The 94,250-nt window shown below is 37.7% G+C and carries 60 protein-coding genes; 28 read left to right on the forward strand and 32 right to left on the reverse strand.

All coding sequences use genetic code 11. The annotated features are described in order from the left end of the window. The first annotated feature begins 183 nt into the window (after window positions 1-183). Both V3Z67_RS15940 and V3Z67_RS15945 read left to right on the forward strand, forming a co-directional pair. Window positions 184-2,151 (forward strand): cytochrome-c peroxidase, encoded by a 1,968-nt coding sequence (locus V3Z67_RS15940; RefSeq protein WP_330444259.1) that lies wholly within the window; start codon window positions 184-186, stop codon window positions 2,149-2,151. Window positions 2,152-2,482: 331 nt separating this feature from the next. Further along, window positions 2,483-10,624 carry a LamG-like jellyroll fold domain-containing protein gene (locus V3Z67_RS15945; protein WP_330444260.1) on the forward strand — a complete coding sequence of 2,714 codons (8,142 nt, stop codon included), beginning with the start codon at window positions 2,483-2,485 and terminating at the stop codon, window positions 10,622-10,624. 49 nt (window positions 10,625-10,673) lie between these two features. Here the strand turns inward: V3Z67_RS15945 and V3Z67_RS15950 are convergent, their stop codons facing one another. The 6 genes from V3Z67_RS15950 to V3Z67_RS15975 all read right to left on the reverse strand — a co-directional run bounded on the left by V3Z67_RS15950 (window position 10,674) and on the right by V3Z67_RS15975 (window position 18,784). Continuing rightward, window positions 10,674-11,348, reverse strand: a complete 675-nt coding sequence (locus V3Z67_RS15950; RefSeq protein WP_330444261.1) for a hypothetical protein — start codon at window positions 11,346-11,348, stop codon at window positions 10,674-10,676. Between the two features lie 72 nt (window positions 11,349-11,420). Beyond that, window positions 11,421-11,993: a Crp/Fnr family transcriptional regulator gene (locus V3Z67_RS15955; RefSeq protein ID WP_330444262.1), complete on the reverse strand. Its 573-nt coding sequence runs from the start codon at window positions 11,991-11,993 to the stop codon at window positions 11,421-11,423. A 122-nt stretch (window positions 11,994-12,115) separates the two neighbouring features. Continuing rightward, a complete protein-coding gene (locus V3Z67_RS15960) occupies window positions 12,116-13,885 on the reverse strand; it encodes a RagB/SusD family nutrient uptake outer membrane protein (protein ID WP_330444263.1) in 1,770 nt (589 codons plus the stop codon). 3 nt (window positions 13,886-13,888) lie between these two features. After that, the gene (locus tag V3Z67_RS15965) at window positions 13,889-17,158 is read right to left on the reverse strand and encodes a SusC/RagA family TonB-linked outer membrane protein (protein WP_330444264.1); all 3,270 of its coding nucleotides are present in this window, start codon (window positions 17,156-17,158) and stop codon (window positions 13,889-13,891) included. A gap of 89 nt (window positions 17,159-17,247) precedes the next feature. Continuing rightward, window positions 17,248-18,189 (reverse strand): FecR family protein, encoded by a 942-nt coding sequence (locus V3Z67_RS15970; protein ID WP_330444265.1) that lies wholly within the window; start codon window positions 18,187-18,189, stop codon window positions 17,248-17,250. A 64-nt stretch (window positions 18,190-18,253) separates the two neighbouring features. Next, window positions 18,254-18,784, reverse strand: coding sequence for an RNA polymerase sigma factor (locus V3Z67_RS15975; protein ID WP_330444266.1), 531 nt, complete (start codon window positions 18,782-18,784; stop codon window positions 18,254-18,256). A 224-nt stretch (window positions 18,785-19,008) separates the two neighbouring features. On the opposite strand from V3Z67_RS15975, the gene V3Z67_RS15980 reads away from it, so the two are divergent. Together V3Z67_RS15980 and V3Z67_RS15985 are read left to right on the forward strand one after the other, a co-directional pair. Continuing rightward, a complete protein-coding gene (locus V3Z67_RS15980; RefSeq protein ID WP_330444267.1) occupies window positions 19,009-20,088 on the forward strand; it encodes a phosphatidylinositol-specific phospholipase C1-like protein in 1,080 nt (359 codons plus the stop codon). Between the two features lie 247 nt (window positions 20,089-20,335). After that, complete coding sequence (locus tag V3Z67_RS15985) at window positions 20,336-21,976, forward strand: tetratricopeptide repeat protein (RefSeq protein ID WP_330444268.1); 1,641 nt, start codon at window positions 20,336-20,338, stop codon at window positions 21,974-21,976. A gap of 552 nt (window positions 21,977-22,528) precedes the next feature. Here the strand turns inward: V3Z67_RS15985 and V3Z67_RS15990 are convergent. Genes V3Z67_RS15990 through V3Z67_RS16020 form a run of 7 tightly spaced genes read right to left on the reverse strand, consistent with a single transcriptional unit; the run spans window position 22,529 to window position 28,661 of the window. After that, window positions 22,529-23,260: a LytR/AlgR family response regulator transcription factor gene (locus V3Z67_RS15990; protein WP_330444269.1), complete on the reverse strand. Its 732-nt coding sequence runs from the start codon at window positions 23,258-23,260 to the stop codon at window positions 22,529-22,531. Window positions 23,261-23,274: 14 nt separating this feature from the next. Beyond that, window positions 23,275-23,595, reverse strand: a complete 321-nt coding sequence (locus V3Z67_RS15995) for an Hpt domain-containing protein (protein WP_330444270.1) — start codon at window positions 23,593-23,595, stop codon at window positions 23,275-23,277. Further along, on the reverse strand, window positions 23,582-24,637 hold the full coding sequence (locus V3Z67_RS16000) for a sensor histidine kinase (protein WP_330444271.1): 1,056 nt from the start codon (window positions 24,635-24,637) through the stop codon (window positions 23,582-23,584). The genes V3Z67_RS15995 and V3Z67_RS16000 overlap by 14 nt, the downstream gene beginning before the upstream one ends. Beyond that, the gene (locus V3Z67_RS16005) at window positions 24,634-25,767 is read right to left on the reverse strand and encodes an FIST signal transduction protein (RefSeq protein ID WP_330444272.1); all 1,134 of its coding nucleotides are present in this window, start codon (window positions 25,765-25,767) and stop codon (window positions 24,634-24,636) included. Before V3Z67_RS16005 ends, V3Z67_RS16000 begins: the two co-directional genes overlap by 4 nt. Window positions 25,768-25,772: 5 nt before the next feature. Next, window positions 25,773-27,698 carry a PAS domain S-box protein gene (locus V3Z67_RS16010; protein ID WP_330444273.1) on the reverse strand — a complete coding sequence of 642 codons (1,926 nt, stop codon included), beginning with the start codon at window positions 27,696-27,698 and terminating at the stop codon, window positions 25,773-25,775. 2 nt (window positions 27,699-27,700) lie between these two features. Next, the gene (locus tag V3Z67_RS16015; protein ID WP_330444274.1) at window positions 27,701-28,240 is read right to left on the reverse strand and encodes a heme NO-binding domain-containing protein; all 540 of its coding nucleotides are present in this window, start codon (window positions 28,238-28,240) and stop codon (window positions 27,701-27,703) included. 7 nt (window positions 28,241-28,247) lie between these two features. Then, complete coding sequence (locus tag V3Z67_RS16020) at window positions 28,248-28,661, reverse strand: response regulator (RefSeq protein WP_330444275.1); 414 nt, start codon at window positions 28,659-28,661, stop codon at window positions 28,248-28,250. A gap of 1,678 nt (window positions 28,662-30,339) precedes the next feature. Between V3Z67_RS16020 and V3Z67_RS16025 the strand changes: the two genes are divergently transcribed. Then, window positions 30,340-30,759, forward strand: a complete 420-nt coding sequence (locus V3Z67_RS16025) for a response regulator (protein ID WP_330444276.1) — start codon at window positions 30,340-30,342, stop codon at window positions 30,757-30,759. Window positions 30,760-30,856: 97 nt separating this feature from the next. Here V3Z67_RS16025 and V3Z67_RS16030 read toward each other — a convergent pair whose 3' ends face one another. The 6 genes from V3Z67_RS16030 to V3Z67_RS16055 are packed head-to-tail and all read right to left on the reverse strand — an operon-like array spanning window position 30,857 to window position 39,343. Further along, a complete protein-coding gene (locus tag V3Z67_RS16030) occupies window positions 30,857-32,128 on the reverse strand; it encodes a YaiO family outer membrane beta-barrel protein (protein WP_330444277.1) in 1,272 nt (423 codons plus the stop codon). 19 nt (window positions 32,129-32,147) lie between these two features. Next, window positions 32,148-33,575, reverse strand: coding sequence for a glycosyltransferase family 2 protein (locus V3Z67_RS16035; RefSeq protein WP_330444278.1), 1,428 nt, complete (start codon window positions 33,573-33,575; stop codon window positions 32,148-32,150). 6 nt (window positions 33,576-33,581) lie between these two features. After that, window positions 33,582-34,589, reverse strand: a complete 1,008-nt coding sequence (locus V3Z67_RS16040) for a HEAT repeat domain-containing protein (protein ID WP_330444279.1) — start codon at window positions 34,587-34,589, stop codon at window positions 33,582-33,584. A gap of 14 nt (window positions 34,590-34,603) precedes the next feature. Then, window positions 34,604-34,969, reverse strand: coding sequence for a response regulator transcription factor (locus V3Z67_RS16045; RefSeq protein WP_330444280.1), 366 nt, complete (start codon window positions 34,967-34,969; stop codon window positions 34,604-34,606). Between the two features lie 2 nt (window positions 34,970-34,971). After that, the gene (locus V3Z67_RS16050) at window positions 34,972-35,679 is read right to left on the reverse strand and encodes a response regulator (RefSeq protein WP_330444281.1); all 708 of its coding nucleotides are present in this window, start codon (window positions 35,677-35,679) and stop codon (window positions 34,972-34,974) included. 49 nt (window positions 35,680-35,728) lie between these two features. Next, a complete protein-coding gene (locus tag V3Z67_RS16055; protein ID WP_330444282.1) occupies window positions 35,729-39,343 on the reverse strand; it encodes a PAS domain-containing hybrid sensor histidine kinase/response regulator in 3,615 nt (1,204 codons plus the stop codon). 365 nt (window positions 39,344-39,708) lie between these two features. Here V3Z67_RS16055 and V3Z67_RS16060 point away from each other — a divergent pair, with 365 nt between their 5' ends. The 8 genes from V3Z67_RS16060 (at window position 39,709) to V3Z67_RS16095 (ending at window position 51,046) form a co-directional block, all read left to right on the forward strand. Continuing rightward, window positions 39,709-40,914 (forward strand): sensor histidine kinase, encoded by a 1,206-nt coding sequence (locus V3Z67_RS16060; RefSeq protein ID WP_330444283.1) that lies wholly within the window; start codon window positions 39,709-39,711, stop codon window positions 40,912-40,914. A 10-nt stretch (window positions 40,915-40,924) separates the two neighbouring features. Next, complete coding sequence (locus tag V3Z67_RS16065) at window positions 40,925-44,497, forward strand: response regulator (protein ID WP_330444284.1); 3,573 nt, start codon at window positions 40,925-40,927, stop codon at window positions 44,495-44,497. 13 nt (window positions 44,498-44,510) lie between these two features. Beyond that, entirely contained in the window at window positions 44,511-44,873 is a 363-nt protein-coding gene (locus V3Z67_RS16070) for a response regulator (protein WP_330444285.1), read from the forward strand. A 6-nt stretch (window positions 44,874-44,879) separates the two neighbouring features. Then, on the forward strand, window positions 44,880-45,689 hold the full coding sequence (locus V3Z67_RS16075; RefSeq protein ID WP_330444286.1) for a CheR family methyltransferase: 810 nt from the start codon (window positions 44,880-44,882) through the stop codon (window positions 45,687-45,689). After that, window positions 45,671-46,261 carry a chemotaxis protein CheB gene (locus V3Z67_RS16080; protein WP_330444287.1) on the forward strand — a complete coding sequence of 197 codons (591 nt, stop codon included), beginning with the start codon at window positions 45,671-45,673 and terminating at the stop codon, window positions 46,259-46,261. The genes V3Z67_RS16075 and V3Z67_RS16080 overlap by 19 nt, the downstream gene beginning before the upstream one ends. Before the next feature lie 108 nt (window positions 46,262-46,369). Next, window positions 46,370-47,944, forward strand: coding sequence for an AraC family transcriptional regulator (locus V3Z67_RS16085; RefSeq protein ID WP_330444288.1), 1,575 nt, complete (start codon window positions 46,370-46,372; stop codon window positions 47,942-47,944). A 41-nt stretch (window positions 47,945-47,985) separates the two neighbouring features. After that, a complete protein-coding gene (locus tag V3Z67_RS16090) occupies window positions 47,986-49,113 on the forward strand; it encodes a tetratricopeptide repeat protein (RefSeq protein WP_330444289.1) in 1,128 nt (375 codons plus the stop codon). A 751-nt stretch (window positions 49,114-49,864) separates the two neighbouring features. Then, window positions 49,865-51,046, forward strand: a complete 1,182-nt coding sequence (locus V3Z67_RS16095; protein WP_330444290.1) for a glycosyltransferase — start codon at window positions 49,865-49,867, stop codon at window positions 51,044-51,046. Between the two features lie 82 nt (window positions 51,047-51,128). On the opposite strand, the gene V3Z67_RS16100 is transcribed toward V3Z67_RS16095, so the two are convergent. Genes V3Z67_RS16100 through V3Z67_RS16110 form a run of 3 tightly spaced genes read right to left on the reverse strand, consistent with a single transcriptional unit; the run spans window position 51,129 to window position 55,988 of the window. Further along, window positions 51,129-53,543, reverse strand: coding sequence for a TonB-dependent receptor domain-containing protein (locus V3Z67_RS16100; protein ID WP_330444291.1), 2,415 nt, complete (start codon window positions 53,541-53,543; stop codon window positions 51,129-51,131). Further along, complete coding sequence (locus V3Z67_RS16105) at window positions 53,518-54,885, reverse strand: HTTM domain-containing protein (RefSeq protein ID WP_330444292.1); 1,368 nt, start codon at window positions 54,883-54,885, stop codon at window positions 53,518-53,520. Before V3Z67_RS16105 ends, V3Z67_RS16100 begins: the two co-directional genes overlap by 26 nt. Before the next feature lie 2 nt (window positions 54,886-54,887). Beyond that, the gene (locus V3Z67_RS16110; protein WP_330444293.1) at window positions 54,888-55,988 is read right to left on the reverse strand and encodes an imelysin family protein; all 1,101 of its coding nucleotides are present in this window, start codon (window positions 55,986-55,988) and stop codon (window positions 54,888-54,890) included. Between the two features lie 154 nt (window positions 55,989-56,142). On the opposite strand from V3Z67_RS16110, the gene V3Z67_RS16115 reads away from it, so the two are divergent. From V3Z67_RS16115 to hemN, 3 genes are all read left to right on the forward strand, one after another. Next, a complete protein-coding gene (locus tag V3Z67_RS16115) occupies window positions 56,143-57,330 on the forward strand; it encodes an imelysin family protein (protein WP_330444294.1) in 1,188 nt (395 codons plus the stop codon). 85 nt (window positions 57,331-57,415) lie between these two features. Next, window positions 57,416-58,813, forward strand: a complete 1,398-nt coding sequence (locus tag V3Z67_RS16120) for a di-heme oxidoreductase family protein (protein WP_330444295.1) — start codon at window positions 57,416-57,418, stop codon at window positions 58,811-58,813. A gap of 152 nt (window positions 58,814-58,965) precedes the next feature. Beyond that, window positions 58,966-60,330, forward strand: a complete 1,365-nt coding sequence (gene hemN / locus V3Z67_RS16125) for an oxygen-independent coproporphyrinogen III oxidase (protein ID WP_330444296.1) — start codon at window positions 58,966-58,968, stop codon at window positions 60,328-60,330. Between the two features lie 81 nt (window positions 60,331-60,411). On the opposite strand, the gene V3Z67_RS16130 is transcribed toward hemN, so the two are convergent. From V3Z67_RS16130 to V3Z67_RS16165, 8 genes are all read right to left on the reverse strand, one after another. Beyond that, window positions 60,412-61,113 (reverse strand): sulfite exporter TauE/SafE family protein, encoded by a 702-nt coding sequence (locus tag V3Z67_RS16130; RefSeq protein WP_330444297.1) that lies wholly within the window; start codon window positions 61,111-61,113, stop codon window positions 60,412-60,414. A 24-nt stretch (window positions 61,114-61,137) separates the two neighbouring features. Next, window positions 61,138-61,587: a FixH family protein gene (locus V3Z67_RS16135; protein WP_330444298.1), complete on the reverse strand. Its 450-nt coding sequence runs from the start codon at window positions 61,585-61,587 to the stop codon at window positions 61,138-61,140. A gap of 12 nt (window positions 61,588-61,599) precedes the next feature. After that, the gene (gene ccoG, locus V3Z67_RS16140) at window positions 61,600-63,018 is read right to left on the reverse strand and encodes a cytochrome c oxidase accessory protein CcoG (protein ID WP_330444299.1); all 1,419 of its coding nucleotides are present in this window, start codon (window positions 63,016-63,018) and stop codon (window positions 61,600-61,602) included. 12 nt (window positions 63,019-63,030) lie between these two features. Then, the gene (locus tag V3Z67_RS16145) at window positions 63,031-63,987 is read right to left on the reverse strand and encodes a cbb3-type cytochrome c oxidase N-terminal domain-containing protein (RefSeq protein ID WP_330444300.1); all 957 of its coding nucleotides are present in this window, start codon (window positions 63,985-63,987) and stop codon (window positions 63,031-63,033) included. Window positions 63,988-64,007: 20 nt separating this feature from the next. After that, window positions 64,008-64,193, reverse strand: coding sequence for a cytochrome c oxidase subunit IV (locus V3Z67_RS16150; RefSeq protein WP_035135600.1), 186 nt, complete (start codon window positions 64,191-64,193; stop codon window positions 64,008-64,010). Between the two features lie 6 nt (window positions 64,194-64,199). After that, the gene (gene ccoN, locus V3Z67_RS16155; protein WP_330444301.1) at window positions 64,200-66,401 is read right to left on the reverse strand and encodes a cytochrome-c oxidase, cbb3-type subunit I; all 2,202 of its coding nucleotides are present in this window, start codon (window positions 66,399-66,401) and stop codon (window positions 64,200-64,202) included. Between the two features lies 1 nt (window position 66,402). Beyond that, window positions 66,403-66,579: a cbb3-type cytochrome oxidase assembly protein CcoS gene (gene ccoS, locus V3Z67_RS16160; protein ID WP_084596082.1), complete on the reverse strand. Its 177-nt coding sequence runs from the start codon at window positions 66,577-66,579 to the stop codon at window positions 66,403-66,405. A gap of 83 nt (window positions 66,580-66,662) precedes the next feature. After that, window positions 66,663-69,044, reverse strand: a complete 2,382-nt coding sequence (locus V3Z67_RS16165) for a heavy metal translocating P-type ATPase (protein ID WP_330444302.1) — start codon at window positions 69,042-69,044, stop codon at window positions 66,663-66,665. A 104-nt stretch (window positions 69,045-69,148) separates the two neighbouring features. Between V3Z67_RS16165 and V3Z67_RS16170 the strand changes: the two genes are divergently transcribed. The 5 genes from V3Z67_RS16170 (at window position 69,149) to V3Z67_RS16190 (ending at window position 73,255) form a co-directional block, all read left to right on the forward strand. Then, window positions 69,149-69,823 (forward strand): Crp/Fnr family transcriptional regulator, encoded by a 675-nt coding sequence (locus tag V3Z67_RS16170; protein WP_330444316.1) that lies wholly within the window; start codon window positions 69,149-69,151, stop codon window positions 69,821-69,823. A 144-nt stretch (window positions 69,824-69,967) separates the two neighbouring features. After that, the gene (locus V3Z67_RS16175; protein WP_330444303.1) at window positions 69,968-70,102 is read left to right on the forward strand and encodes a hypothetical protein; all 135 of its coding nucleotides are present in this window, start codon (window positions 69,968-69,970) and stop codon (window positions 70,100-70,102) included. An 87-nt stretch (window positions 70,103-70,189) separates the two neighbouring features. Further along, complete coding sequence (locus V3Z67_RS16180) at window positions 70,190-70,390, forward strand: hypothetical protein (protein WP_330444304.1); 201 nt, start codon at window positions 70,190-70,192, stop codon at window positions 70,388-70,390. Between the two features lie 142 nt (window positions 70,391-70,532). Then, window positions 70,533-73,043 carry a heavy metal translocating P-type ATPase gene (locus V3Z67_RS16185; protein WP_330444305.1) on the forward strand — a complete coding sequence of 837 codons (2,511 nt, stop codon included), beginning with the start codon at window positions 70,533-70,535 and terminating at the stop codon, window positions 73,041-73,043. Window positions 73,044-73,069: 26 nt separating this feature from the next. Continuing rightward, window positions 73,070-73,255: a hypothetical protein gene (locus tag V3Z67_RS16190; RefSeq protein WP_330444306.1), complete on the forward strand. Its 186-nt coding sequence runs from the start codon at window positions 73,070-73,072 to the stop codon at window positions 73,253-73,255. An 83-nt stretch (window positions 73,256-73,338) separates the two neighbouring features. On the opposite strand, the gene V3Z67_RS16195 is transcribed toward V3Z67_RS16190, so the two are convergent. Continuing rightward, window positions 73,339-74,043 (reverse strand): LytR/AlgR family response regulator transcription factor, encoded by a 705-nt coding sequence (locus tag V3Z67_RS16195; RefSeq protein WP_330444307.1) that lies wholly within the window; start codon window positions 74,041-74,043, stop codon window positions 73,339-73,341. After that, a complete protein-coding gene (locus V3Z67_RS16200) occupies window positions 74,040-75,068 on the reverse strand; it encodes a sensor histidine kinase (RefSeq protein WP_330444308.1) in 1,029 nt (342 codons plus the stop codon). The genes V3Z67_RS16195 and V3Z67_RS16200 overlap by 4 nt, the downstream gene beginning before the upstream one ends. 192 nt (window positions 75,069-75,260) lie before the next feature. Between V3Z67_RS16200 and V3Z67_RS16205 the strand changes: the two genes are divergently transcribed. The 7 genes from V3Z67_RS16205 to V3Z67_RS16235 form a co-directional block, all read left to right on the forward strand. Next, a complete protein-coding gene (locus V3Z67_RS16205; protein ID WP_330444309.1) occupies window positions 75,261-76,616 on the forward strand; it encodes a TolC family protein in 1,356 nt (451 codons plus the stop codon). 12 nt (window positions 76,617-76,628) lie between these two features. Further along, the gene (locus tag V3Z67_RS16210; protein WP_330444310.1) at window positions 76,629-79,862 is read left to right on the forward strand and encodes an efflux RND transporter permease subunit; all 3,234 of its coding nucleotides are present in this window, start codon (window positions 76,629-76,631) and stop codon (window positions 79,860-79,862) included. A gap of 1 nt (window position 79,863) precedes the next feature. Further along, window positions 79,864-80,952, forward strand: a complete 1,089-nt coding sequence (locus V3Z67_RS16215; RefSeq protein ID WP_330444311.1) for an efflux RND transporter periplasmic adaptor subunit — start codon at window positions 79,864-79,866, stop codon at window positions 80,950-80,952. A 216-nt stretch (window positions 80,953-81,168) separates the two neighbouring features. Continuing rightward, a complete protein-coding gene (locus tag V3Z67_RS16220) occupies window positions 81,169-85,095 on the forward strand; it encodes an ATP-binding protein (protein ID WP_330444312.1) in 3,927 nt (1,308 codons plus the stop codon). Between the two features lie 97 nt (window positions 85,096-85,192). Next, window positions 85,193-86,581 (forward strand): peptide-N-glycosidase F-related protein, encoded by a 1,389-nt coding sequence (locus V3Z67_RS16225; protein ID WP_330444313.1) that lies wholly within the window; start codon window positions 85,193-85,195, stop codon window positions 86,579-86,581. A gap of 94 nt (window positions 86,582-86,675) precedes the next feature. Continuing rightward, window positions 86,676-89,468: an Ig-like domain-containing protein gene (locus V3Z67_RS16230; RefSeq protein WP_330444314.1), complete on the forward strand. Its 2,793-nt coding sequence runs from the start codon at window positions 86,676-86,678 to the stop codon at window positions 89,466-89,468. A 136-nt stretch (window positions 89,469-89,604) separates the two neighbouring features. Then, window positions 89,605-94,250, forward strand: a 4,646-nt coding sequence (locus tag V3Z67_RS16235) for a fibronectin type III domain-containing protein (RefSeq protein WP_330444315.1), incomplete at its 3' end; no start/stop codon positions are given.

Genomic DNA, 94,250 nt, shown 5'->3' on the forward strand with positions numbered 1-94,250 from the left:
TGTAGAGAAAGAGTTTAAAGCTCACTTCTCACTGAAGAGATAATATTTTTAACAAACTATAAAACAGAAAAGGCAGCCAATTGGCTGCCTTTTCTGTTTTATAGTTTAATCATTTCTTAATATATCATGAACTCTCATTAATACTGTATCATGGTAAGTTTGTACTACTAAACATTCTTTGGGATGAATACTAAGTATAAACGCTTTTTACCACTACTTATACTGGCTGTTTTTGTATTGCCTTTTAACCTTCAATACACTTCGGGTGATTATTATACGAGTGAATTTCGGGATATTATAATCACATCTGTAGATAATTTTAATACACAATTAAATACTTTAGAGTATACTGCTTCCCTTTATCGAAGGGGAGAAGCATCTGTTAAGAAAATAAGGCAACAGTTAACTGCTACCCGTAATAGTTTTAAGGAATGTGAATACATACTTGAGTTTTATTACCCTGAACATGTAAAAGCTTATATAAACGGTGCTCCGCTTTTACACCCTGATCCGCTTCCTGTAGATGACAAGGTTGGCAAAAACTACTATGGTATGAGTCCGGCAGCCTATAAAAACAGTATGCCTTTGGATAATCTGGAAGCAGGGCATTACAAAGCTATTCCTACAATAGTAGAACCTGTAGGATTACAGGTATTAGACGAGTTGCTTTTTCTTGAAGACAAACCCGATGGTGATAAGGCCTATAAGCTGGCTAAGGAGGTAAGGGATTCTTATCAGGTTTTGGTTAGTGCTATTAAAAGACGTGCATTTTATTATGATTTTGAAGTACTGGAAGCCTGTCGACTTGAAGTTGTAAGGATTATGGCTAGGGGGATAACCGGGTTTGATACACCGGGTTCATTGAACGCTATGGAAGAGGCAGCTTGTTCATTACGGGGAATAGAGCAAGCATTGCAGCCTTTACTTTTAAAAACTAATGAAGGATTAAGAAATGAAATTGAACAGCTTTTTGAAGAGTCGGTTTCTATTTTGAAAAAGAGGAGATCGTTTGAAAATTTTGACCGACTTACCTTTATAAAAAATTATATTAATCCCCTATACGGTAAGCTTCATGAAATGCAAACAGTATTAGGTATTAAAACGGATGCCGAAATGAAAAGCTATACACCATCGTGGAATGCTTATAGTGATAACATCTTCTCTGAAGATTTTCTTAACCCGTATTATTACAGTCTGCTTAAAAAAGAGGATGATAGTGAAGAATTGCGTAAACTTGGAGAACAACTGTTTTATGATACCCGATTAAGCAAGAACGGTAAAATGAGTTGTGCTACCTGCCATAAGCCCGAACTTGCTTTTACCGATGGTTATAAAACATCGATGGCCAGTATGGAAGGTAAAAATGTATTGCGTAATTCACCCACTTTAGTCAATTCGGTTTATGCCGACAGGTATTTTTACGACTTAAGAGCATACGATTTGGAAGAGCAGGCAGAACACGTAGTGGAAAATCATATGGAGTTCAATACCAGTTTTGAAGAAATAGTAAGTAAACTGAATTCCTACCCTGAATATAAAGTACAGTTTAGTACAGTGTTTAAAAATACAGAAGCTGTTAACAGATATCAGTTCTCTTCGGCATTAACCTCTTATGTATTATCGTTACGTTCGTTTAAGAGTGATTTTGATTTGTACATGCAGGGAAAGAAAGATAATCTCTCTAAAGATATAAAAGCAGGTTTTAATCTTTTTATGGGTAAGGCAGGGTGTGCAACCTGTCATTATCCGCCAACATTCAGCGGATTGGTTCCCCCATTGTTTAGAGAAAACGAGAGTGAGATACTGGGCGTATTAAAACATCCTGATACACTTATGGTTGATACCGATAGCGGGCGTATAAGCAATGGTATTATTGATGATAACCAGGAAATATACAGAAACTCGTTTAAAACGGTAACTGTAAGGAATGTGAAACTTACGGCACCTTATTTCCATAACGGGGCTTATGAGACTTTGGAACAGGTTATAGCATTTTATAATGAGGGAGGTGCTGCAGGTAAGGGACTGGACTACGAATTGCCATATCAAACCCTTCCGCCGGATAAACTGGAACTGAGTAAAAAGGAGATAAAACAGTTAATTTCCTTTTTAGAATCACTAACCGATAATCCTGCTTTATCTAAAAAATAAATACATTATCTGTCGCGCATTAATATAGTATATTAGTGTTTTAAGCGAAAGTTAAGATTTGAGCCAATTATGTAATAATTATTACATGGTTGGTTTTGTTGTTTATTTAGAGGTATAGATATTAAAAAAGTGTCATTTTTCTACTTTTTATTGTCATTTTCAATGTTAAGAATCACTTTAAGTGTTTTTAGGTGAAAATGAGCACATTGCAGTCTTAAAAATCTTCATGTTGGCTTAAAGTAAACTTAAGGATTTCCAACAGCCCTTAAGGAATAGTGAAGCTAATTTAGCGGCAGAATCTATTCATTAATTTAAACCAACAACAGCAGAAATGAAAAAAAGTTTACTTTTTTTGAGTTTTATGGTGTCTTTAATAATGAGTTTTGGCCTACAGGCACAAACCATTCCGGGAGACTCCATAGTATACGGACCCATGATGAGCCCTGTATACAATAACTCAGTAAGGGTTTGGGTTTTAACCAAAAACAACACCGGTTCGGGAGATGAGCTTTCCATCTCATTTACCCAAAACGGTACAGAAAACACTCCTCTTACAGGTACGGTTTACAATTCAGATGACAGGTTAGGTTACAGCCTTAGGTCTTTTGAGTACACCGGTCTTACAGAGGGAGCAAGTTACACGGCTCAGGTACTGGAAAACGGTACGGCATCGGGTCGTGAAACATCAATCACTAACGGACAGAATATCCTTAGCGATTTTGAATTCCTTTCTGGCGGATGTGGCCGTATATATGACCTTACCCGTTGTATAGATCAGCCGGAAGCTGAATTCCATTTTAATGGTACTCCTACTATGTTTAATGTGATGGCAGAAGAGGAGAGTGACCTTATGGTGTGGCTGGGTGATGCCGTTTATCTTTTAGGGTTACAACACGCTATGGGACAATGTCCTGATGGTGTGGACGACTGGGCTAACAAGGATATGGCTTTTGACCGTTACAGATTCTTCAGGAATTTCCATGACAGTTTAACTGTAGCAATGCCACAGTTAGCTATTACAGACAACCATGACCTGGGTCCAAATGAATTTAATAAAACGCTTCCTACCATTGGCGAGATGCGTGAAATATTTATGGACTGGTGGCCTAACCCGGAGTATAACAGTACACCTGAAGGACAGGGGTTATTCTCATCTTATGTGTATAAGGATGTAGAATACTTTTTATTGGATAACCGTAGCTACCGCGACGGTATATCGCAGCATTTAGGTCCAGATCAGCTGCAATGGCTTAAAGACGGACTACTAAACTCTACAGCTACGTTTAAAGTACTTATAAACGGTACACCTTCGTTTGAGCGTAACTGTGGCGGCAGGAACTTCTGTAACACAGTGCAGTCTCAGGAGTTAATCAACTACATTAAGGATAACAACATTAACGGAGTACTTTCTTTAAGTGCCGATATCCATGAGCAAAAGTTCATGATAAGGGACGGTGATGTAAACTATCCGTTATACGATGTGCTTTCGGGTAACATTAATTCAGATGTAGGTAGTGGTAACTACAACATTAACTATAACAGTAATTATATCCTTACAGGTGTAAAACAAACTTACCTGAGGATAAATGTTTATGGTGATGCAGACGACAGAAGGATGAAAGTAGAGTATGTAGATTCGGTAGGGCAGCCTTACTTTGAGACAATCATACACGAAGATATGCTTACCAGCCAGAATGCCGATGCGCTTAAACTGGAAATGGGTATTGATAACTCTATTCTTGACGTATCTGACTACAATCATACAATTAATGCAGAGAACTATGCTTTTGCAGCCGACAGAGATAATGTGGCTAACGGGGCTTTACAGTTTGGTGCAACAACAAGCGTGAGCATACCTTATGCTACGGCTTTTGATATGAACAACCGTCCGTTTAGTTTAGCATTTTGGGTTAAACCGGAGCAGTTTACTTCAACAGGTTCTGTAATATTCTCAAACGGTGCAGAAGGACAGGGTATGTCTTTAGGTATCAGCTCTAACGGTAAGCTAACCTATACAGACCACGCTACAGGTACTACACTTTCTACAGAGTACAACCTGCTTGTAAACCAATGGTCTTACATTGTATGGAAATACGATAATGTAAAAAGAAAACTATCAGTATACTATAACGGATTCCTAATCCAGGAGTGGAGCAACATTATTACTCCAATAGCTTCAGAAGCTGATATTACAATAGGTAACAACTTCCAGGATAAGAAATATATTGGTTTATTAGATAAACTTAATCTTTACGGAAGAATTATTTCTGATGAGGCTATTATGGAAGAGGCTGATTTTGAGTCAACACGTGGTGATGTGCTTAAACTGGCAGGTGCTCAGGAAATGCTTATTCCTTCAGAAGTGGTAAACGAAGTTTTAAGTAATGACTTTACTATTGAGTTTTGGGGTAAACTTACTTCAGATCCGGGTAATAACTTCAAAATCATAGCGAGCAACGGTAGGGTAAACAACCTTACTACAGGTATATCTTTTGAGTTTCCTGATAACAACCAGCTAAATGTGGTTGTAGGTACAAACGGTTCGGGATGGAATACCATTTCAGGACAGGGTGATGTATGGAGTGTAGGAGAGTGGAATCACGTAGCCCTTTCGGTTACTAAAAACGGTACCATGACTTACTATGTAAACGGACAGGAAATAGCTTCGGCTCCGTTTGGTGAATATATCCCTAATGAGTTTGGTTTAGGATTTGGTTACAGTCCGTATTATGGTAGTGCTGTACAAACAGAGCTTGATGAGTTCCGTATTTGGGAAAGAGCACTTACTGCTGATGAGATCAATCAGCAAATGCATTATCACTTAACAGGTGAGGAGGAAGATCTTGCTATTTATTTTGACTTTAGTGCTGCCGATGAGGATGAGGACAGCTTTATTAGCCTTGGTGCTGTAGAGCAGGAAATATTCCTTAACGGAGGCGTGTTTGCTACAGCAACTTCTCCGGTAAGTGTACTTCCGGAAGAGTATCAGGAAGTAGTTACAGGTAAATGGAGCCGTAACAATAATATCAATAACTTAGGTTTAACTTTCCCTAATAACATTACAGCTTATAACAGTAACATAGTTATTGGTAAACAAAATATTGAAACTACTGCAGTTGTACCGGGTGATGAGGAAATGACTTACCTACAGGGAGGATGGAGAATAGATCCTTTAAATACTCCTTTTGCAACAGTAAAAATAAACCTTGAGGAAAGTATAACAGACTACGAAACTATAACGCAAACAGCCGGACAGTTCTATCTACTTAAACAGGAAGAAGGATCGGAAGAGTTTGTAAACGTTGCTGAAGGTAGCTTTGATGGTCAAAATGTGACGTTCTATAACGCTAACCTTACCGAAGGTACATATTATGTAGCATGGTCGGTAGCTGAGTTTGTACCGGGTAGAGGTGGTGCTTTATCACTTACCGGTGGTCATGACGCTACTATTCCTTATGCTGAAATGAATCCTATTATGGAGGGAGCATTTACACTTGAATTCTGGGTAAATGTAACTCAGGATCCGGGTAATAACGATAAATTGCTATCTAATCACGGTAAGATAAACGGTAACTCTACAGGTTTCTCTCTTGAAATGCCGGATAACAATACCATATCTGCAGTATTTGGAACAAATACAAGTGCTTGGAACAGTATTAACTCTGGTACTCCTGTAAATATTGGAGAGTGGAATCACGTTGCAGTTACGGCTTCTCCGGGTGGTATGATTAAACTTTATATCAATGGTGAGCTTAAGGGTGAAAATGCTTATTCTGATTTTGTTACTAACGAAAACTGGGATTTTGCCTTTGGTAAGAGTATCAATTATGGAGGGCAGACTTATTCTATGATGGATGAGTTCCGTATATGGGATCACGTTAAGACAGAAGCAGAAATTGTGGAGCAAATGCACATGATTCTTGAAGAAGGTCAGGACGGATTATTATACAACTTCAACTTTGATCAGGAAGATAACGGTACGCTTGAAAACGCAGGAGGTACACAAACTACTGTGGTAAGTTATACTAATGCTTCTATTGTTAATTCTACAAGTCCGGTATCTGTAGTGAACGAAGAGTTCCCGGATCAGGTTACAGGTAACTGGAGTATAACAAACGAAATACTAAACGGTTTATATGTAAATGGTGGTATTACTAACTACACACAAAACCTTGTTGTTTCACGTAACAATAACAACGAAGTACTGCCTCTTGGTGAGGATGACGATAACAAATACATCTCTGGAGGTTGGCATTTAAATGCCCTTAATATGAGTGTTGCTAATTTAGAAGTAGACCTTGCAACAGTAATTGAAGACTTTGCAGCGGTTAATGCTACGGTAGCACAGTATTCATTAATTAAAGGTGATCCTAACAGTACATACCAAACTGTAGCAACTGCTACAGAAGAAAACGGTGTGGTTGTTTTTGAAGATGTAGACCTTGCAATAGGTAACTACTATCTTGCTTTTGAAATAGACCCGGCTGCTGCTATTATAGCACAGGGAGGTGTACTTAGCCTTGGAGCAAATCATGATGTACAAATACCTAAAGAAGGTGTTAACGCAGCACTTTCGGAAGAATTTACAATTGAACTTTGGGCCCGTTTAAGAGAACCATCGGGAGCTAATAAAAAACTTGTAGGCTTTACCAGTTTTAACGGCGGCAACTACGGTTGGGAAATGGAGTTTTTAGGAAACCAAACACTTCAAACCATTACCGGACAGGGTCCAGGTGGCGGATGGAACACATTAAACTCTGACCATGTTTGGGGAGTAAACGAATGGAACCACGTTGCTGTAACATTTATACCTAACGGTGAGTTTAAGTTCTATGTAAACGGCGAACTTGTAGACAGCATGCCGGTAGGCGAATTCCAGCCAAACTCTAATAACCTTGCTTTTGGTAGAAACCTTTCTAATGATGCGCCAACAAGCAGTGATATAGATGAATTCCGTATTTGGGATACAGCTAAGACTATCGATGAAATACGTGAGGACATGTACCTTACTATAACCGATGTTACAGATAATCTTGTTTACAACTATACATTTAATCAGGACGATAGCGGTTACTTAGTAAACAGCGGTTCTCAAGTTGTAGAGGTAGCTTATACTAATGCTTCAATCCAGCCGGCTACAAATCCTGTAAGGGATATGGAAGCTCCTTTCCGTAATGCGGTTAAAGGTAACTGGAGTGTTATGAATGATAATGGTAACGGTATGTACCTTACTAACGAAGTTGAAAGCGTTAACAATAACGTAGTTATAGGTAAGGAAATTGGTACAGATGTACTTCATGCCTTAAACAATACAGAAAATGATACTCTGTATATAAACAGCCGATGGATGCCAAATACTTTATTTATAGATAATACTTCGCTTAGTGTGGATGTTTCTAAAGTGTTTGAAAACCCTAACGACGTAAACACACTTGCAACAACTTACTTCCTTTTAGCGGGTGATCCTGCTACAGAGATTAACGTTGTGGCTACAGGTACTAAACTGGGTAGTATAGTAACATTTACCGAGATTCCTCTTGATGGTACTCCGGTATACCTTGCATGGTTAGAGAGTTCTACTGAGTATCCTGTGGGTAACTTCCCAATTGCTGCTCAAAGCTTATGGAAGTACAACGATAACGGCGTGGACCTTGGTACTGAATGGACAGCGGTTGAATATGATGATGCCGACTGGATGTTTGGTAACGGTGTATTAGGTTATGGTGACGGTGTTGAAGCTACAACGCTTAGTTATGGTGAAGATGCTAACAACAAATACCCAACATACTATTTTAGACATACGTTTAATGTGGAAGATGCTTCTCAAATAGGTTCGTTATTGTTCCATACATTAAAAGATGACGGTGTTGTGGTATATGTAAACGGTGTTGAGGCTTTTAGAACTAACATGCCTGAAGGTGCTGTTACTTACAATACTTATGCTTCTTCGACAGTAGGTGGTGAAGATGAAACTACTTATGAACTAGTTGAAACGGCTAACTTACTTCAAAACGGTACTAACGTAATTGCGGTAGAGCTACACCAAGCTTCTGCAAACAGTTCAGATCTTGGTTTTGATATGGAGGTTAACTTTAACCTTCCTCCGCTTGATCCGGCTTCATACCCGCTTCCAAAAGGAGAAACTTGGGCTTATCTTGATAACGGTACCAGCCTTGATAATAGTGAGTGGGGTACGCTTACTTATGATAATAATTCATGGGATAGAGGAGAAGCACCACTTGGATATGGAGACCCAATGAAAACAACTATTTCTTATGGTCCTGATTCTTCAAACAAATACATTACATACTACTTTACAAGGGATATAGAAATTAACCTTGCAGATGTGGCAGATAATGTAGAGTTTGGATTAAGAAGAGACGATGGTGCTGTTGTTTATGTAAACGGTGTAGAAGTATTTAGGGATAATATGGCCGAAGGTGACTTTGACTATTTAACTACATCTGCCTCTACAGTAGATGGTGCAGATGAGAAGAGATACTTCGCTCACATACTGCCTAAAACAGTATTCCAGGAAGGTGTGAACAGAATTTCTGTTGAGATGCACAACCGTGACGGACAAAGTTCTGATATCAGTTTTGATATGTATATTAAAGATGCTCATCAGGAAATGGAGGTTTGTGATGAAGAACACATTGCGTGTTTCACTTCTATCAACCCTACAGGACAAACATCTAACCTGATAATATCTGAAGACCACAGGTTCCAGTTATTATTCAAACAGGGAGAAGCCTACATGGACGGTTCGGGTAACGTACCGGGTAACAACGACTTCTCTGCTTATGTGGCAACAGACGGAAGTAGTGAACTAGGGCATTTATCTGTAAACCATGAGAACACTCCGGGTGGTGTATCTATGCTGGATATTCACTTAAATACAGACAATCAGCTTTGGGAAGTAGACTATTCTCAGCCGGTAGACTTCTATAACAATGATCTTGTAACTACTACAAGAAACTGTTCGGGCGGTATTACACCTTGGGGAACAGTTATTACTGCCGAGGAAAATACAGCTTCAGGCGATGCTAACGGTGATGGTTATGATGACGAAGGTTGGTTAGTGGAAATAGACCCTGTTACTGCACAGGTTATGGAATACGGTAACGGTAAACAGGAAAAACTTTGGGCTATGGGTAGAATGAATCACGAAAACGTGGTGATTAAAGCCTATGGATCAGCAGCTTACTATGGAGAAGACGGTGGTACACACTGTGTTTACAAATTTGTACCTGATGTACCTGGTAACCTATACTCGGGTACTGTATATGTACTTCACTTAGATCTTCAAATGTCTGATAACGAGCCAAGCTCTGCTAAAGCAAGATGGATTCAGGTTCCTAATACAACTCAGGCAGACAGAAACAATCTTAATACAGTAGCCGCTTCTGTAGGTGGTACTAATTTTAACGGTGTGGAAGACTGTGATATCAGTCCGCTTGATGGTAAAATTTACTTCACTGCAAAAGGAAGAAATCGTATTTACAGATTTACGGACCCTGCAAGTGTAAATGATACTATTACCGACTTTGAAACGTTTGCCGGAGGTATGTCTTACGACATTGAAACTGCAAACGGAACAGTAAACGAACAATGGGGTGATGGTAACGATAACCTTGTGTTTGATGATAAAGGTAACCTTTGGGTATGCCAGGATGGTGGATTAAATTACATTTGGGTAATTCGTCCTGACCATTCTCAAAATGAGCCTAAAATTGAGTTATTTGCGTCTATGCCTGCAGGTTCTGAGCCAACAGGATTAACATTTACGCCCGACTTTAAATATGGTTTCTTCTCTGTTCAGCACCCTAACGGTGGTAATGCTCCGCAACAGGATGCTACATTTAACGATGTAACCTTTAACGCTTCGGCTACCGTAGTGTTCTCACTTAATGAATACTTAGGTGCTCAGGCTCCTATGGTTGATTTTGTTGCAGATCAGGTTGAGGTTGAAGAAGGTGAAACAGTAACGTTTACTGACCTTAGTACCAATAACCCTACAGAGTGGTCTTGGACGTTTGAAGGTGGTGAACCTGCTACATCTACAGAGCAAAACCCAACAGTTACTTATGCCGAAGCAGGTACTTATGATGTAACTCTTATAGCAACAAACGTTGCCGGTAACCAGTCGCTTACCAAAGAAGAGTATATTATAGTTGAAGAGGCTCTGGGTATAGATACTCCAAATCCGTTAAAAGACATAGTAAGTCTTTACCCTAACCCTACAAACGGTAAGGTAACGGTTGAAATTAACGATGAAGGTGGTAAAGATGTAGTTGTTGACGTGTATGACCTTGTAGGAAGAAAAATCACTACAGTTAATGCACAAACTACAGGTGGTACTCAAACCATTAACTTAAACCTAACTCAGCTTCAGGGCGAGCAGGTGTTTATCATCAATGTAAAAGTGGGTGATAAAACAGGTACTTACAAAATGCTTAAAGTAAACAGATAGTACACACATAATTTTATGAAAAGGAGGCCGGTAGTAATACCGGCCTTTTTTATTTTATTGATTTGAGTAATTGTTTGATGGATATAATATGCGAGTACAAAACTACAGGAACAATTATAGCCGGTAACCATACATATGGGAAATAGGTTACTCCTATATTTGGTTGGTTAAAAGCCAGTTTCTGGAATGGAGTAGGAGCACTTAAAATGGCTATGCTTACAATGTTTATAAGTAGGGTTAGGCAAATGATATTCCATCCTAAAAGGTATTTACAATTAAGCGCTTTTTTAATAAAAATAAAGTAATAGATGATGGGTGCGGTAATACCCGAAATGATATCAAAGTTGTATCCTTCAAAAGTCATGAGGTGAGGTATTTCCCCGTTTTTATATAGACAGAATAATAGTAACTCTACTGGGATACGGATAATATGGAGTATTGTAAGCCATTTAAGTAAGGTACTAATTCTGTCTTTTGAGAGTGATTTTCCAATCCCTGTTATAACAGCAAATAAGACTCCGGGAGCAATTAAAAATATAAAGTGTGGCGGATATCCTTTTGTTTCACTGTAAAAGCCTTTAAAAGCCAGTATTGTAGTTAAAATCATCCATAGAGATATGATTATGAGTGTTTTTATACTTTTTGTGGCTTTGTATAAAAAGAATACGGTAAGTACTGTGGTTATAATAAATGCTATTGCAGCCGGAGTTGAAATTTGTACCATAATAAAGTGTTTACAATACAAATTTCTGTTTAAGTATTTGTTAGGTTCTTGACAAAAGGCAAGAAATAAGTTTTACAGTTTACCTCTTAGTCTGCTAAGGGTACTATCGGTAATACCTAAATAAGATGCAATGTGTTTTAATGGGGCATATTGTAATATTTTAGTATCGTTTTTTATAAGTGCTTTGTAGCGTTCTTCGGCAGTTTTATTTATCATACCATAGTTACGTTCTTTAGACTTTATAAAGTCTTTTACTAATATGGCTCTTCCAAAGTCACGAAACTCGGGCTTGTTATGAAAAAGAGTATTAAGTTCACTGTACGATAACCTGTACCCACTGCAGTTAGTTACAGCCTGAATATTAGTCTGAGAAGCTACTCTGTTAAAAAAAGAAGTAACCTCAAAAACCACATTATTTTCTTTATGGAAATCGGTAGTTATCTCGTTACCATCAATATCAAATAGAAAAGTTCTCATAAGTCCTTTTTCAAGATATAGGTAAGTATCACTTATCTCATTTTGATGAAGGAGGTAATCTCCTTTGCTGTAGGTAACGGGTTCAAATGCCGCTGAAATAGTAGTTGCTTCTTTTTGAGATATAGGGATGGTTTGTTTTATAAATCTTATTAATGCTTTGCGTTCCATTTTAGGTAGTTTAGATTTGAAGTATAAATATAGTAATCAAAACCTAAACAGTATTTTTAGATAATAGCATAAAAAAACTCCGGCCTGAGCCGGAGTCTTTTTTCACTGAAAACAATATAATGCTAATAACCTAAATTTTGTTCTAGTTCATCTGTAACATCCATTGCCTGCTGAGGTATAGGGAATACCCTTCTAAATGGCTGTGTTGCAGCTTTTGCTGTATAAGAAAGATCGAATTTACCGAAACGTACCATTTGTGGTCTTCTTTTCATTTCCCAGTAAAGTTCAAATCCTATTTCTTTGTATAAAATATCGGCATCAATAGATGAGATAGCTGTACCCGGAACATTTCCGAAAAGGGCTTCTCTTGTTCTTGATGTTCTAAGCATATTCATATCTGCAAGGGCAGAACCGTTATTTCCTTTACGTAAGTAAGCTTCGGCTCTCATGGTATAAATACCTCCTAAACGATATAACGGGATATCAACATTGCTCGATCCATTACCTTGTTCAGGGTCGTACTCAAACTTAAAGATACGTACACCACGGTTAATCTGATCCTGAGCAAATACTGCCTGAGAAGGGTTATCAAAATTAAGCTCAGGAGTAAACACCATAGGAGTATTAGAACTTTTCTCCATGAATAACTGAGATACTTTAATTCTTCCGTCGTCTGTCATTTCAAAACCACCCGCCTGAGTAAGTTTAGGACCGTACTGCTGACCGAAAAGTAATCCGCTGTTAAAGTGGAACCAAGGCAGGTCGCTACTACCCGGTACAAGATCTGAAGCCGGTACGCTAACATCGGTACCATCGTTCATAAACCATGTACCATCGCTGTACTGGTATTTTCTTGAAAACCTTGGGTCATCATGATTACCATCCCAGCTTGCAAAAAACTCAGGAGTTGTACATGCACCGTTAGTACCCCTGTTAGCAGGTGAAGGTCTTTGGTTACGTGCCACACACATATAACCAAGGTCGTTATCACCGTTACGGATGTTGTCTATTTTTTGTACTACTGCAAAAATGTGTTCCTGACCTCCTGAATTATTGATAGAGAAGTTATCAAAGAAGTTAGGGTTAAGACTAAATTTACCAGAATCGATAAGAAGAGAAGTATAGTAAATTACCCTGTCCATATCAGTACCGTTACCATCTACAGCAGTTTCGTTAAAGTTGAAAGAAGAACTCGCATTATAACGATCTTTATAAACAGCACGATTAAGGTACATATCAGCAAGAAGGGCATAAGCAGCCTCTTTTGTAAATCTTCCGGTATGAGTTTGGTTTTGACCAAGCTCGGCTAAATCAGGGATAATAGCTTCTACATCTTCTATAAGTCCGTCAATAGCATCAGCTGCCTGTAGTATTTCAACAGGAGCATTAACATTAAGAGGATCACGATAAGGAGCCTGTCCGTAAAGGTCTAAAGTATAGTAGGTATAAAATGCCAGTAGTCCTTTTGCTTCTGCAAGAAACATTTCTTTATCGGTAATATCACTTTCATTAACAGCTTTTATTGCGGTTAACGAGCGGGTAATACCACTGGTAAGCCTAGTCCAGTTATCTGTAACAACAGCACTACTTGGAGTCCAGGTAAACTCGTGCATTGTACGCCATTTACCACCGTCACCCCAGTCACTACCACGGGTAGGCAAAAGTGCTATATCAGTAGTATATTCCTGCATGGCAAACATACCGCCGTTATCTACAAAAGTTCCGTCACCTAATCTGTCATATGCAGCTGCAAGTGCACCATCTACGCTATAAATATTTTCATCTAATACTTCATCAAGTATCACTTCATCCAAGTCTGTACAGCTTGCTAAAGTCAGGGTAGCAAGTGCTACTGCTATACTCTTTACTGTAAATATTTTATTCTTTTTCATTTTTTATAATTTTAGAGTTGCACCTAGAATAATTGTTCTTGCACTAGGATAGCTGGAATAATCAATACCCAGTGACTGGTTACCTCCGCTTGCTTTTGCACTGTTAATTAGCGGATCATAACCACTATAATTTGTTATTGTAAACAGGTTTTGACCTGTTACATACAGGTTAAGTCCCTGTAGCCAGTTGATGTCGTTAATTTTAAAGTTGTAACCTAAACGGGCTGAGTTTAATCTTAAAAAATCTGATTTTTCAAGATAAAGGGTAGACAGTAAAGGTGCATTTGCAGGGTTAGCTCCGGAGTTGTAATAATCAGTAGCCGTATTCCTGTCTGATGCAAGGTTGTTAATGTTAAGTGCATTTAACCCTGTGTTGTTTACAAGGTATCCGCCTGTTTGTCCAATGATAGAGAAAGAAAAGTCGAAGTTCTTGTAGCTCATCTGGCTGTTAATACCATAAGTAAACTTAGGCAGTGCACCTTCAATAATTACACGGTCATCTCCGGTAATGGCACCATCACCATTTTGATCTTTAAATATTTCGGCACCGTTTTCATCAAATCCTTCGTGTTCAATAAGGTAAAATGAACCTGCAGCATATCCGCTTTTGTAGATGTTTGCTAATACTCCCGACTGACCAGGGCCTGATATAGTACCCGATAGGATTTCTGAAACAGGAAGGTTTTTCACTTCGTTGTCAAGTGTAGCTCCGTTAAAATCAACTGACCATTTAAAGTCACCGTTGTCAACTATTTTAGAACCTAACATGAATTCAAAGCCTTTGTTTACAATTTCTCCGTCAATATTTACCCAAATATCCGGTGTTGGACTAAGTAGTGGAGAAGGTATGTTTAGAATAGCATCGGTAGTAGTCTTGTTAAAGTAATCAAGAGTACCATATAATTTACCATTCCATAAGCTAAAGTCGATACCTAAGTCAAACTGAGTAACAACTTCCCATTTTAGGTCAGGGTTTGGAGTTCTGAAGAATGTTAAACCATTAACAAGTCCAAGATCATCGTAAAGGTAGTAACCGTCTCCGCCACTAAGAGAGTAACTCGCTTTAGTGATTTTGTTTTGTACTTCCTGATTACCGGTTTGTCCCCAGCTTGCTCTAAGTTTAAGGTTATCTATAGCTTTAGTCTCTTTAAGGAAACTTTCCTGAGAAATTACCCAACCTCCAGCAAACGACGGGAAGTAACCATATTTATTATTTTCACCAAATCGGGTAGAACCATCGGCTCTCATCGAAGCAGTAACAAGATATTTTTTATTGAAAGCGTAGTTAACCCTACCGAAGAAAGACTGTAGTTCATTTTCCTGAGCAAAACCATTTACACCTGTTTGATGACCTGAAAAACCTGGGTTATCTGCAGGGTTTATACCTACTCCTTGCTCATCAATACCTTCTATACTAAAGCTTGTTCCTGATCTTTGGAATTTCTGATAAGAGAAACCACCAAGAATTTCTACCTTATGGTTGTCATTAAACCAGTTATAAGTTAGGTAGTCTTCAATAAGAGCACTTTTTGACTCAAGGTTACCCTGAACGTATTTACCAATTTGGTTAAGGTCGGTTACGTTTGGATATATTGTAGTATTTCTTTCAGACATTGAACGGTCTACACCAACGTTAAGCTTATAGTCTAAACCTTTAGCAAGCCTTAAAGAAGCTTCAAAGTTACCTAATACTCTTATTGTACGTGTTTCATCATCATAAATACTTAAAAGGTAAGCAGGGTTATAATGCGCATTCATGTTAAAGTTTTGGTATTCACCGTTTTCGTCAAACACCGGTTGTGTAGGGTTTGCCATAAGAGTGTGAATAATAAGCTGTCCGTTAGAACCACCGTCATCACTGGTAGGTACACCGTTATCTACAGTTTCACTGGCAGTAAGGTTTGCACTAACGCGTAAACGCTTGTCAAAAAACGATTCGGAAGCATTAATTCTTCCTGAAGTACGCTTAAACTTGCTGTTGTTTACTATACCCTCCTGGTCCATTTGTCCAAGTGATACATAGTAGTTACCGGTATCGGTTTGTTTTGAGAAGGACATTACATTGTTTTTAGTAACGGCGCTTCTGTATATTACATCCTGCCAGTCGGTATTTCCACCATGGTCAAAAGCAGGATCTGTAAGCGCATTTCTGTATTCGCTGGCAGAAAGTACATCAAGTTTTTTTGAAACTTTAGAGAAACCTAAGTAAGAGTCTACCGTGAAACCGGCTTCGCCTTTTTTACCCTTTTTAGTAGTGATTATAACCACACCGTTAGACCCTCTTGCTCCATAAATTGCAGCAGCAGAAGCATCTTTAAGTACACTTATAGATTCAATATCACTTGTGTTAAGGAAGTTAAGCGGGTTTTTAGCTCTTGAGCTACCAAAACCTACATCCTGTCCACCAGGGCTGGCATCATCATTAGTAAGAGGCACACCATCTACAACAAAAAGGGGAGTACTACCACTTCTTATTGAGCCCACACCACGAATGGTTACATCCATTGGAGCACCCGGCTCACCGCTTGACTGAACAACCCTTACACCGGCAACTTTACCCTGTAATAACTGATCGGCAGAAACGTTAACACCTTTTCTGAAGCTTCCTTCTTCAAGTTGTGTTACCGATCCGGTAAGGTCGGCCTTAGTTTGCTTACCGTAACCTACTACTACAATCTCGTCAAGTTCTGAAGCGTTTGATTCCATTTGTACCGAAATGTTATTTCCGGTAACAACAATATTTTGAGTTTTATACCCTATAAAAGATATTTCAAGAGTTTTTCCCTGAGCTACCATGATTGTAAAGGTACCGTCCATATCAGTAGATACTATGTTTGTAGTACCTGCTTCCATAACAGTAGCACCAGGTAACGCCATTCCGTTTTCATCCAGTACTTTACCTTTTACAGGTTGTTGTACTTCCGATAGGTTTTTATCAGCCGCCTGTTTTTTAATAAGTACCAGTTTGTTGTTTATACTGTAAGTAAAATGAGCCTTTTTAGAAAGGTCATTTAGTACTTTTTCTACCGCTGTAGCAGAGTATGATACTGTATAAAGAGTTTTGTCTTCTATGATGCTTTCACCATAGCTAAACTTGTAGTTAGATTGCTCACTTAGAGTTGAAAAAATAGTCACCAGGGTTGCTTTTTCTGTTTTAAAGCTTACCTTTGGCGGGTTATTTAACACGCCTGCCTGACCGACTATAAAGGTCAGGAACATTGTCACTAAAAAAAATGTGTTTTTTAGCTTAAAAGAAGTAAATTTAGAATACATGTTTTAAGTTATTGGTTTTACGATGGCTTAATTTTATATAAGACCGTAGTTGTTCGCACCAACTGCGGTTTTTTTATTAGAGCTGTGTTTTACTTAGTAGTTTTTATTATATCGTCATAGGCTTTAAATTTTTGATTTGTTATGTAGTTTATTTGTTCTAAAATGCTGTCTAATGATGCTTTATTTTTAATGTAAACTGTTAGTCGGGTATTTAGTATTTCATCTTCCTTAAGGTCTACTGATACGCCATACTTATAACGAAGCAATGTGAATACCTCTTCCAGTTTTACATCATTCAGTTCTATATCCTCTTTGTACCAGTCGGCTAAAATGGTTTGTGATGCAAATTGCTTGGTTAATTTGTTGTTGTTATAAACTGCTTCTTCGTTTGGTAACAGGTCAACGCTTTCTCCGGCCGATGATACATTTACCTTACCGGTAACTACTGTAACATTACAGTTCTCTTTGCATAATTTTATATGGAAAGAAGTACCCAGTACTTTGGTTTTAATATCTCCTGATTTTATAACAAAAGGATGCGACGGGTCTTTAGCTACTTTAAAAAAAGCATTTCCCTGTAATAGAGTCACATTACGCTCATCTCCTGTAAAATTTTCGGGGTACGTTAGCTGTGAGTTAGCAGCCAGGAATATGGTAGAACCATCCCCTAGCTTAATGGAATCCATAATGTTTGTGGTTTGTAATGCCAGCATTTTAGCCTGTGGGTCGTTTTTCAGAAAGAAAAAGACCCCGGCAGCGGCTACTACACAGGCGGCGGCTGAATATTTAAGGTAGGTAGGCCATAGCTTTCTTACTTTAGTTTCGCTGTTAATGCTGTCGTTTATTTTATCGTATATAGTATTATTAACATCATCCTTATTGCCCATAGTAGTTTCGTCCCAGTTGTTATTATGGGAATACTCGTGCTGAACAAAGTTTTCTAACAATTGTTCTTCTTTTTGAGAAGCGGTCTTATCTGTACTTTTTTCGATAAGGTTTTCCAGATAATGTTTTACTTTTTTAATCATCATAGTTTAATTCGTCTATAAGTACCACAGGGAGTAAATAGTACTATTGTGAATTATTACGATATTGTTAAAGAAAAGTTAAGAGGAAGTATAACAGTAAAGCCGTGGCAAAATCCATGTTTTTCATCTCGGCTCTAAGTTGTTTAAGGGCAGATGTTATTTGGTTTTTTACGGTTTGTTTGGATAGTTGTAGCTGGGTGGCAATCTGTTCTATATCCATTTCCTGAATTTTATACATCATCAGGATCTCTTTTCTTTTCTCGGGTAGTTTATCCAGTAATGAATAAAGCTTATCTAATAATTCCTCGTCTATTGAAGTAATATTTTCTATAAGGTAATTTTCAAATTTCTCTTCGGGTATGCTTTTGTCAAAGCGGTTATTGCGATAGTGTTTAAATATTTGGTTTTTTGCTGCTCTAAAAAGGTAATTTTCTATCGAATTGATTTCGAGCACACTTCGCCTTTCCCAAAAATCGATAAAAATATCCTGTACGATATTTTGGGCAAGGTCGCGGTCCTGGGTTATCTTAAAAGAAAAAACATAGAGTTTCTCCCAGTATGCAGTATATATTTTTTCAAACTCGGCAGTACTTTTCATTTGTTTTACAGAGGGGCTGTATAAAAACGCTAAATAAGAAAATGTAAACGCACAGTAGTTTACTTGAAAGTTATATTTTAATTAATTCCTTATACAGCTAATTTGCTGATACTGATGTGTAAAACGTTTTCGTAAAATTTTGATTTGTTTTTGTTTAAATAACAAAGGCTTAATATGGCTTTTATAATTTGCGCCACATTACTTCACCATAATTATTTTCAACCATGAAATTGTTACTTAAACCAATTCTTTTTGGTATGCTTGCTGCTCCGCTTTTTAATGCTATAGCGCAGGATAACAATACACATATTAATAAAATACAGGTAATAGGATCACATAACAGTTATAAAATTGCAATCGAATCAAATTTACTGGAAGCCCTTGCAAAGCTGGATACCACAAACTCTGTATACGGACTGCAGTATGAACATATCGCTATAGAGAAACAGCTGGATATGGGATTAAGAAATCTTGAAATTGATATACATGCTGATAGCAAAGGAGGGAAATATGCCCATCCTAAAGGACTTGACTTTGTACCTCCTGTTGCTCCTTATGATCCAGATGGTGTTATGATGAAACCGGGTTTTAAAGTTTTTCATATTCCGGATATTGATTTCAGGTCACAGTGCATGACCTTTGAAGACTGTCTTACCAAATTAAGAAAATGGAGTGAGGCACACCCTGATCATGTGCCTGTATTTATAACTCTTGAACCTAAAGACGGAGACATTACCCGTTTTGCTACACAGCCTGAAAAGTTTACTGCCGAACTTTTTAATGAGATGGATAGTGTATTGTTTAATGTACTGGGAAGGGATAAAATAATAACTCCCGATATGGTTAAAGGTAATTATGCCACACTGGAAGAGGCTGTACTACATAATAACTGGCCTAAACTAAAAGATGCCAGAGGCAAGTTTCTTTTTGTATTAGATAATAATAGTGAGAAAAGGGATTTGTACATAGAAGGACATCCGTCATTAAAAGGGCGTGCTGTTTTTGTAAATGCCGAACCGGGCACACCTGAAGCTGCGTGGTTATTTAGAAATGAACCTAATACCGATACTGATATTAATGACCTTGTTAAAAAGGGTTATATAATACGTACAAGGGCTGATGCCGGTACTGCCGAAGCCCGAAATAATGATTATACCCGTTTTGAAAAAGCCTGTAATAGTGGTGCACAAATTATTACGACCGACTATTATTTGCCAAGTAAACTATTCAAATCATCTTATCATATATCATTTAAAGACAACACATTTGTGCGTTTAAATCCTGTGACAGGCAATACCAAATAATATTTCTATCGTTTTTTTCAAGGCAGGGCACTCCATTTTGGGGTGCTTTGTTTTTTTAGAAAAATCATTATTAAAGGTGAAAAATATATTTTTTATAAATGAAGCCTGCTATGATTATGTTTTTTGTAAAAATGTTCTGATTTTTAATAATTTAATAATTTAAAAAATAAAATTAGGTAATACAATTCTTATATTTGGAAATGTTAAAAAAAACATAAAATTTAAAAGAATAATCAAACTACCGCACATGAGACATTTTAAAAACATAAGTTACAAAGGCCCCCTGCTACTAGTGCTATGTTTTTTTCTTTGTATGCCTCTTTGGGCAAATGATAATGACAGTTGTAGTAAGACTGAATGTGATTCTATTATTCACAAGGGAGTAGAGAATTCAAAAAAAGGCAACTACATCAAGGCGCTCGAATATTTTACAGTAGCCAGAGAAATGGCTGTGAATGAAAAATGGGATAACGAAATATACAGTGTTCTATTTAATATGGGATTTGCTTATTATTCTATGTTTGATGATGGCGAGGCCTTAAAATATTTTTTAGAAGCCTACAATATTGCTGTAACTCAAAAATGGATTGTAAACGAATTGGAGTGCCTTAATAATATAGCTAACCTTTATACTCGTGAAAAGATGTATGATAAGGCTATTGAATATTATACCAAATCTTCTGAAAAAGCTGAAGAAGAGAATATAGAATCACATGTTGGGCTTCCGTTAATGAATTTAGGGTATATATACAATCGTTTAAATCAACCCGAAAAAGCAAGACCTTATTTACAGCAAAGTATAAAATTACTTGAAAATGACTTTTTGTTATCTGCTAAAGTGCTTTTGCTTGAAAACGATTTGCTCCTTGGCGATGTTCTCAAGGCAAGAAAAGGCGCATGGGATATGTATAATAAAGAACCTAATGTAGGTAAAAATGGACTCGAGATGTTTTTATGGATTATTATTTCAAAAACATATTTTAAAGAAAATCAATATGCTCAGGCTGTGTCTTATGCGCAAAGGGCACTTAACAGTGGAAGTGATCCCGAGTATAAAAAGATGATATTTAAACTTATGGCTGATATATATGAGAAAAGCGGATCATACCATAATGCTCTTCGCTATAAGGATTCCATATTTGAAGCCGAAAGAAAGTTAAATGAGCGTAAAAACGGAAGGATGTTTGAAAACAATCGCGTTAAGTTTGAAATTCAAAACTATAAAAACCAGCTTTATGCGAAAGAGGAAAAGCTATCTGCCGAAAGAAAGACCTTTTATGCCATTATTGTAATAATATTTGCTGTGGTTGTGATACTGATACTGGTTTTTAGGCAAAAAAAGATTATAGCCGAAAGAAACCGTAACATTACCGAGCTTAATCTTGAAAAGGAAAAAAATCATAATCTGGAGCTTGAGCGCAAGGTTACAAAAGCATTATTGGAGCAGGAAAGGCTTAATAATGAGATAGATGCTAAAAACAGAAAACTGTCGGCTAAGGCATTATACCTTTCTGACAGGAATGAGATGATTGAAGAGATTGTGACCTACCTTTCTAAAAGACCAAAGTTGGTTAAGGACCAAATATTAGCCAATCACGTAAATTCGCTTAAGGCATATTTAAGAGCCGATAAGGAGTGGGATAACTTTATAAGACATTTTGAAGAGGTTAATCAGGGCTTTTTATCAAGGCTTAAAGAACAGCACCCTGATTTAACGGTTAACGATATACGATTCATAGCTTATATATACATGAATTTAAGCGTTAAGGAAATTGCAACCATTTTAAACATAACCATAGTTGCTGCAAAGAAGCGAAAAGAACGTTTGGCAGCTAAAATGGAAATCTCAAAAGAAACGGATATATATAGTTATGTGTCAGGTGTTTAGTTTTTAATGTCTCCCAAATTATTACTTATTGTCCCTTTTTTTGTAAAAGGATAATTGATCCCCTTTAAAAAATACTCTTGATTTTTAATTAATGTTGTGACGGGTAAGGTTGGGCTACCAGCTTGACAGTCTCAATATAAGAAGCATGTTGTTTACCTAAAAATAAAGGTATTGCTAAACTAGTTGTTTCCTTAAGTGAGTAATTAGTTATAAAATAATATAACGGTTTGCGATTCTTGTTTTTAGAAATCCTCTGGTGGGACGGGAGGTAGATGTAACTGGTTGTTCTCTTTTTAATCTGCCGGAGGTAATTTTATTTACAGATACTTTAAAGAATAGTTTCTGTTAAAGCTTAAAATATATAAAGTAAAACAAACAGATTAATCATTTAACACCAAAATTGCCTATGATGTAGAAACAAAAGTTTTAATTAATTAGTAATTATGTTAGCGTAAACCCTGTATTTATCCAATACAGGGTTTTTTTGTTACGAGGTTTAAAAAAACAAAAGCGGCTGTATAGCCGCTTTTAGAATTATATATTTTATTGCTTTTAAAGCATGTTTAGCCTTTTCATAAGTTCGGGCCTGTTGGCTCGGCTTACCGGAACCACATCCTTACCAATTAGTACACTATTATCCTCTATATCAATGATTTTCTTGGTATTAATGATGTAGGTGCGATGTACTTTAAGGAATAATGATGAAGGAAGCTTTTCCTCAATTTTTTTTAAGGTAGAGTGTACCGTATAGTTTTTGGTTTCTGTTTTTATTAGGATATAATCGCCTTTAGCCTCAACAATATTAATGGTAGGTATATCTATTTTAATAAGCCTTCTGTCAATATTTACATAAAACTCATTTGCGGTATCTACCGGTTGTTTCTCATCTGGAGATGCAGAAACCATAGGTGCAGTATGAGCCTCCTCTTTTTTAGCTTTAGCTTTTTTTACCGCTTTCAGGAAACGTTCTTCTGTTATTGGCTTTACCAGGTAATCAACAATACAATCGTATTCAAACGCCTCAATGGCAAAGTTTTTATCTGAAGTTACAAGTATAACAGCAGGAGGGTTTTTAATGGTTTTAATAAAATCAAACCCTGTAAAATCAGGCATGTGGATATCAAGAAAAATAAGGTCGGGTTTAGTCTCTTCCTCATTTAAAAATTTCATGGCCTGTATGGCACTACTAAATTCACCGGTTACGTTAAGCTCCGGATCTTTTGTTGCCATTTGCGAGATTATAGTTCTTGCTAATGTTTCGTCGTCAATGATAATGCTGTTCATATATGTCCCCCTGTTTATTGAATACCGTCAATATAATTTTGCATACTGGCTAAAATAGCTTCAAAATCAGCCTGTAAATCCAGTGAATTATTCTTCAGGTTTTTTTCAAACTCTTCAGCAATATAATAACTTTTTTCCATTCCCATAACACTAATTTTATGTTTGAGCTTGTGAACACTACCCGCAGTAGCACTATAGTTATTGTCACCTAAAAAGCTTTTATAAGTGTCAATCTCTGTAGGTAGTTCACTTTTAATGGTGTCTATTAATTTTTGCCTAAAGGGAGCATCGTCTCCGGCAAGTTGGTCTATGTAGTTTAAATTAGGCTGTTCCATGATATTTAGGTATGGTGAAATAAAAAGAAGTGCCTTTGTTCTCAACACTTTCCAGCCAAACCTTACCACCGTAGTACATCACTATCTTTTTAACTATAGATAAACCTATACCTGATGATGGGTTTTCGCTGTCTAGTTTAGTAAAGATATTGAATATTTTTTCAAAATAAGCCTCTGCTATACCTTTTCCGTTGTCTTTTATACAAAATTCTATATCATACTTCTTTTCTTTTGAGCTTATTTCTATAACTCCATTCTCCTTATCGTTATATTTAATAGCATTTTCTATAAGGTTTTGGAACAGTTGTTTGAATTTGAAATTGTTACCCTGTATTTTAGGAAGCGTATTGTTTATTTTTATCTCAATATTTTTAGGTACGGGTACTGTTCTTAACAGTTCATCAAGCAGTAAATTAAAGTCCACCATTTTATCGTCGGTCTTTACTTTATCTATAGAGGAGTAGTCAAGAATTCCCTGTATGAGTAAGTCCATTTTCTCTACATTAAACTGCATAAGATCCAGTGATTTTATACCTTCCTGGCCTACCTTTTCGGCATTATCGTCCTTAAACCACTCAATAAGGGTACTTATGTTTCTAAGCGGAGCCTTAAGGTCGTGAGAGACCATGTGGGCATATTCGTTTAATGCTTGGTTTTGTGCTTCCAGACTTTGAAGTAACTGTTCTCTTTGCTCGTTTATTTTTATTATTTGTATAGACTGTTGCTTGATATAACCTGAAGGATCATAATTATTATCTCCCGAGTTATCTGAAGTTTCTGTATCATTATCCATATTCATAGAACTCAAAATAAACTCCAAATTGCTGTTAATCTCCTTTAGGCTGTCTGCCTCACGTCTTAATCTCTGATTAGCTTCAAAAAGTTCTTCAGAGCTTATGCGCATGGCGCGTTGCAGCATTGAGATCTGGTCCTCATAATTTATATAAGATTCCTGTACAGCCATTAAAAAGGCATCAATACCCTCAGGAATGTTTGGTCCTATATGTTTGGCTATCTGTCTTTTTATCAGGGAGTTTTTCATTCGCTAATTAATGTTAATGTCATTGTTTGGTTATGTAATTCACAAGATGTGGTATTTACAAAGGGAGCCATTTCCCCGTAGGAGTAAAATCCTGTTATAGTGGTAGTATCACCAATCATTTCTTTAACTTGTTCAATTTCTTCCTCCACGCGCTGGTTCATTACCAGTTTACGCCCTACACAACTAATTAGTAATGCAAGCTGAGGCATACTTTTACGGTTATGCATTGCATATAGAGCTGCTTTATTGGCACCTTCGGCAATTGCATCTACAGTGGCCATCATAAGCTGTACGTGGGATTCTTCCGGAGCATCTCCGGCAAGTATCATAGACTGTTTGTCGTTATCTATGTTTAATATTGTTCTTACCACTGGTTTTTCCTTACCCGGTATAGTAACATTAAGTGGGTAGAGTAGGGAGGCCTGAGGCAATTGTACGGCCTTGTCTCCTAAATATTTTTTGTATAAATCAAGGGCTGGCTGCCCGTCTATTTCATATAATACGTTTCCGTTTGATTTTGTAATAAGCCTTTCCGGTCCAAATGGTTGCCATCCGCCTACACTGGCAAAGCTAATATCAAGGGTATCCCCATAAAAACCCATTAGTATTACTTCGCCTTCTTTAGGGTTTTCTTTATAGGAAGTAAGAGTTTTTTCAAAGCGAGCATCGTCGCCACACATTCCTCCGGTTATACAAACGCTTTTATAAAGATCATGTTCCAGTCCGGCTATTAATGAGCTTCCGTTCACAAAACTTCCTTCACTAAGTACAAAAAGGTGTTTTAGGTTATCTTTAGGCATTTCATCATAAAGTATCTTACCCAGTTCGGCAGCATCTTTATTATAGTCCAGTATATTAGCACGTTTTATAATAAAAGAGCTTTTTTCAAATTCAATAGCAGTAACCGTTACCGATTTATCCAGAACATTAGTGTCTGCAATCTCTCCCGATGTGGAGCCAAATACCAAATGTTCATATGGAAATTCAGCTCTAATGTCTTCAATTACTTCGTCGTTTTCCAGTAAGTACCTGTTGCCAAAAACCAGTACCAACGGATTTTTAAGTATGTTCTTTTCGGAAATGTATTTCCACTTTCCGTTTTCTTTTTTGTATGCCTGTACTGTTTTCATGATACCTACTTATAAAGTTTAATATAAAAAACGGTGCCTGAGCCTAATTCACTTTCAATCCAGATTTTACCACCATAGTTATCTACAATCTTTTTTACTATGGATAGCCCTAACCCAGTAGATTTTTCGTTTTTGCTAAACGACTGGAATATTTTAAATATTTTTTCCTGATTCTCCTCAGCTATACCGGGACCATTGTCCCTTACAGAGAATATAAAACAGTCTTTAGCTTCCTCTACGTCAATACTAACAAGTCCTTCTTCCTTGTCTATATAGTTAACTGCATTACTTATAAGGTTTTGGAATAGTTGTTGTATTCTAAACCTGTCGGCTTTAAGTACCGGTAATGTGTTTTTGATTTGTACCTTTATGTGTTGGGGTATATGTATAATACTTATAATATTACTTACCACTTCCTGGATATTTACATTCTCCTTGGCGATATCGGTTTTATCAATTTTAGAATAAGTAAGCACCCCCTGGATAAGGTGATCCATTTTTTCCAGCTTGTCCTCAATCATGTTAAGATATTGGGTAGTTTGCTCTGTAAGCGCTCCCTCATTATCTTCTTTTATCCATGCAACAAGCGAGTTTATGCTTCGTAGTGGTGACTTAAGATCGTGCGATACGATTTGGGCATAATCTTCCAGCTCTTTATTGCTTTTGGCAAGGCTTTTAAGCAGTACTTCTTTTTGGCTTTCCAAAAGCTTTTTGTCTGTAATATCTTCTTCTATGGCAAAAAAACGAATAATTTCTCCCCAGTTATTGTATAGGGCCTGTCCCTGTATTTTTACCCAGTATTTTTTGTTTGATTTGGAATAGTTTATTATTTCGCAGTTAAAAGGTTCTCCTTTTTTTATCTGGTTGCTTAAGTAAGCTACTGTTTCAGGGTGGCTATCCGGTCCCTGTAATAATATGCCGGGTTTTTGTCCTATAAGTTCTTCTTTGGTATAGCCGGACATTTGTTCAAAACTGGAGTTTACCCATTCTATTTGCCCTTGCTTATCACATATTACAACCGAGTTAATGTTTTTTTCAGCAATTAGTGAAAGTAACACCAGTTGTTCTTCTTTCTCCTTTACTTCGGTCATGTCTTCAATCATAGCGAAGTACTGAAGTACATTTCCGTTATCATCATAAATAGGCTGACCTTTTGTTCTTGTCCAAAAGTAACTGCCATCCTTACGACCATGTGTTATCTCTACATCAAATGATTCACCTGTGTAAAAAAGGTCTATCATTTTTTGCAGAGCCGCCCTGTCGGTCGACTCTGTACGTCCTACTTCAATAGGAGTACGTCCCATAACTTCTTCACGGCTAAAGCCGGTCAGTTTTAAATAGGCATCATTACACCAAAATATCTGTGCATTTGGATGGGTAAAAACAATGGCATTTTCGTTTGCACTCGCCACTACCGATAGTTTGTTTAACTCCTCACGATCGGTTTTAAGTGCATTTTTCTGTTCATTGTTTATCCGCAAAAGCTCTTTGAGTTCCTGAGTAGTGGCTTCCTGAGTTTTTAGGATCTGTAATAAGTCGAGCAGCGGGTCATGGTTGGCAAAGTCGAAAATGGAAAGTTTCCTGGTTTTAACTTCCTCAACAGACATTAACCAAGGCGAACCCACAAACAGGAAATTATTTTCCAGAGGTTCAAATTGCCCGCGTAGTATGAGTTCTGATTGTTTTTTACTTTCCAGAATTACTAACTGGCTCAGGTTGTCTACAAGTATTTCCTGTGATATGTTTTCTGAATGTGGCCTTACGAGAGAAAAGTAATCAGGGAAGTATCCCCCTTTTTTAAGTGTACCGTCTACTTTCTGGATACTGTTCCCTAACGATTCAACCTCAAGGTTTTCGTTGAGTAGTATATAAAAGGGAAATATCCGATTAAAACTTTCGGAATTAAAATTAAACGTATGGCTTTTGTTCATAATTACCAATTGATTTTGAAAACTTCCTGAGGGCGGCTTTCATTAGGGGACTCAACGGTTTCTACGAATACTGTTTCATTAAAAATTTTAACCAAACCATCTATATAACCTATCAATAAATCCTTCATTCCGCTTTTGTTAGAAGTGTAATGCAGATATAAGCTGTTTGGGGCTACATTACTAATTCTAAATTCAGGCGGTGTTAATTCGGGATAAATCAACATAATCCTGTTATGAAAGTTAGGTAAATTTACTAAATAATCTTTGAGGTTTTCACCCCTGGACTCCATCAGGAATTTATATTTTTCAGAAAGTGTAAGCGAAATACGTTCTCCAAAACTCCTAAGTATATCTTTTATAGGGATTTGGGTATGGTTTGATACTGCTTTAGCTGTGGCTAAAATTAGTTCTTCATTATATGGCTGTTCAGCATCTAAAAAGGTTGGTTTAAGCGCACAATCTCTTTTCACTTTTGACCAAAGTGGCTCACCAAATGTAGAAACTACATAATCTTTTATTGCATTATTAACAAAGCCATACATACGTTTGTTATTGCGAAATTAATTCGTTTACGCTCCAATATTCAATTAGTTTTTTAACACGGTCTACATAATCCTCATATTTAAGTGGCTTCAGCAAATAACCGGCAATGCCAATTTTATAGCATTCCATTACATCTCTATGATTATTTGAGGTGGTAAGCACAATAGAAGGAATGTACTTAAGTACTTCATCTTTTTTAAGGATGCCTAAAAATTCAATTCCGTTAATTTTAGGCATATTAAGATCAAGGATAATAATATCCGGAATGATTTCTCTATCCTTAAGTATAGACAATGCTTCTTCTCCGTTATTAGCTTCAACTATCTTATGATTAAGATGCAGGGTTTTTAAAACCCTGTTAAACTTCATAACCTCTATAGCATCGTCTTCAATTAATAATATATTAAGTGCTCTTGCCATTTTAAAATTTGGAATCTGGAGTGTGTACAATTTTTACCAAGAACAAAATTACGGGACTCCGTAACCGTATATTTTTCTTTTCGATAACCGATATCTAATGTTCGGTGAATGGTAGTTGTGAAGCGACGAATGGTAATTTAGCTACTATAAGCGGTTTCTTACAATGAAAAACAAATGTTCAAGGGGTAAGATTTTGTTTTTCAGTTTTTTATATATTGTTTTGTTGGGTTTTTGGTATGTTATTTTGAACCGTTCGTCTATACTTATATGTCATTCGTCGAAATAGCTTTATTGGCTTTACATAAGTGTTGATATTTGCTTTAAAGATAAAAGATTAACTATTAGTTTTTTATCTGATTGTTTTTAGCTTTAAGAATTTATACCATTGTGCTATAAATTGAATATTCGGTTAAAGAATACTGGTGTGTAAAAGGAGCTTCTAAAGAGGCTCCTTTTTTTATGGCTTAGAGTAATTGACTTTCAGTTACGGTTAGCCTTTTTATAAGGGGCATTTTATCTATAGTAATTTGCCGATAGTCGAAATATGACCTTAACTTTTTTTACATCTCCCGACATTTGTAGTGTAATTGATGAACAGATAGAACTATTGTCATACTTATATGTCCCCAAAAATATTTATGATAATTAAATGGTTAATAAGAAAAAATAAACAGTTAGGATACACAATTAACTTATGTTTATTTTCAGGTGCCTCCTTCGGGAGGCTTTTTTTGTAGTTGTATTTTGGATTTTACTACAAATTAAATCTATTCGTCGGGCAAGTTTTAACTATTCGTCTATAGTAAAATTCCGTTCGTCGAAGAAAGTCTGTTTAGCTTCTCAAATCGTTTCATCTTTGCAGTAAATTATAGCAATAAGCAAAACAAAGTTATCGTATTTGTGCCCCCAAAAAATGATTATGATAATTTTATTTAGGTGAAGGATATAATGATTGGAATGTAATTGATTAATGCTTAGAAAAGCCTCCGTACGAAGGCTTTTCTGTTTTTTATATAGTTTTGAAGTAGTAATGATTTTTGTAGTTAAAAGCATACTGACAGAGAATAGCTTCCATTCGTCAACAGTTAACGCTTGCTAATCGAAAAAGAGGAGTAAAAGTTGCGATCCCGTTGGATATTTGCATTGTAATTAATGACAAACTAATAGCAGAGATATCGAAAATTATTGCCCCCAATGATAACCGATACCCCAAAAATACCGTTAATGCTTTTTCATTAAGCAAGTACAAAGAAATAACAGACACAGACTATTTGACTAAGCCCCCAGGAGGATAGAATGTTTTGATTAAGGTGAAAGAAATAATGATTAGAATGTAAATTGGTTAATGCTTAGAAAGCCTCCCTTGTGGAGGCTTTTCTGTTATTATAGAGGGTGGTGTTTAACCGTAGTATGAAATATAATTTAACATATTAGCGGAAGATATAACCCCGTTCGTCTACAGTTAAGGCTTGTTAATCGAAAAGTAGACATAAAAGTTTGAAACTTGACGGACATTTGTAATGTAATTAGCACTGAAACCCGGTAACAAAAGAATCAAAAATTATTGCCCCCAATGATGACCGATAACCCAAAAATACCGTAAATGTTTTTTTAGATGGTTAAGGTGATATTGCAAACAGAGATAAGAGTAATAAAGTTTATTAATGCTAAGGAGATTATGAAAGTACTAATTGTGGATAACGAAAGACATATACTAATGTCTCTTGGCAGATGCCTAAGCGACTTAGGTTATGATATAGAGTGCTGTGATAACGCTATAGATGCGAAACAGAGTTATGAAGCCTTTAGGCCTGACTTACTGATAGCAGATATTAGCCTGCCGGTAGCATACAGTGTAATGCCTTTTATAAACAAAAGCAGGGGTAACACAGCAGGATTGGAGCTTTTAAAGTATATAAGGCTTATTAAAAAGGAGTCTACACCGGTTATGGTTGTTTCATGCCATAGTGATGAAGGCGTGTTTAATAAGAGTTTTGAATTAGGAGTTAATGATTATGCTAAAATGCCACTTAGCATATCTGAAATAGAGGCAAGGGTTAAAAGACTTACAGGAAGTATGAGACTTTGTCTTAATTAAAAATAAAGATACTTCATAAATACTTGCAAATAGGTTTATGATAGTTTTATGGTTGGTTTGGTTGAGTAACACCCGTTAATGGCGGGTGTTATTTTTTTTAGAACCTTTTTTTAGCGCCAATACCTGCCGAGATTTGATTCCCTCTGGCATCTGGTGCATATTTTTGGTTTTCCAATCCGGCTTTTACATAAAATACATAGGTTTGACTTATAGTAGTCCTGTATTCTGCAGCTATATTGTTAGACTTTAGCTTATAGCTAAACGCTTCGCCATTAAGTAAGATATTGTTTTGTCCGTCTGGGTTAATGCCTGTTCCCAGCCTTAAGCTTAAATAATCATCAGGTCCGCCAAGGTAATAACGTGTAGTAAGCTGATAGGACTGACCTACCGAATCACTATTTGGAGTGATGTAAGCCCTTAAATTAAACCATAGGTTTTTATAATATTTCCCTACAGATGCGGTATAGGTCCAGGTTTGTTCTCCCGAAAAGCTAAGCATCCTGAAACCACCTTCGGCTTCAAAACCTTTTGGCAGGTTTGCAAATAATGAGAAGCCTGTTTTGTACTCAGGGAAAATCCCCTGATCGTCAGAAATACCGAAGTTCACAAAGGCATAAAACGTATTTGATATGCGAGGGTAAGATTCTATTTCAAACTGTAGTGCATCCATAGCAAACTTATTAGCATAATTAACACGTCCTGTTATAGTACCAAAACCTCCCTGCCTGGTGTAATCTACACCGGCAATATGCCAATCGTCATCAAAACGTTTATCAAAATGGTAGTAATCATAGTTAACACCTACAGCATTTTTAGAACTCATCATGCTTATTTTTTGGCTCAGTGTACGGGCATCGTTATTTTTTGGGTTTATTTCCAATAACGTTTTTAATGATTTGTTTGCCTCAGGGTACTTTCTCGAATCGCTTAATATTCTGGCTCTAAGCAATAGCAGTTCTTCTGATTTTGGATTTATGGACAAACCTTTATCTGTAAGCTGTAATGCTTTCTCATAATTTTTACTCCAATATTCCAAACTTCCGTAAGCAAGATAGGCATCTACATTGTTTGGGTATTTTTTTACTACATTGTCAAATGTATTGCGTGCATTTTCTGTTTGTCCATCCCACGTGTATAGTCTTCCTAAAAAAATGTTTAGGTCGGGATAATCAGGTGTTTGCTCTAATGCCTTTTGGGCAAGGGTAATAGCCTCTTTATAATTTTTATTATCAAAAGCCTGTGTGCGGGCTTCGGCATACAGTTCATCACTTTTTTGCTGTGCAAAGCCAGCAGGAGCAAACGTAAGCGCTGCCATTATATAAAGGCCTGCTATAATTGATTTTGTTATGTTGACGGAAATGATTTTCACACTAAAACTCTTTAAAAAATTATACTTGTTTTTTTTGTGGATTTGCCAATCCGGTACGGCTCATAGTACCCCATGAGTTTTTACCCCTTATAAGGTCGATGTTTCCTTTTATGGCAGCCCACATTACAAACGGATGATACAACAGAGGTTCTGCAAAAGCAGTTCCTACAAGCCTGAATATATACTTGGGTTTTTTATACTGTTGGAAGGAGTATTCCTCAAAGAAAATCGCCGTGATAGAATACAGTACTGAAAAGAAGTATACCACAGCAAAAAAGCTAAAGAAAATAGTCCAATCCAGTCTGCCTAATACATATAACAGTACTATAAAAAGTACCCCGAAGAATTCAATAATAGGGGCAAGCCACTCAAAAAACATCCAGTAGGGGGTACTTAGTACACCCAGTACCTTAAACTTTGGGTTAAAAAGCATTTTACGGTGAATCCAAAGTGTTTCCATAGTACCACGAGTCCATCGGTTACGTTGCCTGTGGAGAACCTTCCATTGCTGGGGTACCTCAGTCCAGCAAAGCGGATCGGGTATAAAACCTACAGTATACGGTTCCTTTTTCTCACGCATCATTCTGCGCATACGTACCAGGAGTTCCATATCTTCACCTACTGTTTTGGTGTTGTAACCGCCTACTTCAAGGGCTATTTTTTTATTGAACATACCAAATGCGCCTGATATAAGCAGGAGTCCGTCCAGCCTTGACCATGCCATACGCCCCATAAGGAAAGCCCTAAAATATTCAAGTATTTGTGCTCTTGCAAGGAACTTATCCGGCAGGCATACTTCAATAATACGTCCGTCCTCAATAATACACGAATTTGCCACACGGATAATACCGCCCGATGCAATTACTGTTTTCTCATTATTAAGGAAAGGATTTACCAGTTTAAGCAGTGCATCATCTTCCAAAATACAGTCAACATCTATACAGCAAATAAGATTGTGTTTACAGTTGTTTATACCTGCATTAAGTGCATCGGCTTTACCTCCGTTAGCTTTGTCTATAACCGTTAGGTTTTTATATGCTTTGTGAGTAGACATATATACACCTCTTATTTCCTGTGTAGCGATAGAGTTGTATCTAAGCGATTCGTCTTTAACAAGGTCAAAAGTATCAATAAGCTTTTGCAGGGTGTTATCTTTACTACCATCGTTAATAACCACAATCTCATAAGAAGGGTAGTTTACGGTTAGTAGTGATTTTACATTTTCTACCACGTTAGCTTCCTCATTATAAGCCGGAGCCAGTACCGAAACAGGTGGTAAAGAGCTGCTTTGTAACAGGGTAACATCATTTGTAGGGATGTTTTCCCTTTTATATTTTTTTATTTCCAAAAAGGAAAATATGGCAGCAAAAAGATAGCCTGATGATATTATACACGCATATATCAGGAAAAGCCAGCTCGCTATGTCAACTAAAAGATCGTAATTCATGGCTTTTTACTTTAAAAAATATTCTTCTGCTTTTAAATATTCAATTTTAATTTCCTCATTATCTCCATGTAGCTCATAAGATAATGTTTGAAGCTGGTTGTAGGAACCTACTTCTTTTATCAACTTAATTATCTCTTTTTTAATACTATTATTTTCAGAAGCAAAAATAGTAAGCACAATATCGACCGACTCATGGTTCCCCATTTTTCGCATACACCTTATAGCTTCTTTTTTAAGCGTCTCTTCAGGATGTTCCAAAAACGGAATCACTTTTTCTACATTTTCATACTGGTCAAAAGCTGAGATTTGCTTTATACAAAAGCCTATAACTGTAGGTTGTTTGTGGTTTAGCCACTTAGAGAAATCAGGGATTTCTTCCTTATAACCTTTAAGTGCATCTTCAATATGAATTTGCTGCCATATAGTTAATGGCTCTTCTAATCTGTATAAAAAGTTAAGTGGGTATTTTTGTGAGAGTTTTATAAAGTATAGTAAGGACTGTAACCTGACTCCAACGTTTTTGTCATTAAGGAGTCTAACAGCTATTGATTCCTGTATTTTTATCCCCATGTTAGACACTGTATGCATACCACGGGCACGCAGGTACCATTTCCTGCTGGCTATTTCCTTAAAAGCCAAACCATCCAGTTCCAACCTGAAAAATAGTTTTTTGATAGAGGCGTTTGCTTCTCCCTTAAAGTTTTGGCTGTATACAAGTATCTCTTTTGTGGTTACCTTTTTTTGAAGTTTACTCCTAACGTGGTGTGCCCTAAACTCTTCAATACTTGCCTCTTCAAACTCAGGATCAAAGAGGTATCCGTTAATAAAATCGGTAAGTTTTTCAACATGTTCAGCCTTTTTAATATTACGAAGGTTTTTATATACTCTTAAATAAAGGATAAACAAAATGAGCAACAATATTAAAAGCAGAAAAAGTAAACTGATTAATATATTCAGGTTTACTATCCACTCCAAACCACTGTTGTAATATATGTAGTCGTAAAACTTTTCCAATCTTCAAAAAAGTATTATGTTTTACCAAGGCTTCGCTTAACCCTTAATGACAGCTCATTAGGGCTAAAAGGTTTTGTGATAAAATCATCTACGCCCATAGTGAAGGCATCCATAATGATGTCTTCCTGTGTAGCTGTTGAAAGTACTATTATAGGTGTATTGGGAGTTTCTTTTTTAATATGCTCAATAAGTTGCGAGCCGGTAACAAATGGCAGCATCAAATCGGTTATCACTAAATCAAAGGCGTTGTTTTTAAGGGTGTCAAGCGCAACCCTTCCATCTACTGCAACAACAACATCATAACCGTCTTTATTCAGCTTGAATTCTAATGATTTTACAACCATTGGGTTGTCTTCCACTACCAGAATTTTCTTTTTCATAATTATATTAATTCAGGAAAATCGTTTTCCAGTTCGGTATTAATTTTATCAAATTGAGATTCAAGTTCTGTAACAAGTTCAGGCACTTCTTCTTTTGGAACTCTGTTGTTTAAAAGGTCACATATATGTACCGATGTTTTGTTTTCAAGCATCTCAAAAGAAGGTTTGATATTGTGGGCAATTTCTGCCACACTTTTAAAATCGTTTTGACCTAAAGCTTCTCTAAGCTGAATCAGCTTGTCTTTTACAGAGGTGCGGAATATTATTAGTGTTTCTTTAATGAACTCAAAATTACTGTCTGATATGGCATTTAGATAATCCAGTGAGTAAGCCTTGTCTGAAACTTCTTTTGGGACAAAGTTTTTTTCAATCAAATCGTTTATGATTTTGATGTCACTATTGGTTACCGGCTTTTTTATAAAAGCCATTTTATTTTGATAATGCTCTAATATTCCGTTTTCTCCTTCTTCTCCTAATACAAGAACAGGTACTTCGGTTTTTATTTCTGATTTAAGATAGTCAAAAGTCTGGTAAGCGCTAAGGGGAGAAGCATACTCATCCAGCATTAAAAGCTGAAAACTATCTTCCTTTTTTATTAATTGTATAGCGTCATAGCTGTTGTCACAATAAGTTACCTGCCAGTCTTCAGGAAGCAGTCTGGCGGCCTTTTCAGTATTATTGTCTTCAACAACTAAAATATTTAAATGCATGAAAGTGGGGATTTAATAATTAAAGTTAAATAAATTATGTAAAACCATTTTACCTGTTTGCTATAGGCATGTGGAGTTTTATGGTCTCTTTAATGGTGTCAAAAATAATAGGTTTGGTTATATAGTCATCCATTCCGGCATCAAGGCAACGTTCCCTTTCGCCTTTAAGTGCTCTTGCTGTAAGCGCGATGATAGGGATGTGGGTGTCGCTATCTTCCAGAGATCGTATTTTTTTTGTAGCATCAAAACCACTCATAACCGGCATTTGTATATCCATAAAAATAAGGTCTAAAGGCATGCTTCGGTATATTTTAACCGCTTTTTCTCCGTCTTCAGCCACTACAATATTAGCTTTAGGTAATACCTTTTGGATAATGGTTTTTGCCAAGAACTGGTTTACCGGATTATCTTCGGCAATAAGTATATTAATGGTTTGGTCTTCACGCTTGTTACCAGTTGCTACAATCTCATTAAAAGTTGTTTCCTCATCATCATTTATATGATTGATAAATTCAAATAACTGGTCTATCCTTATAGGTTTTGTAACCTCAAACCTAACATCCATGTCTTTACACATTTGTAACGACTTATTATCGATAACCGAACTGTGTAACAGTATTATAGGGAGTTTCTCTTTAGTTATGTGTAGTTTTTTTCTAATATGTGTTATAAGCTCTAAACCGTTTAGGTATGGCATATTAAAGTCAATAATAGCAAGGTCAAAGTTGTTTTCTTTTTCAAGAATTTCAAGCGCCTTAATACCGTTTATGGCACTAACCGAATTTACTTTACCAAAGGCAAGCATATCCCTTAATATGGTAAGGTTGTTCTCGTTATCATCTACAATAAGAACATTGTTTACCAGTTCGGTATTCTTTTCAGGGAAGTTTTCACCTACTTCGGTTTTAAACTTCACTTTAAAAGAGAATACACTTCCCTTATTCAGTTCGCTATCAACCTCAAGGCGGCTGTCCATAAGTTCCAGTAGCCTGTTGCTAATGGTTAGTCCAAGCCCTGTACCACCATATTTACGGGTAGTGGAGGAGTCTTCCTGATCAAAGGCATTGAATATTTTTTGCAGGTTATGAGGTGCAATGCCTATACCTGTATCACGAATAGAAAACTCAAACATCATTTCGTCATCGTCGTTTTCTATTTTCTTATTTCTAATTTTAAGTTCCACTTCACCTTTTTCGGTAAACTTGATGGCATTACCCAGCAGGTTTACTAAAATTTGCCTTAACCTAACCGAGTCGGCATAGATAAAACGTTGTACTTTTGGAGAAATGTCAAGCAGTAGTTCCAGCCCTTTTTCGTGAGCCTCATGCTTAATGATGTCAACCGTTTGTGAACATAGTTCAACCAAGTCGGTTTTATCTTCATTAAGTTCCAGTTTTCCGGCTTCGATTTTAGAGAAGTCCAGAATATCGTTTATAAGATCCAGTAATGAATGTGCCGAAGTATTAACCATTTGCATGTACTTCCTTTGCGTTTCATTCAGGTCGGTTTTCATTAACAGGTCGGTAAACCCTATAACACCGTTCAATGGTGTACGGATTTCATGCGACATGTTAGCCAGGAATTCTGATTTGGATTTATTGGCTGCTACCGCTTTTTGTTTTTCTTTCAAAATAGAAGCTTCCATTTCCTTAAGCTGGGTAATATCGGTAGCTATACCTACATATCCGGTAACTTCATCATACTTATTTCTAATGGCAGTTACCACCAGTTGTACCGGAAACCTGCTGCCATCTTTCTTTATATAAGTCCACTCATGTGAGTCATAATCCCCTAAGTTAGCTTTGTGTACAAAAACATCAAAGCCTTCAATGTTTTGATTGTATTGCTTTGAAAGCACTTTACCGCGCTCTTCAATCTCTTTTGTGTCGTGAATAGCACCAACATTAAAGGTTCCTATAACATCTTCGGCTATGTAGCCCAACAGGTTTTCGGCTCCTTTATTAAACTTTCTTACATAGCCAAAAAGGTCGGTTTCAATTATAGATACTTGTGTTGTAGCACCTAAAAGTCCTTCAAGTTCCAGTAGGCTGTTTTGAAGTTCTTCTTTGGCCTTAACCCTTTTTGTAATATCGTTTATTTGAGAAACAAAATACAGTGGTTCGTTTTTCTCATCTCTTATTAGCGATACATTAAGTAAACCGTATACTATACTGCCGTTTTTGTGAATGTATCGTTTTTCCAAACTATAATTGTCCTTTTTTCCTTCAAGAGTTTCCTTAAGCAACCTTAAATCGGCATCAAGATCAGTTTTATAGGTAATATCCTGAAAATTAAGGGTGACAAACTCATCTTTAGAGTAGCCTAGCATATTACAAAGACTTTTGTTAACCATAAGCCATTTTCCATCCAGCCCCACTAGTGCCATACCATTAGGGGAGTATTCAAACGCACTTTTAAAGCGCAGCGAATTTTCAAGAGCCTGATCTTCCAGTTTTTTTTGTGAAGTAATATCTTCTATATGGCTAATAATCATACTTTCAGAGTCATCTGTCGATTTAACAAAAGTTGCATTAACTTTGCCCAGCATGAGTTCTCCATTAGCTTTATAATAACGGCTTACAAGTGTATAATGGTCAATCTCTTCGTTTATAAGTCTTTGTCTGTATTCATTAGCTGTTTGAAGATCGTCAGGGTGTATAAGATCTTTATAAGTATAGTTTTGTACTATATTTGGCATATCAGCTTTACTAAACCCAAAAATTTGTATGGTAGCAGGATTTATATTAATAATTTTTCCGTTTACACCTACCAGTACCATACCAATGGAAGAATGGTTAAATATTTTTTCAAACCTTTCCTTTGCCTCTTTGTAGATAGCTTCCTGTTTTTTTCTTACTGATATATTCTGGAAAGCACCATATATCTTAACTACACTTCCGTTTTCATAAATAGGTTTTCCCATTGTTCTAATCCATATAGGATTTCCTTTTGCTGATATTATTTTTAATTCAGCATCAAATGGTTCTCCCTGTTCTACTGCAGCAGTAAAAAGCTCTATTATCCTGTCTCTGCTCCAGCCTTCCTCATAGAAGTTAATTGCAGTTTCTATTTCAGGTATATAATCTTTACTAACTTCATGGATTTGTTTTGTAGCTTTTGTCCAAAATATATTATTATTGGTTAAATCAACTTCCCAACCACCAATTTTAGCAACTTTACTTGTAGTATAAAATATATTTTTAAGCTTTTTAAGCTTTTTAATCTTACTTAAAAGTTTTTCCTGATTAAGGTTACGTTCCTTGTAATGTTTTATAATCAGTCTTATAGGCTTATCATTCTCATCATAAATAACCTTTCCTTTAGAGTGTAATATAACTTCATTATTGTCACTGTCGCTATAGGCAAAAATACCGTTGAAACCTTTTTCAGGTTTTTCTTTGCATTGCCTTATTAAGGTTAATGTCCTGTTTTTATCAAAGGTATTTATAGCCATACTCCAACGGTCAAAAACATCTTTGTCTTCGGGTTTAGAATGACCTATGGTTTTCCAAAAGGTGTCATTTATCCAGAAATGTCCCTGATGTTCAAGGTCACAAAACCATATACCATCAAGGGATTCTTTGGTTAACCAATTAAACAGTGAGAGATCTTTTAGCAGTATATCATTAAACTCTTTTTGTAGAGCAGAAGAGGATTGCAGCATAGTGTGTTGTTTAGTGGGGATATTATTTAATAAATGTAAAATTTTCTTTTGAAATAACAAGCCTCCACGGGCAATTTTGTGTTTTTTTCGGTGTTTGGGGCAGCTTTTTTCGGAGCGTATATACGATAGTTTTTAGTGTAGGGTTTTTAGATATTTTACACTTTTAGTTATAAAGTGTTGTTTTGTAGGTAAAGTATTGTAAAAAAAAACCTAACACCAAACCTGTTCTGTTTGTGTTTTCCTAAATTTGGGCATCAATAATCAAAAAGAGGCAGTTTTTTAGGCTAAAAAATATCCAGACTGTTTTCTTAAAACAATTTTAAAACCCCAAAAACAGCTCTTGCCTCACAGAGTCTTTTTATACGATGATATTAATTGTAGACGATTTATCTGAGAATCTTTTGGCGCTGAGAAAAACTCTTGAGGTCCACAATTTACAGGTAGATACAGCCCAATCGGGCGAGGAAGCCTTAAAAAAGATACTCAAACAAAATTATTCCTTAATAATACTTGATGTACAAATGCCGGGTATGGATGGCTTTGAAGTAGCCGAGATTCTTGCCGGTAGTAACAGGACAAAAGATATTCCCGTAATATTCCTTTCGGCAGTAAACAAACAAAAAAGGTTTATTTCTAAGGGGTATGAAACCGGAGGGGTGGATTATATCACTAAACCGGTAGATCCTGATTTACTTATACTCAAAGTAAAGACTTTCCTTAAATTATCTGAACAGAAAACCGAACTCAAAAATATTAGAGACATACTTTCTAAAGAGGTTGAAATAAGAAAGGCGGCCGAGGAAAACCTTGAAGCAAAAGTGGAGGAAAGAACCAGGGAGCTTATTAAGAAGAACGAAGAACTGGAATTTAGAAATCACGAACTGCAACAGTTCTCATGGGTGGTTTCGCACGACTTGAAAGAGCCTATACGTAAGATAGAAATGTTTATCAAAATGATAAAGGAACGCTATCTTACAGATGATGAAAAGGCTTTGGATTATGTTGATCGAACAGTTAGAGCAGCCCAGAGGATGTCTAAACTGATTACCGATTTGCTGGATTATTCAAGGCTCTCATCTGATGTGGCACCTGAGCAGACTGATGTTAATGCAGTGGTAGATGAGGTGGTTACTGATTTGGACTATCTTATTGAAGAAGGCAATGCTATTGTAATTAAAAAGGATTTACCTAAGGTTACAGGCGTACCAAGCCAGTTGAGGCAGGTGTTTCAAAACCTGCTTAGTAACTCGCTAAAGTTTACTAAAAAGGATGTTAGTCCTGTTATACAAATAACCGGAGAGATAATAGCCGATAAGCATATTGATGCTCCGGCAGATGCTAACGGGACTTATTGCCGTATTACGGTAAGAGATAACGGGATTGGTTTTGATGAACAGTATTTGGATAAGATATTTATTATTTTCCAGAGTCTTAACGACCGAAAAAAATATGAAGGCACAGGTATAGGCCTTGCCATAGCTAAAAAAATAATCGAAAAACATAACGGACTCATATCTGCAAAAAGTACTCCGGGTCAAGGGGCTACTTTTTTAATTGTGCTACCGTTATAACAGTAATAATATGGATAGTAATTTTAAACGGAATCTTGGAATTTTTTTTGGGCTTTCACTCTTTATACTAATAGTGAGTTCGGTAGCATCATATGTGAGTATTACCAGCTTACTAAAAAGTAACGGTAATGTAAACCATACTCAGGAAGTTATTTATAATATTAATGATGGTGCTACGGTTTTGATAGATGCCCAAACCAGTGTAAGAGGCTTTTTGGTATCGGGTAAGCAAAGTTTTTTAGAGCAGTATACCAATGCTGAGATTAACTCAAATAATATATTTGAAAACATTACAAAACTAACGGCAGATAATCCTTTACAGCAACAAAGCCTGCAGGAACTGAAACCGTTAAGAAGCGAGTTTTTTGATTATCTGCAAAGCCTGATAAAAGAAAAAACAAGAGGAGAAACCACACTATCTGGTGACTTGGATCAGGGTAAAAAACTTATGGATCGCATGCGTGTTATTTTAAAACGTATGGAGAGTCAGGAACTGGAGCTTTTAAAACAACGTAATGCCACTGCCGAAACTTATGGTTCAACCAGTACTATATTGATTGTTGTTGCAGCTATCCTTGCACTTTTAATAAGTATTTCCTTTTTTATGCGCATTCTTAAAGATTATAATGAGAGGGCTAAACTGCACAAGGAGCTTAGGAATAAGGACGTTATAATGGCCGAAAGGATACGTGTTATTAGTGATATTGCTTCACAAATTGCTCAGGGGAATTATGAGATAGAAGTAGACGATAGTGAGAAAGATGCCCTAGGTACGGTAGCCTATTCACTTAATAATATGGCACGCTCACTAAACAGCTCATTTAAATCTCTTTCTGATAAGGAGTGGCTACAGGCAGGTGTTGCCGAACTTAACGAGGTAATGATTGGTGAGAAAACACTGGAAGAACTTACCAATGATATAATAGAATATATAGCCGAATATACAGAAGGAGCAGCAGGTGTTATCTACCTGTGTGAAGGTGAGGAGTTGTACATGATATCGGGTTATAGTTATGGAGGTAGTAAAAGAGACCGACTTAATGTAGGCCAAGGTATTACCGGGCAGGCAGTAACATCGGGCAAAGTACTAGAACTTAAATCACTGTCGGAAAACGATATTACCATTTCCTATGCCTTAGGCGAAGTTAAGCCTAAGCATGTAGTTGCTGTTCCGTTAGTGGATGATAAAGTTATAGGGGTAGCCGAACTGGCTTCGGTAAACGAATTTACTTCTCGTGATATGGAGTTTTTAAAATCGGTAGCCAATAATATTGGTATAGCGATTAAGGCATCTCAAAACAGGCAGAGAATACAGGAACTACTGGAAGAAACACAGGCACAGTCGGAAGAGCTTATTATTCAGCACAGTGAACTGGAAAACATTAATGCCGAACTGGAGGCACAAACCTCTAAACTTCAGGCGTCAGAAGAAGAGCTAAGGGTACAGCAGGAAGAACTTCAGCAAACCAATGAGGAACTTGCCGAAAGAAGTACGTTACTGGAAGAAAGGAATATGGAAATTCAGAAGAAAACCGAAGACCTTGAACTTAGTACAAGATACAAGTCGGAATTCCTGGCAAACATGTCACATGAGCTTCGCACACCGCTTAACTCAATATTGCTTTTAAGCAGACTGCTTTCTGAAAATAATGATAAGAATATGACCGATGAGCAAATAGAGTTTGCGAAGGTTATACAAAGTTCAGGTAACGGACTGTTGGGGCTGATTGATGAGATTTTAGATCTTTCTAAAATCGAGGCAGGTAAAATGGAAGTTGAGTTTCTGGATGTTTCGGTTAGGGAAATTAACGAAGGGTTAAAAAATCTTTTTGCCGAAGTAGCTAAAGAAAAGAATATAGAGTTCCTTATAGATGATAAAGATGCTCCACTGGTGGTGAAAACAGACAAAATGCGACTGGATCAGATATTAAAGAACCTTATTTCTAACGCCATTAAGTTTACGGCAGAAGGTTCGGTAACCCTGCAAATCAAAAAGGTTAAGGATAATGATAAGTTAGTATCTTTCACTGTGAAAGATACAGGTATAGGTATACCGCGTGAAAAACAACCCCTTATTTTTGAAGCATTCCAACAGGCCGATGGTTCTACCAAACGTAAATATGGCGGTACCGGGCTGGGGCTTTCTATTAGTAGGGAACTGGCAAAACTGCTGGGTGGTGAAATTACTTTGGTTAGTGATATTAATAAAGGTAGTGAGTTTACACTTACCATACCTGTGCTGGGTGCGGCATCCGGCAGGCTAATCGTTACCAAGCCAACTATGGTAGCTGCTAAAGAAAAAATAGAAGAACTGACAGAGACAACTGCTAAACCAGTGATTGAAGATAAGTATGTAAGCCCTGTAATACCAGATGATGTACCCGATGACAGGGATGAGGTAAACGATGGCGATAAGGTGATACTTATTGTGGAAGATGATACTAATTTCGCCAAGTCATTACTGGAGTTTACCCATCAGCGAGGTTATAAAGGAGTAGTATCGGTTAGGGGAGATGAGGCACTTAACCTGGCATTAAAATACAAACCTATAGGAGTATTACTGGATATTCAGCTTCCGATAAAAAGCGGCTGGGAAGTAATGGAAGAGTTAAAAAACAATGTACTTACCAAGCATATCCCGGTACACATAATGTCGTCTTACAAAGTGAAGCAGGAAAGCCTTTTAAAAGGTGCTGTAAACTTTTTGGACAAGCCTGTAGCTTATGAACAGATACCTGATGTTTTCAGGAAAATTGAACACATTGTAAACAGGGATTCGCAAAAAGTACTAATCATAGAAGATAACCCTAAACACGCAAAAGCCCTGGCTTACTTCCTTGAAACCAATGATATAAAATCAGAGATTAAGAGTGAAGTGAATGATGGTGTTACTGCATTACAGGGCGCTAATGTAGACTGTGTAATACTTGATATGGGAGTTCCCGACAAACAGGCCTATGAACTGCTTGAAAATGTGAAAAACGAGTCGCTTGATAATATTCCGGTTATTGTGTTTACAGGTAAGAGCCTTTCTATGAAAGAGGAACTTAAAATTAAAAAGTATGCCGACTCCATAGTGATAAAAACGGCCCATTCGTATCAGCGAATGCTGGATGAGGTTTCGCTTTTCCTTCACCTAGTGGAGCAAAACAAAAAGGGAAATAATAAAAAGAACAAAAACTTTAATACACTCAATAATATCCTTAATGGTAAAACGGTGCTTGTGGTAGATGATGATGTACGAAATATTTATTCGCTAACCAAAGCGCTTGAAGTGCTTAAAATGAATGTATTAACGGCTATAGACGGTAAGGAAGCACTTAAGGTTTTAGAAGAGCGCCCTGATGTAGATATAGTACTACTGGATATGATGATGCCTAATATGGATGGCTATGAAACAGCTACCCGAATAAGGCAAACCAAAAATATTAAAGACCTTCCGGTTATTGCCGTTACGGCAAAAGCCATGACGGGAGACAGGGAAAAATGTATCAATGCAGGAGCTTCTGATTATATAACCAAGCCGGTAGATGTAGATCAGCTACTTTCATTATTAAGGGTATGGCTTTACGATAAAGCCTGATAAAACAAAACTAATGAGTAAAAAAGTTTTAATAATAGACGACGATGCCAGAAATATTTTTGCATTAACGGCAACGTTAAAGGCCAAGTCGTTTGAGTGTATGTCCTGCGGCGGAGCCGAAGAGGCGATAGAAATGCTAAAGGGCAATACCGGGGTAGATGTTGTATTAATTGATATGATGATGCCCGATATGGATGGTTATGAGGCTATACCGCTTATAAAGGAAATACCACACAGGCAGTTATTACCGGTAGTTTCGGTTACGGCACAGGCTATGGCAGGCGATAGGGAAAAATGTCTTGAAGCGGGGGCTGATGCCTATATTTCCAAACCTATTGATGTAGATAAATTATTACTTTTATTAAATACCATATAAAACTGTATGATTAGTGACCGTGAACTTGAAGTTTTGATAAATGAGGTGTTTGAATATTATGGTTACGACTTTAGTGGCTACTCTAAAGCTTCTTTAAAAAGGCGTGTAGAAAGGTTGTACCAGATAGATGGGATATCCCGTTTTTCTGATGTGCTTTCTAAAATAAGGAGTGAAGAGGGGTATGTAAAACATTTGGTCGAGGAGATAACGGTTAATGTTACCGAGATGTTCAGGGACCCTTCGTTTTACAAATTGCTGCGTGAAGAAATTGTACCGGTACTGGCTACTAAACCTTTTATAAGGATATGGCATGCCGGCTGTTCAACAGGGGAAGAGGTATACTCTATGGCAATATTACTTAAGGAAGCCAACTTACTGCACAAATCATTACTGTATGCAACAGATATAAATTCGGTTGTTTTAGATACAGCAAAAAAAGGTTTGTTTCCGCTAAGGATGATTAAGCAGTATGCAGAAAATTACAGGCTTTCGGGAGGTAGTGAAGATTTTTCCGATTATTATACGGCAAACTATGGACTGGCGAAGTTTAGTTGTGAATTAAACGAAAAAATGGTGTTTTCGCAACACAATCTGGTTTCAGATGCTTCGTTTAATGAGTTTGACTTAATAATGTGCCGTAATGTGCTTATTTACTTTGATAAGCATTTGCAGGATAGAGTGCTAAGATTGTTTGACAGTAGCTTATCATACTTAGGTTATTTGGCATTGGGTACTAAGGAAACCATTAAGTTTTCTACCGTTCAGGATAAATTTCAGCAACTTAACAGGGAGAAGATATGGAAGAAAGTAAAATAATTTCAGGATGTAAGGCGCTACTTATAGGAGGTTCGGCCGGAAGTCTTGAAGTACTTATAGAAGTACTCCCCAAACTGGAGCAACTTAATTCTTTTGCCCTTATAATAGTGCTACACCGCAAAAGCGGTGAGGATAATTTATTGGAAAACCTCATATCCATAAAAACTCCCATCCCTATTATGGAAGTGGAAGACAAGGTTCCGGTAGAACCTGGATACATATACATAGCTCCGTCTGACTATCATCTGCTTTTTGAAAAAGACGAAACCATATCGTTAGACATATCTGAAAAGGTAAATTACAGTCGTCCCAGTATTGATGTTGCTTTTGAGTCGGCGGCCGATATTTACGGATCTTCACTTGCAGCTATATTACTCTCGGGAGCAAATGCAGATGGTACTGCAGGACTTCAGGCTATAAAAGAATCGGGAGGGATAACAGTAGTACAAAAACCCGATAGTGCCGAGGTGGCTTATATGCCGGAGTATGCGATAGAGAATATGAGTCCGGATCTTGTTTTAGATATAAAGCAAATACTTGAATTTGTTAAGAATATAAATACTTCAAAATAATATCTTTCTGATATAAGAACGATTACTGTATTAAAGTTTTCTAAAGACATAAAAAATCGACTTTAACATTTTTACAAAAGTTTATCTTTGCAGGAGAAATTGATATTTATGGTTGTAAGGTTTATTATATCATTTGCTTGTTTGTTATTCTTTTCAGAAACTACCATAGCTCAGATTGTCACTGATACTGAAAAGATTTTTACGGAAAATAGTAATGGTTACTACAATAATCCTGTACAAAGTATCAAGACGGCCGAATATCTTCTTAAAAATGCTAAAACAAATGCAGACAAGGTAAAGGCCTACTACCTGCTTTCTGAAAGTAAATTTCTTACTGATGATTTCAGTGAAAGTATTGAGTCTCTTTTTAAGGCTAATTTTTTAGCGGATTCCGACGATGATTATTCCCTTAAAAGTTTGGTATATATTACCATTTCTTCCCGTTGCCGTTTTTTTGGTATTGAAGACAGGGCGTCATCATATATTGCAAGAGCAGAAGAACAGCTAACACATATAGAGGATGCAGATGCTAAAACAGTGATTGAGACCAAAATTTTATATGAAAAAGCCGGTGTATTAATTAAGTCCAAACAATATAGTGAGGCTATTAATGTACTTTCATCGGCTAATAAGATATTGGAAAACGGTAAGAAGAATCATCCTGTTTTAAAAGCAAAAGTGAGAAAGGCGCTTGCTAATGCATCTTTTTTAGCATCTGATTATGTAGCAGCAGCAAACCATTATCAAAAATGTATTGATATTTTAAAAGAAATAGGATTTGAGTTTTCATCAATAGCGGCTTGTGTCTATAATGGTATGGGGCAAATAGCTATTAAAAACAATCAGTATGATGTGGCGCAGGCTGCTTTTGAGGCAGCACTGGCCTGTAATGTAATTGAGTCGTGGGTAAAAGCAGATGTGTACCAAAATCTTTCGGAATTATATTTAAAAACTGATAATAAGGAGTTGTATAGTGAAAGTTCCTTAAAGCATAAAGAAGTCTCTACAGCGCTTATCTGGAAGGAGCGTGATGCCAGAAACACTCTGATAATTGAAATAGAAAAAGAACAAAATATCGTTATTAATAAGGATATGTCCAGATACACCACTATGTTTGTTGGTATGTTACTGGTTTTTGCGATTGTATTTATAGCCTATTTTGTGTATAACAAAAAACTGGATGACGAATATAATAAGTTTGAAAAACTGTTGTCCAGAATTGAAGCTACTAAAGTTAGTACTGATTTTGCATTGTCTGCAGATGAAGTAACAACTAAAGTTGAGGGAAAAGTACTGGCTATATCAGAAAAAACAGAGCAGGCTGTACTGGAAAAGCTTAAAGAGTTTGAAAGGGGAGATGAGTTTACTAATCCTAATATGTCATTGCAACTTTTGGCAAAGAGAGTTAAAACCAATTCAAAATACCTGTCAGATATTATTAATAATAATAAAGGTAAAAACTTCAATGCCTATATAAATGATTTACGCATTAATTATATAGTAGCCCTGATGCAGTCTGATAAAAAATACCTTACTTATAAGGTAAGTTACCTGGCAGAAATTTGTGGTTTTTCTTCACACAGCGCATTCACTGTAGTGTTTAAATCGGTTACAGATTTAACCCCAAAACAGTTTATAAACTTTCTTAAAAAGAAAATAGATAAAGAAAAGGAGTCTGCTTAAAATAATAAGTACCTTGTACGGGATTTATTTTAGTATTGCCCATGAATAAAATCACCTTGCAAAAAGTTAAATTAATTATTTGCCTGCTGTTTGTATTTAGCTATGCAACAGCACAGGTAAATCTTGACAGTCTTAAAACAGAGCTTAATCTTATGGTGTATAACAACCCTAAGGAAGCAATAAGTCGGGTTGAGGAAGTTTACCCTTTAATTACAGATCCTTCAATGCAAATTAGCTATTTGCTAACTTCGGCAAATGCCTATGCTGTTTTAAAAAATCACGACGCGGTAATGGAAACGGCTCTAAAAGCCAAAAAAATAGCCGATGAAAAGGGGAGTCCGGTAAACAGGTTACAGGTATCGGGCTTTATTGGGGGGCAGTACAGGAGGCTTGGACTTGATGATAAGGCATTATTATATATTAACGAAGCTGAGGAGGTTTTTAAAACTGAAGAAATTCCTGATTCCTTAAAATATCTTGGGGGAAACATACTTATTGTTAAGGGGCTTATACAGCGCACAAGTCTGGGGTGTGAGTATGCATTGCCTTACTTTAAAGAGGCAGCAAGTGTATATAAGAAATATGTGTCCAAAAAAATTAATATGGTAAGTGTCGCCATAGCACATAATAATATTGCCGATTGTTATATTGAAATAAATAATTTTAATGCTGCCGAATTTAATTTTAAAGAGGCAATAAAGTATTCTCTTGAAGTAAATTCTGGGCATAGCCTGGCATATGCTAAAATGGGGCTTTCCAGAATTTATAAACAGGAAAATGAAAATGAAAAAGCAATTACCATTCTAAAGGAAGTAAATGCCGATTTAGAGGAAATGAATGACCTCTCTATAAAAAAGGAAGTTTACAAGCAACTATCTGAAAATTATAAAGCCATAAAAGATACTCAAAATTATGAGTATTACAGTAGGCTTTATTTTGAAGAAACAAAAAGGATAATTGCTGAAGAGAAGAAATCCTTAAACACTGTGGTTAATGGTTTGTCTGAAGAAAAAGAGAAGTCACAAAAGGAAACAAAAAGTAAATTCATCTTCATATTACTGGGAGCAATACTGGTTTTTATTGCAATCATGTCTTATTTGGCTTACAAAATTGTCAAAAAAAAGAAAAAATTAAACAAAAAAAAGGAACAGATTAATAAAGAGCAGTAAATTGTATTTTTGTTATTTAACTTGTTGTTTTTTAGGTTTTTATGTTTATTTTTTTTCTTTTAAAATCAGGGAAAATTCCATAATATTTAAAGTTTTAAGTTTTACAATGGTCATAATTAGCTATAGCTTTGCTGCAACTCTTTTAGGGATTCTTGTACAGGTGCTGTAAAGATAATTAAGGATTATGTGGGGCAATTTTTAATCCTCTAATTACTTTACACAATATGACCTCAGGTAATTCCAAGGGTTTAGTTGAGTAATATTTTTATATTAATTCTTTTTTTAGCTAGTTTGACCATCTCGGAGGATTTAGGTATTTAACACTCCGGGATGGTTGTTTTTTTATAGCACTTTCGAGTTAAATTATCAGTAGGGTTTTTTGTTTCATCTAAACAAAAATGCCATTCATCGAAAATTGCCTCAAACACTTTTTAATACTTTACATCTTTGCGATATGATTAAGCAACATATTTGATTATGTAGCTGTGATCCCCGCCATAATACCGATGATAGCCTGATGAAATACCAAAAACATTAATGTTTAATGTTAGCTTTACTAATGTCTATTTTTTTTTAAAGCGAGGCCCCTTTGATGTAACAGTCACTGGGGTTTTTTTATGCATTTAATGAAGTAGTAAATCGATAAAAATAAGCAGTTCGTCGACACCAAATTACGCGCTGTCTAAATTTGACCTAAAAACTTATGGTACTAATATAACTTTGGTATATCAAAATCACTAAAGCACACGAAATGAAAATATTAATAATGGATGATCAACAACTGGTATTATTGTCTCTTCAAAAAACACTGACCGATTTAGGATATGAAGTGATAAGCGCCGATAATATTTTTGACGCAGTTCAGTACTATGATATCCATAAGCCTGATTTAGCGATTATTGATATTAATATGTCGGTTACTGCAGATCAGCATTCTCTTGAGAATACATTAGCCGAGATAAATGATAAATCGTCGGGATTAGAGGTTTTAAAATATATAAGGTTCATTAAAGAACACAATACTCCGGTAATGATATTAACCGGTAATACAGATGATGATATTATAGAAAAAGGTTTTGAGCTTGGAGCTAATGAGTATATGAAAAAACCTTTAAGCCTTAAAGAGATAGGTATAAGGGTAAAAAGACTCATAGGAGGACAAACAGAGCTTACAGCAGGCAATAACAACAGATACATACAAAACAGTTGTGTTGGTGTGGTTATACCTTGTTATAACGAAGAAACCTGGCTGTTAAGTGATGAGTTTAGAAATTTTGTATTTAAAAACCTTGGATATCACCTGTGTTTTGTAAACGATGGCAGTACCGATGGTACACTAGAAGTGCTAAGGGATATACAAAAGGAAAACAAAGGCCGTATAAGTATATATAACTGTAAGAAGAATGTAGGGAGGGCAGAGGCAATACGCCTTGGTATGATGAGTCTTGAAAAACAAAAGCAGTTTGATTATATAGGCTTTATGGATGCCGACCTATCTACAAACTTCCAGGACTTTAGTGATTTGGTAAAAACAATAACACACTCAAAGTTTAAGGTGGTTAGCGGTTGCAGGATAAGTAGAATGGGAGCCGATATCTCTACAGAACCTACAAGAAAGTTTTTAAACAGGGTAATAAATTTTACCATGCGCAAAGTGTTCGGGCTTGATTTTAGGGATGCGCAATGCGGAGTAAAAATAATGTCGAGCGATGTGGTAGAGCTGGCTTTTGGTAAAAGGTTTCTAACAAAAAGCCTGTTTGATGTAGAGATATTACTACGGCTTAAAAAGATATACGGTGGTTATACCGTAAAACAAATGTGGTATGAAAAACCACTTGACAGATGGATTTATGCCCGTAATGCAAAAGTATCGGTATTTAATTCATTTAGCCTCATAGGGCAGTTAGGGCAAATCACCCTACATTACAGATAAGGAGGAATAAAACTTTTTCATAATGTTTTTTTATTGGTTTTGATTGGTAACGCCCGGTTTTTGGTCCGGGCGTTTGCTATTTTTAGAACTTTATTTCCAGTGTGGTATAAAACACTCTAGGGTCAGAAGGGATAATACCCGGCCCCGGGTATCCGGTAGCCCTGCGGGTAAAATAATAGTTATTTGTAAAGTTATTTATACCGGCTTCCAGTTTCAGCATTTTCCATTGGTAGGAAGCAGATATATCGGCAACATAGTACGATGGTATTTCTCCAAAAATTCCGTATGTGTTGTCATCTTTTCCTGAAGTACTGTTTATAGCGTCGGTAAATTGAGATGAAAGATAGGTTAACTGGATATTACAGGTAAAGTTTTTATATCTAAGTCCTGAGCCAGCCTTTAGGTTTACAAGTGGTACAAACTCAACACTGTTACCTTCAATATTTGGTACTTCAGATTTTAAGTATTCAGATCCTGTTATTGAGGTGTTGGTAAACACGTTCCATTTAAATTTACTTCCTTTAAAAAAAGTATTTGTAATGTTCCAGTCTAATAATGTTTCAAAACCATATGTTATCGCCGTTCCTACATTGCTTCTGTAACGTGTATATTTTCGATTTATAAATGTAGGATATTCACCAATTTTATCATTATAATACAAACCAAATATACTGGCATCATAAGATAACTTATCAGCTAATTTTCCTCTAACGCCTATATCGGAAGTATATCCTTTTTCATCTGTAATATTCGGGTCAATAGTCTGGCTTGGTGTAGTATTTCTAATATCGTTAAAAGTAACCGACCTATAGTTTTGAGCTAAATTACCATAAAACTCAACCATGTTATTAGGCTTATAACTTGCTGCCAGTCCTAGAAGGATAAACCCTCTTTGTTTGGTTACATTTTCCTGATTTGTTTCGTCTAAAATTATATTACCTGCCAAATCTTTATTTATTATTCTGTAATATCCGTCTGCTTTTGTACGGATATTTTCAACTCTAATCCCCGGTGTTAATGTGAATTTTGGTGATAACCTGAACATGTTTTCGGCAAAAAAGGCAATATTAAGGTTTGGATACACATAATCGTTTTGATTAGCATAGTTAGGGAACTCATTAAAAGCATAGTCAAAATCGGGGTCACTGCCAGAACTTCCCGGTCCCTGAGAACCTGTATTTCTCGCCTGATAGTACTTGGCACCAATAAGTAATGCACTGCTATTACCATTAATATCATATTGTTGTAAAAAACGAGCCTCGGCACCCCAGTTTACAAAATCTCCTTTAAGCAGGTCTCTTTCTGTTCCTTCAATATCAGGGTTTGCTACCCTGTTTGAACGAAAACCTAATGCATTACGGCTGGCATCAAGTCCAAACAGTTGTAATGAGAACTGGGACTTGTCGGTAAAGTGATGGTTTAATCTTAATGCGAAAAGATTCCAGTTTACATCAAACCAGTTTCTGTTTCTGTTACTTTGAAACATATCCTGATAAAACATATAATCACTTAATCCACCGGGTTGTTTGGCCAGATAATCAAACATGGTATAATCAAAATGAATTGATGTTTTTTCAGTAAACTGATAGTTCAGGTTAGCAAAAAAGTTACGGCTGTTAAAGTTAGAATTAGGTCTAAAACCATCTCCCTGCTTATAGTTAAAGAAGGTGTAGTAACTAAATTTACCTGTTGTACCACTAAGGCTGGTAAAGTTAGTAAGCAGGTTATATGAACCTACGGTATTGCGTGTAACCACCTCAATTGGTTTGCCTGATGGTGCTTTGAACTTAAAGTTCACCAGTCCGCCAAACTGTGTTCCGTACTGTAATGCAGCAGCACCGCGTATTACCTGAATCTCGGCTAAAGCCTCGGTAGGAGGAGTGTAGTAACTTTCGGGATAACCTAAAACATCGGCACTTATATCATATCCGTTTTGACGGGTATTGAAGTTAGAGGTACGGTTAGGGTTTAGTCCGCGTCCTCCAATACTAAGCTGCAAACCACCATCGGAGTTTTCGTTAATGGTAAGTCCCGCAATTTGTGCATAAATTTGGCGTGTATTGTTAGTGGCTTTATTAGCAGTGATTTTTTCAACACTTATAACCTCTGTTTTTCTTCCGGCATAAATGGCTGTACCATCTATATCCTTCATTTTATTAAGCGAATAGAACTTTTCCTGCTGTATAACCAGTTCATCAAGGTCAATTATTTTTTGTAGGGTAACAACAGTTTCGCTTGGGGACGGAGATAAAGTCTGCTCAATAAGCATATAACCATCAGTATAAAATACAAGGGTTTGAGGGGTAGAGGCGTTTATTTTAAAAACACCTTTCCCGTTAGTTGACAAAGAACTGTTTGCGGTTTTATTAAAAATATCCACATAAGGTATAGCGTCTCCTTTATCAGAAACTACTTTTCCAGTAATGGTATTTTGTGCCAGAGCAAATACCGGCAGCAATAGCAACAACAGGCTATAGCCCCCAAATAGTTTCTTCAAAAGGTAATATCCAGTCTTTGTGCTTGAATGATTCATTTTTATCTGCTAAATTTATTTTTGGATCAATATATGGTCGGCTTAGCCTTCCGTTAAGTGCCACATGGCAATTTACCCTTACTTCAGGGTTTGTCATTCCTTCCTTTTCATAATGGTCGTGCAGGTAATGTGCATATTCCAGTATAAAATCGGGTTGGAAAGACATTTGTTTTTCCTGAAAACGGGTAAGGAAATCTTCGTTATTTACATAAATGCTTTTTCCGGTTTTGGAGTCGGTAACTATAAACTGAGCGTAACCCGCTTTTTCCATAAGCATTACCCTCCATGAAAACCTGAATCCCTCTTCGGTCCAGAAAAGCTCTCCCGGATAACATAAATACCTAAACGGAAAGGCTAGCTGAAACAGTAGTAACAGGGAAAGCGATATAATAGTCAAATTATATAGTGGCCTGAAACGCGGAATGTATTTTTTTGTACTGTCAATCACTATTGACGGAAGCTTTAAAGCTTTGCTTAGTATTGCCAGGCATTTTTTATGAAAGTCACTACTAAAGAATATCAGTGTAGAAACAATCATCACATAAGGGAACATACCAATAGGGAACAACAGTGCCGTAAGCAGGTGGAAAGCAACCACGAAGGCAAAACCTATTAATCTGAACCTTTTATTTATAAGCAGGAATACAATACCCAAGTCATATATAGCACCAAACCAACTAAAGAAATAGTGTATCCAGTTTTTAAGCATAAGCGGACCAATTAGCGGAAGTTCGGCATGACCTGATAGCCATATCTTTAATGGCATGGCTCGTAAAAGCCAGTCGGAATTAAGTTTCGCCAATCCGGCATAAAAATATACTATGGCAAGTAGCAGCTTTAAAATATCTACTGTCCAGCGTGGTATTTCTGAAAAGGCACGTTTTGGGTTTTTATAAGCATCAACTGAAAAGCACGATGCTGCCGGTAAAAATATCATTACAAAACTTACTATAGATATAAAATAGTAGTGGTTAAGGTAGGTTGTTTTGTCCATAAGCTCTATGTAAGTAAAGCTTAGAAAGAAAACAATTGCCGAAAGCCTGTACCTGTAGCCAATTGCCACTCCAATTGCCGCCAGGGCACACAGTATAAAAATACCATAAGTGTAAATGCCTATGGGCTTGACCCAGCTAAATCCGTAATAGGTAAAATGAAAGGAAGGTTGTATATAAAACTTATCTATCCATCCGTATGATGCAAAACGTATAAGTCCTAACAGCATCATAAAACCGAACACCAGCCTGTAAAAGGCCAGTGTTGCAGCATCAGTGTATGAGTTTAGATATGATTTTATATGTGATGTCATTATTAATCACCGTCACCATCTACATAGTCAATGGTAATATTAAGAGCCTGCATCATATCCAGTTTAAGGTAAACTACATTTTGTTGCATGGCGTCATAAGCAGTAAGCATTTTGTTATTGTCCTGAGTAATCTGGTCAGAGAAACTCTCGTTAAGTGCGCTTACAGCAGTATTAATTGTACCAAACTGATTGTTGATTATAGCGCTAAGATTTTGTCCGTCTCTAACAGCATTTACGACATCAAGTGCACTTTTAAGGCTTGCGCCTGTTGTTGTACCGTTAAAAGCCTTACCGTTAAAAAAGTCCTGTTGTGCTTTTATACCGGCAGTAAGTAAAGTTTTTGAAACATCGTTTTTATAGTAAGCTTCTACTTTATCGGCATAAGTAACTCCGTTAGAGAAAATACCTGCAGGTATACCTACTTTACCACTTCTAACATCTTTCTCAAAATTTTTGATAAAGTTGTTTGTTGTAATATTTATTGAGCTGCTAACAGATGTACTGTTGTTGTTTACATAAGTATCTCTGTAGACTCCGTTCCAGTCGTTAGTAACCTGCTCTGCAATACTTTTTAGCTGTGCTATTATAGCGTTTAGGTAATCGGCAGTTGCCTGGTTACTGTAAGAAGCTATGATTTCGCTGTCTGTACCAGTACCATATATTAAATAATCTATAGCAGGGAATCCCTGACGGCTAAACTGTATCTGTGTACCAAGGTTATAACTGCCCGAAGCAATATTAGCTTCAATTCCGGCAACATCTGTAGGGTAAGTATTAGCGCTTAATTTAAGGTAAAGTAGTGAAGCTTTTCCAAAATCATAAAGGGCTACATATTGGTAAGCAACATAGGCATCAAGCCATGCAGTTCTTAATTCTGCAAGTCCTGTTTCATCAGGAGTTTGTGTAAATGTTGCAGCCTTTTCACTTAGTGTGGTAACTTTTGCAGTATAATTCTCGTAAGAAGGGATTATAATATTATCGGCCCAGTTTACAAGTATGGCACTACGGTCAAAACTAGGTGTGTTGTTAACTTCTTCATTATCATTAGATGAACATCCTAATCCAACTACTGCCAAAATAAATAGCGCAAGTGTTTTTTTCATTTCTAAAAAATTTTTGCAAAAATAAAAAACTGAAACCACTTATCTATAATTATTATAAATAATTTATCCCCAATTTCTTTTGAGATATTACATAAGTTTTTACATTTGCCTTGTTTTTAATAAATCTAAATAACGTTAACCAAATATTTAAATAATGAAAAAACTTACTCTTGGGTTATCATTTGTTGCAGCGGCAGGTTTAGTATTAGCTTCTTGTAGCAGTGATGACGATCAAAGTACACCTGCGGGGAATCAGGTATCTAAATCAGCAGTAATAGAGAACTATGCTAATATTGTTTACCAAAATTATAAGGATGCTTATGATGATGCAGTAGCACTAGAAACTGCTATCAACACTTTTGTTGGAGAGCCTACAGATGCTAATTTTACTGAAGCTAAAAACAAATGGAGAGACGCAAGGGAAAGTTACGGAACTACCGAGGCATTTCGTTTTGCTAACGGACCGATTGATGACGAAAACGGACCGGAAGGTTTACTTAACGCATGGCCGCTTGATGAAAACTATATTGACTATGTAGATAATAACGGTACTGTTTTAAACGGTGGTATTATTAACGATACAGAAAACTTCCCTGAAATTACTAAGGATCTTCTTATTAGCCTTAACGAAGATGGTGGTGAAAAAAACATCAGTACGGGTTACCATGCTATTGAGTTCTTATTATGGGGACAGGATTTAACTGCTCCTGCAGATAATTTGCCTGGACAGAGAGCTTATACTGATTTTGTTGACGAAGGCGGAACAGCACTTAACGAAGACAGAAGACGTGAGTACCTTGTAGTTTGTGCTGATTTGCTTAAAGATCACCTTTCTTACCTTGTTGACCAATGGAAAGAAGGTGGGGAATACAGAGTTGTTTTTCTTGCTTTACCTGAAGATGAGGCTTTACAAAATATGTATTTAGGTATCGTTACTCTTGCATCTGCCGAACTTGCTGTTGAGCGTATGGATGTAGCTCTTGCTAACATGGATCAGGAAGATGAACACTCTTGCTTTAGTGATAACACCCACCGTGATGTTTACCTAAACTATAAAGGTGTGATTAATGTTTATAGAGGTGAGTATGGTGCTGTATCAGGAGCTTCTCTTGAAGATCTTGTTGCACAGGCCGATGCTGAGACAGCTCAAAATACAAATGCAGCTATAGCTACTACAGAGGCTAGTATTGCTGCAATTGCAATACCATTTGATTATGCTATCTCTGGCGGAGCAACTTCTGAAGAGGGAGCTAAAGTAAAAGCTGCAGTACTTAATTTACAACAGGAATTAGGAGCTAACTTATTAGCTGGAGCAGCTAAGCTTAACTTGGATATAGAGTAACTATTAAGTAGTTTTACACGCAAATTGAATCATATCAAAGTGCCCTCTTTTTTAAAGACGGGCACTTTGCAGTTACTATAAATAAATGAAAAAAGTTATCTGTTCAGCAATGTTGGCTTCCCTTTTTATAACGGGATGCAGCAATAATGATGAAGATTATGTAAGCCTCTCTCCTGAAGAGGGAGAGCAATACTCTGGTGGTGTGGCCACGGTAAACAATGCAACTGAAGAGGCTTTTGGTTTTGCTTACTCAGGTTTAACACCAGATCAGTCGACCGATTTTGGAGTAGGTAATTCTTTTTTCAGGCAAACCTGGGTTTCGGCACCATCAAGCACTACAGCGCGCGATGGTTTAGGGCCTTTTTATAATGCTGTTGCCTGTTCCAGTTGTCACTTTAAAGACGGTAGAGGACGCCCGCCGATGTATGACGGCGAACTGGGAAGAGGACTTCTTTTCAGGTTTAGTGTTCCGGGAGTTGATGCTCATGGGGCTGCGTTGCCCGATCCGGTTTATGGAGGTCAGTTACAGGATAATGTAATTTTAGGTCCTGTTCGCGAAGGGCAGATGACCATTACTTACCAAACGATTACTGAGACTTTTGCAGACGGTACTATCGTAGAACTGCATAAGCCAACATATACTGTGACCGATCTTGGTTACGGAGGCCTTGCTGCAAATGTGCAAATTTCTCCTCGTATAGCCAACCAGATTGTTGGTTTAGGACTCCTGGAGGCAGTACCGGAGGCTACATGGCTATCTTTTGCCGATGAGTTTGACGCTAATGGCGACGGCATTTCGGGAAGGGCAAACTATGTATATGATGTAGAGAGTAACTCGCAACGCATGGGGCGTTTTGGCTGGAAGGCTAATCAGCCTAATGTAAGGCAGCAGGTTGCAGGTGCACTTAGTGGTGATATGGGGATAACTTCTCCTGTATTCCCTGAGGAAAACTGCCCGCCGGGTGTAGATTGCAGCACGATCCCTAACGGAGGTGAACCAGAGATACCGGAACTTGCCTTTAACAGGATGGTACTTTATTCAAGTGCGCTTTCTGTTCCTATCCGCAGGAATTATGATGACCAGTCGGTATTAAGAGGAAAGCAGATTTTTAATGATATTAATTGTGTTGCATGTCATATACCGAAAGTAGAGACCGGAAACAGTTACTACATTTCAGGATATGCTAACCAAACCATAAGGCCGTATACTGATTTACTATTACATGATATGGGTACTGAACTGGCAGACAATGCTCCTGATTACCTGGCAACAGGTAGCGAGTGGAGAACTCCGCCATTATGGGGTATTGGGTTGGTTCAAACGGTTAACGGGCATACCAACTTTATGCATGACGGCAGGGCGCGTAACATTACTGAGGCTATACTTTGGCACGGGGGTGAAGCGCAAACTTCTAAAAACATGTTTAAGGAACTTTCGGCTTCCGAAAGGGAAGACCTGCTTAAATTCCTTAATTCACTTTAAATTTTATTATACTATTTAATAAAATCTGACCGAAATCCGCATAGGGCAACCCGTGCGGATTTTTTTTATTTTCCAAAACCGGCTACATGACAATTGTCATTTTTTTGCAGTAGCGTGTGGTATAATTTTGATATTCAAATAAATCAGTCACAATGGAAAATAATATACTTCAAAAATATAACGTTCCGGGGCCACGCTATACCAGCTATCCTACAGTTCCTTACTGGGATAATGGCGGCTTTACAGGAGACGTTTGGAAACAGAGTTTTTTACAGGCTTTTGATGAAAGTAATACAACCGAGGGGATAAGTCTGTATATCCATTTACCGTTTTGCGAAAGCATGTGTACTTTTTGCGGATGCAACAAAAGGGTAACCCGTAGGCATGAGGTAGAAACCACATATATAACAGCTGTACTTAACGAGTGGAATATGTATTGTGATTTATTACCCGAAAAACCAAGGGTTAAAGAACTTCACCTGGGTGGGGGAACGCCAACATTTTTTAGTCCTGTGAATTTGGAAATTCTTATAAACGGGATTTTTGACAGGGCTGTAAAAGCACCCGATTATGAATTCAGTTTTGAAGGACACCCTAATAATACCACAAAGGAACACCTGCAAACCTTATATGATTTAGGATTCAGGAGGGTGAGCTTCGGGGTACAGGATTACGATATTATTGTACAGAAAGCCATTCACCGTGTACAGCCGTTTCAAAATGTGGCAAGAGTTACTTTTTGGGCAAAGGAAATAGGGTATACCTCCATAAGTCATGACCTTGTTTTCGGACTTCCGTTCCAAACCGTAGAAACTATGGTAGATACCATTGAGAAAACCAAAGCCCTGAATCCCGACAGGATTTCGTTTTACAGCTATGCTCATGTGCCTTGGATAAAAGGTAACGGACAACGCGGTTATGACGAGAAGAATCTGCCTAAGGATGAAGAGAAACGCAAGCTGTATGAAATAGGAAAACAACTGCTGGGAGAAAATGATTACTATGAAATAGGTATGGATCATTTTGCCCTTAAAAGCGATGCCATGTACATAGCTTACAAAGAAGGTAAACTACACCGTAATTTTATGGGGTATAGTGCCTCTAAAACTCAACTTATGATAGGGCTTGGAGTATCATCAATTAGTGATAGCTGGTATGCCTTCGCACAAAATGAAAAAGTACTTGAGGATTACTATAAAAGAATAGAGCTTAATGAGCTTCCGGTTTTCAGGGGACATTTATTAACCGATGAAGATTTGATTATAAGAAGACATATTTTAAACCTTATGTGCAGTTTTACAACATCATGGGAAGATAGTTCGCTTTATTTCCCTGAACTGCCTGAAACATTATTAAGCCTGAAGGAAATGGAAAGTGACGGGCTGCTGGAGTTTGGTAAAAACAGTATCACTGTTACCGAAGAAGGTAAAGCCTATGTAAGAAATATTTGTATGGCCTTTGATTTAAGGCTGAGAAGGAAAGCCCCGGAAACCAAGTTGTTCTCGATGGTTGTTTAAATCACCTTACAACCTGACCAAAGAAAAAGCCTCTTATTTAATTAAGAGGCTTTTTCGATTTGTCGAACTATCATTTTTAAATTACCTGCAATGAGGTATTTCCTGTACATATAGGCTGGTATTACCCGGTGAGATATATGGTATACCAAGCCCAAGTCCCCTTACAATAAAAAATATACCAATAATGGCAACTGCATAGGGGATAAGTTTATTTATCTTATTTCTAAAAGGAGAGGTAAGCATAGTACTTACATATACTACAGCACTCATCATGGGGATGGTACCCAGTCCATAAAGTATCATAAATAAAGCTCCCAATAATGCATTTTGCATAGCTATGGCTCCAAACAGGGCCGCATATACCAGTGCACAAGGTAAAAAGCCATTAAGGAGCCCGGTTACAAATATCGCTTTATTGGTTTTTTTTCTAAACTGGGCTCCAAGGCTACTTTTTACACTACTTATTATTTTGTATACCGGTTTTGAAAAGTTGTATTTGGCAAACTTTTTTTCCGGTATGGCAATTATGGTTATCATGATGATTCCCGATGCTATGGCCATGTTTTGCTGCATCCCGGCGAGGTAAAGCCCTCTGCCCAGGAGTCCGAAAACTAACCCCAGTGAGCCATAGGCCGTTAGCCTTCCGGCATGATACAAAAGTATTTGTATCGTTTTTTTAGTTTCGTTGGTTCGGTCTACCGGCAGCATCATGGCTATTGGCCCACACATGCCCATGCAGTGCAGGCTTGATATTAATCCTAATAAAAGAGCTGAATATAACATACTCTTATTTTTTAGTGTTATTAATTAGTACACTGTGACCTCTTTTTTGTTGAGGTAACCTTTACCTTCATATTCCCAGTCTACAGTAATGTTCCAGCGGCCGCCAACCAAATCACTTTTAGGTATGAGCAGATTAGAAGCAGATATTGATATTGGTTTTTCAATATCCAGCTTTTGGTTAGACGGCCTGTACAGGAACACTTTTCCTTTTATTTTGGCAGCCTCAAATTCGGCAGGGAATTCTATTTCCACGCCGGCTTCGGTACTGTTTATTTTTAACTGATGTTGCAGGCTCACGGCATTTTCCTGCCTGTTTAACTGATCCTGCAATATTCTTTCCTGTTTGTAGTAATCTTCCACAACCAGTTCGTTGTCATATTTCCTGTCTGATTGTACCCTGAATACAAAAAACAGTATAAAGCTCATAAAAAGAGCAAATGCGATTACGATTCCCGTTCCCCAGTTAATTTTCATAATCATTAGTTTTTAATTAAATGTCCTTGGACCTAAAAAGTTGGTCGACTCGGTTTCTATAAGCCTGTCGCCATCATAAACCTCAAGGCGTATTTTAGTTTTGTCGCTTTTTAAAAGCGCTTCGTTTATTTCCACAAACAGGGTTCCCTGTGCAGTACCGGCTTTAGGTACAGTAAAATGAGAAGCTCCCACCACTTTTATTTCTCCTTTAGGCGATTTTAGCTTAAAGTGTACATCATTAAAGTCTTTTGTGGTTTTGTTTATAATTTTATAGGTAAATACATTACTTATGTTTTCACCTTTATGCTCATACAGTTGTCCCGGCAGGCGTAATACAGTTGCCTCAACATCGTTTCTTAAAAACATCATTCCGGTAAATATGCCCATTAGTATAAACAGTACGGCAGTGTATCCTTTCATTCTGGCGGTGAAAACAAATTTTTCTTTTTTGGTAATCTCATCTTCACTGGCATAACGTATAAGTCCTTCTTCAAAACCAACCCTGTTCATTACTGTATTACACTCGTCAATACATGCAGTACAGTTAATGCATTCCAGTTGGGTTCCGTTTCTTATGTCAATACCGGTAGGGCAAACATGTACACACAGTTTACAGTCAATACAATCTCCTTTGCCTGCTATAGCCCTGTTTTCATTCTTAACAATTTTACCGCGTCCGTTTTCGCCTTCGCCTCTTTTATGGTCGTAAGCAACAATAATAGATTTGTCGTCCAGCAGCACCCCCTGTAACCTTCCGTAAGGGCAGGCGATGATGCACACCTGTTCTCTGAACCATATATAAATGAAGTAGAATACTCCGGTAAATATCAGTAAGGCAATTAAGATGCTTACATGCTGTCCCGGTCCTTCGGTAATCATTTGTATAAGCTTGTCACTACCTGTAAGGTAGGCAAGGAATACATTGGCAATCAAAAATGATATTATAAAGAATACAAACCATTTAAGGCTTTTTTTTCTGATTTTTTCGGCGTTCCATTTTTGCTTTTCCAGTTTTATCTGGGCATTCCTGTCACCTTCAATCCAGTACTCAATACGACGGAAAACCATTTCCATGAATATGGTTTGCGGACAGATCCATCCGCAGAAAATACGTCCAAAAGCTACCGTAAACAGCGCTACGAATATTACCCCTATTATCATTGAGATAACAAACAGATGAAAATCCTGTGGCCAGAAAGGGAAACCAAATATGTTGAACCTGCGTTCCAGCACGTTGAACATTAAAAACTGGTTCCCATTTATTTTTACAAACGGAGCAGCAAACAGGAAGAGGAGCAAAAAATAACTAACTAATTTGCGGTACCTGTATAGTTTACCCGAAGGTTTTTTTGGGTATACCCATGATCGCTTACCTTCCTGATCTATGGTTCCTATTCTGTCCCTAAACTCTTCTTCCTGTATATTGCTCATGGTATTTTAGCTTTAGTTTGACGCTACTTCAGGTGTTTCTTCTGTTGTTTCCTGTTTAGCTTCTTCTGTTGGCTCGTCGCCATCGGTTTTGGTTTCGTCTTTCCATATTTCTCCGTCTGGAGCTTTAGGATCTACAGGATTTGTACCCTGTAACGACAATACATAACTTGCTACCAGCTGAATTTCTGATGGTTTAAGTGTACCTTTCCATGCCACCATACCTTTACCGTCACGGCCACCTTCTGTAATGGTGTGGAATACATTTTTAATTCCGCCACCTAAAATCCAGTACTCATCAGTAAGGTTTGGACCAATTGCACCACCACCATCTGCCCTGTGACAGGCTACACAGTTGGTTTCAAAAATCTTTTTACCTGCGGCAAGGTCACCCTCATCTGTAAGTAGTGTAACACTATTGGCATCAATAAGATCTTTAGCCGTTTTTTTGTATTCTTCCACAGCGAGGCGAGCTTCTTCCATTTCAATCTCAAACTCTTTTTTCTGGTCGGGTCCATCCATTATGTGGTATTTTACCAGATAAACCAAACCGAATATTATAGTCACATAGAAAAGGTTTATCCACCAAGGCGGAAGTACATTGTCTAATTCTTTAATACCATCATAATCATGATGAAGCAGTATTTCTCCTTCTTCCTCAATAGGCTTAACTTTTACAAACCAGCTTTTTATTTTTTTGTATAGTTTAGAGTCTGTAAAGTCTAAAGCATCGGCTTCGGCCAGTTTTTTCTTTTGTTCTTCGGTAAGGATACTGTAGGTAACCCTGTCGATAGCGCTTATGGTAATTTCAATGGCTATTTGAAGGAACAAAAAGATAAAGAGGAAGATGGATACCTCAGGATATTTAAGGAATGCAGGCCTGTCTCCCGAATCTATAAAGTACTCCAGTGCCATGAAAACGAGGGCAAAAATTACAGGAACCCTAACGTATACCGGTATAAATTTTTTCATAGTTATAAGTTTATGTTCAACTATTGGTTGTCGTTATCGTTATCTGAAAACGGTAGGTTACTCATTTCGTTTATCTTATCTTTTTTGTAGGTATATACCCAGGTATATAGTGATACAAAAAAGATGAAGAAAATAAGCAGCGATATGATAGGGTACACCTCAATCCCTGAGATAGTATCCATATTGTGTTTTATAAACTTTAGCATGGCTTATTATTTTGAGTTATCGGCAGTAGCGGCCGGTTTAATTTTAATATCGGTACCCAGGCGTTGCAGGTAAGCAATAAGTGCTGTGATTTCCCTGTCTTTCATAGGGATAAATTCTTCGCCGTTTGCCTGTGCAGCCTTTTTGCTGGCTTCATAACTTTTTACAAAATCAGGGTCAACATGCAGGCTTTCTTCAATTTTTGCAGCCTGTTTGTCCATAGCCTCTTGCGCATTGGCAATATCCTCATCGGTATATGGTACCCCAAGTTTTACCATTACCTGCATTTTTTTCTCAATTTCGCTTCGGTCCATTTTCTTGTTGTCAAAAAGCCATTTGTAAGACGGCATTATAGAACCTGCCGATGTACTTTGAGGATCCCACATGTGATTAAAGTGCCAGTTGTCACTGTATTTTCCACCTATACGCATCAGGTCTGGTCCGGTACGTTTAGAACCCCAGAGGAATGGGTGATCGTACACATATTCACCTGATTTGGAGTACTCCCCGTAGCGTTCAACCTCCGATCTGAACGGACGTATCATTTGTGAGTGACAGTTCACGCAACCTTCCCTTATGTACAGGTCACGACCTTCAAGCTCCAGCGGAGTATAGGGCTTAACTGTAGAGATGGTAGGTATGTTTGATTTTACCATTATGGTAGGTACTATTTGTATAATACCACCTATTAGTATGGCAATAGTAGCCAATATGGTAAGTTGTATAGGTTTTCTTTCCAACCAAGGGTGGAATTTCTCACCTTTCATTCTTTTACCTGTTATTCTTTCAAGGGCAGGAGCTTCGGCAAGTTCATCTTCAACAGTCTGTCCCTTACGAACCGTCATTATAATGTTGTATACCAGTACCAGTAAACCTATTACGAATAGTGTACCACCAATGGCTCTCATCCAATACATTGGCATAATCTCTTTTACAGTTTCAAGGAAGTTCCCGTATTTAAGAGTACCGTCGGGGTTAAATTGTTTCCACATAGATGCCTGAGTGAATCCGGCAACATACATAGGTAATGCATATAATATAATACCTAGTGTACCTATCCAGAAATGGAAGTTGGCCAACTTAACAGAGTATAGTGATGTTTTTGTCATTCTTGGTATTAACCAGTAAATCATACCAAAGGTTAGGAAACCGTTCCATGCCAGTGCACCTACGTGTACGTGAGCCACAATCCAGTCGGTAAAGTGAGCAATAGCATTTACATTTTTAAGCGAAAGCATTGGTCCTTCAAACGTAGCCATACCATATCCGGTAACGGCAACTACGAAGAATTTTAAAACTGGATCTGTACGTACTTTATCCCAAGCCCCTCTTAAGGTTAGCAGTCCGTTAATCATACCTCCCCATGACGGAGCGATAAGCATTACAGAGAATACCACACCCAGGTTTTGAGCCCAGTCTGGCAGGGCAGAGTATAACAGGTGGTGAGGTCCTGCCCATATATATATAAAGATTAACGACCAGAAGTGAATAATAGATAACCTATATGAGTATACCGGCCTGTTTGCTGCCTTAGGAAGATAGTAATACATTAACCCAAGGAATGGTGTTGTAAGGAAAAATGCCACGGCATTGTGACCATACCACCATTGTACAAGAGCATCCTGTACACCGGCATAAACCGAGTAACTTTTCATTCCGTTTACCGGAAGTTCAAGGCTGTTAAAGATATGCAGAACAGCAACTGTTATAAATGTTGCGATGTAAAACCAAATAGCTACATACAGGTGGCGTTCCCTTCTCTTTAAAATGGTACCTATCATGTTGATACCAAAAACAACCCAAACAATAGCAATTGCAATATCTATAGGCCATTCCAGTTCGGCATATTCTTTTGAAGTGGTGTATCCTAAAGGAAGTGATATGGCTGCAGCCACAATAATAAGCTGCCAGCCCCAAAAGTTTACATTACTTAAAAAATCGCTAAACATGCGGGCTTTTAGCAGTCTTTGCATAGAGTAGTAAATCCCGGCAAACGTGGCGTTACCCACAAAGGCAAAAATTACCGCATTGGTGTGTAAGGGTCTTAACCTACCGTAGCTAAGCCACGAAATACCTTCGGTTAATCCCGGAAACATGTACATAGAGGCTATTAGCAAGCCCACAAGCATCCCTACCACACCAAATACTATTGTGGCATAGAGGAATTTTTTAACTATTTTATTGTCATAATAAAATTGCTGCACTTCCATATTAATTTGTGTTATTGTGATTGTTTTCTTTTTTCTTTAGTTCGTCGTCAAAAAGCATTCTTACAGACGGGGTGTAGTCATCGTCATACTGGCCGCTTTTTACGGCCTTTATAAAGGCAAAACAGAATAGTATTGCCACAACGATACTGATGGAGATTAGTAAATAAATGACACTCATACCTAATTAATTTGTGTTAACAAAACTACTGTGGGGCAGCAGGAAAAAACATGATATTTGTCATGCCCGCACATTTTTTTGCATTAAATTTTTGATTCTTTTTTAGCATAATAATTACTCATAATAGTCACAAAACTTATTATGGTTATGGTACTTAGCGGCATAACAATAGCAGCGGTTAACGGAGATAGTTTTCCGCTTATGGCAGCTGTAAGCCCAAAGGCATTATAGGTTAGGGAAATAGCAAAACTCATTTTGATGGTTTTAATAGCCTTTTTAGATAGTTTGAGGAAGTAGGCAATACTTTCAAATTTGGTAGCATCCAGTATACCGTCGCAGGCAGGGGAGAACACATTAATATCTTCAGATATCGATATACCCACATTACTTTGTGCCAAAGCCCCGGCATCGTTTAAACCATCGCCTATCATCATTACGTTTTTGCCTTCCTTTTGCAGGTTTTCTATAAAAGCCAGTTTCTGTTCGGGCTTCTGGTTAAAAATGCATCGGGTACCCGGAGGTAAAAGCTGTTTGAGTATTTCGCGCTCCCCTTCGTTATCTCCCGATAGTATTTTTAGTTCGTAATTATTACTAAGGTTTTCAAACAGGGCTTTAACACCATTGCGGTAACTGTTGGCAAAAACATATTTCCCTTTAAACTCACCGTCAATACTTATATATACTGCCGTTTGCAGGGTAAGCTGTTTGGTAAGACCTATAAAATGAGCCGAACCGATTTTGATTTGCTTTCCGTTTATTATCCCTTTAATACCCTTACCTATGGTTTCGGTAAAATCATCAGTAAGTAATGTATCTGTAGTTGGGAGGAAGTCATATAACCTTCGGCTTAACGGATGGTTAGATCCTCTTAGTACATTTTTGATAAGCAGGAGTTCATCATCGGTAAACGGAGTTCCCTCATATATTATATCTGATTTCTTATTGGTGGTTATTGTACCTGTTTTATCAAAAACTATAGTTTCTACTTTAGCCATCTGTTCTACCACAGTAGCATTTTTAAGGTATAGTTTTTTACGCCCCATAATGCGGAGTATATTACCCAATGTAAAAGGAGCACTTAATGCCAGTGCACAGGGACAGGCTACAATAAGCACTGCGGTAAATACATTAAAGGCTGTGTTAAGATCTATAAATGCCCAGTAAGCAAAAGACAGACCGGCAATAATAAGTAGGGCAGGAGTAAAATACCTGCTTATGGTATCGGTTATGGTTTTATAGTCCTGCCTGTCTTTTTTAGTAAATATATCATTACTCCAAAGCTGTGTAAGATAGCTTTGTGATACCGAGCTGAGTACTTCCATTTCTATTATTTTACCTATCTGCCTTCCTCCGGCAAAAAGCTTATCGCCCGATTTTTTATTTATCGGGTCGGCTTCCCCGGTTACAAAGCTGTAGTCTATCGCTGTGTCATTACTAATAAGTATACCGTCTACAGGGATAAGTTCCTGATTACGTATAAGCAGTCTGTCTCCGGCAGTCACATCATAAACCGATACAGATGTTTCACTTCTGTCGGGTAATATTTTGGTAACTGCGATGGGGAAATAGGATTTAAAATCCCTTTCGAAAGAAAGGAAATTGTAGGTTTTTTGCTGGAACAAACGCCCTAGAAGCATAAAGAATACAAGTCCTGTAAGACTGTCAAAAAAGCCCTGCCCATAACCGAAAATAATATCTACGGTACTCCTTATAAACATAACTATTATACCTAGAGCAATAGGTACATCTATGTTGAGCATTCCGGTTTTGATGCTTTTCCAAGCTGATATATAATATCCGCTTGCCGCATAAAGGAATGACGGAAGGGAAAGTCCGAAAATCAACCAGCGGAAAAAGCCTTTGTAATTGTCCAGCCAGTATTCTTCCATCTCAAAATACTCAGGGAAGGATAACAGCATCACATTACCAAAACAAAAAAAGGCTACTCCAAGTTTATAGATAAGTTCGCGGTTTACCTTTTTTTTGCGGGTTTCATAATTGTCCAGACTTATGTAAGGTTCGTAGCCTATATTACATAACAGGTGAACAATCTCTTTAAGAGTAGTTTTTTCCGGATTAAAAACAATACGCACCTTTTTATTATGGAAGTTTACCTGCGAGCTGCTTATACCAATATTAAGCCTGTTGAGGTTTTCCAGTATCCATATACAGGAGCTGCAATGAATATGGGGTATATAAAGTGAAACAATATGGGTGTCCTGTTCATGAAACTCTAACAGGCGGTATGCGATTTCCTGATTTTCCAGAAAATCGTACTTCCCGTTAATTTCGGTTGGGGTGGCACCCGGTGTTTTTTCAAAAGAATAATAATCTGTAAGCCCGTTAAGGGTAAAAATCTCATATACGGTTTTACAGCCATTACAGCAAAAAGACTTGTCGTCAAAAACAATCTCGTCTTTATCTGTATAGCCTAACCCGCAATGAAAACAATTTTGCGTGTCCATAATCTGCTCATTTACCTGATACAAAGTTGAGACACAGCCAAAAAATAAAATATGATATTTGTCATACAATGAGTACATTTGTACAACTAATCAATAATTGCCCTATGAGTAAATGTGACCAGTGTATTGTAAGGGAATTCAGCTCACTTAAAGCGCTGAATAAGGAAGAGCTACTCAAAATGGCCAACTGTAAAACGTCTTATATTATTAAAAAAGGCGAGCCTATTTTTACTGAAGGTGAAAATGTTAACGGTATTTTTTGTATTAAGGATGGCGTTTGTAAACTTTCAAAACTTAGCGAAAACGGTAACGAGCAAATTTTAAAACTGGTAGCAAAAGGCGAGCTGCTGGGACAGCGTTCCATGATTAGTGACGAACCTGTAAATCTTAGTGCTGTGGCGCTTGAGGATATGGAGGTTTGTTTTGTACCAAAAAGCGAGATACTTGGCTTTTTTAATGAAAACAACCAATTTTCCATGAATGTGATGAAATCCATTTGCGGAGATTTAAAAGAAGCCGATGATCATTTGGTTAATATGGCTCAGAAATCGGTTAGACAAAGACTCGCTGAAACACTGCTGGAACTTCACGAAACTTTTGGTACAAATGAAGACAAGAGCCTCAGGATAAAATTATCCCGTGAGGAAATTGCCGGAATGGTAGGTACAGCAACAGAAAGCTGTATTAGGTTGTTATCTGAATTTAACAAAAACGGACTAATTGAACTTTCGGGTAAAAAGATAACTCTAAAAGATTTGAAAAAACTAAGAAGCATGTAAACAGAGTTTAAATGCCTTTATTAATAAATTAGAAAACCCTACAAGAAACTGTAGGGTTTTGTTTTTTTTGCAAAAAGAGTATATAAGTTGTTAATATGACAAAATACTATAAACGATAAAAAGGTAAATCTGGTAGTAATACAGGTGGTTACTCCGGCTAAAGCATGGCACCGTAAATTGTTTAATGGTTTAGCACAGGTAATTGTACAAACAGACGGTAGTGGTAATGATATTATTTTATCTGCAAAGGATAAAGGAGTTAAAGAGGAACAACTGTAAATTAAAAGCAAAACCAAATAGCAGGCTATTGTTAAATTTGCTTTTTGTAGTACATTTAGCCGATAAAATAACCACTATAACTAAAATATGAAACTAAACAAATTAACTAAGGGAGCTTTATTGCTGGTTTTTGCGGTAGCTTTTACAAGCTGTAGAACCACTACTACCGTAACAACATCAACTAAGTCAACTAGTGTTTCGTCAAAAAAGAAAACATTACCACCCGGACAGGCAAAAAAACTTAACGGAGATAAGAGTGCTAAAATGTATACTCCATCACGTAACTAAACGAATAGGCGCTTTACATAGTAAAGCGCTTTTTTTTGAGTAAATTTTAAAGGATAAACCAAAAATTCCATAAAAGCTGTTATCCTGATAAGTGGTACCTTTATATCAATACTTTAGGTGTCATTTTTTATTATAACAGATTATGAAACATATATATAGCATACAGGGTATGAGCTGTAACGGCTGCCGTGGCAAAGTAGAGAAAACCTTAAATGAAATAGAGGGGATAGAAGCAAAGGTGTCACTTAATCCTCCGGTTGCCAAGGTTACTATGGAAGAACATATCCCTTTAGAAAAACTTCAGGATAGGCTATCACAGGTAGGTAATTATGCAATAAGCTCAGAGCAGCCAAAGGAAAACGAAAATCATCATCATCACGAACATAAAAACCACCACAATCACAATCATTCACATAAGGTTGAAGGTGGAAAATACTATTGCCCTATGTTTTGCGAAGGCGACAAAACGTATGACAAACCCGGGAGTTGTCCTGACTGCGGAATGAATCTTGAAAGAGCCCCCGATCTTACCCCAAAGAAAAAGCAGTATACATGTCCCATGCACCCTGAGGTAATAAAGGATGAACCGGGGGCATGTCCTATCTGCGGTATGGACTTGGTTCCCTTAGAACCTGTTGAGGAGGAAGATGAAACCTATAAAATGCTGGTGAAAAAGTTTAAAATAGCACTTGTTTTTACCATTCCGGTATTTGTAATTGCTATGGGTGAAATGATTCCGGGGAACCCTATCTCAAAATATGTGTCGCACACGGTTTCAAACTGGATTCAGTTTGCATTGTCGCTTCCGGTAGTTTTCTATGCAGCATGGATGTTTTTTGATAGGGCGTGGGTTTCTTTTAAAACATGGAAGCTAAATATGTTCAGCCTTATTGGTGTGGGAGCCGCTGCAGCATTTATTTTTAGTGTGCTTGGTTTGTTATTTCCGTCGCTTTTTCCCGATGAGTTTAAGGGGCACGGAGGCGGTGTTTACCTTTATTTTGAGGCTGTAACTGTTATCCTGACATTAGTGTTACTGGGTCAGTTACTGGAAGCTAGGGCACACAGTCATACCAATACAGCTATTAAGGAACTACTGAAACTTTCACCAACAGAAGCTACGATAGTGATTGGTGGTAAAGAGAAAGTAATTGATATAAACGATATAAAAGAGGGAGATGTTTTAAGGGTAAAACCCGGAGAGAAAATCCCTGTAGATGGTGTAGTTAAGGAAGGCGGTAGTAGTGTAGACGAATCTATGATTACAGGAGAGCCTATACCCGTAAGTAAAAACGAGGGAGACAAAGTAAGCTCGGGTACTATAAACGGTTCAAAATCATTTTTAATGACTGCCGAAAAGGTAGGGAAAGATACCCTGCTTTCACAAATTATACACATGGTTAACGATGCCAGTCGTTCGCGTGCACCAATACAAAAACTGGCCGATACCATCTCAGGATATTTTGTGCCTATCGTAATAGGTGTTGCCATAATAACCTTTATAGTATGGGCGATATTTGGAGCACAACAGGCTTATGTATTTGCATTTGCTAATGCAGTTGCAGTACTTATTATTGCGTGTCCGTGTGCCTTGGGGCTTGCCACACCTATGTCGGTTATGGTTGGTGTGGGTAAAGGAGCACATAACGGAGTACTAATTAAAAATGCCGAAGCACTTGAAAACATGGCTAAGGTAAACGTACTGATAACCGATAAGACCGGTACGATTACCGAAGGTAAACCATCGGTACAAAAAGTAGTGACTGTTGGTGCTATTAATGAAAAGCATCTTTCGGGTATTATCGCTTCGCTAAACCAGCAGAGTGAACACCCGTTGGCACAGGCTATGGTAAATTATGCCGATAAGCTGGGAGCACAGTTAAGTCCGGTTAAAGATTTTGAAGCTGTTTCCGGTAAGGGTGTAACAGGTACTATTTATAATAAAAGTATTGCTATAGGAAACAAAAAGCTATTGGAACAAATAAATGTAACTGTTAGTGATGAGGTAGTACAGCAGGTAATAGGTGAGCAGGAGCAGGGAAAAACGGTGTCTTACATAAGCATTGATGGTAAAGTAGAAGGTTTTGTTACCATTACTGACGCCATTAAACAAACCAGTAAAAAAGCCATTGCAGATTTAATGAAGCAGGGTATTGATGTGGTAATGCTTACGGGCGACAATAAAAACACCGCAAAGGCTGTAGCCGATGAATTAGGATTAAAACACTTTATGGCCGAGTGCCTGCCTGAAGACAAGCTTAATGAGATTAAAAAGTTACAGGAACAGGGCAAGGTTGTCGCTATGGCAGGTGATGGTATTAACGATGCTCCTGCACTGGCTAAAGCCGATGTGGGTATCGCTATGGGGACCGGAACCGATGTAGCTATAGAAAGTGCCCAGATTACCCTTGTAAAAGGTGATCTACACGGTATTGTGAAGGCAAGACAGCTTAGCGAAGGTGTAATGCGAAATATAAAACAGAACCTGTTTTTTGCCTTTGTATATAACGCACTGGGTATTCCGCTTGCGGCTGGGGTGCTGTATCCGCTATTCGGGATATTACTTTCGCCTATGGTAGCGGCACTGGCTATGAGTCTGAGTTCGGTATCGGTGATTGTGAATTCCTTACGAATCAAAAACCTGAAACTAGATTAATCATTAGGAAAACAAAACAAACAGCTATGAAATTGTTTTTACCGTTCCTGTTGTTTATCGGGTTACTGGCAAATGCACAAAAGGTAACGGAATATGATTTATATGTAACCAATACCTTAGTAAACTATACAGGTAAAGCGTTAAAGGCTATTGCCATTAACGGTACTATTCTCATACTATGTTACAGGAACAGTCGGGTATATACTAAGTAAATTCTGATCGCTTTCTGCACACTATGACAGCGATATGGGCTTAGGTGGGAGTATAGCCTTTACTTATTAAAAACGAATAGTATCTATTCGTTTTTAAGCCTGTCGGTTATTTCACGCTTATAAGTTATCCCAATAGGGATTGGTGTACGTTTAATAACTACATAATCCTTATTCACTTCGTCTACCTTATTAATGGCGATGATGTATGATTTATGGGCCCTCATAAAAAGTTCAGACGGCAGGTTTTTTTCAAGATCGGCAGTGGTTATGGTAGCTATATAGTTTCGTTTAGAGGTTACTATTTTTACATAGTTACCATAGCTTTGGGTATACAGTATAGTATCAATAGGAATGTCAATATTGTCACTGTCTACCTTAACGCTAATATTGTCGGGTAAAACTTCGGTAGATTGTTTTTCCTGTCGTTCTCCGTTTTCAAAAAATCGGTTTATAGCCTTTACAAAACGTGGATAATAAACCGGTTTAAGCAGGTAATCCAAAACGCCATACTCATAACTCTCCAGCGCAAATTCACTATATGCGGTAGTAAGTATGGTTTTTGGCGGATGCTGTAGTTTTTGCAATAGTTCCAGTCCGGTAATATCGGGCATATCAATATCCAGAAACATCAAATCGGCATCGTTTTCCTTTAAATATTCCAAAGTGTCTTCGCCGTTATAGGTTTCAAAAACCAGTTCCAGTGATGGGTTTTGTTTTATATAATTGCTAAGCACATAATGTGCAGCAGGCTCGTCGTCTACAATTATACATCTTACGGCCTTTGTCATAGTCTTTTCAGTTTAACTTTTAGATTAGCGGTATAGGTGCCGTTTTCCTCAATAGTCAGTTTGTGGTCGTTACCATAAAATAGTTTAAGGCGCTCTTTGGTCTTTTTAAGACCTATTTTGGTAGAAACAATATTCTTTTTCTTTGTAGGAATAGAGTTTTTAACCATAAACTCAAGCCTGTCGTTATTTACATTTATATCAATATCCACAAAACAGTTTTCGGCTGTACAGGTTCCGTGCTTAAAGGCATTCTCTATAAAACAGATAAGAAGCATTGGCGGAATCTTGTATGTGTTCTCAAGATCTATAGATGTGTTAAGTGTAATGTTGCAACGGTAACCCAATCGTTCTTTTTCCAGTTCCACATAACTGCTTACAAAGTTGATTTCGTCTTCCAGTGGTACACACTGCGTTTCATGGCTTTCCAACTGATAGCGCATTAACTGTGAAACGTGCATAATAAGTTCGGGAGTACGTTCAGGGTATTGCAGGCTTATACCATAAAGAGTATTAAACGTATTGAAAAGAAAGTGAGGGTTAAGCTGTTCCTTAAGGGAGTTAAGCTGAGCCCTGTTGTAAAGTAGTTTCTCGTTGTCCAGTTTTTTACTGTCGCGGTAAAACTTAAGTATAAGTGTAACCGATAGTATACAAATAAGAGTTGCTACCAGTGTTGCTGCCTGAAAGATGTAGCTTTTCTGTTCGGAAGTTTTATACAGGAAACAGTTTTTATAGATCCACGATGTGGCAACCTCATATAAAAATAATGAGAATACCGAAAGCAATGCCAAACTGGAAACGATGTACAGTAAAGGCTTATGCTTTTTTAAAAGTATAGGGAGCAGGAAAAACCTGTTTAGCTGTGCGTGCGAATATAACAAGAGGAAATAAGCACAACCCGACCATACACCGCGCCATGACTTAATTAATATCCAGTCGTTAAGGGTAAAAAGAACAAAGGAGAAAGTGAGGATAAACAGTTCCTGCCACCATTTTTTCTCCAAAATGCTTTTTATATACTTGCTCATTAATCTACATTTTACTGCAAAGTAAGCACTTATACTTTAATATACACTTAAACGCATGACGAATTCAATTCGTCATTTAAAACGGCAAATGCTCAATTGCCCATTATACATTTGTGCTGCATTAATCAATTTCTTTTTAATAATCCTTACTAACTATTATTTTAAATGTACTTCAGGAAAATTATCTTGCTATTGCTTTTTTATTCCGTTTGGGGGAATTCGCAAACCCTCACACTTAAAGATGCAATAGAGACAGGAATGTCTAACTACGGCGTTATTCATGCCAAACAAAACTATAGCGATGCTGCACAGCAAACGGTAAAGCAGGCCAAACGGGATTACCTGCCTAATTTAACTTTAGCAGCACAGCAGGACTATGGTACCGTTAACGGTCAAAATGGTCCGTTATATGGTTTTGGCGGACTGGGGGTAGCCTCGTCAGGGCTTCCGCTTGCCGAACAAAACTGGAATGCTGCTTTTGGTGCGCTGTATCTTGTAAATGTCAACTGGGACTTTTTTACCTTCGGGAGAGCTAAGCAACGCATTAAAATTGCCAAAGCCGATGCCACACGTTACCAGAAAGATTATGAACAGGAAAAATTTAACCATAAGGTAAAAATCGCAGCGGCTTATTTAAACCTGTTGGCAAGCCACAGGCTTATGATTTCGCAGCAAAAAAATCTTGAACGTGCTGAGGTGGTTCACCATAATGCAGCGGTACGAGTTAAGAACGGACTGTTGCCGGGAGTAGATTCAACCCTTGCGGCAGCCGAGGTTTCGAGAGCAAAAATTGCCTTAAACCAAATTAAGCAACAGCTAAAAATTCAAAATAATGAGCTGGCAAACTACATGGGTGTCGAAGCAAGAGATTTTGATATCGATACCACTTTTGTGACCAAAGTACCGGGCGGACTTTTAATTGCCGAGGTGCAAAACGACAGCCTTAACCCTATACTGGAGTTTTACAGGAGCAGGATTGAGGTAAGCAAAAGCCAGCTTAGTTTATATAAAAAAGAGTACTATCCTACTTTTTCATTGTTTGGTGTTTTTCAGTCACGAGGTTCGGGCTTTAATGCTGACTATGCCACAAATCAAAACTCCTATACCAAAAATTATTTTGACGGTATAGACCCTGTTAGGAGTAATTACCTACTGGGGGTAGGAGTTACGTGGAACCTCACCACTATAGCCCGTTCTTCTAAAAAAGTGGCTGCCCAAAAGCTCATAGCACAGGGACTACAGCAAGAATACAATGCCATAAGCAATGAGCTTAAAACCCTGATTGATGCTGCCAATACACGCATAGATTATGCCCTACAAAATTATGATGAGGCTCCGCAACAGGTAAATGCCGCACAGCAGGCATACAATCAACGTACGGCTCTTTACAACAACGGACTTACTAATCTTGTTGATGTAACACAGGCATTGTATACCCTGAACAGGGCAGAGACCGACAGAGACGTGATTTATACCAATGTATGGCAGGCACTGCTGATGAAAGCAGCCGCAACAGGCGACTTCAATCTTTTTATTAACGAATTCTAACAGCATCAGATAATGAATTTAATCCGATTTGCACTTCGCAAACCTATATCCATACTCGTGCTCGTTGCCGGATTGTTTTTTTTCGGTATTGGGGCAGTGAGAACGGTTAAGGTGGATATCCTGCCAAAAATGAACATGCCGGTACTTTACCTGGCACACCCGTTTGCAGGTTACACGCCCGACCAGATGGAATCTTACTTTGCAAAAAACTATATCAATATAATGTTGTTTGCCAATGGTGTAAAGTCCATTGAAACCAAAAATCTTCAGGGGCTTACCCTAATGAAAGTAAGCTATTATGAAGATACTAATATGGCACAGGCCGCAGCCGAATTAAGTGCACTGGCAAACAGGATACAGGCTATTTTCCCACCGGGGTCACAGCCACCGTTTGTTATCCGTTTTGACTCGTCTACGCTCCCTATCGGGCAGTTGGTATTGAGCAGTAAGGAACGCAGTAATAACGAACTTCAGGATTTGGCAAACGTATATGTGCGTTCGTCGTTTACCTCAATTCCGGGATTATTGTCTCCGGCACCTTTTGGGGGTAGCCCAAGGACTATCGAGATTAATGTAGACCCTGCACAGCTTAGGGCACATAACCTAACGCCAGATCAGGTTGTAGAGGCTATAAGGCTAAACAACCAAACAGCACCTCCGGGTAATGTAAGGGTGGGGGATATAAATTATTTGACCCCAACAAATAATACCATAAAGAATATAAAGGATTTTGAAAAAATCCCCCTGTTTAAAGGAGGTGTTCAAAACCTGTACCTTGGTGATGTGGCTACCGTAAAAGACGGTGCCGATGTTACCACCGGTTATGCACTGGTAAACGGCAAAAGATCGGTTTACATAAATATTGCAAAAGCCGGAGATGCTTCTACATGGGAGGTGGTTAAAAACCTTAAAAAGGCACTGCCTAAAATACAAAGTACCCTACCGGAAGATGTGAAGGTAAGTTATGAGTTTGACCAGTCGGTATATGTTATCAACTCGGTTAAGAGCCTTATTACCGAAGGGATTATAGGGGCAGTACTTACAGGGCTTATGGTTATCCTGTTTCTTGGTGACAGGCGTGCAGCACTTATTGTAATCCTTACAATACCAATATCAATCATATCGGGTGTTTTCTTCCTGAAACTATTTGGGCAAACCATTAACCTTATGTCCCTGAGCGGACTGGCACTTGCCATAGGTATACTGGTGGATGAGAGTACTGTAACCATTGAGAATATTCACCAGCACCTCGATATGGGCAAACCCAAGGCTCTCGCTATTTGGGATGCCTGTAAGGAAATAGCACTCCCTAAGCTGTTAATATTACTTTGTATACTATCGGTATTTGCTCCGGCATTTACCATGATGGGTATACCGGGAGCTTTATTCTTACCGTTAGCACTGGCAATTGGGTTCTCTATGATAACATCGTTCCTTTTATCACAAACCTTTGTACCTGTTATGGCTAACTGGTTAATGAAAGAAGGCGGACATGCAAAACACGATCATGCTCATTCACATAATGAGCAAGAAGCCGCTGCTGAGAAGCAGGCTTACTCTGAACGTGAAGATTATGACGATAACGGAAAAATAAGCCATTTTGAAAAATTCAGGATGGGCTTTATGAGGCTTATTGACAGGCTTATGCCAAAAAGGAAGGCTATTGGTATCGGTTACCTTCTTGGGGTATCGGCTATAGCGGTTATGATACTGTGTGTAATAGGTCAGGATGTATTTCCTAAGGTAAACTCAACCCAGTTTCAGTTAAGGCTTCGTGCTCCCGATGGTACCCGTTTGGAACGTACCGAAGAGAAAGCTATTACCGTACTCCACGAAGTGGAAAATATGGTAGGGCAGGAGCATATAGGGATCTCCTCTATGTATGTAGGTACACACCCTTCGTTATTCTCGGTAAACCCTATCTATCTTTTTATGGCTGGTCCGCATGAGGCAGTACTACAGGTATCGCTTAAAGATTACCATGCCGATATGGATGACTTTAAAGATGAACTTAGGGCGAGAATCAAAAAGGCTGTGCCCGATATGAGAGTGTCTTTTGAGCCGATTGAACTTACTGATAAAGTATTGAGCCAGGGATCGCCTACACCAATAGAGATACGACTGGCAGGTAAAGACAAGAAACGTAATGAAGAATATGCCGAAAAGATAATGGCAAAAATGCGTGATGTGGAATATTTTAGGGATGTGCAAATAGCACAGTCCATTCACTATCCGGCACTGGATATTAATATAGACAGGGTTAAGGCGGCACAGCTTGGGGTTGATATGAACGATATTTCGCGTTCGCTTATCGCATCTACATCCTCGTCGCGTTACACCGAAAAGAACACCTGGATTGACGAAAAAGCCGGACTGGCATATAGTGTACAGGTACAGGTGCCTTTAGATAAAATGAACACAAAACAGGATATATCTGAAATTCCGGTATTACGAAATTCGGCAAGACCTGTACTTAGTGATGTGGCTACCATAACCGAAAGTGAAACACATGGTGAGAATGATAACGTTGGGGCTATGCCTTACATATCTATCACTGCCAATATAGACCATACCGACCTGGGTACGGCCTCAACCGAAGTAAATAAGATTATCGCTTCTCTTGGCGAATTACCAAGAGGACTCTTTATAGAACCGATAGGGCTTAGTAAAGTACTAAGTGAAACTATGGATAGCCTTAGGGTAGGATTACTGGTAGCTATTGTAGTTATCTTCCTTATGCTTGCGGCAAATTTCCAGTCGTTTAAAGTTTCGCTTGTTGTGCTTACTACGGTACCTGCGGTAGTACTGGGAGCATTATTACTGCTATTAGCAACAGGATCTACGCTTAACTTACAGTCGTATATGGGTATAATTATGTCGGTTGGTGTATCTATTGCTAATGCGGTACTCCTGGTAACTAATGCCGAACAGCTCCGCTTGGTCAACGGCAATGCACTCCAGGCAGCAAGAGAGGCAGCATCCATACGTTTAAGGCCTATTATTATGACTAGTGTGGCTATGATAGCCGGTATGTTACCAATGGCTATAGGACACGGGGAAAGCGGTGAGCAGGTTTCTCCGTTGGGTAGAGCCGTAATTGGCGGACTAATGTTCTCAACCTTTACAGTACTCGTAATTCTTCCGTTAATATTTGCCTGGGCACAGGGCAAAGCAAGTACCCAGTCGGTATCACTGGATCCGGAGGATGAAGAAAGTAAGTTTTATGTATCACCATCAGAAAGATAATATGAAAAGATATTCAGTTAAAAACACCATACTATTACCGGGTTTGCTCTTATTGATGACAGGCTGCGGAAAAACAGATAAGGAAGTCGTTACAGAAAGCAAGGCTCCTGTTTTAGAAACATTTAATCTGCAAAAAGAAATACTTTCTTCAAGTGTTTCCATCCCGGCAGAAATGACAGGTTTTCAATATGTAGACCTGTATGCTAAAGTGAGCAGTTATGTAAAAGACCTAAAGGTAGACATAGGTAGCAAAGTGAAAAAAGGTCAGCTTCTTATTGAGCTTGAAGCGCCCGAGATAAGTTCGCAACTCGCTGCTGCCGAATCGCAATTACACAGTCAGGAGGCAGTATATACGGCCAGTAATAGCACTTATAACCGCTTTTTGGAAACCAGTAAGGTAGAAGGTACTATTTCTAAAAATGACCTTGAGGTGGCATTGTCGCGTAAAAATTCTGATTATGCTAAACTTCAGGCGGCAAAAGCTGCATACAAAGAAGTACAGATAATGCAGAGCTATTTACGGATAAGAGCCCCGTTTGACGGAGTGGTAACAGCCCGTAATATTAATACCGGCGCTTATGTAGGGCCTGCAGGTAAAGGATCGGAATTACCGTTGCTAACCGTTCAGGATGATAAAAAACTTCGCCTTTCGGTAGCAGTGCCCGAAACGTATGCGGCTTACCTTAAACATGGTGACAGTATAAGCTTTATAGTAAGGTCACTACCTAACCAAACATTTAAAGCAAAAATTGCAAGGATGTCGGGCGCATTAGATTCTAGACTACGATCTGAAAGAGTAGAAATGGATATTGAGAACAATACTTTATTAATGCCCGGAATGGTTGCTGAGGTGACCCTACCATTAAAATCTGCAGACAGTACGTTTGTGGTTTCAAAATCTGCAGTAGTAACCTACAGCGAAGGCACTTTTGTGGTGCAATCGGTTAACGGAAAAGCCCACAGAGTTGCTGTGAAAAAAGGAAGAACCGAAGGAGATAAGGTAGAGATTTACAGCGATAGCTTAAAAGAAAATGACAAGCTGGTTAAACTTGCCAGTGAAGAAATAAGAGAAGGTTCAGCCTTAAATTAATTTGAGGCAGGTTGGTTGATTTGGTAAGGGAGCTTCGGCTCCCTTTTTTTATGTATAATTATTATCCATTTTGTTACTAAAACGTATTTTTTTTCGCTTCTTGTTAAAAAGAAGAGGAAACTGTGTTGATACTAGTAAAATTTTAAATCCTTAACATTTAATTAACTATCTTGCGGGTAAGATTTTGCATAAACCATACCTTAAAAATCACCTGTTTTGAAAGAGTTAATAAAAAAAATAGTACCCCTGTTTTTATTATTTCCCTATATACTGTTTTCCCAGAATATAAGGCATATTTCTGTGGCAGACGGTTTGCCTCAGTCATTCGTCTCGGGTATTGTTGAAGATAAAGATGGCTTTATCTGGGTAAGTACTCATAATGGATTAGCAAGATATGACGGGCATCAGTTTAAAATCTTTCAGAATAAACCTAACGATACCACATCTATTTCCAGTAATTTCATTACGCAATCCATAAAAGACAAGCATAATAATTTATGGTTAAGATATGATAACGGTGCCATTGATGTGTTTGATATGGCAAGTCATAAAATAAATCATATCCTTACAGCCGATTTTTTAGACCATAATAAGTTGGAGATATACAGAAGAGGCTGGCAGGTAGCGTCTGACTGTTCTTTTTGGTTTACAGCTAAAGACAACACTGTTTTTAATTTTATGCTGCCTGAAAAAGGGCAGGAAAATGTAAAAGTATCCCAATATGAGTTTAAGGGTACATCTGTACTAGCTATTAAGGAAGACAGTAAGAAAAATATGTGGGTACTAACCAATAAAGGGTTAAGCCGATATAATGCTTCGCAAAAAAAGTTTGAAAACTTTGAACTTCCTTATAAAGCAGATTTTGATAATAACTTTGACTTTGGGGAAGAGATTCCGCGAATTACTGAGAGAAAAAACGGGGAGCTTATATGGTTGGATAAGAATAATTTGTATTTTTTTGATTTTTCAAAAAATAAATACAGTAAACTGGATTTGCCTGAAAAAGCTTCCTTTAATGGTAAACTGCTTACCGAAGCGCCCGATGGTAAAGTATACTTTCAGATAAATAAAACAATATACAGTTATGACGATAAACCGGGTATTGAAAAAAGTACTTATATAGATGTTATAAACGATAGGGATACTCAGGCATTACTGGTAGACGAGTCGGGGCTTTTATGGCTTGGGGCTAATACAGGCGGAATATACCAAATAGATTTCCAAATGGACTTTGAAGTTTTTAAGTATAAAAAAGATTTTGCTGTCGATTTGCTTGAAAAAGAACTGGGAATATCGGTATACCATTTCTTTAATATAAGTGCTACCGACAGGGGATTGTTACCTCCGGCTTACTATTTACGATCAGTACACGATGGTAAGAGAGGTATAACCTGGATAGCCATGAACAGGACGGTAGGCTACTTTGATGATTCTGATAAGAAACCGCAAAAACTTCCTACGCTACCAACGGAGGTGTATGGAGAATTTAGGCCAATAAAAGGGATAACGCTCTCAAATGATAACAGGCTTATTGTTATAGATGAAGATAATAACATTTACGGCTGTAAGGAAGATATGTCTGGCTGGGAAAAACTTTTTACAACCCAACAGGTTAACAATAAACTAGATTTTATTGTTAACCCAACTGGTATATTAGCGAGAGGTAATAAACTATGGGTAACAACTGAATATAACGGACTACTGCATATTGATGTTAAAAAAGGCACCGTTGAACATTTTGCTAAAGATGAGCCCAATCCGTTACCTGTAAATAAGCTGTATGCTCTTATCCCTGACAGGAAACAGGCAAGTCTTTTTTGGATTGCAACGTCACAGGGGCTTTTAAGTTTTGAGAGTAATACCCATAAAACTAAACTGTATTCGGTTGAAGACGGATTACCCGATAACATAATCTATTCGGTTTTAACTGATAGTGAAGGGTATGTATGGATGGGTACCAATAAAGGCCTGTGTAGGTTTGACCCAAAATCACAGGAAGTAAGAACGTTTACAGAACGTCATGGATTGCCATGTTATGAATTCAACAGGTTTCATCAGTTTTCATTTCCTGACGGTAAAATCGCATTTGGAGGTATAGAGAGTGGGGTGGTATTTAACCCATTATCTATAACAAATGATTTATACAACCCCAATACTGCTATAACGAGTATTAAAATTAATAACGAACCCTTTACAGGAGAGAGTACCAAAGCCGAGAATACTATTACCAGTATTGATTTGCCTTATAATCAAAATACATTATCTGTAGAATATGCAGCGCTTGAGTTTAGCCAACCGCAGGATATTCAATACCGCTACAGGTTAAAAGGGTATGATAATGAATGGGTTGTGGCAGGTACAAAAAGAGAGGCTATTTATACAAAAGTGCCTCCGGGAAATTATCAGTTTGAAGTAAATGCTACTAATACAACCGGAAAATGGAGCACTAAAATTAAAGCCATTGCTATTAAAATTTCTCCTCCATGGTGGAAAACATGGTGGGCATTTTCATTATATATTATTGCGGCTGTTGCATTAACCGTATTGTTTATTACTTACAGTATAAAACAGGGACTGGTAAAAAATGAAATACTGCTTAAACAGAAAGAAGCACAGCAGTTAAGGGAAATGGATGAGGTAAAAAGCCGTTTCTTTTCAAACATAACCCATGAGTTAAGAACTCCGCTTACCCTTATTATGGGACCGGCAGAACAATTAAAAACTATTGATGATAAAAATCAGCAGGAACAGCTATTATCTATTATAAGTAAAAATGCCAATAGCCTGTTAAACCTAACCAATCAGTTACTGGATATCGCTAAGCTCGAAGCAGGCGCCTTAAAGCCTTATATGTTATGGGGTGATATTATTACTGGTATTAAACAGGTAATTAATGTATTTAGTGAGGAAGCATCGGCTAAAAATAATGAAGTTGTTTTTGAAGGACCACAAACTGCCGAATACTTTTTTGCGCCTGATATACTGGAAAGAATACTCTATAATCTTCTTTCAAATGCCTTAAAATATAGTTATATAGGTGATAAGGTGTTTGTACGAATAATTGAGACCGATAGCGGAATAATTCTTGAAGTCAAGGATACAGGTAGGGGAATTCCAAAAGAAGAGCAGTCTAATATTTTCGATAGGTTTTATCATATTGATGGAGAGAAGAAAGAAGTAGGTACAGGGATTGGGTTATCATTAGTGAAGGAATTGGTTGAACTGCAGGAAGGCACAATAACCTTTACCAGTAGTGATGACCAACAGAATCATGGTACATTGTTTACGGTTTTACTCCCGTATAAAAAGGCCACTGAAGCAACAATACCTAAACCTGAACTTCAGGTGGTTGAAGATGAAAATACAGAGGTGTCGTCTGATAAACCTGTTATATTACTGGTAGAAGATAATAAAGAGCTTGCAGCATTTATTGAGGACAGTCTTAAATCTCATTATAATGTACATCATGCTGAGGATGGTCGCGTAGGGATAGATTTGGCACTGAGTATTATGCCCGATTTGATTTTAAGTGACGTACTCATGGAAGGGATGGATGGTTTTGAAATGTGTAAGTATTTAAAATCTGATATCAATACCAGTCATATTCCGGCTATACTCCTTACCGCAAAATCAGATTTGGGAAGTAAACTGGAAGGACTGTCCTATGGAGCAGATGATTATATTACCAAACCCTTTAATATATCAGAACTTTTACTGCGTATAGAAAACAGGCTTGAACTTCAAAATAAACAACGCAACTTTTTATATAAGCAACTGCAATTACTACCTCAGGAAACCGAACAGAAAATTACTGTGGCAGGGGATCCGTTCCTGCAAAAAATGTATGATGTTATTGATAGTAGGCTGGATGATGAAACTTTTAGTGTGGAAGAACTTTCTTCATCATTAAATATGAGCAGAACGAGTTTACATCGAAAAATTAAGTCACTTACTAATATGAGTACGGGTGAAATTGTAAAGGTATACCGACTTAAAAAAGCTGTTTCATTGCTACATGAAAACTATAATATATCTGAAGTTGCCTATAAAACAGGATTTGGAAGTCCGTCGTATTTTACAAAGTGCTTTAAAGAGGTATATTCCTTAACACCAACGGAATATATTCAGAAAAACGCAGGTTGAAACAATTGTTACAGCATTTGAAACAATAGTTATACCGTTAAAGTTTAAAAAATGTGAGGTTTACACCATTAACAATTTTTTAAACTTTATTTTAACTATGAGTAAAACTACGTTTCCTGGAAATGCTTATTTCCCTATTTCCGGTTTCAAAAGTATTTTCAAATTTTTGATGATTTGTTTCCTTTTAGCAGGGGCATCAAAAATTAATGCCCAGCAAACTATTACTGTGTTTGATGAAGTACTCTTTTATGATGGGTATGCTACGACCGTAGATGAACCTGTTCCTGCTGGAGTATTTCGTTTAAGTAATTCTTGTTTTACACGTAAACTTACTGATGATGAGTTAGCACTTTTCGGAAATACGCTAACTATGAACATTGTTATTAAAGCAGCGTGTGATAATTATGACAGGATAGGTAATGTTAACCTTGCATTGGTTCCAAAAGATCAGGGATCATATGCTTATGGAGAAGTTGAGCGTGTTGAGCTTTGTCGTTACATCACTCCGTTCATGAACAAAAATATCCAACCAGATGAGGTACCTTATACATTTGAAATGGATAATGTAGCACAAATTTTTCAGGATTCGGCTGTTTTAGCTGATTATGATATATGGATTGAGCTTGAGTTATTTGGAGTTCCTTATGCTGCTAACGAACAGGTTGCGGGTTGTGCCGGCAGAAGTGATGTATTTTACGGTACACTAGAGTTTGTGACCGATGTTGACACAAGTGTTGAGTATGGTGATAATTTCTTTTTACCACTTTCATTTAAGTACGCTTTAAGGGATTATACACTTGATGGTACAGATGTGCTTGGTGAAACTGTAAGAACAATCAACTTTACACTGGAGGAAGATGTTCCAAATGCACATTTTTACCTTATTACTTCAAATCACGGAGCTAACTCAGGAGGAGAGGAGTACATAAGAAGATGGCACTATATTTATTTAGATGGGGAGCAGGTACTTAGTTACAAACCTGGCGGATTATCTTGTGAGCCTTTCAGAGAATATAACACTCAGCCTAATGGTATTTATGGTAACAGTCCTATGACAGCTGCACAATGGGCTTCATTTAGTAACTGGTGTCCCGGCGATAAAATTCCGATTCGTGTTATTGAACTTGGCGATTTAACGGCAGGTGAGCACTCTTTTAAAATAGATGTTCCTGATGCTGTATTTAATGGAGATCAGGGTGAATTCCCAATGTCTGTATACCTACAGGGATTCAGTATGACACTAGATACTGAAGACTTCACCACTATGGACTTTAGTCTTACACCAAATCCTGTAAACAATGTATTAAATATTAACGTACAGGAAACTGATGTTGAGAATGTTATTATAACTTCTGTAACCGGACAAACCGTATTTGAAGCTAAAGCGTCAACACTAGACCTTTCTTCACTTCAAAGCGGTGTATATATTGTAAAAATACAATTTGCTAATAACCAAACTGCTGTAAAAAAGATAGTTAAAAACTAATCATTGTTAAAACTGTTTAGCGGGGATAAATATTATTTTTATTTAGTCTAAATAGTTTTAATTTTGCAGCAACATAACCAAAAACCAAATCATTATGAAAATCAACTTTACCAGAAGAGATGCTGTGCGTACCATGCACAAGGCATCACACTTTGTAAGGAAGAATTACACCCCATCACTACTGGGGCTGTTCTTGCTTGCAGCCGGGCAGGTTTCTGCTCAGGAGTATTGTACACCTCAGTTTACATCAACTGCAAACCTAAGTTGTGATAATTACAAACTTAGAAATGTTATAATAGGTGATATTAGTAACGATGTTACAAGTGCTGACTGTACAACTTTTGATTATCTTTCTTTAAGTACTACACATGCACCGGGAGAAACGGTAGATTTTTCTATTACTATAGGAAATTGGATGTCGTTTGCTATATATGCTGATTTTAATCAGGATGGAGACTTTGATGATACTAACGAGATGCTTTTTGCAGGTCACCCAGACTGGGTTACAGCTATTGAGACAGTTACATCAACCTTTGATGTTCCTACAGATGTTACCACAGGTACATATCGAATGAGAGTATTGGGTATATGGGGAGATAATGCAGATAACCCTCCGGTAGATGAAGGTCAGGCATGTGCTACTTTTGTTAGAGAAGGTAACGGTAACTACCATGACTATACTTTAGTTGTGGGTGAGGCCGCTGCTACATATAACCAAGCTGTAACAATTACTTCAGGATTTAACCAAGACATTATTGCTAATGGAGTAGGTAATGCATCTGAAAGTACAGATATGAGCTTTGATCAAACCAATACACGAGCATTGGTGTCATTAGATTTCCAGGCTACATCGGGGACCACTTTCCCTACTTACGGTTTACCTGCAGATGGAGTTATAAACAGTGCGACTACCACTGATGTTATTTTCCAGCTTGCAGATTACTCGGGTAATAACGCTTTGTTCCTTACGCCTGATTATGTGGGCACAGGTACAAATACCGGAACACTTGAATTTTCGGCTCAAAATGTAACCGATGTATATTTTCTGGCAGCTTGTGCAGGTGGCGGTATGCAAACAGTACCATTTACGGCTACAGTAAACTTTAGTGATGCAACAAGTCAAACGGCTTCACTTACTGTAAACGACTGGTACAATGGTACCGGTACTGCTATACAGGGTATAGGAAGAATAAATACAAGTAATAACAACCTTGAAGGTGATGCTTCTAATCCTAGACTTTATGAAATAGCTTTGGCGATAGATGAAGCTAATCAGGAAAAAACAGTTATCGGTATTACTTTTACTTTTAATGGTGACAGTACTGCAGAGTGGGCAACTGAAATACGTATGTCTGTACTTGCAGTAAGTGTAACAGCTACAGAAGTTGTTACTTCCGGAGAGTGTGTATTTACTCCGTTAACATTAACAGGATTTAACCATGATGTGGTTGCCGAAGGTACAGGTGGAGATGCTAACGATAAAACTACACATCCGGTAGATGGTGCTAATGCATTTTATGCTCAGGATTTTGTTCCTACAAATCCACACAGTTCGGGTGCGAGTGCTGCTGCTTATGGCGGGGGACTTCCAAATGACGGTTTAATATCTAGCAGCGCTACAGAAGGTTTAACATACCAGTTAGCTTCTTATACTGAAAGTAACGGACTTGTATTAAGAAATACTACCAGTAATACAGGTACACTTGAACTTACAGAGCAGAAAAAAGCAGAGAAAGTATATATCGCCTGGGTAAGTGCCGAAGGATCAAACAATGTGGACGTTCAGGTTAACTTTGCCGATGGTACTTCACAAATATTTGTTAACCAAAATGCTACAGACTGGTGGTCTACAAGTCCTGATGCTTCTACCGTTGCAATGGGAAGCATAGGTAGAATATCGGTTATCACTACAGCAGGCTGGGCACCATTAAACAGTTTTAGCGGACTTACACAAACCCAACTTTTCCAAACAGAGTTTACTCTGGATGAAGAGAACCATGATAAGCTTATCAGTTCTATAGCATTCACTAAAGAAACATCTACAAACCCGGCAGCAACTACCGCTGTAATTGCAATTAGTATTTGCGAAACACAATCGGTTACTGTAGAGCCTTCTGTTGTAATCACTACTCAGGACGAAGTACTTCCTGAAATTACGGTAAACGAAGGTACACTTCAGTTAATGGCTACAGTTACTCCGGAGGAGGAGACTGTTGTTTGGACAATAGAGCAGGGAGCAGAATATGCTATTGTTGACGAAAACGGACTTGTAACTGCTGTTGCAGATGGTACTGTTGTGGTGAGAGCCACGCTTTCTTCTGATGAAACAGTATACGACGAAATTGAAATCACTGTTTCTAACCAAAACATTGATGTGACAGCTGTTGAAGTTGTTGTTGAAAATGATGCAGAAGCTACTATTACTACAGAAAACGGAACCCTGCAGCTTTTAGCAGTAATTACTCCAGAAGATGCTACCATAACCGATGTTACCTGGAGCGTTGAGGCAGGTACTGATTTTGTCTCTGTAGATGATAACGGTCTTGTAACGGCTTTAGCTAACGGTACTGCGACTGTAAGAGCTACATCTGTAGATAATACTGATGTTTACGGCGAACTGGAAGTGATAGTTGACATTGAAGCACTTGGTACAATTGATTTTAATGCTACCACATTTACGATATATCCTAATCCGGTATCGTCTACTTTATATATTAACGCTAAAAGTAATGTTAATGAGGTAAAAGTGTACAACATGCTGGGGCAGGAAGTTTATACTGCTGCTACAGGTGAGGTTAACCTACAGGATCTTCAGGCGGGCTATTATGTTGTAAAAGTAAGTTTTGATAACAATACTACCGCTACAACTAAAATACTTAAGAACTAAACCTTAACTAAATTATAGCTGTGTAATTCAGTATCCCTTCAGGTTGTTTAATCTGAAGGGACTGTAACACAGTGATATTTCATTTTCGGAAATGAAAACTATAACGAACATAATTAACTACAAACTATAAAATCTTATGAAAAAGATAGCAGGAAATTTATTCATGCTTTTCATGCTCTTTACAGCCATAAGCGGTTATTCGCAATTGGCTCAGGAAGGGTTTGAAGATACCTCTGTCTGGCCACCTACAGGCTGGAATATTTACAATAATGGAGTTGGGCCTGTACAGGCATGGAAGAGAAGTACATTAGGTAATACTGTATTACCTTCTTATGAAGGGGATTATGCTGCCCTTATTGATAAAGAAAACGTAATTGGAGATGTACCGGCACAAGACTGGCTGGTTACACCACTGGTATCATTACCGGTTAATGCACAGTTACGATTTTTCTCAAGGTTAAGTATTAACGGAGATGATGGTAGCTTATACCGTATTATGATCTCTACAGATGCAGATCCTTCAAATTTATCTGCATATACTCAGGTTGAAGAATGGACTGAGTTGGAAATAAACCCAACTCAGCAGGAATATAACGAAATAGTGGTATCGCTTTCAAGCTTTGCTGCCGCAACAAATGTTTATATAGCGTTTGTTATGGAAGGTGATGATGCCGACCGTTGGTTGGTTGATAATGTTTCGGTTACAGAAGAGTGTGTTGCTCCAACAGCTCTTGCAGCAATTAATATTGGTACAGAAACTGCCGACCTGTCTTGGGGTGGTGGTCTTGCAAGTGAGTGGGAAGTAGAAGTACTTCCTACTGCCGATGTTCCTACAGGTACAGGTGTATCGGTTACCGGAACTGCAGAATATAATGCAACACTTCTTACAGAAAATACAGATTATAAGTTTTATGTAAAAACAATTTGTGAGGAAGATGTAAACGAGAGCGACTGGGCAGGGCCTTTCTTTTTTACTACAGTAGGATTAGGTGATACCTGTGCTGCTCCAATTGAAATTACCGCATTGCCATACTCTGTGTCAGATAATACCTCAAACTACGGAGATGATTATAATGGTGTTCCGGGTGCATCCTGTGGGGCAACATTAAGCTATTTAAATGGTAATGATGTGGTTTATTCTTATACACCTGTCTCAGATGGGGTTATAAGCATAGATCTTGAAGACGTGGTAGCTTATGAAGGGATTTTTATTTATGATGATTGCAGCGATATAGGTACTGCCTGTATTGATGGTGGTGTGTCTGATTTTTCAGCTACTCCGGTTTCAATATCTACTTTTTCAGTTACTGCCGGTACAACTTACTATTTTGTGATTTCAACATGGCTGGCACAAACGGCAGCTTATAGTTTAACTATTCAACAGGTAAACTGCCCTCCGCCAACTGGATTATCTGCTTCAAATATAGGTCTTTCAAGTGCCGATCTTACCTGGGATTCCAATGGTTCTACTTCATGGGAAGTAGTGGTACAGGAAGAAGGTTCAGGCATACCTGCAGGAGCCGGTACAACAACTACAGTTAGTACAAATTACAATGTAACGTCAGAATTTGATGGTACTCCTTTAGCATCAGCTACAAATTATGAATACTATGTAAGGGCAGATTGTGGCGATGGTACTTTTAGTGCCTGGTCTGGTCCTTTTGTATTCAGTACAACAGTATGTGATGTGGCAAATCAGTGTACTTATACTTTTATCCTTACTGATAGTTATGGTGACGGCTGGAATGGTAATACCATAAGTGTACTTCAAAATGGAGTTGAAGTAGCTTTATTGGGACCTGGTTTTACAGGATCGGGACCTTTTGAAGTATCGGTACAGGTGTGTAATGATATGCCTATCGAAATTTTCTGGAATTCAGGAGGTAGTTATGCTTACGAAGTGGGGCTTATTGCCAGAAACGGATTCAATCAGGATTTCTATACAAAACCTGCAGGTACAGGTTCTCAAAATACATCATTATATACAGGAACTGTAGACTGTGATGAACCATTATGTTTAGCTCCTGTAGGTATTACCGTTTCAAATGAAACGACTACAAGTGTTGATTTATCATGGAATGATGTTCCGGGATCATATGAATATTTCTATGTAGAGGCTGGCGAGCCGGCACCATCGGCAACAGATGTTGGTACTCCAACTACAGAAACTTCGGTTACTATTAATGATTTAGATCCTTCTACAAATTATGACTTTTATGTAAGATATGTATGTGCAGATGATTCTCTTACCGAATGGGCAGGTCCTGTAAGTTCACACACTAATGTTTGTGAGCCGGAAAATCAGTGTATATTTACTTTTGAGATGACCAGCGAAGCCGGTACGGGCTGGCAGGGTAACACCATGACGGTTTCTCAGGGAGGTGTAGAGATTCAGGTAATAGGTTCCAGTTTTACCTGGGGTACATCTGCAACGGTAGATATCCCGCTTTGTCCGGATGTTGATATTGAGGTATTTTGGAACACATCAGGCTCTAACCCTACAGACAAAGGACTGATTATTTACAGTCAGTATGAAGATATTTACTCAAAACCTGCAGGTTTAGGAGAACAGGGTACAGTAGTGATTGCAGGTACGGTTTCATGTGACGAACCTACATGTCCAAAACCACAAAATATAGAATTGGTAGCTACTACTTCGTCTTCAGCTACATTAAGTTGGGACGAAATGGGTGATGCCGGTACATGGGAAGTATGGGCACTTCCTGCAGGATCACCTGCGCCAACAGTTGCAGGAGAGTCAACTACAGAAAATCCACATACTGTTACCGGACTTGATTCGGCTACAGAATATGTATTCTATGTAAGAGCTAATTGTGGCGATGCCGATGGGTACAGTACTTGGACAGGTCCGTTTAGTTTTATTTCGGCTATTGAGAATGATGAGTGTGACGGAGCAGTAACGGCTACTGTAAATATGACTGATGAATGTGTTGATTTTACAGAAGTATCATTCTTAGGAGCCACCGCATCTACAGAGCCGGTTTGTGCCGGTGTTAACGGTGGCGATGTATGGTATGAATTTGTAGCGGGAGACTCAACACATATTATTACCCTTAGTAATTTTGAAGTAGGTGACACGTCGGCTCAGCCATTTGTACTTGCTCTTTATGAAGACGCTTGTGGTGATGCCCTTGGTGAACCACTATATTGTAGTGAAAACAATGCTATTAATGCGTTAGGGCTTACAGTAGGTGCTACTTATAAAGTAAGAATTTCACTTAATTCAACTACACCAAATAATTCATTACATGTAAGTGACCTTTGTATTACAACTCCTAATACTAATGGTAATGGAGCCTCACAATGTTTAGTAACAACAATCAATTCTGATTTTGAGGAGCCTATATTTGAATTAGGAGGATGGGCTATGTTCCACCAAAATGCAGTACCGGGCTGGAGAACAACAGCTACAGACGGCATGATAGAATATTGGGGCGATGGCTTTAACGATGTGCCTGCTTATAGCGGTAACCAGTTTATTGAGCTTAATGCTAACCAGGTAGCAGGTGTGTACCAGGATTATGTTGCACCCCCTGGAACTGTTTTTGAATATGGTTTTGCTCACCGCGGACGTATGGCAATTGAGACCTGTCAGCTTAAGGCAGGACCTCCGGGAGGACCATATCTTCCGGTAGGTGATCCTGTTTCTACAGGTACTAGTGACTGGAGTTACAATACAGGTACTTATGTTGTTCCTGCAGGTCAGGATGTAACACGTTTCATTTTTGAATCAGTTGCTACAGCTGGTGATCCAACAATAGGTAACTTCCTTGATGCCATTACATTTAATGCTAACACGGGTATTGTTACGCCGAGCCCACTTGATATAGACTGTTCTGATCCGGTAGCTAATATTGAAGCTATAGGTGGAGGTACATGGTTAGCTTATGATACTAACCCTTCTGCAACTGTGATAGAAGATCCTAACAGTAATGTAACTACAATTACCGGATTTACTGTTCCGGGAGATTATTATTTTGAATGGTCTACGCCTTTCTGTAACAGTACGCTTGTAATAACTTATTCAGGAATTGATATTCCTGCTCCGGTTGTTAGTAATGTTACCTATTGTGAAGGTGCAGTTGCTACAGCCCTAATAGCAGAAATACTGGAAGGATATACTATTAACTGGTATGATTCTGAAGACGGTGTGTCACTTACTGAGGCTCCAACGCCAGATACATCTGTAGCTGGTACAACGACTTACTATGTAAGTCAGTCTAACGAAAACGGATGTGAGAGTCCGCGTGCAGCTATTGATGTATCGGTTATTGCTATACCGGTTGCAGATATAATGGTAGATGTTTCTGATTGTGATGCTTTTGTGCTTCCTGTGCTAAGCGAAAATAATAATTATTATACAGGACCTGATGCTACAGGTGATATGCTTGCAGCCGGAGATGAAATAACAGAGGGTCAGACTGTTTACATCTTCGCTCAGGTTCCTGGTACAGAATGTTCCAGCGAGAGTAGTTTCGTTGTTAGTATTGTTCCAACACCTATCATAAGTGTTAACCAGGGTTGTGAAGGCGGAACTTATATGCTTGAAGTAGCTCTTGATGCAAACTATACAGAAGGTACTGTTAACATTGACTGGACTAATGCAGATGGTGCAACTATAGGCACTGACTTAACTGTTATTGCTACAGAGGCTGGAGTTTACACTGTAACGGTAACACCTGCCGGAGGTGATATCTGTTCTTCATCTTTTGAGCTTACTGTTGATAATGTTGCCTGTATGATTCCTAAAGGTATCTCTCC

This window comes from Flavobacterium sp. C4GT6 (genome assembly GCF_036347315.1).
GTDB lineage: Bacteria > Bacteroidota > Bacteroidia > Flavobacteriales > Flavobacteriaceae > Flavobacterium.

What these genes read in the sequence shown, in the direction of transcription:
- V3Z67_RS15940 (WP_330444259.1), top strand. Translation starts at nt 184, where the DNA reads ATGAATACTAAGTATAAACGCTTTTTACCACTACTTATACTGGCTGTT.
- V3Z67_RS15945 (WP_330444260.1), top strand. Translation starts at nt 2,483, where the DNA reads ATGAAAAAAAGTTTACTTTTTTTGAGTTTTATGGTGTCTTTAATAATG.
- V3Z67_RS15950 (WP_330444261.1), bottom strand. Translation starts at nt 11,348, where the DNA reads ATGGTACAAATTTCAACTCCGGCTGCAATAGCATTTATTATAACCACA.
- V3Z67_RS15955 (WP_330444262.1), bottom strand. Translation starts at nt 11,993, where the DNA reads ATGGAACGCAAAGCATTAATAAGATTTATAAAACAAACCATCCCTATA.
- V3Z67_RS15960 (WP_330444263.1), bottom strand. Translation starts at nt 13,885, where the DNA reads ATGAAAAAGAATAAAATATTTACAGTAAAGAGTATAGCAGTAGCACTT.
- V3Z67_RS15965 (WP_330444264.1), bottom strand. Translation starts at nt 17,158, where the DNA reads ATGTATTCTAAATTTACTTCTTTTAAGCTAAAAAACACATTTTTTTTA.
- V3Z67_RS15970 (WP_330444265.1), bottom strand. Translation starts at nt 18,189, where the DNA reads ATGATGATTAAAAAAGTAAAACATTATCTGGAAAACCTTATCGAAAAA.
- V3Z67_RS15975 (WP_330444266.1), bottom strand. Translation starts at nt 18,784, where the DNA reads ATGAAAAGTACTGCCGAGTTTGAAAAAATATATACTGCATACTGGGAG.
- V3Z67_RS15980 (WP_330444267.1), top strand. Translation starts at nt 19,009, where the DNA reads ATGAAATTGTTACTTAAACCAATTCTTTTTGGTATGCTTGCTGCTCCG.
- V3Z67_RS15985 (WP_330444268.1), top strand. Translation starts at nt 20,336, where the DNA reads ATGAGACATTTTAAAAACATAAGTTACAAAGGCCCCCTGCTACTAGTG.
- V3Z67_RS15990 (WP_330444269.1), bottom strand. Translation starts at nt 23,260, where the DNA reads ATGAACAGCATTATCATTGACGACGAAACATTAGCAAGAACTATAATC.
- V3Z67_RS15995 (WP_330444270.1), bottom strand. Translation starts at nt 23,595, where the DNA reads ATGGAACAGCCTAATTTAAACTACATAGACCAACTTGCCGGAGACGAT.
- V3Z67_RS16000 (WP_330444271.1), bottom strand. Translation starts at nt 24,637, where the DNA reads ATGAAAAACTCCCTGATAAAAAGACAGATAGCCAAACATATAGGACCA.
- V3Z67_RS16005 (WP_330444272.1), bottom strand. Translation starts at nt 25,767, where the DNA reads ATGAAAACAGTACAGGCATACAAAAAAGAAAACGGAAAGTGGAAATAC.
- V3Z67_RS16010 (WP_330444273.1), bottom strand. Translation starts at nt 27,698, where the DNA reads ATGAACAAAAGCCATACGTTTAATTTTAATTCCGAAAGTTTTAATCGG.
- V3Z67_RS16015 (WP_330444274.1), bottom strand. Translation starts at nt 28,240, where the DNA reads ATGTATGGCTTTGTTAATAATGCAATAAAAGATTATGTAGTTTCTACA.
- V3Z67_RS16020 (WP_330444275.1), bottom strand. Translation starts at nt 28,661, where the DNA reads ATGGCAAGAGCACTTAATATATTATTAATTGAAGACGATGCTATAGAG.
- V3Z67_RS16025 (WP_330444276.1), top strand. Translation starts at nt 30,340, where the DNA reads ATGAAAGTACTAATTGTGGATAACGAAAGACATATACTAATGTCTCTT.
- V3Z67_RS16035 (WP_330444278.1), bottom strand. Translation starts at nt 33,575, where the DNA reads ATGAATTACGATCTTTTAGTTGACATAGCGAGCTGGCTTTTCCTGATA.
- V3Z67_RS16045 (WP_330444280.1), bottom strand. Translation starts at nt 34,969, where the DNA reads ATGAAAAAGAAAATTCTGGTAGTGGAAGACAACCCAATGGTTGTAAAA.
- V3Z67_RS16050 (WP_330444281.1), bottom strand. Translation starts at nt 35,679, where the DNA reads ATGCATTTAAATATTTTAGTTGTTGAAGACAATAATACTGAAAAGGCC.
- V3Z67_RS16055 (WP_330444282.1), bottom strand. Translation starts at nt 39,343, where the DNA reads ATGCTGCAATCCTCTTCTGCTCTACAAAAAGAGTTTAATGATATACTG.
- V3Z67_RS16060 (WP_330444283.1), top strand. Translation starts at nt 39,709, where the DNA reads ATGATATTAATTGTAGACGATTTATCTGAGAATCTTTTGGCGCTGAGA.
- V3Z67_RS16065 (WP_330444284.1), top strand. Translation starts at nt 40,925, where the DNA reads ATGGATAGTAATTTTAAACGGAATCTTGGAATTTTTTTTGGGCTTTCA.
- V3Z67_RS16070 (WP_330444285.1), top strand. Translation starts at nt 44,511, where the DNA reads ATGAGTAAAAAAGTTTTAATAATAGACGACGATGCCAGAAATATTTTT.
- V3Z67_RS16075 (WP_330444286.1), top strand. Translation starts at nt 44,880, where the DNA reads ATGATTAGTGACCGTGAACTTGAAGTTTTGATAAATGAGGTGTTTGAA.
- V3Z67_RS16080 (WP_330444287.1), top strand. Translation starts at nt 45,671, where the DNA reads ATGGAAGAAAGTAAAATAATTTCAGGATGTAAGGCGCTACTTATAGGA.
- V3Z67_RS16085 (WP_330444288.1), top strand. Translation starts at nt 46,370, where the DNA reads ATGGTTGTAAGGTTTATTATATCATTTGCTTGTTTGTTATTCTTTTCA.
- V3Z67_RS16090 (WP_330444289.1), top strand. Translation starts at nt 47,986, where the DNA reads ATGAATAAAATCACCTTGCAAAAAGTTAAATTAATTATTTGCCTGCTG.
- V3Z67_RS16095 (WP_330444290.1), top strand. Translation starts at nt 49,865, where the DNA reads ATGAAAATATTAATAATGGATGATCAACAACTGGTATTATTGTCTCTT.
- V3Z67_RS16105 (WP_330444292.1), bottom strand. Translation starts at nt 54,885, where the DNA reads ATGACATCACATATAAAATCATATCTAAACTCATACACTGATGCTGCA.
- V3Z67_RS16110 (WP_330444293.1), bottom strand. Translation starts at nt 55,988, where the DNA reads ATGAAAAAAACACTTGCGCTATTTATTTTGGCAGTAGTTGGATTAGGA.
- V3Z67_RS16115 (WP_330444294.1), top strand. Translation starts at nt 56,143, where the DNA reads ATGAAAAAACTTACTCTTGGGTTATCATTTGTTGCAGCGGCAGGTTTA.
- V3Z67_RS16120 (WP_330444295.1), top strand. Translation starts at nt 57,416, where the DNA reads ATGAAAAAAGTTATCTGTTCAGCAATGTTGGCTTCCCTTTTTATAACG.
- hemN (WP_330444296.1), top strand. Translation starts at nt 58,966, where the DNA reads ATGGAAAATAATATACTTCAAAAATATAACGTTCCGGGGCCACGCTAT.
- V3Z67_RS16130 (WP_330444297.1), bottom strand. Translation starts at nt 61,113, where the DNA reads ATGTTATATTCAGCTCTTTTATTAGGATTAATATCAAGCCTGCACTGC.
- V3Z67_RS16135 (WP_330444298.1), bottom strand. Translation starts at nt 61,587, where the DNA reads ATGAAAATTAACTGGGGAACGGGAATCGTAATCGCATTTGCTCTTTTT.
- ccoG (WP_330444299.1), bottom strand. Translation starts at nt 63,018, where the DNA reads ATGAGCAATATACAGGAAGAAGAGTTTAGGGACAGAATAGGAACCATA.
- V3Z67_RS16145 (WP_330444300.1), bottom strand. Translation starts at nt 63,987, where the DNA reads ATGAAAAAATTTATACCGGTATACGTTAGGGTTCCTGTAATTTTTGCC.
- V3Z67_RS16150 (WP_035135600.1), bottom strand. Translation starts at nt 64,193, where the DNA reads ATGCTAAAGTTTATAAAACACAATATGGATACTATCTCAGGGATTGAG.
- ccoN (WP_330444301.1), bottom strand. Translation starts at nt 66,401, where the DNA reads ATGGAAGTGCAGCAATTTTATTATGACAATAAAATAGTTAAAAAATTC.
- ccoS (WP_084596082.1), bottom strand. Translation starts at nt 66,579, where the DNA reads ATGAGTGTCATTTATTTACTAATCTCCATCAGTATCGTTGTGGCAATA.
- V3Z67_RS16165 (WP_330444302.1), bottom strand. Translation starts at nt 69,044, where the DNA reads ATGGACACGCAAAATTGTTTTCATTGCGGGTTAGGCTATACAGATAAA.
- V3Z67_RS16170 (WP_330444316.1), top strand. Translation starts at nt 69,149, where the DNA reads ATGAGTAAATGTGACCAGTGTATTGTAAGGGAATTCAGCTCACTTAAA.
- V3Z67_RS16180 (WP_330444304.1), top strand. Translation starts at nt 70,190, where the DNA reads ATGAAACTAAACAAATTAACTAAGGGAGCTTTATTGCTGGTTTTTGCG.
- V3Z67_RS16185 (WP_330444305.1), top strand. Translation starts at nt 70,533, where the DNA reads ATGAAACATATATATAGCATACAGGGTATGAGCTGTAACGGCTGCCGT.
- V3Z67_RS16190 (WP_330444306.1), top strand. Translation starts at nt 73,070, where the DNA reads ATGAAATTGTTTTTACCGTTCCTGTTGTTTATCGGGTTACTGGCAAAT.
- V3Z67_RS16195 (WP_330444307.1), bottom strand. Translation starts at nt 74,043, where the DNA reads ATGACAAAGGCCGTAAGATGTATAATTGTAGACGACGAGCCTGCTGCA.
- V3Z67_RS16200 (WP_330444308.1), bottom strand. Translation starts at nt 75,068, where the DNA reads ATGAGCAAGTATATAAAAAGCATTTTGGAGAAAAAATGGTGGCAGGAA.
- V3Z67_RS16210 (WP_330444310.1), top strand. Translation starts at nt 76,629, where the DNA reads ATGAATTTAATCCGATTTGCACTTCGCAAACCTATATCCATACTCGTG.
- V3Z67_RS16215 (WP_330444311.1), top strand. Translation starts at nt 79,864, where the DNA reads ATGAAAAGATATTCAGTTAAAAACACCATACTATTACCGGGTTTGCTC.
- V3Z67_RS16225 (WP_330444313.1), top strand. Translation starts at nt 85,193, where the DNA reads ATGAGTAAAACTACGTTTCCTGGAAATGCTTATTTCCCTATTTCCGGT.
- V3Z67_RS16230 (WP_330444314.1), top strand. Translation starts at nt 86,676, where the DNA reads ATGAAAATCAACTTTACCAGAAGAGATGCTGTGCGTACCATGCACAAG.